This is a genomic window from Brevibacillus borstelensis (genome assembly GCF_036700025.1).
GTDB classification, from domain to species: domain Bacteria; phylum Bacillota; class Bacilli; order Brevibacillales; family Brevibacillaceae; genus Brevibacillus; species Brevibacillus borstelensis.
Genome location: NZ_CP144922.1, coordinates 4,513,810 through 4,629,152 on the forward strand (window position 1 = coordinate 4,513,810; position 115,343 = coordinate 4,629,152).

The following is a 115,343-nucleotide window of genomic DNA, read 5'->3' on the forward strand; positions in this document are numbered from 1 at the left end:
GCTCGCTGACCTTGAGCGACTATAGGCCAGACATCTCTTGTGACCATATCATCTGATGCTGTGACCGCCCAAAATTGTCAACTGTTTTTGACGATATACCAGGCGAGAAGCCCTTCTGCCTCCACTGGATCGATGACGGTCACGCCAAACTCCCTGCGAATGATCGGTGCCAGGCCGATGGTTGAATACCCGGTGCACGCAAACGCGATCGTCTTTGCCCCGTTTTTCACCATCGTCCGTACAGCGTTCAGCGCTGCTTCCCGACCGTGGGGCGCCATGACCTCTGCGGAATTGGTCACCCCTGGCGGAGATATATGCCAAGCGAGCTGCCTGCCTAAAATCCGCTTCATGACCCGGGGCGGTTCGGCAGCGATATCGAGCAAACCGACTGGCTCGCCGTATCCTTTGGCAAGGAGTGCCGCCGCACTGCCCGCCCCGATCACGGGCACCCTCACCTGCTGACGCAGCGCATCGATTCCCGGATCATCCGCACAGCTGATCACCAAAACCCGGCAGCCTGATGCGGCCAGCCTTTGACCCAGTGCGACGATTTTCGGGACTGCTTGCCGCTCCGTCACCTCGTCGCAAATGCCGTACGGCTGATCGGGAATGCATGCGGATACGGTTTGGACACCGTACTTGCTCTCGATCAGCTTGCCGTGCTCATTCAGAATGTCCGCATCGTCAGTCGTGATTACCCGGATGATACCGATCATGGCTGGATGGTCACCCTCCCTTTGGAAAGGATTTTCGCTTCGTCGATGAACACGTCCGGCTCGTGGACGACCAGATCGATATGGACACCTGCTGAAATCGTGCCGCCAAACGTCCGGTTGCTGCCGAAGGCTACGTGAATCGTGCCGTATACCTTTTCATCCTCGAGCACATTTCCGGTGATGCGCGCCTTGTCATTGGTGCCGATGCCGAACTCCCCGAGCAGCCTGCCGTCTCCCTCTCCCAGCATGTCCAGTAGCTGATCGGCATCAGGGCCTTCCAAATCGATGATCCGTCCCTTGTCAACGGATACGAGCAGAGGACCGCTCACCTTGCCGATACCGGCAATCGAGCCGTCTACGACGATTTTTCCCGATGCCGTTCCCTCGACAGGTGCGATGTACGATTCCCCGGAAGGCAGATTGCCCGACTCGCCGGGATTGCGGTACACGCCCGTACTGGAAATCCCGTCTCTGCCCGCGATGGAAAAGCTGAGCGAGTGACCGTCCTTCTCGATCCGTACGGTGTGGCCAGTTGTCAGGACCCGTGTCACCTGCTCCGTCAGCACCTGTACCTGACCGTAGTCCGCCGTGATCGCTCCTACAAGAAACATGTCGGCTGTAATCCCCGGCATCGTCGCGATACGGGCGCCGCTCGCGGCTGCACGTTTTCTCGCTTCGGTATGGGTGAGGGAATACTCCGTCACACAAACGACGACGTCCGCTCCCCGCATCGCCTCCGCAATCGGTGCCGGCGGCTCTTCCCCGTCCTTTTTCCGCTCCTTCATCACCATCAGGAGCGATTCTGCTCCGATCGCAAGACCTGCCTTCTGAATCGCCTCCGCGAGCTCCTTTTTCTCCAGGTCAGCGACGACCAGGAGCGTTTCCTCCTGCTTGAGCGCCAGACTTGTCACCAGTATGTTTTTGCTGACTTCGACCAATTGCCGGTCCATATCCCGATACCCTCCTAGTACAGTTCCGATACGATTTTGGCAAGCAAGGCGTTTGACAGGATGACAGGCAGGTTCGCATAGGCCTCTACGACCGCCTTGGACGCTTCTACATAGCCCATGCAGTCCATCAGGATCGCATCCACATTTTGATCAGCCAGCTCTTTTGCGGCGCGGATCAGTTCCGTCTCTCCCTCCGCATATGGAGAAGCCGCTGCGTAGACGGCATCCACAAGGCTCCCCCATTCGTCTTCGAGCGCATCCTGCTGTTCCAGCAGAGGAACGATCACACCGAGTCTCTTGTTTTTCAGCATCGCGGACAAGGTCGAGCGCAGGATGACATCGGGCTCGATCAACAAGGCGTTGTTTGCGGCAAGCCCCTCGAATGTCCCGGTGCACAGGACGACAATCGGATTGCACCCGGCTTCCTCCAGCTCATGCAGTTTTCGCTGGAGTACAGGCGCGATCTTTTCCCGGGACATTACCACAGACTCTCCGGTCACGAGCTTGCTGGTCAAGACGTAGTCACCCTTTTCCGGTGAAAAGGCCGCTTCCGCCTCCGCTTTGGTCATGCCGTCGAGTACGCCTGCCTGCATGATTTCCGCCCGGCCTCCGACGTATTTTTGGAAAATGGGGCCGACATCCATCCGCGGCGCTTGTCCGATCGTGACGAGCCCCAGCTTTTTCATCGTCATGACGATTCTCCCGGCGTCTCTTGGCTGCCCATCGTCTGGAATACCGCCAGCGAGCCGTACAGGCTGACGAGGCGGTCGTACTCCGTCTGATCATAGAAGCTGCAAGTGCCAGCCGTAAACTCCTTGGCTACCTCGATGGCGAACCGGGCGGTGGCTGCGATGTCTACTTCGTGGCTGGCCCCTGTGCCGCAGCCGGGTACGGCAGATTGTGCCGTGATGGCGACTCCGACCACGGGAGCCTTTGTCGCGACAGCCGGCTGCATGATGCTGTTGAAATGATACACGCCGTTTCCGTACGGCGTTATGTCCTGGAGCGTGATCGGGAAGGTGGCCGGAAGCTGTCCCGACGTCATTTCCATGATCCGCAGCAAATCCTCGCTGACGCGCAAAATGTACCCTTCCTTCACTGTCGGGGAGAGCGCAAAGCCTTTGATATTGATCAGCCTGTTTCCTTTGGACGTGTCGATGGACAATATCGCGTCCATCTCCGGACATACCTGGTAGCGGTTCATCGTCGGATCATCGACAGGGGAGTCCATGAAATCAACGGGATCATGCGGCTGGGTAGGCGCATCCGGACAGATGTGCGTCGTCACCAGCACGTCTCCTTTCAGCCTGTCGCCGTTTCTCGCCATCTCCGCCAGCTTCAAGCCGCTGGCGACCGCTGCCACCGCGCCATCCGCATCCGATACCATGCCGATCCGGCTCGGACGGGCCCCGATCCCGCCGAGCTGCCCAATGATGCCGAGTGTCGGAGCCGAGCCTCCCCGGGATTTTCCCTCTGTCCCGGGAATCAGGATTTTCACGAAATCCGTTTTGCCTTTGTCTCCTTGCACCGTATCTACTGCAACCTGAACATCGCTGTAAGAAGAGAACAGTTCCTTGATCTTCTCCCCGGAAGCGTATAGACTGTCCATCACCTCATAGACAATGAGTGTCTGTTTCAATGCCATGCCTTACCTTCTCCTTTCAGGAAAACACGTACGAAATGACCTGTTTTCCAATCGCTTCTTCCACAGGTTCAAACAGTTTGCGGTTTCGCATCGTCGAGCTGAGCAGCAGCTGCTCCTTTGGCACCGCGATGACCGCCGCTTTTTGACCATTTGCCATTTTGGCAGATTCCAGCGGGCGTCCGCTTTCTGCATCAAAGGCCATGATCAGATCGGGGAACGTGGCCAGCCGCTCGCCATTTGACTCAAGTGTCATGTACTCGTTCCAAAAGGTAAGCTCCAGACTGCCAATGTCGGCCCGGCCCACATCAAATCCGCCTGTCGTATTCAACGAAAAATTCGAAACAGTCCCGACCTCGATGATTCTGCCCTGCAGGAGCTCGGTCACTGCTTCAATCGCCTTTTCTCCCGTGTGGGCCAGCATCGTCTCGCCGATGCGGATCGCCTGCTGGATCGCTCCCGGACAGCCGTTTTGCTTCACATAGGACACCTGTACGGGATTGCGGGCTACGGCGACCATGCCTCCCGCATCTACAGATGCCCGGCGCACCATTTGCGCCATGTTCTCCAGGGAACCGGACGCGCACAGCTCGATGTACCGGCTGCCCAATCCGCCTGCTGCCGTCTGCGTAGAGACGTAGCCTTCCAGCTCCGTCAAATTCATCGAGCCCATGCTCCCTGTCGGATGCGCTCTGCCGTTGCACGGCGCGTCCAAAACGGGCAGTCCGGTAACAGCCGACTGAAACCAGCCATTGACTGTGGTGCTCGCTCCGTTTTCGTTCGTGATCAGCCCGGAGATCGGACGGCCCAGCTTGTCCAGCAGCAGCTGCAGGGCCCGGATATAGTGCATCGGCTTGACGTACTGCTCGGCTGCGGCAGGTGCCCCCACCGCAGAAACCGTCACCACCCACTCGTCATCTAGCAGTTCATCTATCGTAATCAGCTTCGGCTCGCCTACCTCCAGGGCCAGTCTGCCGAGCTGGATGCCTTCTTCGATCGGGCCTCCGCCTCCGCCTCCGAGGACAGCGCCGCCCCAGACAGCAGCCTCCATTTTGCGTTCATCCAGCGTAATCGTTTCCATCTGCCTTCTCCTTCCTTCCTCTATTTTTTCATCGAAAAGACGGAGCTGAAGAAGCTGTACAAAGCATCGCCCGCGATAAATCCGGCTGCCATGATATTCATCGAGGAATCCGCCTCTTGGCCTTTCCATTTCAGGATAACGACGCGAATCAAGAGACCTGCGAGAACCGCCCAGCCCGCCTCGGGATACGTAAGCAGCAAACCCGTCGCAAACAAAATCCCCATCTGCCGCTTGGGCCCGCCGAGGAATTGCAGGATCGCGCCCGGAATCGCCCAGAGGAACAGCTCACCTGCCACATCGCCAGAGACCCCGGCGTTAATCGTCGCTACGTATACGGTATCGACAGGCGGAACGAGGTTTTGCGAAAACAGGCTGTGAAAGCTGAAAAGGACGACGAGGACAGCTACGCCGAAAGCGATCATCCCGGCTGTCATTTGCTGTCTTCTGCCCTCTTTCTCAAACTCGGGATCAGCGCCGTTGCCGCGCAAAATATAACCGGCCTTCAGGTCGTAGCCCATGTCTGCAAAAGCGGGACCCGTAGCTGCACTAAAGCCGACGAGCAGTGCCAGCGCGACAGGCGGAAATCCGATCAGCATGCCGAGGATCAAGGTGATCAGCGCCACCGCAAAAGCCGGAAACCAGCCGGAGTGCATCGCGGAAATGCCGACGATCAATTCGTGCAAATAAGCGGCGAAAGCAGCGAAAATAATGAACAATAGGAACATTCCGAACGACATATGCGTCAACAATCCGCCAATGATTGCCAAAATGACCGAAATCGCCATGTACAGCAAAAGCCCTGTCAAAAGCGTGCGCGAGGTTTCCTTTTCCCCTTTGGTCACCTGCAGCGCTTGCTCCGCCTCTGCGCCTGAACCTTGCTGCGGAGACTTTTTCCTGAAGATGACGAAGCTTACCTGGATCAGGGCGACAATTCCCGCTCCGATCATGAATCCATGCGGTATATACGAATCCTTCAAATCCATTCCAAGCAATGTCCCGGAATAGCCCTTGAGCAAAAGACCGATCCCGAACATCGCCAGTGCCCAGATGTTTCCGATGAAGGCGACACCGAATGCAGACATCGGCACTCCCAGGATGGAGCCGACTACACCGCCGGCAATCCCCACACCGAGCAATCCGGCACGTTTGCCGCCTTTGTCGCCGGCAATGATCGACTCCGCTGTGGCGCGTCCGTCCGGCCAGGTGCCCGAAGCGGGAAAGACCTTCGTATCAAACAGCCTGTACAACAGAAAGGCGTCAACGAACATCGCCAGCGCCGCACCGATCAGCATCGGCATGATCAGCTCCGGCTTCCCGAATACATATGGAATCCCGATCGGAATGAGCAGGCTGTTCGCAGCCCCGAATGTCGCCGACGAGATGGCGGTCTGAACGATATTTTGCCGATGGACAGAGCGCATCTTGCGAAGAAAGGTAAGCGGTACCCTCGCGATCAGCATGGCCAAGAGCGCCCCGATAATGGCTGTATTGGCTGTAATGCCCAACGTCACGATCAACTGCATCCCGATCGCCGCCCCGAGAATCGCCGTGACGATCGTCAGGATCAGCGTGACAGGCTCTAACGCTCTGGGATGCTTCTTTTGTTCCCCATTGTTCATGTTGCCCTTCGCCCCTTTTGTCTCCATATTCGGACCATAGGTCCTTATTTTAATAGCATATGTGCAATTATACAAATCCGCCTTTTTTTATTCAATAATCAATTTTCGTTATTTTGGACTTTTGCAAATATTTTTGCGTCTGTTTGCGAACAGGCTGCGACAGAAAAACGACAAAAAACCCAAGCTGATCCGACTTCTCGGACGTCCGCTTGGGTTTTTCACGAAACTATGTTGAAAGATGGGCTTATTCTTCGACGATCAATTTTCCTGTCATCGTATCATGGCCGGCACCGCACATAACAGAGCAGTTGAATGTAAACTCGCCCGCTTTGTCAGCAGTAAACTCGGCGCTTCCGTCACCTTTGAGGTCTACGTTGAAATCAGGAATGGCTACACCGTGCATGCCTTCTGTATTGGTCAGCGTCAGCTTGATTTTATCGCCTTTTTTCACATGAATTTCTTTTTGGTCAAATTCGAAGTTTGTCGCGGAAAGCTTGATCTCTTTTACGCCGTCTGCGGATTGAGCCGCACCTGCGTCAGCAGTAGCTGTGCTTGCTGCGTTATTGCTTGCAGCGCTGCCTTGGTCGGATTGGCTGTTTCCGCAGCCTGCCAGCGCAAGAGCTACAGCAGAAGCGAGGATCAGAGAAGTGAGTGCTTTTTTGTTCATTGTAATTACCTCCATTGCATCTGATAGATTGATTTATGTTGATATGGCCTGAGCGGCCATGTGTTACTTGGATTCAGGCTGCTGCTGGTTTTCGGTCTTGCCTTCGGTGGTGATGTCATCGACCACGCCTTTGGTCGACGAGCGGAATTCGCGCAGGGTATCCCCAAGCGCCCGTCCCAATTGCGGCAGCTTGGATGGCCCGAATACAACCAGGGCAATGACCAGAATAATGATTAATCCAGGGATGCCAATACTGTTGAACATCGATCATACCTCCTTTTTATGACTTTGACCCAGATACGAGCAAACCGCTTGATCTGCGATGATACCACCCTGAGATGAGGACGCTTAGCTCGAATAACAGAATGAGCGGAATCGTGACCGACAAATGCGAGACAAAATCAGGCGGAGAAATCATCGAGCCTACGATGGCAAGTCCCAGATAGACATATTTGCGAACGGCTTTCAGTTGGGCGGGAGTAATCAGCCCGATCCTCGTCAGGAACAGCACGACTGCCGGCATTTCAAACGCGACCGACAACGGAAAAATGACGTTGAACATAAAGGCGAAGTAGCGGTCAATCCCGTACGTTTCCACCGCTCCGATGCTTTTGTTCACCGACGAGAGGAACGACACCATCATTGGAAACGCGACGAAATAGCTGAACGCCATCCCGCACAAAAACAGAAAGCACGACAGCGGCACAAACCAGATCGTCTTCCGCGCCTCGTCATCGGACAAGCCTGGCCTGACGAACGCCCAGGCCTGGTAGAGCCCGAGCGGAAGCGTCAGCAGGATCGCCACCAGAAAGCCGCATTTCATATAGATAAACATGCCGTCCGTAAACGAAAATACGTTCCAGACTACATCGGCAGCCACCGGTTGCGCTTTGATAAACAGCAAAATGTCAGGGGACATGTACAAGCCGATGCACAGTGACAGAAAGAAGCCGACAATGACCACAATCAATCTCTTTCGCAGCTCAGCCAGATGACCAACAAATTCTTGTTTGTTTTCCATACACACCCCCAAATGAAAGGCAACGGGCAGCATTTCAGACTAGACGAGGGAGCCGCCTTGCTTGATGTACTTCAAAATGCCTTCGGCTGCTCTGTAGGATAGGGCCCCTACCGTAGCTGTCGGGTTGTATCCGCCGTTGTGAGCGAATGCGGAAGCCCCTACGACAAACACGTTCTCCGCATCCCACATCTGCAGGTAGGAGTTTACCGCGGAAGTCGACGGATCAGCCCCCATGATGACACCGCCCGTATTGTGCGTGGACTGGTATGGGGTGATGTTGTACGATTTCATTTCTTTGGAGACTTCCATTTTGGTCGGATTCATTTCTTTCATGATCTCTCCGGCCCGCTCAGCCAGATACTTGTTCAATTCCCGGTCCTGATCCTCCCAGTCAAAGGTGATCCGCAAAAGCGGAGTTCCGTACGCATCCTTATAGGTAGGATCGAGGTCGAGGTAGTGGTGCTGCCACGGGAGGCTTGCCCCTTGGGAAGCCAGCGTAAGCGTCGAATTCGCATACTTGAGCGACTGTTGTTTAAAATCCTTGCCCCAGGAAGGCGTGCCCTTTGGAACCGGATTGGTGGCAATCGGCCTTGCGCCAGTCTGGGTAAAGCGAATACCGGCCCCGTGCAGGAAGTTCAAGTTGCTGTGGTCAAAGTTGTCGCCGTTGAAATCGCTGATCTCCGCGCCGAGCGCACCCGCCCCCATGAACGTGTTGAACTCTTTGTCGTCGAAGAAGCCGACCGCTTTCCCGCTGTTTACCTGGTATGCGTAGTTCTTTCCGATCACGCCTTTTCCGGATGCCGGATCGTACGGTTTGCCCAGCTTGGATGTGAGCAGCAGACGGACGTTGTTCAGCACGTAGCTGGTCATGACCACGAGATCGGCAGGCTGCTCGATTTCTTCACCGGTAATGGTGTTGACGTAAACCACGCCGGTTGCCTTTTTCCCGTCATGCAGGATTTTGGTCACATTGGAATGCGTGCGCAAATCCAGGTTTCCTGTTTTCTCGGCGACTGGAATGACGGTTACGACCGGGTCGGCTTTGGCGCCGTACTCGCAGCCGAAGCGCTCGCAGAACGCACAGTACTGACAAGCGGCACGCTCGATGCCGTCCGGATTTTTGTACATCTCGGACAGGTTGGCCGAAGGAATGACGTACGGGTGATAATTCAGCTTTTTCGCAGCGTCCATGAACATCTTCATGCCAGGCGTGACCTTCATCGGAGGAGTCGGGAACGGGTTGGAGCGTTTTCCGACCATCGGGTTTTGCTCCGCTTCACCCGAGATCCCCGCCATTTTTTCATACTTGTCGAAATAGGGCTCCAGCTCGTCGTAGGTAATGCCCCAGTCCTGAATCGTCATTCCTTTTGGAATCTTTTTCTCGCCGTAGCGTTCGATCGTTTTGGAGCGAATCTCGAAATCGTAAGGCAGAAAGCGTCCGTACTGCCCATTCCAGTGAGACCCTGCGCCGCCGAGACCGTCGCCCAAAAGGAAAGATCCGTACGTCCGCATCGGGAGCGCCCGCATTTTTTCGTTATTGCGGAAGGTGACGGTTTCCTTGGAGAGGTCCTGCATCATCTCATAGCGCAGCGCGTAACGGAGCTCGTCATGAGCCATGTAGTAATCGCTGGTGCTTCTGCCTTTTCCGCGTTCCAATCCAACAACCTTCACGCCGGCTTTCGTCAGTTCCGAAGCGATAATGCCGCCTGCCCAGCCCATACCGACGATCACAACGGGAACCTTTGGTAGCTTCTTGCTCATTTATGTCATCCCTTCCTGGTTATCAGTGGCCCATGTGGTCATGAAGACTTTTAGGCTCAATCTTCATAAATTCGTCCTTCTCGATATCTTTGGCGAAACTCATCTGGTTGCCAGGATAATTGCGCATTTTCCAGCCCTGCATGTCCTTGTTGCCGCCGTACATCGGATCGGCGTAAACGCCCTCGATCGTCATGCTGCGCAGAAGGCTAAAAAACCCTGTGGTCGAAGTTCCCGCAAGCTGATACTCCTTGCCCGCCTCAAAAACCTTCAAGGTCTCGTCTTGCTCTGCTTCGGTCAAATCAGTGAAGCGTTTGTTGTATTTCTTTTTGCTGTAGTCAGCCAGCCCTTGCAGCCCCAATGTGAAAATCTCCGCGCGTTTCAGGGAGGTTTGCATTCCTTGGGTCGGTTCTCCCGGGTAGAACGGACCGGTCATGTAATCTTTTGCATTGATTCCCCATGGACTGGCCAACTGGTGGTCGATGTAGAAGGCTACGCCCAGCTCTTTTGCGCCGGGGCCGTGCTCGTCCTGCGGAAAAATGCGCTCGCAAGCCGCTTCCGTCAATTGGAATTGCTCCTGATTGAAAAACATCAGCGCCTGGTTGTAGTTGACCGATTTCTCGACAACCTTCTCTACTTCCGCTTTCTTGCTTCCGAACAACGAACCACCCAGTACGCCTCCAACCACCAGCCCCCCGAGGGCGATCCCGGAATTCTTGAGGAATTCGCGCCGCGAGCTACTTTTGGGCTGTTTTGAGTTTGTATCTGCCACAGTAGTTCCTCCTTGATGTGTAAAATTAACTAGATAATTATTACCTAGTTCATGATAGTTCCAAAGAAAAATATCTGTCAAACGTTTAGGTGTTATTGGAATTTTCCAATAAAACAAACTTGGAAATCCCTACGCTGTCCAAATGAAATTTCCATACAATTTTCACAAAAGATACATTTACTTAAAGCCGTTCTGCAAGTAGGATGAATAGTAGTTGCATTTACTTAGGTAAACATTTGAAAACGGATTCATCGCGACGCTGAGCAGTCCGTTTTTTGGAAATCATAAACAGATGGAAGCAAAAAATTTGTTACCAACCTCTTGGTGTTCCGTCTTATGAAAGAAAAGGATCATCTGCTAAAAAACACCTTTAGGAGGATAACCATTGAACTACATATATGGACACAAAATAAACCAGGCGGCTAGGAAATTTACCAAAAAATTGAATGAAAAGCTGTCTACCCAAGGATTGTACAGCTCACAGTGGGGGATTATCTGGTGTTTGCATCAGCGAGGCTCCTTGACCCAGGTCGATATCAGCAATTATTTAAACGTGGAAGCCCCCACGATTACCAGATCGCTGACCCGGCTGGAGGAGCTGGGATGGGTGATTCGCGAGGAAGGCGAGGATAAACGGGCACGCAAAGTTTCCCTGACTCCGCAGGCGAAAGAGATGCTCGCCACCTGGCAGAAAACCTCTGACGATCTGGAAATTATCGCCCTGCAAAATATCAAGGAAGAGGATTTGATCGTCTTTGACCGCGTCTTGCAGCAAATGATGAAAAATCTCGATTCGCTCTCTTGATCGTTTCAACATCGGTTACACGCTATCTGGCCAAAAAGCGCCGCTCCGATCCGGAGGGCGCTTCTTTGCGTTTTTCGGCGCTGACTGGGCAGCTCCTTATCGACAAATCTTCCAAAAACGTTTTTACGCTATAGAGAAACAACATATCGGTTAAAAAGGGAATTGCACAAAAGATCTGCACAATTCCCTTTAGACTTATTTCCATTGGCTGGCATCTACCGGTTTTGCTTTGATCAACTCAGCGACAATTTCTTGTTGCTGCGGAAGATCTTCCTGGAAGGTTACCTGGTAGCCGAGATCGTTCTCTACCCAAAAATAACTGACATTGTCAACTTCATCCGGCGAGCTCAACCTTCCATCTATTTTATATTTTTCTGTGCGGAATACTTTTTTCCCCTCTATTTGCAAAGGAGTCGTCTTCAAGCCAATTTTTTCGCCATTAATAATTTCGTGAAAATAGGTGCCCGTCTTCTGAATCTCTTCATACGTGCTCGTGTCTTTTTCCTGATCAAAATAGAAGCTGTTTTTCCATTTTCCAGGTTTGTTGGTTCTTGCAAACTCCACGAAGAAGCCCATTGATGTGCGGTCCGTATCTCGATAGTACGCCCAAGCTCCAGATGCTTCAAAGATTTCAAGAAATTGCATGGGAAGCTTCGGAGTAAATCCGAGCAACTCCTGCGCATAGCGCAAGTCTTCTGTGTCATAGACGTTTGTTTTGAACTGACCCTTCTGATTTTCATATTGCTTCAACATGTCTTGGTCAGGGAATTTCATCGAGGAAATCACTTTCAACATTTCTTCATCAGAAACATCAAACTCTCTGAGCTTATATTGAAGGCCTTGGTCCTCCCAAAAATAGGCGGTCAGCGAGTCCGATACCCGTGTCAGCTTTAGAATGTCCATTCCATTCAGCTTCAGCGTTTCTTTCTTGATATCCGGGGATTGCTGATTTTCCAACAAGGCATCATCATGCTCGGCTCCACTAGGAAGAATCACCATATCATATAAGTAGTGGCTCTTTCCTTCATATTTGTTAAAACCAATATCCACTTTGGACAGCTTTTGATCATCCAGATACAAGGTAACATAGGCCAAGCTTAACTCCGGCAAGTCCGGCACCTTGAACGGTGTGGGCGATACCTTTACCGCCTTTTCCAAGCTGCCGTAGCTCCGATGAGAAGAATCGAACAGAAGGCGCTCTTTTCCCGTTTCCGCAATGGTTGCCGGGCTGCTTGCCGGAGCAGGTGCAGGCGCGGCGGCGTTTGTTAATGTCGCTACACCGAGACCGGCTACACAGACAACCGCCAGAGCCGACAATTTATACGTTCCCTTTTTATATGCTTTGATCATGGTAATTCTCCTTGTCATTTCGCTTTTGTTGGTCGTACCCCAAAAATACAGCAGTTGGGGCTGAGCGGATTTGGACGCAAACCGCTTCAAACATTCAATCATCGTCAAGCCATAAGGAGTCGCTGCTTGTTCTCCGAGAACCTCCAGAACGCAGGCATCGCAGGCGATCTCCCTGGCCGCTTTCATTCTTTTTACACAGATCCACACGAGCGGATTCATCCAGTGAATCGCCAGGACAAAGCTGCTGAGCGTATTCCACCACATGTCTTTTCTTTTGCAGTGGGCCAGCTCGTGTGACAAAATATGTAGTAGCTGGGAGGGGGCCAACTCTTTCACGACCGCTTCCGGGACGAAGATCCACGGATGAATCAATCCGGCGATAAACGGGCTTTTTGCATAGTCCCCTGTGTACAGCGGGATTGGCTTCTTTATACCGAATTTCCTTTGACATTCATCCATGACAGACAAGATCTGCGGGTCTGTTACAGGCGTGAGCGTTTTGCGTCGATTTCTCAACCGGAACAGGCAGGCAAACAAATAGCCTATGAACACAATGGCCCCGGCAAACCAGATCGCCGATACGACTTGTACTCCCAGCGGATAGCCAACCTGCGAGAATTGACGTGCTTGCGTTTCATCCTGCAGCGCGATCGCTACAGGCTGCACATGATTTTTTTCAAGAGCCGTGCTATGATTGTTTTGTGGTATTTTATTCTCTTCGCTGTTTCGAGAAATGTCATGGGACAGGCTGCTGCCTTCCACATGAATCATCGAAACGGCATTTTTTATCGTTGCGGCAACATTAAATATGCTTGCCGGGCTGCTTGGCAAATCAGGCAAAAGCAGTCTGACCAACACGAGCAGCCACAGCGCATGCTGAAGGCGGGGACTCAGACGATGCCGAAACAATTTTTGAATGGCCATCACCAGCAGGACCACTGCGCTCGCCGCTAGTGTGGAATCGAAAAACCATAAAAAAACGTCGCATAGGATCTCCATGTGTTTGTACCTCAACGATGGCCTCCGGCATTTCGCCTTCTGTCGCTATCGTTTTTCTCCCTTTTTTTCCTCAAGTATCTTCTGCAGCTGCTCAATCTCCTTCTCGGACCAATCGCCCTCTTCCAAAAAGTTGGTCACCATCAGCTTTGCCGCTCCGCCAAACACTCTGTTTACAAACGATTTGCTTTCCGCTTTGACGCATTCTTTTTCGGTAACTGCCGGATAGTACAGATAGCTTCTACCCGCCTTCTCGAATCCGATCGCCTTTTTTTTCACTAGCCTGTTCAGAAAGGTGCGAACCGTCTGATCGCTCCATTCGATTTCGGCCGGCAGTTGAGCTGCGATTTGCTCCGCGGTGAGCGGACTTTGCTTCCAAATCACCTTCATGATTTCCCACTCGGATTCGGATATTCTCGGAATGTTGGTCATATGCTTCACCTCCTATCGATTGGAAACTATTATTTACAAATGTAAATATAACAGCCGACTTCAAGTTTTACAAGCGTAAATTCATTTTGTTCAGGTCAGCAGCATCATGAAACAAGCTTGCGCAACAAAAAGCGGAGATGGCGTTCGAGGTGCTTCTCTTTAAACGAAAAAGCAGTAGCTGCGGCTTGAGCAGAACAATGGGATGGCAGTGCGGCTGATGTCCATTCTGTCTGGAACAAAAAAAGGGGCTGATCGCCCCGTCTGCACTTTTTGCTTTCCCGTGAAAAAATGTTCTTGTGATCTTCCCGTACTCTTACAAAAACCGCCGATGCACCTTTTTCCCGTCATACGTAAACTGTACAGGCCGATCCTCGATCACCGTTTCAAGATGGACATTTTTCCCCCACATGCGATAAATGTAAGGAATCGTCTTCTCCACGTATTTGACATCCAGCTCCAGTCCTTCAAAATGGTGCTTCAGGTACAGCTCGCCAGCCCGCAGGTAGTCGCCGTCGTGGACCATGACATACGGGAAGCCGCCATTGACGCGGGTAACGGCGAGACCATCCCGGACATCCTCCCATGCCTTGTCGGTCACGACCCACTCGTTCCCCTGCTTGCCAAACATGTACAGATCGAGCTTGCCGACCAAATCCTTGGTCAAGTAGTTGCGGATAAAGCTGATGTCAGACTCCAGCTCGCGGACTTCAAAAATTTTGGCGCGTCCCTGCCCCGGCTTCCGTCCGAAACGCTCCTGCTCCTCCTTGGTCGGATTGTCCCAGCGGCGTTCAATGTCTTCGAAAATTTTCAACCCCAAATGATACGGATTAATGCTCGTCGGCGAAGGCTGAATGACAGAGGAATGCAGCTTGGCAAATTCAATCGTCTCCGCTTCGGTCAGGTCCATTTCGCGCAAAATCCGCATGTGCCAGTAGGAGGCCCAGCCTTCGTTCATAATCTTCGTCTCCAACTGCGGCCAGAAATAGAGCATCTCATCCCGGACGATCGTCAGGACATCACGCTGCCAATCGTCGAGAATCTGGCTATGCTCCATAAGAAAGAGCAGCAGGTCTTTCTCCGGTTCTGGCGGAAATTTGCGCGCCGGCTTCTCCGGCTCCGTCTTCTCTTCTGCACGGTCCAGCCGCCACAAATCGTCGTATGGGGTGCTGCGCTCCGCTTTGGCTGCCGGTTTATTCCCCGCCTCCTCTACCTCCCGCTTCCATCTCAGCTTGGGACGCAAGAGGCTCGGGTCGATGTGCTCCTGAACGGCCAGGCAAGCATCGAGCAAGGATTCGACCGCTTCCTTGCCGTGCTCGATTTCGTATTGGCGGATGCGCTCCGAGCTCGCTGCCATGCTCTCGACCATGTCCCGGTTGGTGTTGGAGAAGCGGGCGTTGTTTTTGAAAAAGTCGCAATGCGCCAGGACGTGGGCGACGATCAGCTTGTTTTGGATCAGGGTGTTGCCGTCAAGAAGAAAGGCGTAGCACGGATTGGAGTTGATCACCAGCTCGTAAATTTTGCTCAGGTTGAGGTCGTACTGCAGCTTCATTTTGTAAAAGGACTTTCCAAAGCTCCAGTGCGAGAAACGGGTCGGCATCCCGTACGCGCCGAACGTGTAAATGATGTCCGCCGGGCAAATTTCGTACCGCATCGGGTAAAAATCAAGGCCGAAGCCTTTGGCAATCTCCGTAATTTCGTCTATGGCACGCTCAAGTTCTTTGCGCTCTTCATTGGTCATTGTTGTCCCCCCAAGTCTTTCCGTCCTTATCTTATGTATATGGGGAGTGCTTGGGATTAGATGAGGGTTGCTGAGCAATTTTTGTGTGGGTAATTCGTTCGTTGTTTTACGAAAAGAATAGGCTTCGAAATTATTATTTAGAGTTGTAGTTGCTTTTTCGTTGTCATTTTTTCCTTGCTAGTTGAAGCGACAGGAAAGACCGGTCCTAACAGTCGTTTTTAAACCTTTAAAACTAGGGGGAAAATTAAATGGCGATGCGAAATTTGCTAGTATATATCGGCAGGCAGTATGATCCCATTCGTGCAAGAGACCTTGATAAACTCGAGGGTACCGGCTTGAATGCGATTACTTTAGAAGTGGGATTAGGAAGTGACAAGTTTAGGTACGATGATACCAGACATAATAACAGTATCGTTGATTTCTGCATTAACGGAGTAGAATCATTTTTCCGGGAATATGCAAAATCCGATTTTCAGCCTTGGGTGTGGGTCGGTCTACCTCATTATGAGGCCACACATGGGACGATCAACTATGAAAGGCATCTGTACAAGTACTACAGAAATTATATTGATGGTGTACGAGAAAGTCTTGAATCAATTGGTCGTTGGGAAGACGTTAGGGGTTTTTATTACTCGATGGAAACTGTACATCCAGTTTATGAAAAAATTAGTGAAACTTCACCAACGTCCAATTCTAGCGTCAGATTAATGAATGACATATCGTACTATATTCGCGATTTAGATGACCATTATGGAAATGAGTTTATGTGGTGCCCTTACTATGGATTTAATGAAAACAAACTAAAGATTATTCATAATCTGGGTGTTGTCGCTAATAGAACCAATATTTTCGACTACATCTTGATCCAGCCTTCCTACTACTTCCAACCATCAGAAAAGGAAAACGTGAATGCTGTTCTAGATTCAGTTACAAATGAATATTTGGATCAAGATGGCGAAATTGTTGATCTGGATGGTGATCCTGTAGCTGGTGGAAGAAAAGCTAATGCTACCGCAGATATTGGAGTCGTAATGGAGATTAACGATAAATATTTTTCTAACAGCGCATACGCTGAACGTTACGATTATTGTGAACGACGTTTCAGTAGACTCCTCCACCCTGACTCGCGTACACCTATTACTTTTTATGCAGGTCAACTTTCAAGTGTTCTCTCTGAAAAATCAAACGGCGATAGTCTAATAAAAAAAATAAAAGATTTCTATGATAAAAGAAAAGATTGGTAAAACGTTGTTGGATAATAATCTCTAATTGTTTATGGCAGGATAAAAGTGCAGAGAATTGCGGCGGAAAACTGCAGAGTTCCACCGCAATTCTGAGGCCATGAAAAAGGCACTTGCCAACATCCCCCTACAAAATCTACCCTTGGATTTGGCTAGAATCTGAGGGAGTGAGAGGAATGTTGAAAGTGCCACAACAACAGTATATCCGATTTTTGCGGGAAGTCGAAGGGTGTTCGATTCAGGAAATTGCGGAACGTGTCCAGGTGAATTGGCGAACCGCCAAGAAATATGCGGATCGCGACGATTGGAATGAACCGGTATGCAAGCGAAAAGGCCGCCATCCGGTGTTGGGACCGTACTTAGAGATTATTGACACATGGCTGGAGGATGATGAGCGTCTTCCACGCAAGCAACGCCATACAGCCGTCCGCATGTTTCAGCGGTTACGGGATGAGTACGGCTTCCCTGGCGGGCAGCGAACGGTATCCGAATATGTCTCCAAACGGAAGAAAGCCATGGCAGCCGAACGAGCCGAACATTTTGAGCGTTTGGAGCATCCAGGCGGGGAAGCCCAGGCTGACTTTGGGACGGTGTACGTGGTCAAGTCGGGAGAACTGGTGGAGCGGAAAGTATTGACCCTGTCGTTTCCGTACAGCAATGCCGCCTTTGTGTTCCCGGTTCCGAAAGAAAACACGGAATGCTTTCTGGAGGCCTTAGGGCGGCTATTTCAGCAAATGGGAGGGGTTCCTCGCAAGATTTGGTTTGACAACTTGTCCGCTGCTGTTGTGTCCATCCAGCAAGGCGGAAAACGAGAGTGTACGGAAGCGTTTCGGCGTTTCTGCGCCCATTACCGCTTTGAGCCCCTGTTTTGCAATCCATACAGCGGCCATGAGAAAGGCCATGTGGAAAACAAAGTGGGGTATGGACGCCGGAACTGGTGTGTTCCGCCACCGGTTATCGATACGCCGGAACAACTGGAGACGTATTTGGCGGAAGCTGCCCGTGCGGATATGCAGCGCCCTCACTATGTGAAAAAGCAAACCATTGCCGAGTTGTGGAAGCAAGAAAAATGCAAGCTGCTGACGCTGCCGACGACACCGCTGGAGATTTTCCGGCTGGAGACGTGCCACCTGAACAAATACGCTGAGCTGTCGTTTGACGCGGCTCTCTTCCCGTTGCCGCAGTGTCGGGCCATGCAGCCGGTTTTGGTGAAAGTCAAGTGGGATGTGCTGGAGGTGTTAACGGCAGACGGGACATACACCCCGATTGTGACATTGCCTCGTCCCTATACGGAGAAAGTCATTCCAGTAGATTGGAAGGCGGTATTGAAGAGATATGAAAAACGCCCGCGGGCGGTGATGTATTCTTCCTTTACCAATATGATGCCTCAGGCGCTCCAAACGTTTTTGACGGTGGAAGACATGAATGCACGAAAAGCACGAATTCGCCTGCTCCATCGATTGCTCGACACCTATACGTTGAAGGAAATCGGGCAAGTACTGGGAGAATTGTCGCATCAGCAAGAGCATCTGGCTGTTGCCTTGGAGCATGCCCTTTACGCGATAAAACACCCTGTTTTCCGCCCGGAACCGTTTTCAGAGTCGCATACACCCCCTGCCCTTCACGGGCAGATACCCATACTGGATGAGTACGACCGGATCCTGGGGGTGAGGGTGGAATGAGAGAAGAGCTGGCAAAGGTGTGCAAAACTTTGCATTTGGCGCATGTGATGGAAACCTATGAACAGGTGCCGTTTGAAGATCGGGAGAGCTTCTTGCTGGGAGTCTTGCGGATGGAGATTCAACGGCGGGAGGAGACAAAGCTGAAGCGACTGATAAAGAAAGCCGCGTTTCCCCAACTGAAGACACTGGAAGATTACGCTTTTGAGGCAGTCACCTTACCGGAAACATGTACAAAGGAGGGATTGATCGACCTACGTTTTTTGGAGCGCAAGGAAAATGTGCTGATGCTGGGAAAAGTGGGCACGGGGAAGACCCATCTGGCAACAGCGCTTGGCGTAGAGGCGTGCCGAAGGGGATATGCCGTTCGATTCTTCCGTGTTCCCGATCTGGTTGCGCTCTTGCAGGAAAAACACGCGAATGGGGCACTGATGCGGTTTCAAAAAGAACTGGCAGACTGTGAGTTGTTGATTTTGGACGAGGTTGGGTTTGTTCCCTTTCACCAAACGGGGGCTGAGCTGTTGTTTCATGTTATCTCGGCCTGCTATGAGAGAAACAGTGTGATTGTGACGTCGAATTTGGAGTTTGGGCAGTGGAATACGGTGTTTGGAGATACGCGATTGACGGCAGCCCTTGTGGATCGCCTCGTCCACCACGCCCATATTCTGGCGTTTACCGGAGAAAGCTACCGACTGCGCCATGCTCTATCCAGCATGAAGTCTTCCTAAATTCTTTTGTATTGATGTTGGCAGTGTTCTGCATAAATTGGCCGCCAAACTCTGCATTTTTGAGTTGCAAAATACACTAATCCACTATTTAAGATACCGCCTCCAAATATTTGGCGAAAACGAAGACATTCGTGGCTTATATATGGTATCTAATAATATCTCGAAAACATCTCATAAAACCAAGTTGTTTATTGCACAATAGAAATGCCTAATATTGCAGCGTAAAAATGCTCAAAACAAATACAAAAAAGGCACTTGTCAGCATCAATAATTCCTCCTACCGTTAGGTTTGGGACAACTTAGCGAAGGAGAATGGAAAGGATGCTGAAAATGCCTCAACAACACTATATCAGGTTTTTACGCGAAGTAGAAGGATGCTCGGTAAACGAGATTGCAGGACGCGTAGGTGTTCACTGGCGGACTGCCAAAAAATATGCCGATAAAACCGATTGGAATGCCTCGATGACAAAACGAAAGGGCAGAAGTCCTGTCATGGGTCCATTTATGGAGATCGTCGATACCTGGTTAGAGGAGGACCGTTTGGTCCCCCGTAAGCAGCGACACACAGGTGTGCGCATTTTCCAACGTTTGCGCGATGAGCATCAGTTTACAGGTGGACAACGTACAGTATTGGCCTATGTGCAGAGACGAAAAAGTGAAATGGAACTGGACCGTGCCAAAACGTACGAACGGCTTGAACATCCACCGGGTGAGGCACAAGTGGACTTTACAACCATTGAGGTATGCCGAGATCATCGATTGGTCACATACAAACTGCTGGTAATGTCTTTTCCGTACAGCAATGCCGCTTTCGTCTATCCGACACCAGCGGAGAATCAGGAATGCTTTTTGGAGGCGATGAAGCTGTGCTTTGAACAAATGGGAGGTGTTCCTCAGCGAATCTGGTTTGACAATCTCTCCGCTGCCGTCGTTCATATCGAGAAGCAGGGCGAACGGCAATTAACGGATGGCTTCCAGCGATTCTGCGCTCACTACCGGTTTGAAGCTGTCTTTTGCAACCCATACAGTGGTCATGAGAAGGGGCACGTGGAGAACAAATGCGGGTACTCCAAGCGCAATTGGGCAGTGCCGATTCCCATCTATGAAAGCCATGAACAGTTAGTTGCCTACTTCGCCGAGCAAGCTAGCCGTGATCGTGGTCGTCAGCATTATGCCCTAAATCGTTGCATCGCAGATCTATGGGAGGATGATCGCCGTAAATTGCTTACCTTGCCGGAGCATGGATTTGAGGCTTTTCGCTTGGGTGCTGCAGTGGTGAATAAGTATGGAGAGATTCGGAAGGATGAATTGACGGTTCCGTTGCTGGGGATGGCAACGCCAGGCAGTGAGGTACTGATCCAAACGTTTTGGGATCGCCTTGTCATTCTAAACGGCCAACACCAGCTAATTCGGGAAGTACCCAGACCTTATACGGGACGAAATGTAGACATTCCGTGGTCACAAGTATGCGCTGGATGGCTGAAAAAACCGGTTTAACCCCTTAAAATTTGAGTCTTTCTCCCTTATTCTCGCATTTTCATATGCTTCTTCCCTCCTTCAACCACCTAGGAGTCTAGGAAGGAAAACGCCTAGCGTCAAGGAGATCACTTGACCCCAGACGTTTTCCTTCCTGCTTGTCAGCTAGGTTGAAGTAGGGATCATTCTGCAATCCTTTGCCATACTACACTTTCACAACAAATGGTGTAATGAGTTGCAAGGCAAAGGCTTTACCAAATTCTACAGGTGATAAATCGTACAAGCTTCCATGAATCCGTCGCTGATTATAAAAGAGCAGATAGTTTGTCACGATTTCATAGGCTTCTTGATAGCTCTGAAATTCATTCCGCTGCAAACATTCTTTCTCCAAAACACTGTGAAATGACTCAATGTGAGCGTTTTTATTGGGTGTCTTTGGAGGAATTCGCTCATGCACCGTTTGGAAATGCTGACAGGCTTCTTCAAAGGCATGGCTAATAAACTGTGGACCGTTATCCGTACGGATAACAGGGCGATCATCACAATTGAATTGCTGCCGTTTCCACAAAGCACGTTGGAGAATCTGAGCAGCATGTTTTCCTTCGCAGGTCAGTCCGAAATGGTAGTCCACGATCGCTCGATCATAGACATCAATGAGACTCATCAGGAAAAAGAAACGCTGTTCTCCTACGATAAATCCGTATTTTACGTCTATCTCCCACAATTGATTCGGAGCGGTAATCTCTCGGTTGTTTGCCAACTTTCGAGGATGTTTCCTTTTCTTTTGTCGTTGTGGTTGCAGGAGTTCTTCTTCTTTCAGCAAGCGGTAAACCTTTTTCTTGTTGATGACCAGTTGGTGGTCTCGCCGTAGGCAGACGGTAAGCTTTCGATATCCATAAGCAGATTCTTCATCGGCAATCAACTCGGATAGCCATTCTTTGATTTGTTCGTCACTGACAGGTTGTCCGTCTTTTGACAACGAATAACCGGGTATAGGTCTTCCTCCGTGATAAACGCGAGGTTTTTGGGAGGCTTTGTTTTTTCGGTAATAGTAGGTTGCTTCCAGGATGCCGACAATACGTAGCACTAGTTTGGCTGTGTACCCCAGCTGTATCCACTTGTCGGCTATTTCCATTTTGTCCGATAAGCTGGGTTCACCTTTTTTACAAGATCACGAAGGATCGCGATTTCCAAGTCCTTTTCTCCCAGTAATTTCTTCAGTTTATCATTCTCCGTTTCCAGTTCCCGAAACTCTCCTGGACTTGGTGTATAGCTTGTTACAGCTTTAGCTTCGGAAGACGTATTCTGCCAATCTGCGTGTTTGGAGTCACGTATCCATCGATACAGCATTTTAGGGTCTATCCCATGCCGTCTGGCTACTTGGCTAGCGTTTCCTACTTCGTGGGCTTCCTGGATCAATTGTTGTTTGAACTCGATTGAATAGCGTCTCCGTTGCATAAAAATATCCCCCTGTTCTTCTGATATCAGCTTAACAAGATAAGGGGGTATGACTCAAATCCAATTTTGGGGCTTAAAAGAAACCACGTAGTGTAACGCACTCGCAGTTTCTCCGTATGCTACCGGAGATCTTGCAAGGGTATGTAACCGTGAAGGATCTAACAGAGCGAAAAGATCGTCTTCAGGCAATGTCGCACTGGTGTGATATTTACACCATCGAACAGATTCAAGAGGTAATTGCTCTACTAGGCCAAGACACACCGATTACGCGCATCACGGCCGTGCTAGGCGTAAAATATGGCAGTCGTGACCTCCCTGTCACGTGGGAGGAGACGTTGTCCCCTCCGGGAACTCGCGTAGAAGGTTCTCTCCAACGCTATGATCAACTTGTGGGGGTGAGCTGAGATGCCGACGGCATTGGGAGATTTGTGCCGACAACTCCGATTGGCGCATGTCGTGGACTACGTATCCGTTCAACAGAATGAGCAGATTCGTAGCATTGTGGAGCAAATCCTTGTTGCGGAACTGGACGGCCGCCGCCGTGCCAAGTTAGGTAAGCTTGTTCAGCAGGCGGGGTTCCCGCATATTAAGACTTTCGAGGGGTATGTGTATGACCATATCTCTTTCCCTAGTGGCAGTAGTCCGGAGCTGCTCCAGGAATTGGATTGGCTCGAACGCAAAGAAAATTTACTCTTAATGGGTGCCGTCGGCACAGGGAAAACCCATATGGCAACGGCACTGGGCGTGGAGGCTTGCCGCCGGGGCAAGGCGGTACAGTTCTACCGGGCTTCCGATTTGGTTTCTGTACTTCAGGAAAAATTTGTGGCGGGAACACTCAGCCGATTTCGCGAGAAATTGAAAAAGATAGATTTACTTATTCTCGATGAAGTCGGCTACGTGCCGTTCAGCCAAACCGGTTCTGAGTTATTGTTTAACGTGATTGCGGATTGCTATGAGCAACAGAGTGTGATCGTTACATCTAACCTGGAGTTTGGCCAATGGACATCGGTGTTTGGAGACACGAAGCTCACGTCGGCGCTCGTTGATCGTCTGGTACACCACGCTCATATCCTCTCATTCACAGGTGAGAGTTTCCGCTTCAAACAGGCAATGGATAGGATTCCTTTGTAGTTTCAAACGGCTGGCAAGTGCTTAGGCAATTTTGGCTGCAAAGCTGAGCATTTTCTACTTGCAAAACACACCAAGTAGCTTAAATCTAACAAGGTTTCATCCCCTTAGCGGAATATCTTCCCTTGACACAATATAGTCACAGACGCTAATTAAAGCGGCTTGCGACTAATGTTCGGGAGAGAACCATCCTTCGGGGATGAAACCTTTTATTAAATCTACGTAGGTACAAAGTACAGTTATTATTTTATACACAGTCTTTTATTTTTTAGGGATACTGAACAACGTTCCGGTTGGATCTTGGACGTTCTCAAAAAAATAAATGCTAGTAGATTGGGGTTCTTTTTTAGGAATAGCATAATATTCTTCGTCCCAATATGTCCAAAATATCTCTTCCTTCATCGGAAGGCCTGTTTTTCGATCAACGTAAGCGAATATCGTGGTAGTGCCTTTTGGTTCAGTATCTACTTGCTTGTACACTTGTGTCATCTTCCTGTTATAATTTACAGTTCCTACAAATTCCCATTCCCTCCCGCCTTGATTTTGAAACAAAGATAGTCCTGCAGGAATAAAATTCCCTGGCTTCCTCTCCGTATTTACAGTAACTTCTCCTCCTTCCTTTCTCTTATGAAAAAACTTCGTTCCTTGTTTATTTACGATCCATTGCTGACTTACACCCTCTTTGAATGAAAAGTCATAATTAAAAAATTCATACCGCTCATCGCCATTTTGTGGATGTTGCCAGCTTTTTGAAAAGGAAATAATATTTGAACTTTTTGTTATCTGTGTCACATGTTTGATAATTTGTTTATGCTTTTGGGGATCCGGAATCGTGAATAAGGCACCTGCTGGATCGTCTACCTTTTCAAAAAAGAACGCCTCCGCAATCAGCGGTTTTTTTAAGTCTCTACCCTTGTAATACTCTTTAACAACAGGCAAGCCGGTCGTTTGTTTCAAATAAACAATTTCCGTATAAGAGGCCACTGGGTCCCGTACTTCTCTTATCATTTTTTCCACCCGTTCCCCGTCGATTTGTACAGTACCAGCCGAAGTCCAATCCGTTGTCCGATAGGCATCTGTCGTGGATTGGAACAAAGTTTTGCCCGGAGATATTGTTGTATAATACGGTCCCGTTCCGGTATCCTCAGTAACTTTATCCTGTTTTTTACTAATCCTATAAATCTGTTTCCCTTGCTCTTTTACGATTGTCCGTCCCATCCCAATTTCTTCACTGTCAGCAAAGGAATATTCGAATTCGTCATGGCGCTCATTCTTACTTTGTGTATGATACCAACTTTCTCTAACGAGTATTTTCTCAGGACTTTTTACCAATGTTACCATATGCTCAATAACAGGTTCAGGATGTTCTGAAGCAAAGCTGCACGAACTGTCAGTCACACTCCACATGAGTAAGACGAGAATGCTCAGACACCCTACAATTCGCTTGAAGCTCATGTTCCTCCTCCTTTTTCCTCTATAGGTAATTACCTCCTTAATTATTAAACGCAAAATGAATCAATAAGTTGCTTTTTTACAATTATTTTTTTCTACAAATTCCCATCCTACTAACTAATACTTAGATTTCATCCCATCGTCCTCCTGAAAAAGTATCACTTCCACCTCCTTTATAATGAAATATACAGAATAACCCCTGGTAATATCCGCCATCCGTCCACGATCAGCAAACTAAACGACCCTTTCAAAATACATTCCTAGGAACATGCTGGGTATGTTCATACATACGTTCAATCATGATAATTCGCCTCCCTTTTTTACCTCATGTTAGACACTTATCAATAATTTATTTGTCGAATTACGTTATGTAAGCATTCGTGATTTTTACAAATTTCGACATCTAATATAAATTAATAAAAAATAACCTATGTTTTCCTAGGAATAAGGTTGCAATTTAAACAATTGGATTTCCTTGTTAATAGATAGTCTTAGACTAGGGCTATATTCCTCCCCCTTGGCCATTTCCACATTTCCATCAGCTTATTTTAAAAGGTAAGAAGGTGAGACTGTTGAGAGATGAAATCATAAAAAAAGAATGTCGAAATTTTTTAAAACGTGTCGCTTGGCGCTTGCAATATTCTGCTAAAAGAAATGTATACCGCCACACTCGCATGATAGATGAAATATATGGTGAAGATATCACTTCTCATACCGTCTCAAAGCTCTATATCGAAGAAGTACTCTCTCAAATACCAGAAAAAGCTCGTTTTATCATTTGTAGTATTGTCATCGACGGACAAACAGAAGAAGAAGTAGCAAAAAAATTAAAAATCTCGAGACAAGGAGTGAACAAATGCAAAAACAAATACCTTCGAATACTCAAAGAAAAAATGACTCCTTTTACATGACTTTTAAACTTGCAATGGCAGGTGATAACCAAGCTATGATGGAAGTTATTGACTTTCTACTCCCTGATATGGAATACCTTGCAAACTTTATTAAATTACCTAGAGAAGAATCTATTCAAGAAATGAAAGCCGCTATGATTGAAGCCATCCGCCAGGGAGAAATTCAACTATGATACCATCTGATTTGATAAATGTGCTCGCCGTTATCGTCTGCTTTTTAGTTCTAGTAGTCACATGTAACCATGTGGACTTGCAAGTTAGAGTAAAAAATATTCTTGACTTACACTTAAAAACAAATAAAGAAAAGAAGGAAAATAGTGAAGACGAAGATCAATTTCCATCGTAGTTTGTGAATGTAGAAACAATACAATCAGGGTTTCTTCTCTTAAATCTATGTTAATTATAGGAAATGAGAGGTGTACTGCCAAATGGCGGAGGTTGTGTTAATTGGCTCATGTGCCGTTCTAGTATTCTTATTTAGTGGTCAAGTAATTTTATTAAGACGAATAAAACAAAAGATTAAATAGTTGTGAATGTCAACCAAAATGTTGACCACAGTGCTCATCAAAAAATTGACCACCATGGCAAAAATCAATCCACCCGTCGGGTGGGTAACTTTTTCATGATCACGATCTTTGAATGCTCTGTTTAAAGCGATAACTGTCCCCATTCATTGCAAAGATGTGGGCACGATGGGTAAGCCGATCAACCAGGGCTGACGTCATTTGCTCATCTTTGAAAATCTGTGTCCATTCCGTAAATTCCAGATTACTGGTAATGATCATGCTTCCTTTCTCATAGCGGGCCGCACAAAATTGGAATAATAACTCCGCCCCGGTCCGACTGAGAGGGACAAACCCGACTTCATCCAAAATAATCAAATCTGTTTTCAACCATTGCCTCTCTAGCTGGAGAATTCGCTTTTGGGACTGAGCTTCCATAAGCTCATTGCATATTTTAGCGGCAGTCCAAAACTGGACGGAATAGCCATGATGGCAAGCTTCCTTCCCGAGTGCAATGGAGAGATGAGTTTTGCCAGTGCCAGAGTTTCCGATAAACATGATGTTCTCTGTCTTTTCGATGTACTCACAGCGAGCCAGTTGAAGCAATTTGGGCTTGTTGAGAGACGGAATGGCTGAGAATTCAAATTGATCGATCGTTTTCATAGAAGGGAATTTGGCATGCTTGATGCGACTGGCGATTTGGTTAGCATCCCTTTGCTGAACTTCTTGCTCTAGTAGGGCTAAGAGGAACTCCTCGTAGGGAATTTGCCGTTCAGCAGCATCATGGGCAATTTCCTTATAGACACGTTTAATCGCAGGTAAGCGAAGGCGTTTCGCATAGGTTTCAAGCAAGAAACTCGTACTCAATGAACCACACTCCTTTTCTGTAACAAACGATTGTACTGGCTAAGATCTGGGGCCTTTACCTGAATACGTGGAACAGAGCTATCCTCCACCAACGAGAGTTGGGGTAGACGGTGTTCCGGCAATGTTCGCTGAAACAATAATTGCCTTACGGCATCATATTGGAACATCCCTTTTTGGCAGGCCTCCTCCAGTGCTTCTTCGACAAGAGAAGTATCGAATTCACGGTGCAAAAGCAAGAGTCGAACGAACTCCTTCATCCCTCCTGGTCGGTTGCGGCACTTGTCCAAGAACTTTTGGTAAATGGCGGGTAATCCTGCCTGATGCAATGGTCTAGCATAAAGAACTGCTCCTGGACGAATAAGAAGTAAATCCAGATAATGATCGTATTGCAAAATCTCCTTTCCCTTTTCCAAACACCGCTCATGCGTCGCAATCAGGCTTTTTCCGTGATACACCTCAACTTTTTCAGCAAACACTCGGCAAGTAAGCTGGGTCGATGCATAGGAAACGGGGACGGAATAGGCATTTTTCTCAATGTGGATCATGGATAGCGTATTGCTTTTCACGGGTACAACACGGAAACAATCCAATGGCCGTGGAGGCAATGGAAGCATGATAGGCAACTCTTGAGCAAATGCTTCTCCAACCGTTAGTGAAGACCTTGGAACGGTTGTATTCTCGTAAGAGATACATTTTTCGAGGAGGATTTGATTGAGCTCCTCCAGAGAAGAAACACTGGGTACAGGGGTAAAAAATTGCCTCTGAGCAAACTGTACGAGGTTTTCCACCTGGCCTTTTTGATGCCCTTTTCCGGGATCACAGAAATAGCTTTCAAACAGGTAGTGGGCACGTAGCTGAGTAAATCGCTCTTGTTCCTCGCGATTTTTACCCTCCAATACCTTCTTAACGGCTGTTGTCAGGTTGTCGTATGTGATGACTTGGGGAACAGCACCGAAAAATTCAAAAGCATCTACATGACCTTGGAGAAGAGCCTCTTGCTTCTGATGAGCAAATGTTTTGATAAAAATCTTTCTGCTGTATGTGCAACGCATACAAAAGACTTGAACCTTTACTTGTTTCCCTTGTAAATGAACCGTAACCTCACCCCAGTCAAATTGAGCAAAGCGCCCTGGCGGGAAATCGAGAGGGACAAATGCTTTAGGGGGAGAAACCCGCAACTCTCTGACGTAGCGTCGTACAGTAGATTCACCGCCGGTGAATCCATGTTCGTCAACGAGTCTCTGGTAAATGCGTTTGGCAGTATGACGCTGCTTCGGGGGAGCTTGTTCATCTTGATGCAGCCACTCCAAGATGATGGGCTTGACAGAATCAATGACTGGCTTTGGCTTCGGTTTTGAAAGCTGATACACAGGAATCTCAGAGGATTTCAAAGCCTTTCGTATCACTTGACGGGAATAGCCGGTCTCTCGAGAAATTTGGCGAATCGACTTTCCTAGCAGAATGTGTTGTTTCCTGATAAACTCGTAATTAGCCATCTGAAGCATTTCCTTTCCTCCTATATCTTGTGGTCCGACAACTTCAAGATACAGGAAAGAGGTGCTCAGGTGGTCAACTTTTTTATGAGCAATGTACCACTAGGTGGTCAATTATTAGATTAGCATTCACAAATAGTTCTCGAAGTACACTTTGAGCTATCGTACAGTTTACTTTGATAAGCATTGTAAAATAAACAATAAACATTCATTTTGAATTTTATCATCTGTTTACTACAACTTCAGATTCTATCTTCTGAACAGGGGGAAGGAATATCATTCCGTGGAAAATGGTCGAAGATTCAGGGTCTGTAAATAAATTTATGTAAAATCAAACATACCAGTATATAAGGTTTCATTCCCTAATTAGAAGTTCTCCCTTAGAACCAATCGAGTCAAAGGCGTAGGTAAAGCGAACCTATGACCCTAATTGGAAGAGAAAAATCAGAAAATTATTAGGGGGATGAAACCTTTTCATATATTTAGGTTGATTGAGTTTACTCGAAAATCTTGACAGACCTAATTGACGCAACCCGTCCATTTCCAGTAAGATGTCCGTCATCAATGTAGAGCATTTGAGATGAGCCTCTACCTGTTTATGGCAGACTAAAAATGTAGGTTATGGCAGTTAATTTATGCAGACCCGTAGGGGCTGCATAAATTAAAAAACCACTTGCCAACATCCCCTTATCAAAATACACTCCTGTTGGGCATTACAGACGACGGGAGGTATAAAGTTAGGAGATGTTAGCAGTGGCAGAAATTAATTATATCAGGCATGAGGCAAACAAAAAAGGGCGAGCTTATAGCAAGATTGCCAAACAAATGAATCGTGATTCAAGGACGGTTCAGAAGTATGCAGAAATGGATGATTTCAATCTACAAGAAAAGCCCAAGCAAATTCGAAAAGCTAGAGTCATGGAGCCCGTTAAACCTATTCTTGATCAATGGATCAAAGAGGACTTGAACAAGAAAAAGAAGTTCCGAAGAACAGCACAACGCTTGTTCACGCAATTAGTGGAGGAATACCAATTTACAGGATCATCTCGCTCTGTCAGACAATATGTTTCCCAACGTAAGCACCAGTTAGCGGAGACAAGTGATGCTGCGGCATTGCCATTGGAAACGAGACCTGGATCAGCTCAAGTTGATTTTGGAGAAGCACCATTCAAATATCAGGGAGAAAGTGTTACCTTGCCATTCCTCGTTCTCTCGTTTCCTTATAGCAACACGTTCTACTTTCAAGTTTTCCAGTTGTTTTTCGCAAGTCAAAAATACAGAGAATCGCTGCGGATTTGTGCATAGGCACGGCCAACGCTGAAGATTATGACGATCTCACTCCGGATAGCGCATTTCGTAGCCGGTAGCTCTCGCCGGTGAAAGCCAGGACGTGTGCGTGGTGAACGAGTCGGTCCACGAGCGCTGCTGTCAGTCTGGCATCTCCAAACACCGTGTTCCACTGGCCAAACTCAAGGTTAGAGGTGACAATCACACTCCTTTGCTCATAGCATTCGGAGATGACGTTAAACAGTAGTTCAGCTCCGTCTTTGTGAAAGGGCACAAACCCCATTTCGTCGAGGATGAGTAACTCAGCCTTCTGCAACTCCCGCTGAAAACGGCTAAGCGTCCCGGATTGGTACTTGTCCTGTAACGCGGCCACAAGGTCATGCACCCGAAAGAATCGTACCTCGTACCCTCGTCGGCAAGCCTCCACGCCTAGTGCCGTTGCCAGGTGGGTCTTGCCTGTTCCCACTTTGCCCAGCATCATCACGTTCTCTTTCCGCTCGAGAAATGCCAGATCCGTTAGGAGCTCACGACTGCAATGCGCTGGGAAGGTGACTGCTCCGAAATCATAATCCTCTAGTGTCTTCATCTGTGGAAACCGGGCTTTCTTCATGAGTCTGCGAATCCTGGATATCTCTCGGCCCCGCAGTTCCACTTGGAGGACTTCAAGCAGGTATTGCGAGCGGTCATTGAACGCAATCGCCTCGTACGCTTCCATCACATACCCCAAGTGGAGGTTCTTGCATGCAGTAACCAATTCGTGTTTCATGCTCTGCTCACCCCCAGAATGGCGTCATATTGCCTGAGGTCCGGTGTGTGCCCGTGAATCTCCATCGGTGTATGAGCCTCCGCAAACGGCTTAGGGTGAAACTCAGGATGTTTCATCGCATATAGCGCATGCTCAAGGACTGTGTCAGGATCGAAATGCCCAGCCAGTGTATCGAGTGCAGCACCCATGTCGGACATCTGGTGTGTATCTAACAATCGACGAATCAGAGCCACACGAGATTTCCTCAGATCGATATCCTCCACTTGCACGAATCTGCGGACGGAAGCAGGCATGAACCTCGCCAGATCGGAGTACATCACCATCCTTGGCTTTCTCAGGTAACCCTCAAACACATCTGTCCACTCAATCGGGATTGCCTTTTCCGTGTACGGGCGAGGCAACGTCCCCAGGTGTCGGTACTCTCCGTCGCCCGACAAAACCTCGATCTCGTCCCATTTCACCTTGAGCAATACGGGATCTAGCGCACGGCACTGCGGTAGTGGATATGTGGTTGTTTCAAACCGGAGTTCCCTATATTTGTTCAAGCGGGCCGGTTCAAGCCTGAAAACCTCAAACGCAACGGTTGGCATAGCCAAAAGCTTCTTCCGTTCTTGCTCCCACAAGTCGACGATACGCTCTTTCTTGGCATAGTGTGGACGATCCATGTCTGCCTCTGCTGCCTGGGCCAAGTATGTCTCAAGGTCAGCATCCGTTTCGCAAATCGGTGGTGGTACGAGCCAATTACGCCGACTGTACCCCACCTTGTTCTCCACATGCCCCTTTTCGTGACCACGATAGGGATTACAGAATTCTGGGTCGAACCGGTAGTGGGTAGCAAACCGCAGGAACTGATCGGTGCATGACCGCTTTCCATCACGGCCAATCGAGACCACCGCCGCCGACAAGTTGTCGAACCAGATTTTCCTCGGAACGCCTCCCATCCGTTCAAAGATGCGCTTCATTGCCTCCAGAAAACACTCTGTGTTCTCCTTTCGAACCGGAAAGGCGAAGGCCGCATTGCTAAACGGGAAGGACATAATCAGCACTTTGCGCTCCACGAGTTGACCTGGTTGCCCAACATAGGCTGTACCAAAATCAACCTGTGCCTCGCCGCCGGGGTGTTCGAGTCGTTCATAGCTTTCGGCACGTTCCAGCTTGAGTTCTTTTCGGCGTTTGGCTACATATTCTTCAACAGTGCGTCGTCCGCCCTCAAACCTGTATTCATCACGCAGACGATCAAAGATTCGCTTCGCGGTATAACGCTGTTTGCGGGGCAACGCCTGCTCCTCCGTTAACCAAGTATCAATGATGTCAAGATACGGACCGAGAACGGGATATCGTCTCTTGCGCCGACAAACGGGTTCATTCCAATCGTCCTTTGTGGCGTATTTCTTGGCTGTCCTCCAATTGACTCCCATGGCTCTCGCAATCTCCGAGATTGAATAATCCTCATTCTCGTACAAAAATTTGATATACTGTTGCTGTGGCACTTTCAACATTCCTCTCACATCTCCCTGGTTCTTCTGGACAAAGACCAAGGTAGACTTAATAGAGTGATGTTGGCAAGTGCCTATTTATTTTTCCGCCTTGTAAAACGCAGGCTAGCTCTGCATTTTTACGCTGCGATTTTCTGTACTTTTATTATGCGATATACACCAGTCTCAGAATCGAGAATGCTTTCTGGAGGGATTAAAGCGTATCTTTCACTATATAGGTGGAGTTCCAAAGGTCATTCGATTTGATAATTTATCACCAGCGGTGAAAAAGATCATGCCAAATGGTCAGCGTGAACTGACGGAGGAATTTCAAAACTTCGTTTTTCATTATGACTTTGAATACGAGTTTTGCAATCCCGGTAGTGGCAATGAAAAAGGGCACGTAGAGGCGATGGTCAAGTACGTTCGCAACAACTTCCTGCTTCCTGAGTTGCAGATACACAATCTTGATCAGCTAAACGAAACCCTTTGGAAAAAAGCCGAGAAAGATCGGGAGAGACCTCATTATGTGAAAGAAACCATGCTTTCCGAACTATATTTGGCAGACAAGGAACACCTTCTTCAATTACCTGCCAAAGAGTTTGATTGTATCCGATATGAACGAGTAAAAGCGGATAAATACGGATATATCCGAGTCGAAAATAAACTCTACTCAACGTCTCCCCGTTTTGCCAAATGTATGGTTTTGGCAAAGATCTCATTTGACCGAGTCGATATTTTAACTGAAGAATATGAGCTGATCGTACAGCATCCCAGGCTGTATGGCAAAGAGCCAAAATCAGTGATTTGGCAGCCATATTTGATATTGATGGCAAAACGGCCAACTGCTATTAAATACACAAGTTTTTATGAACAATTGCCAATCGAATGGCAAGTCTATCTCTCGAATTGCACGGTCCCAGAGAAGCAAGAAGCTCTCCAGCTACTATCCGTCATTTTAAAAAACGATGATATGAAAATACCCACGCAAGCTTTGCAGCTTGCCTCTGAGAATGGTCACCCAGCCGTTGATTCTATTAAGCAGATCTATTATCAACTCATGAATGGCCGTGGACAAAGGGATACCATCCAACCGAAAGGTTTTGTTCCTGCCGTTCCAACAGCCACTAGAGGATTAGCCCATTACAATGAATTTTTTAAGGGAACGGGAGGTCATCACTAGTGGATGCATTGATAAAAGAATATTCAAAGCGTCTCAAGTTGAGTTGGGTTCGGCAACATTTCCATGAGGTTGAAGCTACTACAAATGAAGAGTACTTACTCAAAATACTAGAAAACGAGATACAACAACGAGAAGTACGGAAAATCAATCTGCTCTTTAAACAATCTTCCTTGCCAAGAGTAACAGGAAAGCCATTTGAATGGGGTCATATTCAGATGGGACAAGGTCTCACGCAGGATCATATCCTTCATGGTGGATTTATAGAGGAGAAAGAAAATCTGATCTTTTATGGGGGTCTGTCCAGTATTTTGTGTAAACCCTTTTGGAATAAAAAACTAGCGTAAGTATTGGCCGATCCGATCCGGGAAGAAAACGGAGAGCTGGAGGAGCATTTGCCCCCAGTTCTGCACTCGTCCAGTCCACTTCCTGGTGACGTCCATGGTAGCCAAATAGAGCATTTTGAGCAGGGCTTCATCGGTGGGGAAAATGCTCTTGCCCTTCGTCACCTTTCGGAGTTGCCGATGGTAACTCTCAATCATATTGGTCGTATAGATCAATTTACGAATCTCTGGTGGATACTTGAAAAAAGTAGCTAGCTCGTCCCAGTTGGTACGCCAAGAGCGAACGATGAGGGGATATTTGTTACCCCATGTTTCCTCAAAACGATCCAATTCCAGTAAGGCAGCCTCTTCTGTTGCCGCTTTGTAGATTGGCTTTAAATCCGCCGTCACTTTCTTAAGATCCTTGTAAGAAACATAACGGGTCGAGTTGCGGATTTGATGAATGATGCACTTTTGGATCTCCGTATTCGGATAGCAGGCAGAGATGGCCTGAGAGAAGCCCGTTAGGTTATCCACGCAGGTGATGAGAATGTCCTGAACCCCACGGTTCCGTAAGTCGTTCAGTACGCTCAGCCAGAACTTTGAGGATTCATTCTCTCCAATCCACATGCCTAATACGTCCTTGTTGCCGTCCAAATCAATGCCAATGACCATATAAGCCGCTTTGTTCACAATAGCACCGTCTTGCTTGACTTTGTAGTGAATGGCGTCCATAAATACAACCGCATAGATGCTTTGTAGCGGTCGGTTCTGCCATTCTTTGATGAGTGGCACGATCTTATTCGTCACATTGGAGATCATGGTAGGAGAAACGTCAATTCCATACAGATGGTTCAGATGGTCCTGAATATCCCGTGTGCTGACACCTTTGGCATACATGGCGATAATTTGGTCCTCAATGCCGGTAACGGTAGACTGATGCTTTTTCACGATAACGGGCTCAAATTCGCCATTACGGTCACGTGGCACCGCGATCTCCACCTCGCCGTATTCGCTTGTCACCGTCTTCTTTGTCTTCCCGTTACGGCTGTTTGTTGTTTTCTTTCGCTTCACATCGTGCTTTTCATAGCCGAGTTCCGTGTCAAGCTCCGCCTCTAGCATCGACTGCAGCGTTTCTGCAAACAGTTCCTTCAGTGCCGACTGCACATCGTCCATCGTCTTGAGGTTGTTTTCCTTCACAAACGCCTTCACTTGTTCCTTACTAAATCTCGCCATAGGTGTCATCCTCTCAAACCAACCTTTCTCTTATTGTAATAGGTTTTGAGAGTTTACACAGAATATTTTACAGTCCCGTCCGCGAAGATAATATTTTATCTCGTTATCTGGATCTCCAACCTGCTTCATTCGGTAATAACATTTTTATACTCTGAATGATACTCTTCTCGGCATAACCATCAATCTTTTTAAAAAACAAATAACCCGCAAGAGGTCACTTTTTTTAGTGGTTATCTTACGGGTTATATACGAAGCTGGATCTATTAAAATGTTAGAAAAAAATTTTACGTAATTATCGTTTCATTACTCATCTATTCTTTTTTGCCCTAATCGTTTCATAAGTTGTAGCTTCATAAACTTCACCAACATATCGGTCTAATGGTCGCTCAGTACGATCATCTATTGTATAACCCAACCACTTTCCATAAACATCATATCTTTTAGCTTGAGCATAAAAATAAATAGTATAATCACCTACTTCGTCTACTGAAACACTTGTTTCCGTACCTTTAGTGTATTCAATTGTTTCCGAGGTCACATAGTTGTAGTCAAAGTGCCCCTCTATTTCAGTAAGAAACTTGTATCCTCCTTGTACTCTTGCTCCTGTATCTATTGAATGCGAAGTTTCATTGATCTTCTTTATAGTTTGGAGGAATTTATAATTTATCTTTGTCCCTCTTGCCACTTCTACGTCAGCTTTATGAACTAAAAAATACTCCCTATCATAACCATTTTGTTTAGCTCTTATTGAACCGCGTACAAATCCATCTTGCTTATATACTATAGTCGAGGAAGCAGGTTGTACCGAATTTGATTTTTCAAAACTTGGAAGCTTACTTCCTGAATCGTAGTTTAGATGTCCTACTGAGTAGGACCCAACTTCACGATCAATATCTTTTGCGAATACGTTTGTACCAGAAGCGAAAATACCCAAGGCAAAAGTAACAGACAATAAACTACTGAGAACTGCTTTTTTCTTTACTTTAAACAATTGAATTCTCCCTTTCTCTCTAATATTTAGAAACTTCCATTTAAGAAAGTATCTAACTGAGTTACAAAATCTACTAAAGAGTTGGAACCTTCATCAAAGTCAGCATTAGCAAAAAGTGTACAGCTTATGCTATATCCTTTTTTTTCAAAACTATATTGATATACATTAATAGAGGGATAAATATCGGAATAATATTCCTTAAGTTCATTATCAAGCGAATTATATCTGGCATTGCTATAGTAGATACTATGCTGCCACTGTTGGTGCTGAGATCCAAGGCGGGAACTAATGCTTAGAAGTACAATAGTTCCATTTGTTTTGTTTTTATAAATATAGTTTTTTTGTCTTCCAAAAATAGATTTAGTGATATCCTCTTGCTGTGGACCTAGAATAGTATCTGGAACAGTTAATATGTTATCGTTTCCTTTTAATAGTTCTTCATAATTGTCTGGTTTGAAATTCTCTTCCATTTCCTTTGTCATACTTTGGAATTTTTCCCTGCTTTCCTCTGTCAAAACATCCCCAGCATTAACCATTTGGGCTTTTGTAACAATTCCATAAGTATATCCACCTATAATAAATGCTGATATATATCCACCTATCAACAATACCAACTTATATTTCCTCATATATAGCCACCTCTGACTTGGTAAGCGTAACCGCGGCCTACCTAGGAATCTTTCTTTTTCAATTATAAAAACGGAAAATATTGTGATCATAACCTGTTTTTATTATATATTCCTATTAAATCCAATTATCTATTTTTTGTTAAGTTTTGTCAATCGTAAGAATAAAAAAATTAGAAAACTCCTCCCCATCCCCCACAGAAAAAAGGCGTCCCTTCCCCGGACGCCGCCATCGTCACTGAAATCCGTATCCTATTTTGTTGCATTTACTTCTGGATCATGTCGCGTACACCCGTATAAATAAGTGCAGCGGAAAATACCAGCATCGTGATAATCCCCAGACCATCCACGACGGGATCCAGGCCTGAGAGGAAGGAACCTTCCAGAGGCGTTTTCAGAAAAGCATAGCCTCCGACCAAGCCGCCAAGAAGCGAGAGCCATTTGTTCATCTGTGCGTCACCTCCCGTTCACCCAGCTCTAACTTCTGCTGGATTTACTACACCCTATGCGAGAGGTGGCCAAGCGGTTTAGACAGAAGTACAAGGCGTGTTCATCAATTTGCAATTGGGCATTGCTCTTCCTGTAAGGTACAATAGAAGCAGCGAGTCAGTTGAATTGACCATTTCCTCTTCAAAGGAGCGATATACGTTGCGTACCTTCTTATTGCTTGGCGCGATCAACGGTTTTTTGTCCGTTGCACTCGGCGCGTTTGCAGCCCATGGCTTGAAGCAAAAGCTGGATGAGTATTTGCTGGGCGTCTTTCAGACCGGCGTTACCTACCAGGCCACACATGCTCTCGCCTTGATCGCGGTTGCCTTGCTCATCAAGTTTTTCCCCGGTTCCTCCACATTGACCTGGGCAGGCTGGTGCTTCTTTTTCGGCATTGTCCTGTTTTCCGGCAGTCTCTATGCCCTCAGCTTGACCAACATCAAGGTGCTGGGTGCGATTACCCCGTTCGGGGGCGTGCTTTTCCTGGTCGGCTGGGCGCTGCTTGCCATCCAGGCGTGGAAAACAGCTTCTTAACCTACTCATTGTCTTTACACCATGCGGCTTCTTCTTCGACGGAGAAGCCGTTTTCCATTCTGCAACAGAATTCGGACTGCCGCGCCTCCCTGTTCGTCAGGCTGCCGCGATTTTGAGCAAACGGGGAATTGACATCTTCAGCGAAAATGCCTAGCACGGCACCCGGGCCTTTGCCATATCCTGTAGGTGAGTTTCCCCGAAGGAGCGAACCGGATGGCAAAACACCCGTTTTCTCATCAGCCGCCTTACTTTTACGGCATGACGGATATGTATATGCAAATGGGCTTTTATCCTTATCCAGGGCAGACGGCCGAAGAACATCCTGACGCAAACGTAGATATTCCCTTGCCGACCGCGATGGCCATGCAATGCAAATACTACCTCGGCCAGACCGTGCCATTGACTGCGGGGGGCGGCACTTCTGCCAGGGCGGCGCTGGTCAATCCGCTCCGCTCTGAAGTCCATCTGTTCGTAAATGAGTATGTAATCACGAACCGCTCTGCCGCCTATCCGGCTGAAGCGCAGCTTTGGTTCGGCAAAGCCGCTTCTCTCGGCAATCCTACCGTATCCCAGTTCGTCACACCCGGATTTGTGCAGCTCTCCCCCTGTCCACAGCCCCAAGGTCAGATCGTCTACGATACCGGCCCGCTTCCCATGAACGGCACTGCCTCGGCTACGCGGGTCGTCTCTCCCAGCTCATCCGTCGCCGCCGAAAAAACCGGCCATTGGATACTGGGTCCCGGTACAGCTCTGCTATTTTATTTTCCCGGGGAGGGAGAAGCTGTCGATTTGATCGTTTCGCTCGGATGGTGGGAGCAGCCGATGTACCGATAAAAACCGCTACACGTTGGCGGTTTTTTCGCGTCTTCATGCACATCCCAATCCAAGTCGCAGAACAGTCGGGAAGCCTTTGAAACGATAAAAGCTGTTGCCAGAAAACGACTCATTAGTCCGTTGCTATCCGCGGCTTCTGCCTTCGACCACCCAGGTAGAGAGTTGTCGCCAGCAGCACCAGATCAAGCTCATACCCGCTTTTGCCTCCGCTTCCTATCAAGCCGTTTTGCCATTTTACCGTAACAATGGCACCGATCATGATGGCTGCCAGCGCCCATGCCGCATAGCGGGTGGCGATACCGAGGATCAACGCCATTCCTCCGAGCAGTTCCACGGCCAGAACAGGATAAGCCAGCCATTCCGGCAAACCGTAGCCGACAAACGATTCTCCGACCGGCTCCATCCCCTTTTTCAGCTTCGCAAGGCCATGCGCCCAGAAAACCAGTCCGGTTACGAACCGCAAAAATAGAAACGACGCCTGCTCGATCCCCTTTCCCCAAGAAACGGCTGCTGTGTCGTCTTCCTCCATCCGTTTCTGCATCTTTGCGACCTCCTTTTCTCTTTTTCTACTACTCTATGCTCCCTGTCGGACAAACAGGAAAAACCCGAACAGAAAAAGTCCGGGCTTTCGTGACGGATTCGGTGCTGCATATGGCTCTGATTCTGCTTCGACTCTGCATACCGTACTGCGTTCGTAATCTATTTGGCACTGCATACGATATTACACCAATATCTCACGTTGGCATCGTTCGTCCGGCTCAACCTGCAGATACTGGACTGGCCAACCTGCGTTGCTTCTTTTCGTAAAGACTGCGCCCCGCTCCGTAAAACACGAGACTGATGACGGCGAGTGCCGCCATGACGAGGAACATGACCGGTCCCCCATAAGAGGATAAAATCATGCCGCCGGCCCACGGGCCCAAAAAATTGCCCAACTCACTAAAGCTTTGCGCTCCATAATAGGTTCCCCTCATGTGTGCGGGAGAAATCTGATCGATCTGGGCGTATTCTGCTGGAACGATCAGTATTTCACCAAGAGTAAATACAATCATCGCAATGATGAATGAGCTCCATTCCTGGGAAAAGGCAAAGCCAACCTCGCCTGCAGCCATCAAGAGCACTCCCCCGACCATCCGGCGAAACAGCGTTAAGCGCTCTGCCCATCTGGTCAAAGGGGCCTGCAGCAGCAGAACAGTCACTCCGTTGACGCTCATCATCACGCTGAATAAAGCCACGCCCTCCTTGATGTTCTGCTGCAGATACTGAGAGAGTGTGACGGACATCTGGCCATGTACCGTAACCAAGAGTACGCCTCCGAGCACAAACATCAGCAGGACGACATCGCGGCCAAGCACCTGCCACATCTTTGCAACTTGCGGTTTTTCCGCCAACTGGCCGGGCGCGTCCCCTACCCGGTACTTTTTGCAAACATACGAGAGCAATATGGCGAACAGCAAATAGGTCATGGCAGTCAGCACAAACGTGAAGCCGCTGCCCGCGATTCCGAGAAAAGCCCCCAGCATCGGCCCGATGGAGAAGCCCAGGTTGATCGCCAAATACCGGTTGGCGAAGACGCGAAACCGCTTGTCCTCCGGTGTCAAATCTCCCATCAGCGCTTTGGATACGGTACCGAAGAAGGCGCTGGCCAATCCCCTCAAAATACTGTTGAGAAGGAGTATGAACGGGTCGTTGGTGACGACAAATCCGGCGAAAGCGACTGCCATCAAAAGCATGGACAGAAGCATCAGCTTTCTGCGACCGAACAAGTCGGACAGCAGGCCGCCCAGAAATCCTCCGACCATTCCGGCCAAGGGACCGGCACCGATAATCACGCCGATCTCTGCAGGCGACAGCGACGTCGTCTCGCTCAGCATAATCGCCAAAAACGGCATGCTCATCGACTGCGTCAGCATGACGAATACGGTGCCTGCCATCAGCAGATGGACAACGGGATGTTGGGCGGCCCACGCTTCTTTCAGCCTGTTCATCGCTCGCTTCCTCCATCGTAGAAGTATTGCGACAACATGTCAGGCAGTTTGGCAAAGACCGCGTCCCGTATGCTATAGCCCTGCACCGTTGTACTGTCAGCGTAGTGGGCGCGGATCAGGCCTGCCCTGCGCAAAGCCGTGACATGGTGATGAACGGTGCTTTTGGCGAGCCCGACTGCTGCCTGCAATTCGCTCAATGTGCATGTTTTCTGGGCAAGCGTACGAAGGATGAGGAGGCGCTTCTCGTCAGCCAGGCATTGGGTAGTCGCCAATAGCTGCCTCACTGGGTTTTGTTTCACAATTTCTCCGTCAATGACCGGGTACAAGACCGTCGCCATGCCGCGATAAAAGTCAAGAATCGTGGTCGGTGTACAGTGAGCCTGAGGAACAAGCACGACGCGTTTGAGACTCTCTGTCGGCTCGATCCAGATGCCATTTGTCGCTTCATCGATCAAGAACGGCGCCTCGATGCTCTTTGCCCGCTCCCGCAAGTATCCCGCGCTTTCTTTCAAAGAAGCCAAAACAGCCTGCTCCTGACGGGAAAAGTAATGCTCATTCCAGCTAGACAAAAGCCTCAAGGAGCGATCACGAATTTCTCCCAAATTGAGTGGAATAGAGTCGACCCACGGTGCCATCCGCTCATACATCTCTCCGGCAGGCAGCGAGCCCAGCCAGTCAAGGAATTCGCCGACCGTCTCCTTTCGGGGTGACTGTGCAGCCAAAAGAACGATCCGGTGGAGCACCTCCCAGCGCTCATCCTCCAGTTCTGCAGCAAAGGACGCTGGCAGCAGCTGTTTTGTTTTTTCTCTCCAGGCAGGTTCGAGAAAATAGCTTTTCACTTCCTTTTGATGGGTGTATGCATAAAAGCTGGTTATACATTCGTACACAGGAGAGAATTCGATATCTATAGAATACATATTTTTCATTCGATCACCATCGAATATTTATTTGATGATTCAACTTTACCCCTCCTGTTTGTTTTTTGTCAATAGGAGCACTGGATCCCTGGCGTCCTTCCCGTTTTGCATCTGGCATTACAAGGACGTGATGCGACTGGTTATCTGCTAATTTTTAAAATGTGAGTGCGTTTTTCATGTTGACGAATGTGAACAGGAAAATATATACTAAACACGATATTGATAATGATAATCGTTATCATATATTTACTTTGGAGGTCTCATATGAAATCTACAGTTATCAAACGTCTTTACAGTACAACCTTGATCACCGCTTTCCTGTCGGGATCGCACATCGCTCTTGGTGTTCCGTTTGCTGCACATGCCGAACAAGCTAGCGCAGACAAAGCAGCGCTTAGCGAGGTTAAACAGACGGATGCAGCGCCGTCAACGGTAAACCAGACAAAACAGGCTGAGGCAGCGGCATTCACACGAAACCAGACTGAACAGGCAAAAGCAGCAGCATTGACGCTTGCTCAGGCTGAAGACATAGCGCTAAACAACAGCATCGATCTGGCCATGCTGCGGCTTGATGCCGATTCAACCTATTACAAGACACGCCAGACTTTGCAAGAAAAAGGCGCCATCAAGAGCGGCTCGATAAAAACGCTTGATCAGGCAAAAAAGAAGTACGAGGAAATGGCGAAGGCACGCAAGGACCTCGTCCATAGCCAGGCTGCGATGAAAGCACAAGAAAACACTTTGCGCCTGCAAGTGCAAAAAGCTTACCTTGACGCGCTGTTTGGCAAAGCACAGCTCGACTTGCAAAAGAAAAGCATCAAGCGACAATTCTGGTCTTCCGCTCCAAGTGAAGAAACGCAAAAAAACATCGAAAATCTCGAAACCAACCATAAACAAGCTTTAGCCAAGCTAAACGAACTGTTGAATGAGAATCCGTCCAAAGAGTGGAAGCTGGAGGCAGCCGATGACTTGACGAATGACAAACTGCCCGTTCTTGAGGAAATCCAGAAAGCCGCGTACAAAAAACGCCCGGACATCGTAAAAGCGATAGCCGAGAAAACATTTGCCCAGGAAAAAATCGATTACCTCAAAGATTATTCCGCTTTGAGTACATACCTCGGCAAAATGGCTAGAAACGACGGAAAAAAAGCGGAGCTTCTTTTGCAGCGAGCAAAAGCAAAGGCGGATCAGGAAATCGCGGAAAGCTACAAGAAAGCAGTTGCGGCCAGACAAGCTATGGAGGAAAGCGCTGAAAGCAGAAAATCGGCAGAGAAGCGTTATCGCGCCGTTCTGTCAAACTATCACAACGGGAAGGCGGCTCTTTCGGAGTTGGCCCAGCAGGAGAGCGAATTGTTGGAGCTGGAGACAAGGCATGTTGAATCCATCTACCAGTACAACACAGCGGTAGCTACCTTAAAACATTCGATCGGGTATTCATCGTATTAATCGTCCAACCAGCTATAAATACTCCCAACCTTTTTTAACGAACAGGTTGGGAGTTTCACATTCTCCCTCACAAACATCAATCAATGACAAAAAGGCTCCGGCAATTAGCCAAGGAGGATGGAAACAACACGGAAAAAAACACGGGACAGCTCCCGTGCACCAAGTCACACAAACGGCGGATTCCACATTTTCTTCCGCCAGCCCATTTTCAGAGAAACGACGTTTAGCTCCCGGTCCAGACGAACATCCACGCCAAAGGGAAGCTTGCGATCGTACCAGAACCGCACGTCGCTCCAGGTCACTTCATAACCGTCGTGAATCTCTTTCCACGTCACATGGACCCGCTGGGCAAACCCGAGAAAGGCCCTGACCCCGTCGACTCCCATCGTGGCCCGAATAATCTCATTCCTCTGCTCCTTCAGGTAAACCTCCTCTACATATATGTGCTGATACTCCACTTTTCCCGTATAGAAGTGGCGGTCCGTTTCCACGACAAACCTCCAGAAAAACGGATGAAAGCTGGGGATCACATGATACACCCCGTCCAGGCCAAACTGGCCTTTCACACGGCGAATCAGCAGCTGATGCTGGCAAGCCCGGACGGCAATATAGCCAAATGATGCCAGATAGACAATCGCGAAAATCGTTCCCGGCTCTCCGTGAAAGAAAATCCACCATACCAGCCCACCCGCATGCAGCACAAACAGGAACGGCTCGAAAATGGCCAGAATGTCGAGGTGGACCCAGCGCTGTGACAACGGACGCAGGCACTGGACGCCGTACGTATTCAGCATATCGAGAAAAACGTGGAGGATGACCGCAGCCAAAGCCCACCCATACAAGAGCCAGAGATGACCCCACAAACCGTAACCGGCAGACACCAGCAAGGAAATAACGGCCGGCCACAGGAACAATGCCGGGATTGAATGCGTAACCCCCCGGTGATAGCGGATGTAGGTTGTCTGTCCCTTGACCCGGACCACCGTGTCAAAGTCGGGTGCATTTGAACCAATCACAGTCGCAGCCATGACCGCTTGCGCCAATACCGGATCGCTCGCGACGCCCGGACTCAGGTGGGCAAGGCCCCCCAAAGTAACTCCCAGCAACAGATGACTTCCCGTATCCATGACGATCCCTCCCAAACGTTTTTTGCTGTACGCATAGCCTCCTGCAACAGCGCTCTCCCTATTTCCTTTCTCTTTCTCCCTCTCCCTCAACTGTACGGAACATTCGTAACTCCTGAATCAATGCAAGGTAAAGGTTTCTTTAAGAAAGCGAGGGGCTGTCCGATTTACGAGCGACAAAAAAACCGCCGGGGCATATACCCTGACGGTTCCTTTACTAGTAGCTGATCAACGCTGCCAGCAGCAGCCCCGCCGCAATGCTCAAGCGGGAAGCAAAGATGCCGACTGATACGTTTCCGTTTGGAATTTCCGAAACGACTTTAAATGGAGTGAGCCATTCAAACAGGTAAAAGACGAGAACCTGAAAAACGACCCCGACAATCCCCCAGAGCAAAAGGTCCAGCAGGTTTACGGAATGGTAAACCGCAGATCCGAGCACGATCGCAAGCCCGATGATTTTTCCCCCGAGATCATGGGCCGCCGCTTTGGCTGCAGCCATTTTTTTCGGATCGTCTGTCTGCGATCCATTCTTGATCAGTTCAAATTCCTTGTACGGAGTCGTAAAAGTAAATACAAAAATACCTACTCCCAAAATGGGAATGGTGACAGCCAAATAAGAAAGAAAGTTTAATAGATACCCCACTTGTGAGTCCATGTCGCTCTCTTCTCCCTCCTTTATTCTTGTAGGCCTACCGGCAAATAGTAGGACATGTTGTTGGTGATCGGCCCTCCGACACGGGCGATGATCGCGGATGCCTCTCCCCCAATCAAAAACGAGCCCCAGAGCAGCCGCCCTTCGCGTTGTCCTTCAGATGTTCTTACCGTAACGACGGGAAGCTCCACGCGCTTTTGGTAGATCATCTGCTGGTCCCAGTAAAACTCCTCCTGGTCCTTCTCTACGACGCTGCCTTCCGCATCGAACAGCACGACCCCGCCTCCTTCCCGCCCAAAGACAGGCTTGGTGACGTAATCGGCAACGCCCGCGAACCGGTTTTCAAAATAGGTCGGCAGCATATACGTTGCAACAATGTCATGCTCTTCCTGCGAAAAAAACTCGCCCGCTTCATGCAAATTCCAGATCAGGGCCTGAACAGCCTTGGACTGGAGCAAAAAGGCCGAAGGCGGATTGATAATCGCCAGCTTTTTATCTGCGATCAGCTGCAGCACATGCTCGCCGGTCGGGTAGCCGTCCTCGTCTCTCTCCTCTGCGAGCTTTTCCAGGGCATGCAGCCGGTATAGCACGTCAACAGGTGTCAGGTCCTCGCCCTCGAGCACGTACAGCCGGTCCTCAAAGACGCGCAGCTGCTCGAGTCCGGCAAAGCGGGCTGGCAACCCGGACTTTTCCAGAAGGTATTGCGTCGTCCCTTTGTCTTCTTCATGCCAGTCAAGCGCGCTGAACCAGATGTGCTTCGTCCGGTACCCCCGTTCTTTGTAAGCTTCCAGTATGTTCTGAAATGACGGAGCAAATCTCTTCTCCATCCCCTGGTTTGGGTTATTTACTCCAAAAGCATGGCAGACGTGCTCATTGACGCAAAAGGCTTCCACAATCCCCGTTGGCGTATCGCTGTTGTACTCCAGCATTTTCAACCCTTCTGCTGTCTGGGCAAAGTCGAAACGGCCTACGACTGTCGCAGGAATCTGCGGGATGGCGGTTCGCACAGCTCGCAGTGCCGGTTGCGGCACACCCAGCTCAAGCAACAGAGAGTCATCTGCCTTTTGCAGCACGGGCACCGTTTTTGCGAAAATTACGGCCAATTGCTTCGTCGCCAAGGCCAGTTCCTCGCGAAAGGAGCCTGTGATCAGATGAATGTCGGCCAACGCGTATTCTTCGCCGTACATCCAATCCCATGTAAACACGCCTTCCGTCCTCAGAGGACCGTATAAACGTTCCCGATCAATGTTGTGCGGCGCTGTCATCTCTCACCCCGAACTGGACGTTCCGGAGCTGCCGATGCCGCCCTTGGAACCGCTGCTGATGCCTGATGAGCTGCTCTTGTCTTTACTGCTGCTGGAATGGTAATAGTGAGAGGAGCTCGATCTCGAACCGCCCCCGCCATCATCACAATATCCATCATTGTCCGCGTCATAGCAATCGTCGTCATAGCCCCCCGACGAGCAGCCGCTGATCGTCAATGCCGCAGCCACGAACAGTCCGACTACTTTAGCCGTCTTGGTTTGTGTCATCATCTTTCCTCCTACGCTGACGGCCGTGCGTAATAAACATACACGCGCCGATCTTCATCCACCTCTGCAGATGTCTTTTCCCATTCGCGACCGTTCAAGGTAATATAGTCGCTTTGCAACAGCAATAGAACATCGTCGTCATCCTTGAAGGAGTACGTATGTATAAGCGGGTATACATTGGTTCCTTCCTTGTACTCGCGCAACTCAATCTGAATGCTGCCCCAGCGTGCTGCCGCTGTATCGACGTAGTCCACGGCCTGCTCCTCCGCAGAATACCGGACATAAATGACGTAGCACCCCGGCTCAGTCGCGCAGGACGTCTTTTCAAACACAACGTGACCCTTGACCAGGTAATCGCAGGCAAACCGCAAGGAAATCTCGTCCTTGTCAATCCCGTCGTAATAGTACAAAACCGGATAATCCTTTTCCTCGTCAAGCAGACGGTATTCCAGTCGAGCCATCCTTTTCACCTCCACGTAACAGAATATCAATATTTACGGATATGGAAATGATTTGTTTCTCCTATTTTTGATAAAAAATGGTTTGGCAGCAGGACATTTTTGATGTCTCTGTACGCTCAAGCTGGCCCTTCCCATCGAAGGAAAACGTTCCGCACCAAAAAAGATCCGACCATTCACCGGCCGGATCTTGCTATTGGGACGTTTCCTACACCGTCTCTTTTTCCGTCAACCGCAGGAATTCATCGATGTCGGCTACCGCCAGATCGACGGCTGTCTGCCAGAACTCCACAGTCGTAATGTCCTCGCCCAGGTGGCGCATAGCCAGCTCCTCGACGGTCATCCGCCCCGTATCGCGCAGCAGGGCGTCGTACATGTCGGCAAAGCCGGGCCCTTCCTGCAGCGCGCGTGCATATACGCTCAGGCTGAACAGATAGCCGAAGGTGTACGGGAAATTGTAGAACGGATAGGTGGTGATATAGAAATGCAGCTTGGACGCCCAGAAATGCGGCTCGTACTCGGAGAGCGCATCGCAGTAGGCTTCTTTCTGCGCTTCGACCATCAGGCGATTCAGCTCGCCGACGCTGACCAGTCCTTTTTTCCGCTGCTCGTAAAAACGCGTCTCGAACAGGAAGCGAGCGTGGATGTTCATAAAGAAAGCGACGGTCTGCTGCAGTTTGTCCTCCAAAAGGGAGATGCGTTCCTTGTCGCTGGCAGCGTTTTTCACAGCCGCATCGGCGACGATCATTTCCGCAAAGGTGGACGCCGTCTCCGCCACGTTCATCGCGTAATTTTGCGCCAATTGCGGCAAACCGCTCATGACCTGCTGATGATAAGCATGACCGAGCTCGTGCGCCAGGGTCGATACGTTTTTCGCAGTTCCAGCGTAAGTCATGAATACGCGGGATTGGTTTCTCACCGGGAAGCTGGTGCAGAAACCCCCCGGACGTTTGCCTGCGCGATCCTCTGCCTCGATCCAGCCTTCCTCGAATGCACGGCGGGAAAATTCAGCCATCGCCGGGTGGAAACGGCCGAACTGCTCGAGGATAAAGGCAGCCGCTTCATCATAAGAAACCTGTTTATGTTCTTTGGAGATCGGTGCGGACACATCGTACCAGCTCACTTTTTCCACACCGAGCAGCTTCGCTTTCCGCTCCAGGTACGCAACCAGGCGGTCCTTGCGGTTGTTGATCGCCTGCCACATCGCATCGAGCGTCTTTTCCTGCATTCTGCCGATGTCAAGCGGCTCGCGCAGAACGGATTCCCAGCCGCGATGGCGGTACAGCGCGAGACGGAAGCCTGCCAAATGGTTGATCGCTTTGGCAAACAATTCTGCTTCTTTCGCCCAAGCTTCTTCCCACTTGGCAAATACGAGAGCGCGGACGGAACGATCCGGATGGTTCATCAGATTGGCCGCTTGACCGACTGACAGTTGTTTCGTCTCCCCGTCGATCTCCACTTCAATCGTCATGCGCCCTACGACTGCATTGGACAAATCCTGCCAGGCATGATATCCGTCGACAGCCAGATCGGTAGCCAGCATCTCCTGTTCAGGAGTCAGCTTTTCCTGAGCCCGTCTGCGCCGTTCGTTCAACGGAAAGGCGATCGGCTCCACATCCGGCAGCTGCAGGATCGCATTCCATGATTGCTCGTCAATGTTCAGCAGGTGAACATCCCATGTCGTCAAAACGGAGGCAAACGCAGCGGACAGACTTTTGACCCGTCCCCCGAGAAGCGTAGCCTGCTCGTCCCGGACGTTCTGGGCTGTCAGGCAGGAAATAAACGCGCCCGCTTCTTTCAGGCGAACCGCAATGCTTTGCACGGTAGCGAGTACGGCTTGAAACGGTGACGGCTCAGAAAGGGAAAGTCCTTTCTGTGTTAACTGAGCGCGCAGTGCGGCAACCTCGTCTTCCAGTTGGCCCAAAAATGTACGAAACGCTTCCGAGGCGCTTCCGCCTGGAAAAAACACATCCAAATCCCAACGCTGTGGTAATTGCTTTGTCATTATGTACCCCTCCCCCTGTCATTGTAACCCAATGGTTTCACCATGTGCAGAGTATTTCCAAAATTTTGTAGAAGCAAGGATGTCTTCATTTGCTGTCTCTATATTATAGGAAGAAAATATTTTGGGATGGAAGAAAAAATTTGATAAAGGAGCAAACATATCCGCCTGACGTCAGAATGTGCCTCCGGATGCGCAAGCTGTATCCATTAGTAAACGCTCACCACTGGATTACGGGGAGACAGGGATCGGGCGGCATGAAACAAAGAAAAGCCGTTTTCCCAAGTAGCAGGACAACGGCTTTTTGAAAACGATTTTTTAAGAACGGCTTTTTAAGTACGCCTTTTTGTACAGCAACCCATTTTCATTCGAAGGATTGCCCGTAGTAAAAGGTAGCAATCAGCCCGTCCCTTTTTTTCCAGCCTCGTAATAATCCAGCACAAACCGGGCGACCCGCTCCCGGTCATTCACCGAAAACACAGGCACCTCTGGATGTGCAAAAGCATCCCAGCTGATCACAGCGACCACACCCGATACGAGCGAGAGCAGCTGCTGATCCTCTGGACGGCGCAGGACGACCATTTTCGGGTAGTTCTCCCGCTTGAAGCCTTCGACCAGCACCAGCTCGGCACCTGCTGCTGCCATCCGCTCGATCAGCTCTGACAAAGGCAGCGGCCGCTGCTCCAGCATCGCCGTTTTTGTCCGCGATGTGATCGTCACCAGCGAGGCTCCCGCTTCTCTGTACTTCCACGTATCCTTGCCCGGCTGATCCCATTCAAAGTCATGCCCGCCGTCGTGCTTGATGACGCCTACACGAATGCCAGACTCCTCGATAAGCGGGATCAGCTTGGCCATCAATGTCGTTTTGCCCGAATCGGAGTAGCCCACGATCTGCAGGACGACCGCTTCCCTTGCCATTCGTCACTCCTCCCTCGACCAGCCCGGCATGACATGACAGATGACCTCGACGACCTCTCCGGCCAGCTTGCCTCTGCCTCCCGGCGGAATAATGGCAAAGCATTCGCTTTTTGACATGGTGCAAAGGTTTCCCGCTTTGTCGTTCCAATCAGGCCATACGTACAAGCTTCCCTTTTCCTCCGTCAACTTCCCCCGCAAATACCGGGGATACGGGCAGGGCTTGTCGTACGTCTCGCCCAAAAAGGCTTTGATCCGCTTCGTTTGGACCTTGCCCTCACCCAAAAGCGACCGCAAAACAGGGAGCAGGAAAAGGTGAGCGCCCAGAAAACAAGCGCCCGGGTTGCCCGAAAGCGCGCAGATGAGCTTGTCTTGGTAGAGCAGCGCCGTGGTCGGACTGCCGGGACGGATCGCCACTCTGTTAAACAAAAGGCTCACATCCGGCTCGTCTGTCAGATAAGCCATGACATCGTAATCCCCCACGGAAACGCCTCCGGACGTGACCAACAAATCGACCTGCTCCAGGCACTCTCCGATGCGCTTCTTGGCGAGCGGCAATTCATCGGGAAGCCCTTCGAACAGGACCGGTATCCCGCCTGTCTCCGCGATCATGGCAGACAGCATGATGGCATTGCTGTTGCGAATTTTTCCCGGCACGAGCGGCTCGTCTACCTCCAAAAGTTCCGTGCCGGTCGACAGCAGGCCGACCCGGGGCTTGCGGACCACCGGTACCCGGGCGTAGCCGAATGTAGCCAGGATGGCAAGCGTACCTGCATTGATGCGCTCGCCCGCTTTGGCTACAACGCTGCCCTGCTGCATTTCCTCCCCCTGGCGCGAGAGGTTTTCACCCGGCGCAAGCTGGCGCTTGATTCTGACCTCCCGCGACATTTCACCCGGCTGCTCTGTCTGCTCGAACATGATGACTGCATTGGCCCCGGGCGGCAGCATCGCCCCGGTCATGATCCGGCTCGCCGTCCCCGGTGTCACTTCCTTTGCCGGTACATCGCCGGCCGCAATCGTTTCCACTACCTGCAGCGGGACGGGCTGCTCCACGGTAGCACCTGCTGTATCCTCCGCCCTCACGGCAAATCCGTCCAACGGGGAGCGGTCAAATGGAGGCAGATCGCTCGTAGCCGTAATATCTCTGGCCAAAATGCGTCCGTATGATTCGTATATGTCGACCTGTTCTTCCTCCAGCCTGCCCAGGTCGGTCAGCAGCCTGCCGACCGCTTCCTCCACGCTGATCGTTTGTCGCTGAAAGCGCATGGTTTGTTCCTCCTCCTAGATGTTCCCTGCCTCGCGTATCGCAAGCCCGATTAGCCGACGTCCACTTCCAGATCCTCCACCCGCTTTTCCGCGTACTTCAAATCCTTGCCTGCTGTAAATCGGTCCGCTTTTTCCACTTTCACAGTCGTATTGTATTCGGGAATGCCCGCGTACTTTTCGTAAACGCCTTTGGGAATGAGCACATTCCCCTCTGGCCAATACACCTGGATATTTCCCTGAAGCGTATCTGCATACTTCGCCTTGCCCTGAAACGTTCCAAACTGATTATACACGACGATCGGCTCCCCCTCCCGAATATGCAAGCTTTTGGCATCTTCCGGATGGATCAGAACGTCGTAGCGATCCGCGTCGTTAAAGGGGTCTCTCTCACTATATACCATGGAATTGAACTGCTTGCCTCTGCGGGTCGTGACGAAAAATTGACCATTCGGCCTCTGCAGCTCAGGCAGCTCGATCGGAATCAGATTGGCCCGCCCGTCGGGAGTCGGACAGACGCCGTCCTCGCACAACCACGCCCCTCCCCATTGGAAGACATCGCCCCGCTTTTTGAGATGCTGGATGCCGTCGTAATTCGGATTGGCCAGGGCGATCTCCTCCCGTATCTCCTGCGCGCTGGAAAACTGGATCAAGTGCTTTCGCTTGGGGTCTACACGGCAAGCCAGATCGACATAAATCTCCCATTCCGCCCGGGCCTCCCCGATCCGCGGCCCCTCTACCTCGGCGCTGAAATAGACCATCCGCTCCGTACTGGTCGAGGTGCCTCCCCCCGGCTGTTCATAGCGGGTCATCGCCGGCAGGACGATGACCTCCTCCTTGGCGTCCACCAGCGTAGAAGTGTTGAAAATGATGTCCTGATGCACCCGCAGCTCGACGTTCTCCAGACATTTTTTCATATAAGAAGGATCAGGCATCGTCTCGAGAAAGTTTCCTCCGCTGGTGTAAAACAGCCTCGTTTTCCGCTCGTGGCCGTTTGGGAGCAAAGCATTTTCCAGCGAGACGCCGACGATGTCCCCCTGCCACTTCGGAATCGAAAAGCCCCATATCTTCTCGAGCCGGCTCCAGCTTTTTTCATCAAAATCTCCTCCGGGCAGACTGAACGGGTCGGCTCCCATCTCGCCCGAGCCCTGTACCCCGGAATGCCCGCGGATCGGCATCACGCCGCAGTGCTTCCGTCCAATGAAGCCGCGCAGGATTGCCAGATTGGCCACCTGGGAGATGTTGTCCGTGCCAAAACGGTGCTGCGTCAAGCCCATCGACCAGACGAACACTCCCGATTTCGCGCGTGCCAGCAAGACGGCGAACTCCTTCATCCGCTCCCGGCTCGTTCCCGCCGATTTCTCCAGCGCCGCCCAGTCCTGAGCCAAGACATGCGCCTTCAATTCATCCAGTCCGTTTGCATGATGGGCCAAAAAGTCGTGATCGAGCGCCGCTCCCCGCTCGGCCTCCTCCATCTCAAACCAAATCTTCATGACTCCGTTCATAAAGGCGATGTCGCCGCCTATATTGACCTGATAAAAATCGTCGACGATTTTGGTGCCGAACAGAGCGCTGTCGGGAATGGACGGAATCCAGTACTTTTCCATCGCCGGCTCCCGGTACGGGTTGATCAGGATGATCTTCGTCCCCGCTTTCTTGGCCGCATACATATACTTGGTGGATACAGGCTGGTTGTTCGCTGGCACCGAGCCCCAAAAGACGAGCACATCTGTCCCGATCCAGTCCTGATAGTTGCAACTGGACGCTCCGATGCCCAGTGAGCGTTTCAATGCCGTTTTGCTCGGAGAGTGGCAGATTCGGGAGGAATTGTCGATATTGTTCGTTCCGAGGAAACGGGCCACTTTTGCTGCCGTATAGTACACTTCGTTGGTTATGCCGCGGGAGGTCAGAAAAAACGCCAGCTGCTTGGGAGAAATGCCTCTGATCTTGGAGGCGATGCGGTTTAAGGCTTCGTTCCAACTGATGCGGGCAAAGCGATTTTCACCAGGCTTGCGGGAGAGCGGGTAGGGGATGCGGCCCAGCTTGCGCAAATCTGCGCTGGACAGCTTCCTCATTTCTTCTACATTTTCAAGCCATTTCGGATCGATGGCGGGCATCGTATTGAGCCGCAGCACGTTCAGGCGCGTCGTGCACAGATGAGCGCCCTTCAGCGTCTGATCGGACAAGCCGGAGACACCGAGCGCACAGCCGTCGCACACTCCCTGCGTCAGGATGCGGTATGCGTATGCGAGGTTATCCCGATTCTCGTAGATGACCTTCACCGTATCTCGGATGTGATGCGGCTTTACCTTGCCAAGTCCCATTGGAACCAGAGATGCCCACATAGAAGGTTTCCAGGATGTATCAAGCTTAATGGGACCGTTGTGCTTCGTCTTTCCCATGACACTCGCTCCTTTCTTTATTAACGATTATTCCGCCGAAACAATCGTATTCCTTCCTATCCATCATCCGAAAAAAAGCGTTTTCATTATTTGCAAGAAAATAACCACCGCGAAACAGTCCCATCAAAGCGAAAGGAATGTCCACAGTGGTTCTTCGGCAGGAGCGCTACCAAGTACCTTGCGTGTGTGAGGCGATACTCCGTCTTGTCCAAACGCTCACAGGATCGCTGCTGCGCTCAGGCTTACGGCTCGTTTTTGAACTTTTTTTCGATGTCTTGGTCAAACACGAAGATGGACATCCCAAAATCGCGTTCAATGTCAATATCGACGAATAAATCCACGAGGGCCGCACCTAGAAATGCCTCCATGTCGATCGGACGGTTTTTCCGGTACATTTCCTTTACCATTTCCGTCCGGGCCGCACGGAGCATCTGTTTCCCTTCATCAGCAGTCGCAATGAACTTTTCTACCGGAGAGAGGTTCCCCTCCATCTCGCAAATCGCCCAATTTTTGCAAAAAGTCGTGACGATTTTGCTCGGTCCCTTGCCCATGTGTCGCTTTCGGAAGGTTCTGACCAGATTGCTGAACTCAGCTTCATATTTATTCATCGATGCAAGTCACCTTTAACTAATTGATCTTACCTAAAACTTTACCACTTATCAGCTAGCCAGTTCAACAGCGTTTTCTTTGCGCTTCGCTTCTTCTTTCAGCTTTTTGATGTCGAGACGGACGATCAGCGAGATGACGAGAGCTACCACAAACATTGCCACAAATACGCTCAGCGTGCCGGTGTAGCTGCCAGTCTTTTCACGTACCCAGGCTGCAAAGATCGGACCAGCCAGTCCCGCTGCCGCCCATGCTGTCAGGATGTAGCCGTGAATAGCGCCCAATTGCTTCGTGCCGAACAGGTCGCCGATGTAGGCCGGGATCGAGGAGAAGCCGCCGCCATAGCAGGTCATGATGATGAACATCGCGATCATGAACAGCGTCTGGATCGTCAAATTCGGCAAAAGGAAGAACAGGACGATCTGGATCGCGAAGAAGGCGGTGTAGGTATTGGCACGGCCGATATAGTCAGACAGGGATGCCCAGCCGATGCGGCCGGCTCCGTTGAACAAGCCGTTCAAGCCAACCATGGTTGCCGCCATGCCGACAGACATTCCGGCAATCTCTTGCGCCATCGGAGACGCAACCGAGATGATCGCGATACCACAGGTCACGTTGATAAAAAGCATCAGCCACAGCCAGTAGAATCGGCGCGTTTTCACCGCTTCGTTGGCGGTCAGCTGGCACAGGTCCTTCTTGATCTGCTTTTGTCCCTCGCTTGCTTGTGCGGAATATCCTGCCGGCACCCATCCTTGTGGCGGCGGAGCCAGGTATTGAGCGGAAGCAAACATAACGACGAAATAAATGATGCCGAGAATAAAGAATGTATTCGCGATTCCTACGCTTTCGATCAGTGCTTGAATAATCGGTCCCGCAATCATCGATGCAAAGCCAAATCCCATGATCGCCAGTCCTGTTGCCAAACCGCGGCGGTCAGGGAACCATTTGACCAGCGTGGAAACCGGAGTAATATACCCGACGCCCAGTCCGATTCCGCCCAATACGCCGTAGCATATGTACAAAAGCGGCAGGCTTTCCATGCTGATGGCCAGACCCGAACCGGTAATACCTACGCCAAAAAAGATTGAAGAAAGAATGCCTGCCTTGCGCGGTCCGTGCTTCTCCACATAGTGCCCGAGGAATGCCGCGGACAGCCCCAGGAACAAAATTGCGATGCTAAACGTCAGCTGTACACTGGACAGCTCCCAGCCAAATTGGCTGGTGATCGGCTTGGTGAATACGCTCCACGCGTAAACAGAACCGATCGAGAGGTGGATTCCCACCGCAGCCGCTGCAATCAACCAGCGGTTTTTCACTTTCTGCTGCATGCCAATTCATCTCCTTCATCATCAACTTGAGAGGCGATACCGAAGCACGCCCCGAAAACAAGAAAAACTGCCGGTCCATCCTCGCTACTGGAAGCCGGAAACCGGCACATGGGCGAAAAGATGAAACACGACAGTTAATCATCAGCAGGGTCGCTACTTCAGCATCAACAGCTAGTGTTTGGTATTCACTTACAGGCAGTCCGACAAAAGAACCGGCGACAGGTACGCTATCCCACGTCAATTTGTGAACTGTTTCGTAAAAAGGTGAAAATTCTGTGACAACCAAAACCTCAAATAGTATACTACCATGTGAGCGCTTACTCTACAATACGTTCCTTAAATTTTTTTTGATATAACGGTTCAAAAGGAGGCCAAGGCCAGTATGTCCGATTTGTCCAAAACAATTACGCGCCCTGTCCTGAAGGTACAGGTGGGCAAGTCCGAGTGGGAAGACGACGAGGTTGTCACCGAATACCCGTTGACGATTTTTCTCGGGGACGAGGAGTTTGCCACCATCGTCTGCACGCCCGCCGATCTGGAGGAAATGGTAATCGGCTTTCTTGCCGCAGAAGGCGCGATCCGCTCCTATGCAGACATCAAGCAAGTCACCATCGACGAGGGAAAAGGGTTCGCGTACGTCGACACCCATCAGAAGACCATGCTGTCCCAGAGCTTTTACTCCAAGCGCCGCATCACCTCCTGCTGCGGCAAAAGCAGGCAGTCGTTTTATTTCTTCAGCGACGCGCGTACTGCCAAACCGGCTGAAGACGGCGTCACCGTCACACCGGAGCAATGCTTGCAGCTCATGAATGTGCTGCAAGCCTCGTCCGACATTCACCGCAAGACGGGCGGCGTGCACAACGCCGCGCTGTGCACGCCGGACCAGGTGCTGCTCCAGTATTCCGACATCGGCAGGCACAATGCGCTGGACAAGATCTACGGGTACTGCCTGCGGGAAAATATTTCGACCGCCGATAAAATTCTCACCTTCAGCGGCCGGATCTCCTCAGAGGTTTTGCTGAAGGCGGCAAAGATCGGAGCGGGCATCATTTTGTCCAAATCGGCCCCGACCGACCTCGCCCTGCAGCTGGCGGAGGAGCTGAACATTACGGCGATCGGCTTTATCCGCAATGACAGGATGAACGTGTACACGAATCCTCATAGGGTCATCGTACCGACAGCTTGAGCTTTGTGTAAAGAGAAAGACCGGGCCGTTACGGCTGCCCGGTCTCTCTTTTTTGCTTTTCCTGCAGGGCGATGCGGTATTCCTCCGGCGTATTGGCATTAAAAGCCGCCCAAGGGTCGAGCAAGCCGGGCGGAGTCGTCACCACTTGAAGTCCGCGAAGCACCTCCATCAAGCGATGCTGCTTCATTTGCAGCGCCTCCTCCCACCTCGGCTGAGACCTCCTGTGGTACAGCGCAAACAGCGGGTGCAGCCGCTCCTCCTTTACCACAATCGCATCCCATTCGCTTACCTCTCCAGCGTATTGAATCAAACGTTCGAGCTGTGTCCGGTCCGCAAACGGCAAATCGCAAGAAAGCACCAGCAATGCCTCCTCGCTGCGCAAACGAAACGCGCTGACGATCCCGCTGATCGGTCCCGCTGACGGCACCAGGTCGCGTGTGACCTCTACCTCTACCGCTGCTTCCGCTACCTCCGCTCCCTGGCCCTTCTCCCCTTCCCTCTGCAGGGCTTCCGGCGTATTGGACACGATCAGACAGGGCAATCCAGCCGCGTTCACTTCCTGCCGCAAATATTGGATGAGCGTACTCCCCTGCCATGCCAACAGCTCTTTGGGCTGGCCCATTCGGCTGCTTTTTCCTCCTGCCAGAATGACTCCGGCTATCGATTTCTTCCGCACGCGATCAATTCCTTTACCCAAAATATTCAACTCTATTATATTTTCACAGAGAAAAAAAGAATTAACTTTATTGTCGGTTTCTCGATACTATCAATATACTTCGAAGATAGCAAAGAAAGGAGCGGTCACATGCCATTTCTCAACAAATTATCCCTCGGAGCGAAAATGAATTTGCTATTCGTAGCCGCTCTGCTGCTGGTTTCCGCCGTTGTCCTGATAACGGCTCAAACACAGCTGGAGAGCGGCATCAAGACTGCTGCTCTGAATAAGGCCAAGTCGGATTTGGCGCTGGGCTATGGTTACCTGGATCAAAAAATTCCCGGAGCATGGTCGGTGCAGAACGGGTTCCTTTACAAGGGGGAGACGCGGATCAACGACAATTTCGAGCTGGTAGACGAGATCGGCAAATTGACAGGCGGCGATACGGTCACGATCTTTTTGGGCGATACGCGGGTCACGACCAATGTCATGAAGGACGGACAGCGCGCAGTCGGCACAAAGGCATCGGACGTTGTCATTCAGACCGTCCTGACCAATGGCGAGATCTACCTGGGAGAAGCAAACGTCGTCGGCCATCGCTACCAGTCCGCCTATCAGCCGATTACAGACAGCAGCGGAAAGGTCATCGGCATTTGGTATGTCGGCGCTTCCCAGGAGTTGATCGACAGCACCCAGAAAAAGTTTATGGCGATTTTTGCCGGGGCATTGATCGTCGTGCTGCTCATTGTCCAAGCTGCGTTCTTCTTGTTTACCCGCCGCCTGAAAAAAAGATTCGGCACGATCACGGAAGTCCTGGAAAATGCCGGGAATGGCGATTTTACCCGAAAACTAAGCGACCCATCTGGCGATGAAATCGGCCGGATCGCAGTCTCCTACAATCACATGAGCGCCAAATTGAAAGAATTGCTCGACACCGTCGCGCTGACTTCGCGTGAGGTTGCCGCCTCCTCGGAAAATCTTTCTTCCAGCGCAGCACAGATCAGCGAAGCCTCACGCCAGATTGCGGAGCATGTGTCAGAAGTCGCGATCGGCTCCGAGGAGCAGGTGCAAAAAGTAAATAACCGCCTTCTGGCGATCACGGATATTTCCTCGAATGCCCGGTTGATCGCCGCGCAGTCAGAGGAAATATCCGCCGCGGCCATCCACACCGGCGCAAAGAGCGAAGAAGGCGATATCGCGATCCAGCAAGCTGTAAAGCAGATGGGGAACATCTTCCATACCATGAACCAGCTTTCGCTTGTCGTGCAGGAGCTCGGGCAGCGCTCCCAGGAGATCGGGCAGATTACCGACGTGATTACAGAGCTCGCCGGTCAGACCAACCTGCTTTCCTTGAATGCCGCGATTGAAGCAGCCCGGGCAGGTGAACACGGGCGCGGATTTGCTGTCGTTGCGGACGAGGTGCGCAAGCTTGCCGAACAGTCTGCGCGTTCAGCCGAACAAATCGAGCGATTGATCGTCAGCATTCAGGCTGAAGCGGAGCAGGCCGTACAGACGATGGCCTCCGGCAGCGCCGAGGTCGCCGAGGGAATCGAAACCGTCAACAATGCCGGCGCTTCCTTCGCCGAAATTCGCCAGTCGATCCTCTCGCTGACTGAGATGATTCGGGAAGTGTCAGGACGCGCCCAAAACATGTCGAGCACGACTGAATCCGTTCTCGATGCCGTGTCAGGAATCGCCGAAATTGCCAGCCTTTCTGCGAAAAAGACGCAGGCTGTTTCGGCCGCCTCGGAGGAGCAAACGGCTGCTATGCAGGAGGTGACCGCCTCGGCTCTCACACTAGCGGAGCTGTCGGAACAACTAAAGGTTCTGGTGAACCGTTTTCGCACGTAAATATCAAGCAACCGGGTGCTCGCCCGGTTTTTTATTATAAATATTCCCAAAATTGAGAGGATTCTATCTGCTGTTGTCGAAGTGGGTTTTGCATCTGTTTTTCTGCTTCCGTCTTGTGAATAAAACCCCGTCTACAAGGATTGGGGACCTCGTATTGCAACTGTTTTGCCTGCAGACAGGAGGAGAAATGCAAATGAGTTTATTGCGGGAATTCCAGGAGATCACGCAGCAGGTGGCCGAAGCCATCTCAGCCGCTTTGCAGATCGAGACGGAGATCGTCGATGACACGATGACGATTATCGCCGGGACGGGAAAGTACAAAGACCGCATCAACACCAAGGAGGAGGGCGGCGAAGTGAACGCCGGCTATTTGTACGGCCGGGTTCTGACCACCAACCAGCCGTTCTTCATCGAGGACGCCCGCAGCGATCCCTCCTACGATCCGTCCGTCCTGCAGGGGGTCACCGAAGAGCTGGCGGAGCTGTGCACGCCGATCCATTACAAAGGCGAGGTGATCGGCGTGATCGGCCTGATCGCCTTCACCGAAACCCAGAGGAGGCTGCTCATCCACAATCGGCTGCCGTACCTTACCTTTTTGCAGCGGATGACCGAGCTGCTCACCGGCAAGATCGCCGAGCAGGAAGCCTGGAACGAGTGGAAGAAGACGTTCACCCAGTTGGAAACCTTGATCGAATCCATCCATGAGGGCATTATCGCCATCGACGAGCGCGGATTGATCAGCAATTGCAACAAAACGGCCCAGCAGCTTATTCAAAAGAACAAACAGGAGCTCATCGGCACTCCCCTGCAAACGATTTGGGCCGACTCGCCGATGCTGCAAGTGCTTGAAACCGGCGTCGGCTATGTCGAGCAGGAGGAGATTTACCGCCTCGGGGAGCATGACATGCACTTCATCGTAACAGCCCGTCCCATCCGCGTGGCCGACCGGGTAGCGGGGGTTGTCGCCTCGTTTCGCCGGATGGCGGACATGCGTCGCCTCGCCTACGTCCTGACCAACGAGCACAAGGACCTGTACTTTTCGGAAATCATCGGCAAAAGCCGCTCCAAGTCGCTCGTGATCAAACAGGCGGAGCAAGTCGCACGCGGTACCTCCAACATTTTGATCACCGGCGAGAGCGGCACCGGCAAAGGCATGATAGCCGCCGCCATCCACTCCGCAAGCAACCGGCGGGACGGTCCGTTCATTATCGTCAACTGCGGGGCGATTCCCGAGGCGCTGCTGGAAAGCGAGCTGTTCGGCTATGTGGCGGGCGCATTTACCGGAGCCAAGCGGGAAGGCAAGGCGGGCAAGTTCGAGCTGGCCGACGGCGGCACCATTTTTCTCGACGAGATCGGCGATTTGCCGCTGCATCTCCAGGTGAAGCTGCTCCACGTCCTGCAGAGCAAGCAGGTCGAACGGGTCGGGTCCAACCAGCTAATCCCTGTCAACATCCGGGTCATCTCCGCCACGAACAAAAACCTCGAGGAAATGGTGCGAAACCGTGAATTCCGCGAAGATCTCTACTTCCGGCTGAACGTCATCCCCCTGCACATGCCGCCTCTGCGCGAGCGGGTAGAAGACATCCCGCTGCTCATGGATCACTTCCTGGCGAAGTACCGGGAGCTTTTAGGCCACCCGATTCTCGATTTCACCCCGGAGGTTCGGGCACTGTTCATGCATTATCACTGGCCCGGGAATGTCCGCGAGCTGGAAAATGCCATCGAGTACGCCGTCAACATGGAGGTCTCGCCGTACATCGGACTGGACAGCGTTCCGGTGCGCATCCGCCAGCACCACAGCGTCAGCGGCATCACCGGTCCCGGCGAAGCCGATCAGCCGTTGAAGGAGCGACTCCAGCGCCACGAGCGGCAAATCCTGTACAGCATGCTGCAGCAATACGGATATTCTCTGGAAGCCAAAAAGCTGGTGGCAGAAAAACTGGACATCGGCCTGGCGACTCTATACAGAAAACTGGAGGGACATAAACTTCTCAATGATGAGAAAGTATTCTAATTTCTAGGAAGCAACGGGCGATGATTTTCCTGCCTTCTGCTTCTTTTTTCGTGTCTGATCGACCTATATGTTGGAATATTCAAAATTGGCATTATTTTTGCTTGTAACAAGAGGTGCGAAAAGAAAAAACGAGGGGGGTTCCCATGCTAGGTCCTATGGTGGAGCTTCAAAACGTCATCAAACGCTTTGGTCAACATACAGTCGTACACGATCTGTCCCTCCACATCCAGAAGGGTGAATTTCTCACTTTGCTCGGCCCCAGCGGCTGCGGCAAAACCACTACGCTCAGAATGATTGCCGGATTCGAACATCCGACATCCGGCAAGGTAAAGCTGGATGGCGAGTTCGTACAGGATTTGCCTGCCTACTCCCGCGATGTCAACACCGTCTTTCAAAGCTACGCCCTCTTCCCCCACCTGAACGCTTACGAAAACGTAGCGTTCGGTTTGCGTGTCAAAAAAGTCGCCAGGGAAGAGATCGACCAGCGGGTCAAACAGGCTCTTCGCCTCGTTCAATTGGAAGAGTACGCCAGCCGCAAGCCGGAGCAGCTGAGCGGCGGCCAGCGGCAGCGGATTGCCATCGCCCGGGCGCTGGTAAACAATCCAAAGGTGCTGCTGCTCGACGAGCCGCTGGGCGCCCTGGATCAAAAGCTGCGCAAGCAGATGCAGGTCGAGCTGAAGCATCTGCAAAAGCAGCTCGGGGTCACGTTTGTCTTCGTCACGCACGACCAGGAAGAAGCGTTGACCATGTCTGACCGCATCGCGGTTATGAACAAGGGTGTCCTCGAACAGGTCGGCACCCCTGCCGACATCTACGACCGGCCTGCGACGCGATTTGTCGCGGAATTTATCGGCGAGACCAACCTGTTGACCGGAACAGTCAAACTGCGGGATTCCCGCCGGATGCTGATTGACTGCGGGGGCATGGAGGTAGCCGCGGCTTCTCTGCAGCTTCCCGAGAATGAGAAGGTGACCGTCGCGATCCGCCCGGAAAAATCGGCTCTCAGTCTTGCACCGGTAGAAACCGGGATTGACCAGCTCGTACAGCTTCCCGGCCGATTGACAGAGCGAATCTACTGCGGCGGAATTACGCGGACTGTCGTCACCTTGCCCGGGGGAATTCCCTTTGTCGCCGTGGAAAAAACGGATCAGCTCCTGCCGGTAAACGAAGGCGACGAACTATTCGTCAACTGGCAGCCGGAGCACGGGGTGGTGTTAACCCGATGAAGGCCCCTGTAATCGGCTCCGCCACCTCCAGCAGACCTGCAGCCACGACCCCGAACCGGCCTGTCCGCGATTACGGAAAGACCTGGACAATCGGGCCCATCCTGATCTGGATGTGTGCCCTTTTCCTGCTGCCGCTCATCTTGATTCTCGGCGTCAGCTTCTTTACCCGCAGCTCATTTGGCGGGATTGAACTGCCTTTGACAGTGGAGAACTACGTCCGTTTTTTCGACCCGCTCTACTTTAAAATTTTGTGGATTTCCTGTGTGCTGGCCTTTTTTACGACGGCGATTTGCCTCGTTCTCGGCTATCCGTTCGCCTATATCGTCGCCCGCTCTCCGATCAACTACCGCAACATTCTGATGCTGCTGATCATTGTTCCCTTTTGGACAAACTCGCTCATCCGAACCTACGCCTGGATCGTCCTTTTGCGGACCGAAGGGGTCATCAATACAATCCTCATGCAGCTCGGGATCATCAGTCAGCCCCTGCCGCTTCTGTACAACGAGACTGCCGTTCTGATCGGGCTTGTTTACACCATGCTGCCGTTTATGGTGCTGCCGCTGTACGCCTCGATCGAAAAGCTGGACAAATCGCTGCTGGAGGCGTCCTCGGACTTGGGCGCCAAGCCCGTCCATACCTTCTGGAAGGTGACCCTGCCTCTCACCGCGCCAGGGATCATGGCCGGTTCCCTGCTCGTCTTCATTCCGTCCCTGGGCCTCTTTTTCATCCCGGACCTGATGGGAGGAAGCAAGACCGTCCTGATCGGAAACCTGATCAAAAATCAGTTTCTCACCGCCCGCGACTGGCCATTCGGCTCGGCAAGCTCCATTATCCTGATGGGACTGACGCTGTTGTTTATCACAGCCTACATCCTGATCACCAAAGACAAAGAGGGAAAGGAGCTGCTCTAGGATGCGCTACTCGCTCGGCCGCAAATTCTCCGTTTTCTACGCTTCGCTTATCTACCTGTTTTTGTATATGCCCATTGCCATTTTGATTCTGTATTCCTTTAACCAATCCAAGCTGAATGCGGTCTGGACCGGTTTTACTTTCGACTGGTACGTAAAGCTGATGCAGAACAGCGACGTGCTGGAAGCGATGAAGACCTCTCTGATCGTAGCGCTGATCAGCACGCTGGCCGCGACGATGATCGGCACGCTGGCGGCCGTCGGGATGTACCGCTACCACTTCCGCGGAAAAACGGCTCTGGACGCGATGCTGTACCTGCCCATCGTCATCCCGGAAATCGTCATGGGGATCTCGATGCTCGCGCTGTTCGCCCAGTTGAAGGTGCCGCTCGGCTATTTCACCCTGATCGCAGCGCACATCACCTTTTCCGTTCCCTTCGTCGTTGTCGTGGTGCGGGCCCGGTTGGCCGGATTTGACAAAAGCATCGAGGAGGCGGCGATGGATTTGGGGGCTACGCCCTGGCAGACGTTTGTCAAAGTGACGATGCCGGTCATCGCTCCGGGCATTTTGGCCAGCGCGATGCTTGCTTTTACGCTGTCTCTTGACGACGTGATCATCAGCTTTTTCGTGGCAGGGCCTGCGAGCGCGACGCTGCCCCTGAAGATTTTCTCCATGGTCAAATTCGGCGTGACTCCGGAAATCAACGCTCTGTCTACTTTGATGCTCGTCGTCACACTGGCTATCGTCATCTTTGCCGAACGCATCCGGATGCGCAAGGAGTAGTTCAAACGCTCAGCTCTTGAGTTTCCATATTATTACAAAGGGGGATTTGATATGAAGCAAGGCTTTCGGAAAATAGTGGCGGCCGGCTTTCTGACGATCGCACTGACAGCGGCTGGCTGCAGCTCCACGCCGTCATCGCAAGGCGGAGAAAACGGTCTGGACAAAGAACTCAATGTGTTTAACTGGTCTGAGTACCTGCCCGACTCGGTCATCAAAAAATTTGAAGAGAGATACGGGGTAAAAGTAAACTACAGTACGTTTTCCTCCAATGAAGAGATGCTGGCCAAGGTTTCCGCAGGGGGCGGCATTTACGATCTGACGGTAGCGAGCGACTATTTTATCCAGCCGATGGCCAATCAAGGACTGATCGAGCCGCTCGATCTGAACAATATTCCCAATTTCAAGAATCTGGAGCCCGACCTCGTAAACAAAGAGCATGATCCCGGCAACAAATACAGCGTCCCCTACATGGGCAATACGGTCTCGCTCGCCTACAACCCCGACAATATCAAGACGAGCATCACCAGCTTTGCGGACCTGTGGAAACCCGAATTGAAGAGCCAGATCGTGATGGTGGACGATCAGCGGTTCATCCTCGGCATGGTGTTGAAAACGCTGGGCTACTCCGGCAACGACACCGATCCTGCCCACCTCGAGGAGGCCAAGCAAAAAATGCTCCAGCTGATGCCCAATATCAAGGCCTTTGACAGCGACAGCCCGAAGACGCTGATGATCAACGGCGAAGTGAACGTCGCCCTCGTCTGGGGACCGGAAATCGCGCTGGCACAGCGGGAAAAGCCGCAAATCACGACAGTCCTGCCCAAAGAGGGACTGATGATAACATTTGACAACTTCGTCATACCTGCAGGTGCGAAACACAAGAAAACGGCGGAGGCCTTCATCAATTTCTTGCTCGAACCGGAAATCAGCGCGGAAATCGCCAAGGATTTTCCCTATATCAATCCGAATACCGAGGCCCGCAAGCTGATCGACAAGGAGACGCTGGAAAATATCGCCATCTATCCCCCGCCCGAAGAGATGAAGCGGGTGGAAAGCCTGAAGGATATCGGCGATTCGGTTAAACTGTACGACCGCATCTGGTCCGAAGTAAAAAGCTCGCAGTGAGCTGGCGGCAGTGTCGCTATACGAATTGCTCCGCCCTCGCACATTAGTTGCCCGAGGCCGTGGCATATTGCGAAACGTCTCGACCAATTGCCCGAGGCCGTGCCGCATGGCGAAACGTCCCGGCTAATTGCCCGAGGCCGTGCCGCATGGCGAAACGTCCCGGCTAATTGCCCCAGACCGTGCCACATAGCGAAACGTCCCGGCTAATTGCCCCAGACCGTGCTACATTGCGAAACGTCCCGGCCAATTGTCTAAAGGCCGAACCACATTTCAAAACGCCCAGCCTTGATATAACCTTTCCAAGGCTGGGGCGTTTGTTATTTTCCGTGTGTCAACCTCACTCGAAAATCGCTTGCTTTGCTTCTTCTTTTCGGAAGATCTCCCGCGGATAGTAATTGGCGAGGGGAGGAATCCCGTTTTCTTGAAAATACCCGAGCTCGCACATTTCGTCGTTTTCCGGGTGAAGAGCGCCTCCGACAACCGCGCACTCAAAAACAACCGTCAAGTATTCCACCTGATGTCCGTTCGGGTATGTAAATCTGTGCTTTTCCCCGCCAAACACTCCGATGATTCTCTCCGGCTTTACCTCCAAACCGGTCTCCTCCAGCACTTCCCTACGTACGGCCTCCGCTGGTGTTTCTCCGATCTCGATCGCCCCGGCGATCAGGCCCCAATTCTCCTCGTTATGTTTGCGTCCAAACAGAATTTCATCTTTTTCATTGCGGATCATTGCAGCGACGCAAGGCATGAAAATCAGGCCGGGCCCGAACGCTTCTCTCAAATCTTTATAGTATTGAGACATCGCCATAACGGTCAGCTCCTTCTTTATTGGCATCTTTATCGATTGTCTGCCGCTCTAACAGTTCCTTGCGACGCCCCCGCTCTCCTGCCTATAAAGATCCGCCAACCGAATGAAAAAAGGAAGGGAGCATCCATAAACCGCTCCCTTCCTTTTTGCCAAACTACCGCGCCACTTTCATTTCTTTGGAAAGCTGGGCGATCCCCTCTTCAATGCAAGCCAACACGTAATCGATCTGTTCGTACGAAATGACTGCAGGCGGCTCGATGCGAATCACCGTCGCGTTGTTGATCGTACCGCCGACGAGGATTTTCTTGCCGAACAGCATTTTGGCCAGCGTATAGCCAAGGTTGTTGGTGGCGAACTCCATCCCGATCAACAGGCCCCGTCCGCGTACGTCGACCATGACCTCCGGGTACTGCTCCTTGATCTCGTTCAGGCGCAGCATGATGTAATCGCCCTTTTCCTTGGCCATCTGCGGGATGTTGTCGGCAAGAATCGTGTGAATGCCCGCGATAGCCCCCGCGCAGCAGAGCGGGTTGCCGCCGAAGGTGGAGGAGCCCAGCAGGAACGGATTTTCCTCCATTTTTCCCCACCATTTCTTCTTGGCGACCATGGCAGCGATCGGCATGACACCACCGCCGAAAGCTTTGCCCAGTGTCATGATATCCGGTACGACATCCCAGTGATCGACGCCAAACAGAGTGCCGGTCCGCCCCATGCCGGTCTGCACCTCGTCAACGATCAACAGACACTCGTATTTGTCACAGATTTGGCGCAGCCGCGGCAGGTAGTCATCCGGCGGAATATTCACGCCGCCCTCTCCCTGGATCGGTTCGACGATCACGCCAGCCACCGTTTCGCCAGTAGCGATCAGCATGCGAATCGCCTGCTCCACCGCGTCCGCATCCCCGAACGGAACGTGCTGAAAACCGGGAACGAGCGGCATGTACGGCTCGCGGAATGTAGATTTCCCCGACGCCGAAAGGGAAAAGAGCGTCTTGCCGTGGAAGCCTCTTTCCGTTGAAATGAAGCATTTTTTCCCCGTGGCCAGCCTCGCCAGCTTCAGGGCCATTTCGTTTGCCTCGGTACCGCAGTTTACGAGGTAGGAGTGCTGCAAATCTCCTGGTGTAATGTACGCCACCAGCTTGGAAAGATAGCCCCGCAGCGGGTCCACCATCTCTTGGCTGTGCAGAGCGTAGCGCTTCAACTGGGCCTCTACCGCCTTGACCACTTTCGGGTGGCGGTGGCCGAGCAGGTATACACCGTAGCCTCCCAGGCAATCAATGTATTCATCCCCCATCGTGTCGCGGAAAATGGCTCCTTCATCTTCCCACTCCACGACCGAATAGTCGGTCGAAACAGACTTGCGGTGCGCAAGTATAGCCTTGGTCACATGGTTGGTAAAGTTCTCGACCGAATCGCTTACAATTTTCTTTTTCTGTTCGACTGTCAGTGTCTCGCTTTCGATGAATGAAAGAATTTCACTGGCAAGCTCAAGAGATTCTTCCCGTGATTTGCGTTCCATGCACCTCATCCTTTCCGGTTTGGTTTTTCACCTTGGAGAAGTTGCAAGAACAATGCCAGCCGAAACAGAGAGAAATGCCCCCGATCTCCCTTCTTTTCATACAGAAATGCACAGTGAAATGAGAAATCGGCTTCTCATATTCAAGAATGACGCGCAATCATTCGCTTGATGATTGGCTCAACCTTTCTTCGTTTCCTGTTCTTGAGAACTTTCGTGCGGAAAGGAGAAAGGCGGTTGACAATACTGTTTTTTATATTATAATAGGTATCAGATAATAATTATTATAAATAAGGAGCGGATAAACAATGGAAAACCTGTATTCTGTACTAAATAAACAAGTAGCCAACTGGACGATCCTGCGCATGAAGCTGCAAAACTACCACTGGAATGTCAAAGGACCTGCATTCTTTACCCTGCACGACAAATTCGAAGAGCTGTACAACGAAGCTTCCGAACACATCGATACTCTCGCTGAGCGCATCCTGGCCCGTAACGGAAAACCCGTTGCCACATTGGGAGAGTGCATTCGAGACGCCAGCATCGAAGAAGCAAGCGACCGCGAGACTGCTGAAGAAATGGTTCAAACACTGATCGAGGATTTTACCACTGTAATCGATGAATTAAAAGACGGCATCAAGAAAGTGGAGGAACTCGGCGATGAGGGCACCGCAGACATGCTCCTGTCCATCCAGACCAGTCTCGAAAAGCATGTGTGGATGCTGAAAGCCTTCCAAGGCTAATCTTGCTGCAAGTGTGTTTTATTTCCTAATAGAGGAAGTTTATTTCCTGATAAAGGAAAAGAGGGCTTTTGTGCCGGAATGCACAACTGCCCTCTTTTTTGCTGCCCGTCTATGTCGCCAAAGAAAAAACAAGTTTTCTTCCGTCCTTTTGAACCTTGACCTGCGGCAAATGCTTGATCGTCTTGTGAATGCCAATGTACGGGCTGGCAAATTCGACTCCGCTCCGTCTTTTCAACTCATCACAGAGCTCATTCAACGTTAATGCCGACATCTCCCGCAAGATTGTTTCTACATGATTGGCTACAGTTTCATAGTCATGACGGGTATGCGTTTTTCGCCCTTTCAGCCGTTCCATCACTTCCACGTTCATGCCGACGGTTCCGTTCTCTGCTCCTTCCGCCAGCAGCGGTTCTTCATTGCCTTCCGCTTGGTCAAGCTCTCTTACTCGCGCCAAAATCTGCTTGATGTCAAGCCCGAGCTGTTTGTCTTGATCCACATATTGTCGGCGCAGCAAAGCCCGCTGTTCCAATAGCGACTCCAGAGTCATTTGCAAAGCCTTACGTTCCGTGAAATATTCCGCCATAGCCTTCCCCTTTTTCACAATTATTTTGATATCCTTAATAATAATAGAATTATATGTAGTTGAAAACGGGTGATTTGTCAAACAATCAAACAGTGAATTAGGCGCGGCGCTGCCCAATTTAGGCGCACGATATCCGGGCATCTGCTTATCCTGATGATAGGCATGCATACTAGAAATACAGAGGATGGTTGCTTGATGGATTTTCACTTGACAGTCGTCGGCCTCCTGGTGGGATTTCTGGTCGGCCTGACTGGTGTAGGGGGCGCCGCGCTATTGACCCCGATCCTGCTCCTGCTGGGGATACAGCCCGCTATCGCTGTCGGAACTGATCTGGTCTACAACTCCATCACCAAGATTTTCGGGACCTGGCAGCATTGGCGGCAAAAAACCGTTCACTTTCCCATCGTGCTCTACCTTGCGATCGGCAGCATCCCGAGCGGCATTATCGCCGTGAATTTGATGAACTGGGTGCACCAGCATGTCCAAGGGGCAGACCTCATCCTGAAAAAAATACTCGGCTTTGTCCTCATCCTGATCCCCCTGGCCATCCTGGCCAAAAGCTGGCTCAGCCGCAAAAGTCCTTCCTGGAATAAATGGCAAAGCATGAGCACGCGCGAAAAGCGTACCCCGCTCATCATCATCGGCGCTTTTCTCGGCTTTCTGGTCGGCTTGACGTCCATCGGCAGCGGCTCGCTCTTTGCCATCGCACTCATGTATTTCTTTCAGCTCTCCGGCAAAGAAGTAGTCGGCACCGACATCGCCCATGCCTTTTTGCTGACCACGGCCGCTGGTCTGGCGCACATGAGCTTCGGCACTGTTCATTTGGCAACTGTCTTTTGGCTCCTGCTCGGCTCGGTGCCCGGCGTCTTGCTGGGAAGCCGCTTGTCCTGCAAGGTCCCCACCGTTTTCCTGCGCTATGCGATCTCGGTTCTCATCATCATCAGCGGAATCAAAATTATCCAAATATGACAAAAACCCTTCCCATACTGCAATCGGGAAGGGTTTCTTTTCTGTTATCGGCAGTTATTTCCCTTGTTCCAGCTCTTCGATCAAGGCGGACAGTTCGGCCCAGCGCTCGATCGCAGCCTCCAGGTCTGCCGCAACCTGCTGCTCTTCCGCGTACAGCTTCTCCACTTTGCCGTAATCGCTGCCTGCCGAGGCAATCTCCTGCTTGAGCTGCACGCTTCTCGCCTCCAGCGCGGCGATCTTGTCCTCGATTGTCTCCCATTCCTTCTGGTCCTTGTAGGAGAGCTTGCGCGTGCGGTTGTTTCCGCGTCCGGAGGCGCTTTTCTCGTCGGCTGCAGCCGCTTTGGCTTCCGCCTGCGCCTTCCCGGCTTTTCGCTTGTCCGCAGCTTCCTGCTCCAGCTCTCTGCGCCGGACCTCGAGGTACTCCGAGTAGTTTCCGGTAAACTGGCGTATCCGCCCCTCGCCTTCAAACGCAAACAGATGGTCCACGGTCCGGTCGAGGAAATATCGGTCGTGGGACACGGTAATGACAGCCCCCGGGAACTGCTCCAAATAGTCTTCCAAAATGCTCAGCGTCTGGATGTCCAGATCGTTCGTCGGCTCGTCCAAAAAGAGAACGTTGGGCTCTCCCATCAGCGTGCGGAGCAGATAGAGGCGGCGCTTTTCCCCGCCGGACAGGCGAGAGATCGGCGTCCACTGCAAATGCGGCGGAAACAGAAAGCGCTCCAGCATTTGCGAAGCGGTAATCACTTCCCCGTCACTCGTGTGCACGACCTCCGCCGCTTCCTTGATGTACTCGATCACCCGCAGCTTCTCATCCATCTCTACGTTTTCCTGCGTGTAATAGGCCAGCTTCACGGTCTGGCCCGTTTCCACCGTTCCGGCATCAGGGGCAAGCCGGCCGGCCAGAATGTTCAGCAGCGTCGATTTTCCGCTGCCGTTGGGACCGATGATCCCGACACGGTCTTGCGGCAGGACGATGTAGCTGAAATCGTCGATGAGCTGCCTAGGGCCGTAGCCTTTGCGAATGTGCTCAATCTCCAGCACCTTTTTCCCCAGGCGGCTCGCTCCCAACGCCATTTCCAGCTTGTCCGCCGGTCCGTCTACCTGTCTGTCCCGCAGCTCTTCCGCCCGCTGGACGCGAGCCTTCTGCTTGGTCGTGCGGGCCTTGGCCCCCCTGCGCAGCCAGGCCAGCTCCCGTCTGAGCAGATTCTGCCGTTTGCTCTCCGCAGCCGCTTCATTCTCTTCGCGTTCCGCCTTTTTTTCCAAGAAGGTCGCGTAATTGCCCTCGTAGCTGTAAAGCTTGCCGCGGTCAAGCTCAAAGATCCGGTTCGTGACGCGGTCCAGGAAGTAGCGGTCGTGGGTTACAAGCAAAAGAGCTCCCTGGTAGCGGGAAAGGTATTCCTCCAGCCACTCCACCGTTTCGTTGTCGATATGGTTCGTCGGCTCATCCAGGATGAGCAGGTCCGCCGGCTGGATCAGCGCGCGTGCCATCGCCACCCGCTTGCGCTGCCCGCCGGACAGCTCCTGGACCTGCTGGGAAAAATCGTGGATGCCGAGCTGCGTCAGGATCGTTTTTGCGAGCGTGCTCGCCTCCCATGCGTTCGCTGTATCCATCCGGCCTTGCAGGCTGAGCATCCGGGTCTGTTTCTGTTCATCGGCAGGATCTGCCTGCAGCTCCGCCAGCGCCTGCTCATATTCGCGCAGCAGCTGCATCAGCGGCGAGTCGCCGTAAAATACTTGTTCGAGGACGCTGGAGTTTTCCGCAAAGCTCGGGTTTTGCGGCAGATACTCGACGCGGAAGTGATTGGCGTGGATTACTTTCCCGCTGTCTGCCGTGTCGAGTCCCGCGATTATTTTCAGGAGCGAGGATTTGCCTGTACCGTTAACGCCGATCAGGCCAATCCGCTGGCCTTCCGCGATGTGAAAGGAAATCCCGTCGAACAGGACCTTCTCGCCGTAGCCTTTGGAAAGGTTTTCTACTGATAAGATATGCATATTGTTCACCTGTGCTTTTAATAGGATAGGAGATGAATCGGTCCGAAATGGCTGCCTTCTGCATGTGCATGGCAGGCTGCCATCATTGCTTCGACCTGACTTCGCCATGTTTTTAGCCTGCTTTTTGCAGGCGCGAATGCCATTCCATTGCGAAAAGCAAAACAGCTAAGCGCGTCAGGATGATGCTACTTGCAAATCGTAACACGTTTTTCGCCGTTGTCCCAGAGACATGCCTGCTCATGCGAAGGCAGTACAGTACAGCCCCGCCGCTTCGTTTACGAGATCGAAGGAGACTGGCGAATGACAGCCACGCTCGACTCCCTCACGATCAGCCGAGGCTCGAACTGCACGCGTTCATATTCCCCGGCCCCGTTGTCGCGAATCCGCTTCAGCAAAAGCTCGGTTGCCAGGCGAGCCACTTCGCCCCCCATGATCGACACCGAGCTGATTTGCGGGCTTGTGACCGTCGTCCACAGGTTGTTGTCGATGCCCACGACCGCCACATCCTCCGGGACGCGAACTCCCAGCTCCTTGAACCGGTTCACGATCCCGATCGCCACCATGTCGTTTACCGCATAGATCGCATCCGGCATATGTTTCAGGCTGTAAAAGTAATCAGCCGCACGCACGCCTGTTTCAAACGAGAAGTCCTCGCCGAAATAGACGAGGGAAGGATCGACCTGCGGCAAAGACTGTTCATAGGCAAAGTAACGCTCCTCGATTTTGTTCTTGGGAGCACCCGCGTAAGCGATCCGGGTCCGCCCGATTTTGATCAGATGCTCCATGACCAGGCGGCCTTCCTGGCTGGCCAGACCGACAACATCCGCTTTCACATTGTCGTCGAGCTTTTTTCCGTAGTTGATGATCGAGACAGGTACGGTTGTTTTATTGATCAAGTCGACCAGCGTTTTGGGATAAGCCAGCGGCATGATAATCAGCCCGTCCACATGCAGCTTTTTCACCTCGCGCACGATCTCCAGCTCGGCCCGGGCGTTCCCGGAGGTATTGATCTGCACGACACGGTAACCGTGCTGCTTGGCAGTCTGCTCTACAGACCAGGCGATATCAGGAATGATTGCATTGCGGATATCCGGCACGGCCAAAGCAATTTGATTCGTTTGCCGCACCTTCAGGCTTTGCGCTGACGTATTCGGAACAAAGCCCATTTCTTCGATTATTTGCAGGATCAGCGCCTTTGTTTTCGGGCTGATCCCGCCGCTATTGTTAATGGCCCGGGATACGGTGGCAATCCCTACCCCTGCCTTCTTTGCTACATCTTCAATCGTTACTTTTTTCTTTGTGGCCAAGAGAGATGTCCCTTCCTTATTGGAATCGTTTTCTGCGATACGAACCAACGTCAGTCGCCTCGTTCTATTATATCATAGGAGGCGATGCTATGACGGGAGGCGGGCTGCACACCGGGGCCTCGGACCCTCCTGCCGCAAAAAAGATCGACGCACGCAAAAGCATCCGTGATCAAGCTTTTCAGGAAGGTATTTTATTCCAACACTTTCATTCAAAAAGCACTTTGACAATGTATCAAACTTATGACATATTAATTTTCGGAAACGTTTCCTATTTTTCTTGCTGGACTCTATTTTTATGATCCGAACTGACAAGGAGATGGAAGATATGAAAGCGTTGCGCTGGCATGGCGTAAAAGACTTGCGTTTGGAAACGATTACGGAACCTCAAGCGCTCAAAGGGAAAGTCAAAATCAGAGTGGAATGGTGCGGCATTTGCGGAAGCGACCTGCACGAATATGTGGCAGGCCCGATTTTCATCCCGGAAGGCACCGCCCACCCGCTGACAAACGAAAAAGCCCCTATTGTAATGGGACATGAATTTTCCGGACAAGTCGTAGAGGTCGGAGAAGGTGTCACCTCCATCAAAGCAGGCGACCGCGTCGTCGTCGAGCCCGTCTTCGCGTGCGGGACATGCCCGGCGTGCAAGCAAGGCAAATACAACCTTTGCGACAAAATGGGCTTCCTCGGCCTCGCCGGCGGTGGCGGCGGGTTTTCGGAATACGTAGCCGTCGATGAGCACATGGTCCATAAAATTCCCGACAGCGTCTCTTATGAGCAAGGCGCTCTGGTCGAACCGTCCGCTGTCGCGCTTTACGCTGTCCGCTCCAGCCAGTTGAAGGTCGGAGACAAGGCTGTCGTGTTCGGTACCGGACCGATCGGCTTGCTCGTCATCGAAGCACTGAAGGCTTCCGGGGCCTCGGACATTTACGCCGTCGAGCTGTCGCCGGAACGCAAGCTCAAAGCAGCAGAGCTGGGCGCGATCGTCCTCGATCCGAAAGAGTGCGATGTCGTCCAAGAAATTCACAAACGGACAGGCGGCGGAGCCGACGTCGCCTTCGAGGTGACCGGCGTTCCTCCTGTTCTCACCCAGGCGATCGAGTCGACCAAAATCGGCGGACAGATCATGATTGTCAGCATTTTCGAAAGAGAAGCGCCTATCAAACCGAACCACATCGTCATGAAGGAGCGGACCATGACAGGCATCATCGGGTATCGCGATGTATTCCCGGCCGTCATCAGCTTGATGGAAAAAGGGTTCTTCCCTGCCGAGAAGCTGGTTACCCAGCGAATCAAGCTGGATGATGTCGTGGAGCAAGGCTTTGAGGCTTTGTTGAAAGAGAAAAATCAGGTGAAGATTCTGGTGAGTCCTAGGTTGTAGGTGCAGGTGTTTTCGGGAAAGGTGCCCTTGGATCGGACTCAGGGGCACTTTATCCTGCTACATAGAAGCTTGTTAGCAAAAAAGGAGTTTCTTGATGTATGACGACCAGCAGAAAAAAGTTTACAATTGAGGAAAAATGTTGAACCATACTGAAAATTACGAAAGAAGAAAATCCAATGAAGGTCGGCTGGATGTACCTGTACGCCGTTATGGACTGGCATTCCCCCTATATCATCGATTGCAGCTAGACCAGAGTCTGGATTGGTTTCGTATGGGAGACCGTGAAACGGGCCTTATCGAGACGCAAGGCCGAAATTATCCGCAGTGATCAAAAACCATACCCGGTTGTTGTGTATAACCGAGATGCAATTCTGCAATCCACCAGACAATATGTAAAAGAAAACTAATTGCCGGGCAGTCGGATGTCACGCCAACCGCTTACATCACATTGACCGTATTGATTATTGCCCACAGCAACTACCGTGCCGTCCGTTTTAAGCCCGATCGTATGAGCGCAACCCGCCGCTACCGCCACAATATCGCGCCAGCCGCTTACATTGCATTGGCCATGCTCATTCCACCCCACAGCCGCCACCGTACCGTCCGCTTTCAGCCTGATTGTATGAGCATTGCCCGTATGAGCATTACCCGCCGCAACCGCCACCATGTCGCACCAGCCGCTTACATCGCATTGGCCATATCTATTATCACCCACAGCCGTCACCGTGCCGTCCGCTTTAAGGACGACGGTATGACGATAACCCGCCGCTATGGTATCTTTAGGCAACCGTTTCACCTTTAACGCCGCTTCTTTCGGTAAAATTTTATCCATGTTTTACCTCCTTGAAAACAAGAGCTATAAACGGCTCTACTTCGAGCGGATGCCGTGAAATTCGGCTTCTCGGCGATCCACGGGCATTGCATCTCCTCCTTTCCCTGATCATAGCGATTCGGACACGGGCTTTCAACACACTAGCGATTTTGCATGGAGGTATTTCAATGGGGGAGATCTCTATTTCAACACGGTGCTACAAGTACCCAAAAGAAAAGCTTTCTCTGCGCTTACTCTTTGGCTACGTCCTCCATATGTGGACATTAACAAAGTGGTAGTATATGTGATATGCCATTAATTCCGCTTCATTTTATCAACAACTGATCAATTTCAATTAGGGGTAACAAAAAAGAGCGATGTGCAATACTTCACACCTAATATTTAAAAAACTGTCTTCACCTCTTGTAGCACTTTTCTTTTTTTCGCGAGGTCAAATAAAGAAAACCCCAGACGAGCGCGGATTACTCGTTTGGGGTAATAATCAATTAATTTCCCCTTTCCCTGTTTGGATCCGAAGAAATAAGGGACTAACTCCTCATAGACTGTTTTTTAGAACTACACAAATGCCCTAACATCTACATTCTCATCCCATTTTTAAAGGGAGACCTTTAAATAATTCATGTGATTGAAGCAACCTTGTTCATTAAAACCAATAATTCGTTAATGCTATTGCTTTTTAATATTTGTGGATTCAGTACCTCAATAAAATGAATCAGTTTTTCACCTTGATTAACAATTTCCTTTTTAAATACTTCTTTAGAGATAGAAACGTTACTCCAATCAATATACTGAAATTCCTTATATGGTTGGTTAATAAACAAGTCAAGTATGCTATCTCGTTGAATGTCATCAACAATGCTAACTAAAAATTCATCCTCCTTAACTTTAAATTCGAGCCATATACTTGGGTGTTCAGGAATCTTATAAGCAACATAATTAGATTCTTGTGCTTTTATGGCAATAGCTAGTAAATCCTTAAACCATCGTACAAGGCGCTCTTCTCCAAAAGGACAATCTTCAAAAAAATACCCATACTTGTACTCATTAAAATTTAACTCGATGATCCCTTCGATATCTCTAAAACTTTCATCAAATTCTTTAGCTGAAAGTCGTTTTAGTTGATCAAAGTCATCAACCGCTTTAAATTTAACTGTGAACATATCACTTCCTCCTATTTTCCTAGTAAATCTGAGAGTTTGTATTTGTGTACTCCGTAAGCTGAATCAAGCTTACCACTTTTTAAAAATACTCTTATATCTTCTCCAAAAACTTTAACAGTATGGAGTCCTTCTGTTACTCCTTTATTGCGTAGTTGGTTAAAAGCAATTTGGGAAGCTTTTATTATTTTTTCATCTGTCCATTCTTTATTAAAGAAAGTTCTCTTGCTTAGCATTGCCTCAATTTGTTCATTAGTCATCTTCTTTTGCCAGTATTGTATTTGATTTTTTACGCTATTAGCTGAATGTCTAGTTAGGATATGAGCGGCTTGATTCTTACTTAGTTCATGTACAGGCTTAGCCACTTTTGTTCCATTAATAGCTGTAATAACAGACTTACCAGCACTACGAACAATTTTTATACCTGCTGCTCCTGGAATTACGTCACCCGAAAACATTTGAATCTGATCCCGATATATTTCGGGAACGGCCTCTAACCCATATCGTTCGTAGATATCTAGTAAAGCCGCTCTTTTTCTGTCATCAAGAAGGAGATCTTCTGGCTTGTTAATAGCCGAACCGCCTATCTCAACATCATGACCAGTTGGGTCAACATACTTAAGAGGATTATTATGAACATACGCATACCGATTCAAACTCAGCGGATTATCCACTTGCCCCTTATACGTATCCTCCGAAATAAACCGCCCCACCGTCGGGTCGTAGTACCTCGCCCGCAGATAGTAGAACCCGGTCTCGCCATCCAAGATCTCCCCGCTATAGGTAAACGGGTTGGACATCCCCTCCGTTTTCGCCGTGAGATTCCCCCACGTATCATACTCGTAGCGGTTTAGTTCCTCGCCGTTCTCCCCAACGACCTTCACGACATCCCCGTGGCTGTTGTACAGATAGTAGCCGCGCTTGTTCGCCGCAACGTCCTTTCGGGAGAGCAGCTCATTCCCCCAAATATTCTGGGCTTTCAGCTGGCCGTTTTTGTCCAGCTCCTCGATGACTCTGCCGTTCAGGTACACGTAGCGGGTTTCGCCGCCATCTGCTGTCTTCGTTGCACGGAGCCCATCCGGATAGTACGTATATTCCGCCTTGGCTCCCGTCTTTTCATTGGTGACGCCTCTCAGGCGGTTGCGCTCGTCAAAGGTGTAGGTGGCTGTACTTGGCATCGCCGGCAGCGTGCCTTCAAAGGTCATTCGGCTGCCTCGGCCGTTATACGAATAACGATTCTCTCCCACTGGCACATTTTCCTTCGTCAAGCGGTCCACTTTGTCGTACTCGTAGCGGTAGGTCGTGCCGTTTCGCTCAATGCTCGTCACGTTGCCGAAAGAGTAGCTGTTCTTCTCCTGCCATACAGACGTGCCGCTCTTGAAATGCTTCAGTGTGTCGACCTGGCCGAACGAATCCCGCTTGCGCACCAGGCTCACGCCGTTTGGATAGGTCAGGGTGTAGGTGTCTCCCGCGTCGCTGAGCTCATACGCGTAGCGAACGGTCTTCGGGGTGCCGTCCAGTCCCGGACTGGTAACCTCTGTCAAGCGCATAGCGTCATCATAGCGGTACGAAACCGCTGTATTTCCAGGGTAGATCAACTGATCCATCTGGTCGTCGGCGTCCGTATGGCGAATCTGATAGAGTCTGCCAAATGCCGTGAAGCTGTTCATCCGCAGAAACGGATCGTAGGTGTAGAACAACTCGCGATACAGCGGGCTGGTGGACTGGATGTTCGGGCCATTGCTGTTGGTTTCTTTCTTTACCAAAGACGTATTCGGGTAATACTCTTTGGTTTCCCGGTTTTTCACCGTACCGGCCGTGTCTTTTGTCGTCAGCTCGGACAGCTCGTAAAACGGCGTGTACGCGTACTCGTGGCGGTTGCCCGCTTTGTCCGTGAACACCGAAACTTTGCCGTTCGGGGTGTAGCCGAATGTCTCCGTCGCCCCGGATGGAACGTCCGTTTCGCTGATTTTCCAGGAAAGGGCATTGTAGTGGTACTTGGTCGTCTGGGTGTTGTTTTCCGTTACCTGCACGAGATTGCCATATGGGTCGTAGCCGTAGCGGTATTCGTTCTATTCGGAGTCGAGTAGGATTGTTCATTCCCTAGGAGGTACCACAAGGGGAATATCCCAATTATCATTTTTTATGATTACTCTTCCTCCCTATTCTATGGACTACAAATACAAGGACAAAAAGAACCCCTGGACGAGCATTAATTACTCGTTGGGGTTCTTTGCTAACACGTTTATAACATTCTATTCACTGCTTTTATATAACTTGGACACCAGTGGAAAGCATTGACGTTTGAATAAGCTTCTTGAAATTCATATTCTCGCTGAAACCAAGGTAAATCAGGATGACGATTTGATACATCTCGTAAACAGAACCACCCCTGTCTCAAGTCTTCCCCACCAGTTGACCTGAAATCAGCATTTGAGCAATAAGCACAAATGTTAAAGGATACGTCCATTTTGTCTTGAAGTGCTTGTAATGCTATGGAGAAATCCTCAACAGCATTGGCTTCAAAGGTTTTACCTCTGTATTCACATACGAGTTTGAATTTCAGTTGAGGTTCATCAAGGTCGTATTGTCTGGTAACGACGATGTATTCCTCTACCGTTACAATTTCGATGGAATTACCATTTGTGGTTTGTACACTATTTAAGAACTTTAGTGAATAACTCTCTGGTAAATTCGTCATCAACTCAAGCAGACTCTGGACATATGTTCCTGCTTCGCTTTCAATATACAGAGATTTTCCTATTAGAATCATATGAACAGTATCATTTTCTCTAAATCGGACATAAAGATTCGCATCCTGACTTTGTCCCTTACCATTAATTAGTTTAGTAATAAGAGTCTTCTCGTTCATTCTCTCCCCCCCTTTCTTTACCTTCCCTTAATTGAGATAGATTTTAGCACAATGGTTAAATAATAAGGATTTGATTCTGCGTCAGGTCTTGATGCAATCCACGCTTTGTGGTGGGCAGGGTTTGTTGCAAAGACACTGACGTGCCCAGTGGCAGGGTTGTCAACCACAGCCTTTAAAACTCCAGTTGCGTTTACTGCATCTATAGAAGTGAATGTATACTTGTTAGACCCTGGTGCTAAAAAGTATGATAATCCTGTTGTATCCACTGGTCTTGGGGTCAGGTTAGTGTTTGTACCCGAACCATCACGGAATATTAGGGTCTGTCCATTATAATTATAAGTCGTAGTGATTGTCGAGGTGTCCTGCGTAGCAATAGTCAATATTGTTGCCACAACACCCGCCCATCCTATTGCACCACCTGATACTGAACCAGAACCAGACCTTGGCATCGTTGCAGTAGTTCCTGCAAAAAACACAGCGGTGGGTCTTAGTTCAAGGTCTTTTGCAATAGAAGCACCTAAATTACTCCAGTATGCAGTCCTTGCATTATCTGCTTGGGTCTCAGCAAATTGCATACGTTGTTTGTCTCCAGCTTTATTTGCCTTTTCCCAAACATCTGTCCAAAAAGCAATAGTATCTCTAGTTGAGCCTTTAATATATCCGTCTCCATCTTTCCAGTGACCTGTTGGGTCTTTATATCTTAAAGGATTATTCTCTGTATACGCATACCGGTTCAAACTCAGCGGATTATCCACTTGCCCTTTATACGTATCCTCCGAAATAAACCGCCCCACCGTCGGGTCATAATACCTCGCCCGCAGATAGTAAAACCCGGTCTCGCCGTCCAAGATCTCCCCGCTGTAGGTAAACGGGTTGGACATCCCCTCCGTTTTCGCCGTGAGATTCCCCCACGTATCATACTCGTAGCGGTTTAGTTCCTCGCCGTTCTCCCCAACGACCTTCACGACATCCCCGTGGCTGTTGTACAGATAGTAGCCGCGCTTGTTCGCCGCAACGTCCTTTCGGGAGAGCAGCTCATTCCCCCAAATATTCTGGGCTTTCAGCTGGCCGTTTTTGTCCAGCTCCTCGATGACTCTGCCGTTCAGGTAGACGTAACGGGTTTCGCTGCCATCTGCTGTCTTCGTCGCACGGAGGCCGTCCGGATAGTACGTATATTCCGCTTTGGCTCCCGTCTTTTCATTGGTGACGCCTCTCAGGCGGTTGCGCTCGTCAAAGGTGTAAGTGGCTGTGCTTGGCATCGCCGGCAGCGTGCCTTCAAAGGTCATTCGGCTTCCTCGGCCGTTATACGAATAACGATTCTCTCCCACTGGCACATTTTCCTTCGTCAAGCGGTCCACTTTGTCGTACTCGTAGCGGTAGGTCGTGCCGTTTCGCTCAATGCTCGTCACGTTGCCGAAAGAGTAGCTGTTCTTCTCCTGCCATACAGACGTGCCGCTCTTGAAATGCTTCAGTGTGTCGACCTGGCCGAACGAATCCCGCTTGCGCACCAGGCTCACGCCGTTTGGATAGGTCAGGGTGTAGGTGTCTCCCGCGTCGCTGAGCTCATACGCGTAGCGAACGGTCTTCGGGGTGCCGTCCAGTCCCGGACTGGTAACCTCTGTCAAGCGCATAGCGTCATCATAGCGGTACGAAACCGCTGTATTTCCAGGGTAGATCAACTGATCCATCTGGTCGTCGGCGTCCGTATGGCGAATCTGATAGAGTCTGCCAAATGCCGTGAAGCTGTTCATCCGCAGAAACGGATCGTAGGTGTAGAACAACTCGCGATACAGCGGGCTGGTGGACTGGATGTTCGGGCCATTGCTGTTGGTTTCTTTCTTTACCAAAGACGTATTCGGGTAATACTCTTTGGTTTCCCGGTTTTTCACCGTACCGGCCGTGTCTTTTGTCGTCAGCTCGGACAGCTCGTAAAACGGCGTGTACGCGTACTCGTGGCGGTTGCCCGCTTTGTCCGTGAACACCGAAACTTTGCCGTTCGGGGTGTAGCCGAATGTCTCCGTCGCCCCGGATGGAACGTCCGTTTCGCTGATTTTCCAGGAAAGGGCATTGTAGTGGTACTTGGTCGTCTGGGTGTTGTTTTCCGTTACCTGCACGAGATTGCCATATGGGTCGTAGCCGTAGAGGTATTCGTTCTTTTCAGGGTCGAGCAAATAGACGAGCTTGTCGCTTGGATTGTAGCGATACGACCAAGTTCGTTTTGTCCCGTCCTTCTCCTGCTCGGACTTGCTTGCGGGCTGTCCGAATGCGTTATAGCTATAGGCGGTGGTGCGTTTTTGCCCGCTTACCCACGCCTCATTCACTTCTTTTTCCAGCTGGCCGTGCCTGTCGTAAAACTGGATCGTTTCCAGGCCGTTTGGACCCAGGGTTTTGATCGTCTCTACCGGCAGATATTGGGTATTGAGCGAATCGACGAACGTGTTTGCCCGCAGGTAGATCGTCGTGCCGATGGGCTCCTGTTTTTTCCAAAGCGTGCCGTCTTTATTGTAGACATACGTGGTCGCCCGGTTGTCCATGGCGTAGGGGGCACTGGACAGCAAGCGCTCTCCATCCGGCGAATACGTGTTGTACTGCAGCGGACGGATTTGGCCGTTGGTCCCGATCTGTCCTTCGTATTCGACTTCGCCGCCCGGGGTAAAATGGGTGAACCTCTTCGTGCCGTCCGGCAGGGTCATTGTCACCTTGCGTTGGCCGTCATCGTAGCTGTAGGTGATCGCGCGGGTTTCTCCTTTATTGGCAAACTGCTCGCGCTTGAGCCGTCCGAGGAAGTCGTACTCGTAGGCGGCCCGGCTTTGGTCGGGGTAGGTGCGACCGATTTGCCTCATGCCTGATATAATTAATTTCTGCCACTGCTAACATCTCCTAACTTTATACCTCCCGTCGTCTGAAATGCCCAACAGGGAGTGTATTTTGAGAAGGGGACGTTGGCAAGTGGTTTTTTTAATTTATGCAAGCCCCTACGGGTCTGTATAAATTAACTGTGTGAATGCTAATCTAATAATTGACCACCTAGTGGTACATCGCTCATAAAAAAGTTGACCACCTGAGCACCTCTTTCCTGTATCTTGTAGTTGTCTAGACAACAAGATATAGGAGGAAAGGAAATGCTTCAGATGGCTAATTATGAGTTTATCAGGAAACAACACTTTCTGCTAGGGAAGTCGATTCGTCAAATTTCTCGCGAAACTGGCTACTCGCGTCAAGTGATACGAAAAGCCTTGACATCAACGGAAATCCCTGTATACCAGCTTTCAAAACCGAAGCCGAAGCCAGTCATTGATTTTGTCAAGCCCATCATCTTGGAATGGCTGCGTCAAGATGAACAGGCTCCCCCGAAGCAGCGTCATACTGCCAAACGTATTTACCAGAGACTCGTTGACGAACATGGATTCACCGGCGGTGAATCTACTGTACGACGCTACGTCAGAGAGTTGCGGGTTTCTCCTCCTAAAGCATTTGTCCCTCTTGATTTCCCGCCAGGGCGATTTGCCCAATTTGACTGGGGTGAGGTTACGGTTCATTTACAAGGGAAACAAGTGAAGGTTCAAGTCTTTTGTATGCGTTGCACATACAGCAGAAAGATTTTCATCAAGACATTTGCTCATCAGAAGCAAGAGGCTCTTCTCCAAGGTCATGTAGATGCTTTTGAATTTTTCGGTGCTGTTCCCCAAGTCATCACATACGACAACCTGACAACAGCCGTTAAGAAGGTATTGGAAGGCAAAAATCGCGAGGAACAAGAGCGATTTATTCAGCTACGTGCCCACTACCTGTTTGAAAGCTATTTCTGTGATCCGGGAAAAGGGCATCAAAAAGGCCAAGTGGAAAACCTCGTACAGTTTGCCCAGAGGCAATTTTTTGCACCTGTTCCTAGTGTTTCTTCTCTGGAGGAGCTAAATCAAATCCTCCTCGAAAAATGTATCTCTTACGAGAATACAACCGTTCCCCGGTCTTCCCTAACGGTTGGAGAAGCATTTGTTCAAGAGTTGCCCATCATGCTTCCATTGCCTCCACGGCCATTGGATTGTTTCCGTGTTGTACCCGTGAAAAGCAATACGCTATCCATGATCCACATTGAAAAAAATGCCTATTCCGTCCCGGTTTCCTATGCATCGACCCAACTTATTTGCCGAGTATTTGCTGAAAAAATTGAGGTGTATCACGGAAAAAGCCTGATTGCGACGCATGAGCGGTGCTTGGAAAAAGGAAAGGAGATTTTGCAATACGATCATTATCTGGATTTACTTCTTATTCGCCCAGGAGCAGTTCTTTATGCTAGACCATTGCATCAGGCAGGATTACCCGCCATTTACCAAAAGTTCTTGGACAAGTGCCGTAACCGACCAGGAGGGATGAAGGAGTTCGTTCGACTCTTGCTTTTGCACCGTGAATTCGATACTTCTCTCGTCGAAGAAGCACTGGGGGAGGCCTGCCAAAAAGGGATGTTCCAGTATGATGCCGTAAGGCAATTATTGTTTCAGCGAACATTGCCGGAACACCGTTTGCCCCAACTCTCGTTGGCGGAGGATAGCTCTGTTCCACGTATTCAGGTAAAGGCCCCAGATCTTAGCCAGTACAATCGTTTGTTACAGAAAAGGAGTGTGGTTCATTGAGTACGAGTTTCCTGCTTGAAACCTACGCGAAACGCCTTCGCTTACCTGCGATTAAACGTGTCTATAAGGAAATCGCCCATGATGCTGCTGAACGGCAAATTCCCTACGAGGAGTTCCTCTTAGCCCTACTAGAGCAAGAAGTTCAGCAAAGGGATGCTAACCAAATCGCGAGTCGCATCAAGCACGCCAAATTCCCTTCTATGAAAACGCTCGATCAATTTGAATTCTCGGCGATTCCGTCCCTCAATAAGCCCAAATTGCTTCAACTGGCTCGTTGTGAGTACATCGAAAAGGCAGAGAACATCATGTTTATCGGAAACTCTGGCACTGGCAAAACTCATCTCTCCATTGCACTCGGGAAGGAAGCTTGCCATCATGGCTATTCCGTTCAGTTTTGGACTGCCGCTAAAATATGTAACGAGCTTATGGAAGCTCAGTCCCAAAAGCGAATCCTCCAGCTAGAGAGGCAATGGTTGAAAACAGATTTGATTATTTTGGATGAAGTCGGGTTTGTCCCTCTGAGTCGGACCGGGGCGGAGTTATTATTCCAATTTTGTGCGGCCCGCTATGAGAAAGGAAGCATGATCATTACCAGTAATCTGGAATTTACGGAATGGACACAGATTTTCAAAGATGAGCAAATGACGTCAGCCCTGGTTGATCGGCTTACCCATCGTGCCCATATCTTTGCAATGAATGGAGACAGCTATCGCTTTAAGCAGAGCATTCAAAGATCGTGATCATGAAAAAGTTACCCACCCGACGGGTGGATTGATTTTTGCCATGGTGGTCAATTTTTTGATGAGCACGGTGGTCAACATTTTGATTGACATTCACATTAACTGCCAAAACCTACATTTTTAGTCTGCCATAAACACACGAATTTTCTGATTTTGTAAATATCAAACCCGCGAGCGCTCTGATTTCAGATTCTTTAACTCGAAAAACGAGCACCTACCTCCAACATAAGCCCATTCTTGAGCGTGCTGCTAAATTTTTGTAACATAAAAAACATAAAACCCTTTTCCAAAATCAGTATCAGACCTGGGTAGGGTAAAAAAAGACCTCGAAGGATTGCCTTCAAGGTCTGATAATTTAATTGGTACTCGTTAATTGCTCTGTAAATAATCAAATATTATCTTTCTTAATTCTTCATGAATAATGTACTCGTTTTGAAAGTCAGGATAGTTCTCCAATTTTGCTTTAATAAAACTGTATTGGGGAAATCTTTGGAAAAAATCCTCATTCAAAAACTCAATTTGCTTCTTAGGGATATTAGCAACATTACCTTTTAGAATATAACTTGTCGTTCCAACAATTAAGGTACAATAATCATTAAAATCAGCGTTTAAATTTTCTTCCTCAAGTAATTCAAATTCACTTTCAAAATCAATTTTTATCCTGTTAGTATCCTCATACGGAAAGGGATTAACTAATTGAAAATTATACAGGCGGGATATTTTTTCCAGCATTTCTTCGCTTTTCAAATCCCAACACCTCCATTCAAGAGACAAATATGCATTATTGCTTACCAAAGGAAACTATAGTCCCATCCGGGGCAATATCGATATATTTACCGTTCTTTTTATATCGAATTGTGCCCTCAACTGCTCCATTAACATAACTTTTGGTTGAACCTTTTTTAGCGGTTTTTGCAAATTCCTCAGCTTTCCTGAGATATTGTGCCAGATCTTTCGCCCCTACTTCCTTTCCGTGTTTCTTAAAATGATATTCAGCAGAACCCTCTACATTATCGAAACTTCCCTTATTCCATTTTGAAAAATTACATTCAGTATTGTGAACCCAAATCCCCAAATCCGTTACATAGTACGTATGGTAGTCAGCAACAGTAAAGTTGTACACCGTTACTGGCTTATCCAGTTTAACAAACTCTACGTTGTCAATCGTCAGGTTGCTTCCATCAGCTTTTTGGAGTTTATCCCCCACTTGAAGTTCATCTGCGAAGACCCACCCTTTGCCTTCAACCCAAAACGGATGGTTATCTGTTGTCTCGATGATTTGCTCCCCAACATGCAACTTAATAATATCATCACGTTGGTTACGGTATAAAGCAGTTACTTCTTTGTATGCCAATTCTCCATTCGAATCATATTCAGACTTGGCGAGAACCTTATCTCCGACTTTAATGTCTTCGATATTCTTCTCCCCTTCGTCTGTTTGAACCTTTGTTCCTGCTGTAAAGCAATTACATCCAAAAAGCTTTTTCACTATCCCTTTCTCAACGGTTCTCGCTCCTGATCCTACCACTTTGCCAGCTACAGCTTTTGCTACTCCTCCAGCACCAGCTACGTAGGTAAAAGGATCTTCATACCATTCTGGCTCCCGCGTGTTTCCGTGAACTTCCGATCTGATTTCCTCGGGGACTTCATCAACGGAAACATTCCTATAAAACTCCCAATAGACATTACCTTTACCGTCGTTCGTCCTCAAAATACCTGTTGAGTCTTTCCGAATTCCGCCGTTCCCCCACGGCTCAGTGATCACATTCCCACTAAAGTCAATATATCGTAGCGGATTATTATGCACATACGTATACCGGTTCAAGCTCAGCGGATTATCCACTTGCCCTTTATACGTATCCTCCGAGATAAACCGCCCAATGCTCGGATCGTAATACCTCGCCCGCAGATAGTAAAACCCGGTCTCGCCATCCAAGATCTCCCCGCTGTAGGTAAACGGGTTGGACATCCCCTCCGTTTTCGCCGTGAGATTCCCCCACGTATCATACTCGTAGCGGTTTAGTTCCTCGCCGTTCTCCCCAACGACCTTCACGACATCCCCGTGGCTGTTGTACAGATAGTAGCCGCGCTTGTTCGCCGCAACGTCCTTTCGGGAGAGCAGCTCATTCCCCCAAATATTCTGGGCTTTCAGCTGGCCGTTTTTGTCCAGCTCCTCGATGACTCTGCCGTTCAGGTAGACGTAACGGGTTTCGCTGCCATCTGCTGTCTTCGTCGCACGGAGGCCGTCCGGATAGTACGTATATTCCGCTTTGGCTCCCGTCTTTTCATTGGTGACGCCTCTCAGGCGGTTGCGCTCGTCAAAGGTGTAGGTGGCTGTACTTGGCATCGCCGGCAGCGTGCCTTCAAAGGTCATTCGGCTGCCTCGGCCGTTATACGAATAACGATTCTCTCCCGCTGGCACATTTTCCTTCGTCAAGCGGTCCACTTTGTCGTACTCGTAGCGGTAGGTCGTGCCGTTTCGCTCAATGCTTGTCACGTTGCCAAAAGAGTAGTTGTTCTTCTCTTGCCATACAGACGTGCCGCTCTTGAAGTGCTTCAGCGTGTCGACCTGGCCGAACGAATCCCGCTTGCGTATCAGGCTCACGCCGTTTGGATAGGTCAGGGTGTAGGTGTCTCCCGCGTCGCTGAGCTGGTAGTCATAGCGGACAGTTTGAGAGGAACCATTCGATCCCGGAATCGTCACCTCTTTTACCCGCATCGCGTCATCGTAGACGAAGGAAACCGCTGTATTTCCAGGGTAGATCAACTGATCCATCTGGTCGTCGGCGTCCGTATGGCGAATCTGATAGAGTCTGCCAAACGCCGTGAAGCTGTTCATCCGCAGGAACGGATCATAGGTGTAGAACAACTCGCGATATAGCGGGCTGCTGGACTGGATGTTTGGTCCGTTGCTGTTGGTTTCTTTCTTTACCAAAGACGTATTCGGGTAATACTCTTTGGTTTCCCGGTTTTTCACCGTACCGGCCTTGTCTTTCGTCGTCAGCTCGGACAGCTCGTAAAACGGCGTGTACGCGTACTCGTGGCGGTTGCCCGCTTTGTCCGTGAACACCGATACTTTGCCGTTCGGGGTGTAGCCGAATGTCTCCGTCGCCCCGGATGGAACGTCCGTTTCGCTGATTTTCCAGGAAAGCGCATTGTAGTGGTACTTGGTCGTCAGGGTGTTGTTTTCCGTTACCTGCACGAGATTGCCATATGGGTCGTAGCCGTAGCGGTATTCGTTCTTTTCAGGGTCGAGCAAATAGACGAGCTTGTCGCTTGGATTGTAGCGGTACGACCAAGTTCGCTTTGTCCCGTCCTTTTCTTGCTCGGTCTTGCTTGCGGGCTGTCCGAATGCATTATAGCTATAGGCGGTGGTGCGTTTTTGTTCGCTTACCCACGCTTCGTTTACTTCTTTTTCCAGCTGGCCGTGCCTATCGTAAAACTGGATCGTTTCCAGGCCGTTTGGCCCCAGGGTTTTGATCGTCTCTACCGGCAGATATTGGTTATTGAGCGAATCGACGAACGTGTTTGCCCGCAGGTAGATCGTCGTGCCGATGGGCTCCTGTTTTTTCCAAAGCGTGCCGTCTTTATTGTAGACATACGTGGTCGCCCGGTTGTCCATAGCGTAAGGGGCGCTGGACAGCAAGCGCTCTCCATCCGGCGAATACGTGTTGTATTGCAGCGGACGGATTTGGCCGTTGGTCCCGATCTGTCCTTCGTATTCGACTTCGCCGCCCGGGGTAAAATGGGTGAACCTCTTCGTGCCGTCCGGCAGGGTCATCGTCACCTTGCGTTTGTCGTCGTCGTAGCTGTAGGTGATCGTGCGGGTTTCTCCTTTATTGGCAAACTGCTCACGCTTCAGCCGTCCGAGGAAGTCGTATTCGTAGGTGGCCTGGCTTTGATCCGGATAGGTTCGCTGTGTGACTCTGCCCAGCTCGTCGTAGGCGAAGCGGTACGTCAGCTTTGTTTTGACGCCGGGGGAAGTCTCTACTTCCATGTTGATTTCCGTAGGGTTCAGGCCGTACCGGTCATAGGCAGGGAAGTTCTGGACCAAATTTTTATTGTCCAGCCCGATCGTCATATGCTGAATCGAGGAGATACGCATGTTCTGATAGGTGTAGAATCGTCCGACGCTCTCGGTCTTGATTTCGGCACCATCCGGGTAGGAATCGAGGACCGATTCTCCCTCAAGCAGTTTGTCGCTGTTGTACGTAAACGATTCCTTGTGAAAATGCTTCGGGTTGTCTGCGGCGGTGCGGCTCATCTCCGAAAGCAGGCGCAAGTAATATGTTGTGGGCGGCAAATACGTCCAGCTGGTCGTATTTCCTTTCGGATCGACGAGCTTTACCAGATCGCCGTAACTGTTGTATCTGTATTCCGTCACCTGCGCGTAGTCGGCCAGTCTGTTTTTCACCTGTTCCAGATTCTTCGCTTCCGGCGCCAGCAGGTACTGATACACGTCGGCGTCTTTCGTCATGGAAGCGGGCCTTCCCAAAAATTCGTAGGAGTAGCTGGGCTTGGTTTCCCTGCCACGATACATATGGCTTACGTACGATACCGGGTGGTAGCTGTACTTGTTTCCGTCTGCGGTCAAGTTGAGGCGGCCTTCGATTCTGTCTGTGTCTGCACCCGTACCGATATAGGTTTCGACCGAACGGAGCAAGAAGTTTTTATCCGAATTGACGGCAAACGTCTTTTCCTGGCTGGGCAAGCCATCCTGTTCGATCCGGGAGACTGCGACCGTTCCGTCTCGTATCGTCTGATTTTTCAATCGAACAGAGGTGTCTTTCTTCGTTTTCCAAATCTCTTTACTGGTCATTGGATAGTAGATCGTTTTCAAATACGTTTCTGTGGACGGACGGTCTGGGTGTGGTGTCTTGGCAAAACGGATATTTACCGAAGTGACCGGATGGTATGTGACATAGGTCAGCTTTTCCTCATCGTAATAATTCCGAACAACGCCTCGGTTCAGAAAATCAGTTGCGCTAGAGAAATAGGGGCTGTAGGCATAGGTCATGGTCAAGCCTTCCACCGGATACTTCACCTGATGGAGAAGCTCGTAATTGACGTACCCCCGCTCATTCCAGTCCATATCCAGATACTCGGAACTCTCTATACCTTTATAGTCCAGTGGAATCTCTTTATTCTGCGCGGAAAAATAGTAGTTGGGACGAAGGTTAAACTCAGCTTTCCCAAAGACTTCGGAATCAAGGTAAGAGTATTCGGCAATGACCTTGCTTCCCCCTCCGTTGACATCGTGCTCGATGACACGGTCTGGAGTCGTGCCTGTTCCCCATGCGTACTCGATATGCTTCAGCAGCTTGCTTTTGGAGGTATCGGCATACACCTTCAGGCTTTTTCTCGTTAACTCGATATACCGTCCGACGCTATCGGTAATCTGTATCGGATCATTGTTATACGGAATTTTGTAGACAATGGTATCGCCGTATGCATTCCTTTTGGTGATGACATCAACAGGGGAAGGATCGTAAACGCCCTCCCTGGTGAAGCTGTAGTGGTAGCCGTTGTAATCGACCCAAGCGATCGACTTGACGCCATTTGTTGGATTTTGGTCTTTGGAATAGAAATGCATCGACGCTCCTTTGTAGGGATAATTCACCCAATCTTCACCGGAGCGTGAGGAAGATTCAAGCACCGTGCCATCATCCAGGGTGAAAACATAACGAAATTTCCCGGATGTTCTTCCGCATACGTAAGGTGGATTATTCTTATCAACGTAGTTGCACGCGATTCCATCTTCGTACATTTCTTCAGCCATCGGGATGTTCAGTCTCCAACCGAGCGGCATGTTGTACTTTTCCCAATGATTGTTGTTATAACTGGTTTTGTTGCCGCGTGTGCTGTAGTAGAAACGCTGTTCAATGGAATCAAACTGCGAATAGGTCCTCTCCAGCCTCAGATCCATCCCGTGCTTGCCTTCGAGAACCAGGTCCGTCTCCGTGATAGTGGACGTTCGGTAGACATCATCTACCGGCGAATCAATCGAACGCTTGTATTGATAGGTCAGCCCTGTCGGATCGTACACGGCATCCGGCAGGTCGGAGCTGAGCAGCCCGGCGTTTGCCGCTTTCGTTGTCGATGTCTCGCTTTCTTGCTTTGAAACGGCCATTTTTTCTTTCGGCTGTTTCGGTTCGGCCTGCTTTGCCTGCACGCTTTTCCACTTGCTGTAGTGCTCTGCGATAACCGGAACTTCCTTTGCCAGCCGGTTGTACGCATCAGCCGGAAGCTTCGCGATCTTGGCCATCACATCCCGATCGGTCCAGCCGTACTTCTCTACCTTTTCATTGTGGGACAGCAGCCGGTCCACCTGGGGATAAAACCAGGCGGCTACCTGCAGGCTGGTGCGATCCAGCTCAGCCTTCATGCGGATGATCGCGTCGGCGGCAAACGGGTCCCACTCCATTGCCCTGATCTCCTCGTCCTTATAGGAAGGAATTTCTGCCGGTTCGAGCGTCGTTTCGGCTGTCTCCTGGGCAGCCTTGGTGAATTGCGCCAGCCATTCCTTTGTGCTCGGCAGCTTCGTTGCGTCAGGGGCTGCATTCGCCTTGCCGCTATGGAGCAGCCCGTTTTGCACCGCCCCCTGGGCCTGAACGACGCTTGGAATCAGCAAAGCCGCCGACAAAAGCAGCTTGAAGCCGATGCCGATTGACTTGTTTCGTCTCATAGTTTGCCTCCTTTTCGTTCTTCTAGCGAACGACTTTTCGTATCAAATTTCCGTTATTGTCGTAGTAGAAATCGACGAGGACTTTGCCGTCCTGCTTCATCTGGACAAGCAGCCCTTTTTCGTTGTACACGTACTCGACGCCGAGGTAGCGGACAGCGAGCCTGGCGTGAACTGCTTTCCCGTTCCAGCCTGACACGCTGAGGAAGTAGTTCTGTCCTCCGTTCAGAAGCAGGGTGACACTGGAAAAGGGCGGCTTCTTGCCGTCGTCATTGGTCGCCAGATGGCGGGTCCGCTCGTAGTCCTCGTAGACCGAGAGGATCGTATCGCTGGTGCCCTCCGCGGGATTTCCCAGAAAATAGTCGGTGTAAATCTCATAGGTACCCGTCGCGGGCGGGGTAAATTTTATGAGCTGATACTGCGAGGCAGCGACGTCCAGATCCCTGGGTGCCTGCAGGGTGACAGCAGGCGTGTCGGTAAACGCAAAGGAGAACGGATTCGTCGTCACATCCTCCAGAGCCCCGACAATCGCCTCCTTGTAGATAGTCACGGATGCTTCGCCGGAATCCTTGTTTTCATGCGAGAGCGCTTTTCCGCTGAAACGGATTGCCAGCTGTTTATCGTTCAGTCTGACCACCTGGGTCTCCAAGCCTTCCGGAAGGTTGTTGAAGCTGACCCGGCGCGAGGAGACAGTTGGAGCAAATACGCTTCCCTCCAGTGTGATGATCTGCTGCTCCGCCACGCTGCCGTCGTTGGCTTCGGTTTCGTGCAGAATCGGGACTTCTGCGGACACATTCGGCTTGGATGCAGCCGTCAGCCTGGCGTGGACCTGGCCGTCGTTTGCCGAAGGAGCCACGTACAGGTAGTAGGTCAAGCCTTTTGTCAGATTGACGTCAAGCTCTGAAAAGACGGTATCTTCTGACGCATTGTCAGTTCCGCCCAACAGTTTTTGCATAAGCTCATCCTCGAAAAGCAAAAGCAGCGTGTCGTTGGGCAATCCCGTCCCCGCATAAGGAGATGTGAAAAAGCGGAAATTTCCCGTCGCCGGAGCCGTAATCCGATAACCCGGCACCACGCCTTCCGGAACATCGATATCTACCGGCGTTCCCCATGCGAGCTCGGACGGGTTGCCGACAATGAGGTTGTATCGGTCCGTCGTGCTGAAGTGCTGATCCATGCTGAAGACGACAAAATAATACGTTGTCCCGGCTTTAGCCTCGAAGGCAACCTTCTCCGCCGCCCCCGGTTCGCGCCCGAGACTTGAGCCGACGTTTTTGCTGGTCCCTTCCATGACGATCAGGTCGTAGTTCTTGTCTTTCGGGACGGTAAGCTTGACCGTCAACATGCCGGAGTAGGTTCCGGAGTCATAGCGGTAATAATCGAAATCGGACTCTGTCGAAAGCAATGACAAGTAAGAATACCCGTTTTTTGCCGGGTAGGCTTCCGGATAGTCGTCATTCGGTTCAAACGTATCGCGGACCGCAGCCGCACCAGCTTGAGGCTGCCGTGCCGCACTAGCGCTTGTGTGTGACATCCTGTCCTTTTTTCTCTTGGAAATGTAATCAAGCGCTTGTTGCGTCCTTTCGGGGCTTTCCGGCTCAGGATTCGGATTGTAGCTCCTCTGAAACAATTCAATGATTTCATGCGCGTGGGCCGTCTGGCTAAAGCCGGGCATCGTCATGACCACCAGGATCAGGCACCCCCAAACAGCCAGACGCCTCCACCTTCCTATGCGTGTTGGTTTCACGTTACTCACCTACCTTTTCTTTGATATCGCGCAGCTCGCCGATAATCACGTCGTATTTTTCGCTGAACTTGTCCAGCAGGTCTTGCAAGCGGTTTTCCCGCTCCCGGTTGGCTCTCATCGCATAAAACAAGAGCCAAACAAAAAGAGCCGCGAACGGCCCCTGCTGCAAGATCGACTCCAGATGCAATTCCTCCATCACTCATCCCTCCTTTCACACAATGTCACACTGCCATCGTAACAAGCAGAGGAAAAACATGTGTGCCGCATCCGTTTCGAAATCGTTTCACGCGGGACTCTCCTCTTCGTCATATACTTCCATGCCAAGCCCCCCGGCCAGCTTGCGAAACGCACTGCTGCGGGTCCGGTAGTACGATGAATGCGTCATATTCAGCATGATGTAGGCCTCTATATCCGTCCGGTCCTCGCCGTCAAACCAGCGCGTCCAGATCAGCTCCCGTTCCCGGGAAGACAGGCGATTGACCGCTGCGAGGATTCGCTCGACGTACTCCCGCCGCTCCTGTTCGATCGTCGCGTTGCGGACGGCTGCGTCCTCTGTGCTGCTGCGAAACTTGTTCGTGACCGTAGAGGGTGTTGTGTGCCAGCCCGCAGTCGTCCGTGCCTCGATCCCCGGATGAAATCCCATGCGAATAAAATCGCGCGCCAGATCGAGCGCTTTTTTCACTCTCCGCTGTGTAGCTGGCCTATTTACTTTTGCTGTAGAAAATGCCAACCATGTTTCCATCATCTCACTCCTCACTTACAGGATATTTGTACTTTTTCCACATTCATACAGGACAATCCGATCATAAAGTACAAGTATCTTGTTAGTCAAGACAGTTTACACAATTTTTTCATACACACTTCCCTAAATATCTCCAATCATGTACAATATAGTTGTACTCACTAACAGGAAGGACTGGTTCGTTCATGCTCTCCCAGCGCTTACGAACAGCCCGCAAGGCAAAAGGACTGACGCAGGAAGAACTGGCGGAAAAAGTCCAGACAACCAAAGGCACGATCAGCAACTACGAAAACAACCACAGTTCACCGCCAAATGAGATGCTGGCGCAGCTGGCAGACATCCTTCAGGTCTCCACAGACTGGCTGCTTGGCCGCGTGGACGATGAGCTTGCTTCCTCCTCTGCTGCCGCGGTCCAGAGCCACAACCGATCATTGGAGGATTTGCTGCAGGAAAAAATCGACGACCCGGATGACTATTATTTTCTCGACGGTTATCTGGAAGCGTCCGAAGAAGAGAAAAAAGAGATTCGCCGATACTGGTATGATTTGAAAAAACAGATGCGGGTTCATCAGGTGAAAGAATCCCGCACTCCATCCCTGTATGCGATTACGGAAAAAATAAAAAGAGAAAAATAAAAATAGCCCCTCTTAACAGGGGCATTCTTTCCGCCACAAAAACGAACAAACGTTCCCGAATCAAGGAGGTCGTCACTCATGTTCTCACTAGTCTCCGACGTCTTCGAGCCGCAGACCTGGCTAGAGTCGCGCGTCTATGATTTATTGGAGCTTCATGACATCAAGCAGCCGGAAGAGATTCACCTGACCGAGCTTTGTGCAGCGTACGGGATCGAGCTGTGGAACATCACCGGACGCAGTCGGGCGCATCCGCATCCCTATCTGCCCAACCGCTACGTGATCGCTGTAGACGAGCGCCTCCCTCTGCCTTCGAGACGGGAAAAAATCGCCCATGAGCTTGGACATCTGCTGCTGCATGAAGGAATCCAGCCGACAGGGAGCACATCGATGATCCATTGGCAGGAAGCGCAAGCGAATCACTTTGCCGAGCATCTGCTCATGCCGTTTCCGATGTTTGTGCCACTGCTGGAAAACTGCAACCGCTATGAGGCTCCCTTTTTGCTGGCCCGAATCTTTCGCGTTCCTCTCGCCCTGGCCCAAAAAAGATTCGACCGCTTGCTGGGCAGGCTTTACGCAAAAGGCCACCCCATCAATTGGTAATAAACCGATAAAAAGGAAAAAGGAGTTCGGAATGAAAAAAGTATTTTTGGCCGGAGACGCTTACAGCTCCCGCTTTTTTGACTTGTCTTTGGATGACGAAGAGCTTTCCTTGATGCCCTGGATTGCCGCAGCGAGCTATCATGTAGCCCGCTTTGCCTTGCTGATGCAGGACGACGGTCTTGCCGGACTCGGCATTTCCAGCGGAGATGCCCTGCTCATCTCTGATTTTTCCATGGAACCGATCACAGGCAGGCCCGTCCTCGTACGTCAAGAGGGACAGTATATCGTTCGTATTGCCAAAGAAGTCAATCCGGTAGAATGCGTTTTTACCTGCACGAACGATCTTCCGCCTCTGATCCTGCCCTCCGAAAACATACGCATTACAGGGGTGGTTTCCGGGATCATCTCTGAGCCGGCGATACACCGCGGAATCGACAGGCAATGAGACGGCTGTCATTTCATTTTCGATCCAATCCGGCGACCGTCGATTTCATCCATTCCTTCAGCACAGCGGCGGTCTGCTGCCACTGGTCTCCCGGGGGAATTGCGGCGGGCTGGTCTCCTTTTTGGGCCCCATAGCTTCCGAATTGAGCATGATTGCCCCCGGGAATCTTCAAGTAGACCGTATTGTCAGGGAGATACTGACGGGCCATTTCATAGGCCGAGATGTTCACCACACCGTCTCTTGATCCGATCAGAGACAGCACCGGAATGGTTTTTTCCTTCAAGCTCCCTTTTTGATCGGGATACGATGCCAGAAAAAAAGTCCCCAAGACACGCTCGGGATGACTGGCTGCATACCGTGAGGCCATCGTCCCGCCGAGTGAATGCCCGCCGATCACGAACGGTTCCTCCGGATAAGCCAGCAGCACATCATTCGCACGGTCAACCCCGGTAAAGGCAAGATTCAGCGGCATTTTCACAATAACGGTCCGATGGCCGGACATAGCCATCAGCCTGGCAAGAGGCGCATAGCTCTCCGGACCGACCAATCCGCCCGGATACAGGATGATCCCGGGAGGAATATTTTCACCGCCTTCAAAGACGATCAGCCCCCCTCGTTCAGTTACGTTGACGCCATCCCCGTCACGCATAGCCTGCATCGCGGCATCATCCGGCTGATACGGATCGAGATACCAGGCGGCAATCGCTACCAGCACAGCCACGGCCACAAATACATAGATCAAGTAGCGGATAAAGTTTTTCCTCATCACTGTTCCCCCCTCTCGCATTGACTCATTTTTCCTATCAGTAGTATGCACTTTCATTGAAATCGTTTTCTCGATTTTTATTGACAATGAGATTCGACTATTTTTATAATGAATTCAGAGAATACGAAATAGGAACACTGTTCCTCATTGTGGAACAATCAGGAGGTGGAGAAAGATCAAGACTCCAAGAGATACCTCTTCGGTTCAATCCGTCGATAGAGCTTTGCACATTTTAAACCTGCTCAAGGAAAATGTGGACGGCTTGGGTATTACTGAATTATCCAACCGGATGGAACTCGCGAAAAGCACTGTACACCGCTTGCTCTCTTCCCTGAAAAACCAGGGATTCGTCAGACAAGACCCGCTTAGCGAGCGTTATCTTCTCGGTCTGAAGCTGATTGAACTGGGGTCGATCGTATCACAATCATTGGAAATACGAAAAATTGCCAACCCGATCATGAGCCGGCTGGTGCAGGAAACGGGCGAAACCTCCCATTTGGTCGTGCTGGAGGATGGAGAAGTGGTCTATATTGAAAAAATTGAAAGCCCTTACACCATCCGCATGTATTCGCTGATCGGCAAACGTGCCCCCGTTCATTGCACGGGTGTCGGAAAAGCGATCATTGCCCATATTCCGGAGAGTGACGTCAGAAAAATCGTCGAGCAGAAGGGTCTGAAGAAGTTTACCGAAAACACGATCACCACGATCGATGATCTGTTCGCGAATCTCCAGGAAATCCGAGAAAAAGGCTACTCGCTTGACAAAGAAGAGCATGAGCCCGGCATATACTGTGTCGCAGCTCCCATTCTCAACCACAATGGCGAGTCCGTCGCCGGTCTCAGCGTATCCGGCCCAACGATGCGCATGGATGAAGAGAAAGTGAAGTTTTGCATGGATCGCGTCGTCTTTTACGCTCGTGAAATTTCCAAACACCTTGGATTCCGAGGGTAATTTTTTTCACAGTATTTAGGAACAATGTTCCGCATTAAGGAACAAATGACTTATAAACAAATTGTCTACGCACTGCCCATGTACTGCTTTCAAAGGAACACTATGAACACATTCCTTAATTATTGGAGGATGACATCATGAAATTGAAAAGCATTTTCTCTGGTCTCGCCGCTACCGCTCTTATCGCATCTCTCGTCGGATGCGGTTCTGGCAACTCCTCTGCTCCCTCTGGCGATCAAGCAGCAGGAGAGGCAGAAGCTTATCCGAAAAAGCAAATCGAACTGATCGTTCCTTACGCAGCCGGCGGCGGAACCGATGCAGTCGCCCGGGCATTTGCGGACTCTGCGAACAAAGTTCTGCCCCAATCCATCGGCGTCGTGAACAAGACAGGCGGCGGCGGTGCCGTAGGCATGAGCGAGGGAGCCAAGGCAAAGCCGGACGGCTACAAGCTGACGCTGGTCACAGTGGAAATGACAACGCTTCCTCCACTCGGTTTGGCCACCTTCAAGCCGGATGACTTCAAACCGGTTGCCCGCCTGAATGCGGACCCGGCAGCCATTACGGTCAGTGCAGACGCTCCTTGGAACACGATCGAGGAATTTGTCGCCTACGCCAAGGAAAACCCGGGCAAGGTGCGTATCGGAAACTCCGGTACAGGCGCGATCTGGCATCTGGCTGCAACCGCGCTGGAACAGAAAATTGATACCAAATTCAACCACATTCCTTTTGACGGGGCCAATCCTGCTGTGACAGCTCTGCTCGGAGGGCACATCGAAGCTGTTTCCGTCAGCCCGGCAGAAGTAGCTGCACAGGTGGAAGCGGGCAAGCTGAAAATGCTGGCCGTCATGGCTGACGAGCGCCTGCCGAAGTTCAAAGACGTACCGACGATGAAAGAAAAAGGAATCGATCTGTCCATCGGTACATGGAGAGGAATCGCGGTTCCGAAAGATACACCGGACAACGTCGTCACCGTATTGAAAGACGCCGCGAAAAAAGTAACGGAAGACAAGGCGTTTACAGATGTACTGGAAAAAATGAACCTGGGCGTATCCTATGCTGACGATGCAGCCTTTTCAGAAGCTGTGAAAAAAGACAGTGAGCTGTTTACGAAACTCGTCTCCGATCTGGGGTTGAAAAAGTAAGAAGCGCTGGACACGGGCGATGCTGTAGTGCACTCCCCGTGTCCTCCGTTTTAGGGAGGGTAGCTCGTGAAGAAGACTGATCTGTTTGTCGGTATTGCTCTCATTCTTTTGTCCGTAGCGGTCTGGATCACGTCGGGGCAATTTCCGTCGGTCGGCGATACAGATGTCGGCCCCGGATTCTTTCCCCGCCTGATCGCCGGCGGCCTGATCCTGATGTCGCTGGTGCTGATCGCAGCCGCATTCCGTCCCGGACAGGCGGCCGAAGAAGCCGGGCCTCCTACGTCCTGGAGACGGACCATTCTTGGTTTTGTCTGTATGTTCGTATTTTTGGCACTCGTCTACCTCGGCGGTTTCCATCTGGCGACACCAGTGTTTTTGCTCGGTTTCATGTGGCTGTTCGGCTATCGGAAGCCGATTGCGTCGATTCTCGTAGCCGTCCTGGTTACGCTGTTTATCTACCTCATCTTTGAAACAGTGCTGCAGGTTCCCCTTCCTGCAGGCGTCTTGTTCGAGTAGAGAATAAGGAGGGAACCGCATGTTTGATCTATTTGTAAACGGGTTAACGAACATCCTGACTGACCCCTTTGCCCTGCTGATGGCTGTCGTCGGCGTCATTATCGGGATCGTGGTAGGGGCTCTTCCCGGACTCACCGCCACCATGGGAGTCGCACTGATCTTGCCGATGACGTTTGGAATGGAGCCTGTCGCAGGTCTTTTGCTGCTGTCCGGCGTATATTTCGGCGGCGTCTACGGCGGCTCGATTACAGCGATTTTGTTGAAAACACCAGGAACTCCCGCAGCCGCGGCTACCGCTTTGGACGGCTATGCCCTGGCACAAAAAGGGATGGCGGGAAAAGCACTCGGTGCCGCGACTCTCTCCTCCTCTATCGGAGGCACGATCAGCATCATCATCCTGATGTTTCTCTCCCCTGTTCTGGCTACGATCGCTCTCGAATTCAGCGCACCGGAGACCTTTGCTCTGGCTGTATTCGGTCTTAGCATCATCGCCAGCATTTCCGGCAAATCGCTGGTCAAAGGACTGATTGCCGGTCTGGTCGGGCTTTTGCTCGCCACGGTCGGACTTGATCCGATCCTCGGCTTCCCGCGTTTCACCGGCGGCAGCGAACAGCTTTTGAACGGCGTCCCGTTCATTCCGATCATGATCGGCCTATTCGCCGCCTCGGAGGCGTTCAAGTCGCTCTCTGACATGAATGTAAAAGAAAAGGTCAAAGTGAAAATCGAAAAAATCGTACCGAGCTGGGGCGAATTCCGCGGCATTATCCCGACGATCCTCCGTTCGACCGGGCTTGGAACCTTTATCGGAATTATTCCGGGAGCGGGCGCCGATATCGCAGCCTTCGTGGCGTACAACGAAACGAAACGGTTCAACAAAGACAAAGAGCCTACGGACAAAAGCAGGATGGCTGGCGTTGCCGCATGCGAATCAGGTGCCAATGCATGTACCGGCGGCGCTCTGGTGCCGCTTTTGACACTGGGAATTCCCGGAGATGCCGTTACTGCTGTCATGCTCGGCGCTCTGATGGTCCAGGGACTGCAGCCAGGTCCGCTTCTGTTTAAAAACAACGGCGACCTCGTCTACACCCTGTTTATCGGGATGATCATCTGCTACGTGGTCATGTGCTTGCTCGGATTGTTCACGGCTCGCTACTTTGCCAAGGTTGTGCAAATTCCGAAAGAGATTTTGACCCCAGTCATCCTGGTTCTATGCATTGTCGGATCATATGCGATCAACAACAGCTTCTTTGATGTGTTGATCATGGCGGTAGCGGGTGTGATCGGCTTCTTTATGCAAAAACACGACTTCCCGGCTTCGCCGATCGTGCTGGCTCTGATTCTCGGCCCGATGGCAGAAAGCCAGTTCCGCAGAGCGCTAGCGCTTTCCAGCGGCAGCTACGATATTTTTTATACGCGGCCCATTCCGCTCATTCTTTTGCTGCTGTCGGTCATTACCCTGCTCACTCCGATCGTAAAAGCCATTTGGCAGCAGAGAAAACGCGCTCATCAATAACGCAGCCTGGAGGAAATCATGATGGACGTAGTCACTTTTGGAGAAACGATGGTACTGTTTACTCCGGAGAGCACTGGACTGATGCGCTATGCGCACACCTATACGAGAAAATTTGGAGGCTCGGAAACCAATTTTGCCATTGGGCTTGCCCGCCTCGGCCATTCTGTCGGCTGGATCAGCAGGGTAGGCAACGATGAGCTGGGCAAAGCGATGCTCTCGTTTGTCCGGGGAGAAGGGGTGGACACGAGCTGCGTCCGCCTTGATCCCGATGCGCCTACCGGCCTTTATTTCAAGGAAATCCGCAACGCCAGCGATGTCAACGTGTACTACTACCGCAAGGGCTCCGCTGCCAGCCGGATGACCGCTGCCGACCTCGACGAAGCCTATCTCGCGCAAGCCCGCTATTTGTTCGTGTCGGGGATCACGCCTGCGCTGAGCGAATCGTGCCGCGAGATGGTGTTTGAAGCGATTCGCATGGCAAAAGCAAGCGGATTGACTGTCGTCTTCGACCCGAACCTGCGGAAAAAGCTGTGGACGGAAGAACAGGCCCGCGAAACGCTGCTTGCCATCGCCGCCCAGTCCGACATTATTTTGCCCGGACTGTCCGAAGGGACGTTTCTCTTTGGAGAAACCGATCCTGTCAAACTGGGAGAGCGATTCCTCAGCCTTGGCGCCAAAATTGTCGTTTTGAAGCTGGGCGAAAAAGGAGCCCACTACTTTACGCCAGAGGAAAACCTGCACATTCCCGGCTTTCATGTCGAGCAGATGGTTGACCCCGTCGGTGCCGGTGACGGATTCGCGGCCGGATTTATCTCCGGTCTGCTGGATGGGCTCTCGCTGTCTGAAGCTGTCAAACGGGCCAATGCTGTCGGTGCCATCGTCACGATGGTGAACGGCGATGTCGAAGGCCTGCCGGAACGCTCCGATTTGAAACGGTTCGTGGAATCGCCCGGCGAAGAAGTGATGCGGTAAAAGCTCGTTTTCGATAATGGGAAGGAGAATATGAGATGACCAAACTAGAGAAAATCCTCGACAGTGGTGTGGTAGCCGTGATTCGCGGGGCCAAGCCGGAAAAGATCATGGCGGTGGCAAAAGCGCTCTACGAAGGGGGCGTGACTACACTGGAGATTACGGTGGAAACGCCGAAAGTGCTCTCTTTGATCGAACAGGTTGCCAGCGAGTACGGAGACAAGCTGGTTATCGGTGCGGGAACAGTGTTGGACCCGGAAACAGCCCGCGCCGCCATCATGGCCGGGGCCCAGTTCATCTTTTCCCCGACCGTGAATCCGCAAACGATCCAGATGGCCAAGCGCTACGGTGTCGTGAGCATTCCCGGCGCCCTGACACCGACCGAGATTTTGACGGCGTATGAGCACGGCGCAGACGTGATCAAAGTATTTCCGGCCAACGTATTTGGCCCCGGCTACTTGAAAGACGTGCACGGTCCGCTTCCGCACATTCCGCTGATGCCGACCGGAGGCGTCGATCTCTCCAATGCAGCCTCCTATATCAAGGCCGGCGCGGTCGCCGTTGGCGTAGGAAGCTCTCTCGTCAGCTTCAAGGGAGCGGTGGACGAGGCGTATCTGAACAGTCTGACCCAAACAGCGCGCCAATTCGTCGAGATCGTCAAGGCAGCGCGATCCTAGAGAGGAGTCGAAACAGATGACAAAACCGCTTGTTTTTGTCCCTCACCGCATCGCTGAATCAGCGCTTGCCCTGCTACGCGAGCGCTGCGAAGTGGATTATCGCGACATCGAGGAAAAGCTGGACGACGCATCGTTTGCAGCCGGTCTGCAGCGGGCCGACGGGTTGATGATCTACTCCCGGCACAAAATCAATGCCTCCGTCCTGGAAAAGGCTCCCCGTCTGCGGGTCGTCAGCAATATCGCGGTCGGTTACGACAATCTGGACCTTCCCGCATTGACAGCCCGCGGCATCCTCGCGACGAATACCCCGGACGTCTTGACCGAGACAACCGCCGATCTGACCTTTGCCCTGCTGATGGCGGCTGCCAGACGTGTACCGGAGGCTGACCGGTTTGTGAAAAACGGCCAATGGAATGAATGGCTCCCCAGTCTGATGCTCGGAAAAGACGTGCACGGCGCGACCATCGGGATCGTCGGGATGGGCAGGATCGGAGAAGCTGTCGCCCGGCGAGCCAAAGGCTTTGACATGAACATTCTGTACTTCAACCGCTCCCGCAAGCCGGAAGCGGAAAAAGCTCTGGGGGTACAGTTCACCTCGCTTGACGATCTGTTGTCCCGGTCCGACTACGTGGTGGTGATGACGCCATTGACCCCGGAAACAGAGGGCCTCATCGGAGAACGCGAGCTGGCTCTGATGAAAAGCGACGCCATTTTGATCAATACCTCCCGGGGACGTGTCGTCGATGAACAGGCCTTGATCCGTTCTCTGACGGAGCGCCGGATAGGCGGAGCCGGCCTGGACGTCTTCCAGATGGAGCCAACGCCAAAAGACAATCCGCTGCTTTCCTTGCCCCACGTGGTCACACTCCCTCATATTGGCAGCGCCACGAGGGAAACCCGGGAGAAGATGGCGCTCAAGGCCGCGCGCAACATGCTTGCAGGTCTTTTTGGGAAACGTCCGGAAAATTTGTTAAATCCTTCTTGACTCCGCTTTTTCAGCGTGATAATATCTAACCCATACGAAATCGGAAGGGTGACTTATGAACAATGGACATCTAATCCTGTCTCCATGAAAACAACCGTTTGAAAATAACCATGTCTGTGGGAAACGAAACGGTTTCTGGATAGGATTGGTATGGATGTTCATAGTCGCATGCATCTTTTTTCGGTGTCGACAGCTTGCTTTGTTGTCGGTATGAGGATGCACTCCTGAAGGGTGAACTTGCTTCCCAGAATCTCAGAAGCATGGCACATTCCTTTGGATAGAAGGAAGCCCCTTTGAGCTGTTTTTGGGCTTATGTTTTGTCTTCCTTGCGATCACGATCTCTTCGCCTCCTGTCCAGGAACTTGGATGAGGAGGTTTTTTTATGCGAGAAAAAGGAATCTTTCGCAATAAAGTCATACAAACGATCCTGCTGTCTGCGCTGTTTTTGCAAATCGGCGTATGGGTCCGCAACTTCGCGATTCTGCTGTTTGTCATGCAGCAAACAAACGGCGATCCTTTGGCTGTCTCGATGATTTACGTGGCGGAATACGCTCCGATCTTTATTTTTTCCTTTATTGGCGGGACGTTCGCTGACCGTTGGCGCCCCAAGCGAACGATGGTCTGGTGTGATATTTTAAGCGCGCTGTCTATCTTCGGAGTCCTGCTTGCTTTTGTGTTCGGAACCTGGAAAGCGGTCTTCTTCGCGACGCTGATCTCGGCCATTTTGTCCCAGTTTTCGCAGCCGTCCGGCATGAAGCTGTTCAAAATGCACCTTCCTGCCGAGCAGATGCAAGCGGGTATGTCCATCTATCAAACGCTTTTTGCCATTTTCATGATCCTTGGCCCTGCCCTCGGGACGTTTGTGTTTCAGACATTCGGGATCGGTGTAGCAATCGCGGTGACCGGTGTCGCTTTCCTGCTCTCCGGCGCCGTTCTTGTGCGGCTGCCCGCCGACCACGTAGAGGAAAACGGGCAGCCGCCGACAACTCTATGGCAGGAAATGGTCGACGGCATCCGTTATGTGTTGAAAAGCAACATTCTGACAAAGCTGGGCTTATGCTTTTTGGCAGCGGGCCTAAGCATCGGACTCATCCAGCCTCTGAGCATTTTTCTCGTGACGGAGCGATTGGGCTTGCCTATGGAATCCCTCAAATGGCTGATGACAGTCAACGGGATCGGCATGATTGTCGGGGGGGCGCTGACCATGACCGTTGCCAAAAAAGCCTCTCCGCAAAAGCTGTTGGTCATCGGCATGCTGGTCAATGCAGTCGCCATGAGCATCGCGGGCTTATCGACCAACCTCTGGCTGACGTTGACGGCCCAGTTGTTCAACGGCCTGTTTATGCCTTGCATTCAGATCGGGATCAATACGATGATCTTGAAGCATACCGAGGGCGCTTTTGTCGGCCGCGTGATGGGAATCCTGAGCCCTCTCTTCACCGGAGCCATGGTTTTGACGATGAGTATCGCGGGTCCATTGAAAAAACTGCTCTCACTCGTCTCTGTTTTCGAGATGGCTGCGCTTCTGTTCATTGTCGGCCTGCTCTTCATCGTACCGCTTTTGCGGTCGCAAGCAGGTTCGGAACAAGAAGCTTCCGGTTGAACCTGTTGAATGACAAAATGAAACCACGCGGGAGAATTGCACCTGCGTGGTTTTTTGTATCCTGCCGGAAGAGTTCCGGTTTTTGGGTTTTTGGGTTTTTGGTTCTGCCGACTGTCAGGATATGTCGGCTTTCCGGCTTTTCGGCTTTTCGGCTTTTCGGCTTTTCGGCTTTTCCGCTTCCAGCCTTTCCCCTACCCGAACGCCTGTGCAGCAATTGCGTACAAGCGGCCGTTCCTCTCCGGCAGCTTTTCCGCATTCCTGATCATGATCGGAGGCTGGCTCGCCTTTTGAAATCCGCACTGCTCCAGAAAAACCAGGAATTCTTCATGTCCAGACGGTACATCGATCCGCAGCTTGCCTTGATATCCACTCGCAAGCTGTTCCACGATTTGTTTCGCTCCCTGCAGGTCAAAAGCGACGATCGGGCCGAGAATCAGGTTGACCGGCCCCTCTACAGACAGGCCATAGCCAATGACAGCTCCATCCTGCTGCTTCAAGACGACGCCATTTTGCGCCTGCTGGATGCGATGAATCAAAAATCTTCTGCGGTCCGCGCCGACTGCGGCCTTGTCCAGCTCCACGATTTGCTCCAGATGTTCCCCGGTCAGCTTCTCTACAAATGTATCTCCTGTATCAAACGATGCTCGATGCCGCTGGTACGCTTCGCATAAGTATTTGTGCACGCAATCTACGGACACAAAGCCCATGCTTTCGTACATCGGCTTTCCCTCCGGTGTGGCGATCAGCATCAGGGCTGTATCCGCTGAAGTCGAGGCGGCATCGATACAAGCCTGTGTTACTTGTTTCCCCAGCCCCATCCCTCTGCATTCAGGATGAACGATGACCATGCCGATGGAGGCAAGCGTTTCGCCGTATGGAACAATCGCGGCGCTTGAGTACACTTTTCCCTGGTCATCACGGTGTCCGAATACTCTCCCTGCAGCAATGAGGGTTGCCAGCTCTGCTTCATGGTAATCCCAGCCTACCGAAGCAGACAGCTCGATCAGCCCCGGAATATCCCCGCAGGCAAGCTCGTCCAACCTCAATTCGTGCCGTTTGCTGACAGTCATGTTCTTTTCTTCTCCCTTTCTCCCGATCTTCCTGGATTTATGTGTCTTTCCTCTCCTTTTTTTGCCGCTCGCGAAAGCGCCGCACTTTCATCAGGTTGCCGCACGCCTTATCGTCGCACCAACGGCTGGAGCGGTTGCGGCTCTCGTCGTAATACACCCAGAGGCAATTGGCGTTTTCGCAGATCTTCAATCGCCGCAAATCGGTACCAGCCAGAAGCTCGGCGAAGGAAAGTGCGATTTTCCCCATGACCAGGTCCCATTCTTCGCCTTGTACAACCTCCTCTATTTGAAAGCCATCCGGCCGATGAACGATGCGGCGGCAGCTAGGCACAGCCGCAAGCACCTGATTGATGCCGACCAGATCGCTTGGATCAGGTGCTTGTCCTGTTGCCACCGCTTCCGTGACATTTCGCATCTGCTGCCGCAGTTCTCTCAAGCTCTGGAGCAGCATAGGGTCTGTAGGAAGGGGGACTTTCAGCTCCCACTTCGTCGAAAAATACTGCCACCATTCAGGCTTGCCAAGCCGGTCATCCCGCTGTCCGGACCCTCGCCAGTCTCTGCAATCGCTGTTGATAAAATCAAGACATATCCACTCCACGGAGTTTTTTCTCCTCTCTTGAACCACTCGCCAAAATATGGTAAGGTATTGTTTGTAACCACCAAAATGTATTTAAGTAGTTACAGACGGTATTCTTCTCCAGATTCTACCTTCATTATACCGCCGTCAATCACTCTTTCCCAGATGAGGAGGACTTGCATGAACCGTATGGAGTTGCTGTTGCACGAGTGGGATTGTACATTCGCCAAAGAAGATTGGTATCCCCCCTTGAAAGACGCCTTGGCAGGACTCACCGCAGCCGAAGCAAGCTGGCGGCCCCCTGGCGAAGCTGCCAACACCATTTGGGAGAATCTGAGCCACTTGCTGTTTTACAAGGAACGGCTGCTTCACCGTTTGAAGGGTACCGAACAGCCTTCTACAGCTTCCACCAACGACGACACCTTTGCCCCATCCGGAGGACCAGAGGACGAGGAGGCCTGGCAAGCGGACGTCAAGCGGATGGAGACTCTCCACTATGAACTGAGAGACGTGCTCGCTTCCATTCCGGAGACCTCCTTCGATCAGCCGTCGCCTTCAAAGCCTTTGGGGCTGAGCGTATTCAGCATCATCATGCACGATGCGTTTCATACCGGACAGATTGTGCAGATTCGCAAACTGCAAGGCACCTGGCCCGCACGCAGGTCTTTTGATTAAGAATCCGCTTCCTAGACAAAAACCCAAACCCGCCCGGCTATGCCCTCATACATTGTAGGGAAGTTCATCGGAGCGAGGCGATTCCATGAGTCAAAAGTCCGAAGGTTTGTCGGCTGACGATCTTGCTTTATTGGCGGCTGTGATTGTATTAATCGGAGACATTCTGGCGCTATTGGCCTTGGTGCGGGAGCGGCAGGAAAAGACTAAGAAATGAAGAAAAGCCGTTGCTCGCGACAGCAACGGCTTTCATTCGTAAATGAAGGAAATCGCCCTCTGCTTTTAGTAAGGCGATCCTTCTTTGCTTTCATTGATCGGATCACCGGGCTTCGGTGTGATTCCATACTGAAACGGGTTGCCTTTGCCCGATGGAGCCTCTACTTCAACGGCCGGAAGCTTGTCGACTGCCTGCTTGAATTCAGGGGCGTAATAGCTGGTCAGCTTGATTGTCGCCGTCATCCTGCTGTCTTTGGGGACGGTAAATTCATCCTTCTCCGCCGCAGCGACAGTGAATTCATCTACCCGCAAATATCGGGACAATCCCTGTACCTCCTTGAGGAAGAGGTACAGCTCATCGTATCCTCCCTTTACAGAAAGCGTGATCTCCACGCTTCCCAATGCGGTTTCCGGCAGCAGTCTCCTGAGCGTGTCTGCCGTGGGCATGGCAAGTGCAGCGCTGCGGTCCTTGGCATTGGGTTCAGATGCTATTCCTGTTGCTTCCGCTGTACCTGTTTCCTTTTTGTCCGTATCTGAGTTTGTTTTCGGCTCTTTGGCTCCAGTTGACTCTTCGGCCGCTGTATCCGCCCCCTGCTCTTCTTTCGAAATGATCTGCTCCACCATGTCTTTCGTCGACAGCACTTTTGGCTGGGCAAAGCTGGCCGTAAGAATCTCGACCTTGCTGATCGTCTGGAGCTTGCCCAAATCCTTCACGAGCTGATCTGTATAGGGAGAGACGGGGATTGCCTCCGTTACCTTTGCCAATGCTTCCTCGGAAACGGCATCATCCTTCTTTTCCTCTGCATTCCTGCTGCTCAGCCCTTGCACCGTCGCTTGCAGCTGAGCCAGTTCTACCGTTAGCTTGCTCTTTTTTGCCTGCAACGGCGTGAGATAGATATAGTAGAAGACAGCGAGCAGGGCAAACAGCAAAGCAACAAACAAGAACAGGTATTGACGTGTTTTCTCAGCCATGTTCACTCTCCTACTTCTTCTGCTCTTGTGTACGTGCAGCAAGCTGCTTGTTCAGCACGCCCAGGTCCAGGGTGAGTACCTTCACTTCAAATGTAGCCGTGTAGCGGGGCAGGATGTCTCCGCCCACCGCACTCAACGCTTCCGAAAGGGGCCTGCCTTTCTCGTCCACCGGCCCGGTCCACTTCACGGGTACAGAAGCGATTGTTTTTATCTGCGCTTCCCGTACGTATGGCGAAGCCAGCAAATTGTGCAGATAGGCGGCCACATCGTCATATTGCTCAAAGCGGCCGGTGAGCTGCACCGTGCCATCCAGGGCATAACTGATTTTCAGCAGCTTGCCCATCTCCGGCAGGTTTTCGGAAAAATTGTCGAGCAGGAGCGTTGTCGGGTAGAACAGATGCTGCATCTTCTCCGACAGCTCTACATAGTCTTGCAAAGTCGCTGTATTTGCTTTCAAGCCGATCCGCTTTTCCGCTGCCTGGACCATTTGTTTTTGCTGCGCGATTTCCTGCTGCAATCTTTCCACCGTTGCCTGATCGGCATAGTAGGCAAAGCCCATCCAAGCCGCCCCGATAAGCCAAAGCAGCCCTGTCGCGGAGAGCAACAGGACTCCGCCTCTAACCTTTTTCTTTTTTGGTAATAGGTTAATGGTTACCACTTGCGTCAACCTCTCAAGGTTAGTCCCGCCGCTGCCGTAAAGGCCTGAACATTCAGCGGTTGCGTATGCTGAAGGCGGATATGGTGGATGGGCAGAGGAACGATCTCAAAGCTCGTCATGCGATTTTTAAGAAGCTGGATGGTGTGCTCCAAATCGTCATCTTCACCGGTTACATAGATCGTCTGAATGCGGGTCCCGTCATTTTTCATGCTGAACTGATAGAAGTTGATCACGCGGTCGACTTCCCTGACCAGATCAGCTACAAATAATGCATGGACGGCAGCAGCACCGTCTGTCCCCCCGGATGCGGAAGCCTGCTCATAATGGGCGAGATGGATCGGAATGTTTCGCAAAAACTCCGGAATATCGCTTTGAAAAATGCTGACGTTGACCGAATGCCGTCCGAGCTGCAGGAACATGAAGTCGGTTTTGTGGACTTCCCCGCTCTCCTCCAGCAGCCGGTACAGAGCAAGCGGTTCGATATCAACAGCCGTTACTTCGATATCGAGTACTTTCAACAATTCGATATATTGGTCGATCAAATCACCAGGAGCGGCAATCACCAAGTATTCATCCTCCGGCTGCGGCTCCTCCGCGAGGCTGTACTCTCCCAGCTCGTCCATCTCCAGCGACGGCGGCACTTCTCTGATCTTGTGAAAGTCAAAATAGGGCCTTGCAAAAGGAAGGTGAATGGTCGTCCCCAGCTCGATTTCGAGCAAAGAACGAATATCGTCCGTCGTCAGCTTGGGCTGAATGGTTTTTCGAATCACCACGGTTGACGTCGGAACGGAGAGAACCGCCTTCTTTTTGGAAAGCCGCAGCTCCTTCTTGGCTAGAGTCAGCTGTATTTTTACCCGCTCGATATCCGTGATCCGCCCGTTCTCGAAGGTTCCTTCCTCCAGCGGGATCAGACCTGCCTGCCGTATCTCCACGCCTGTGTCCGTTCGCCGTGCTTCTGTAAAGCGAAGCCCGTCTTCTTCCACGGCAATGCCGATACGAACGGGATTCGTCATAAAAGGGATGCGCAGTTTCATCCGCCTCTTTTCCTTTCTGTCAGCCCCAGAGCTGATGCAATTCCAGTTCCTGTGTTTGGGAAATCCGGTTCCTTAATGCATGCGCAAGCTTTCGCCCTGTCGATGATTATTGTGTTATAGGAAGCTTGCCACTTGACGAAATTCTTCATTTTTCGACACATTTCTTCTATCACTCACTTATTTTTCGACACACCTTCCCGGTCAACCTGCTGCTTAGCGGAAAAGGAAATTGCTATTTCATTTGCTGTCAGAAGAACACATCCACATACCAGCCGATGATCGCATCTCCTTTGAGATAGGCAAGCAGTGACCCGGCAGCGATGAATGGTCCAAATGGCACCTGCGTTTTCCTCACCGCCCCTCGAAAGAGCATAAGTATGATGCCAAACAGCGTTCCCAACAGAGCTGACAAAAAGATGGAAAGCGCCAGCAAAGGCAGGCCCAGAAACAGACCCACTACGGCAAACAGCTTGATGTCGCCTCCCCCTACACCGCCGCGGGACAGTACGGTGAGCAGGAAGAACAGGCCAAATCCGACTGCCATGGCGATCAAGTGCATCCAGTAGGGCTGTGTCGGGTGGACGAGCAGCCGGAGTATGAGAAACAGAGCCAGCGCAGGCAGAGTCACCTTGTCCGGGATAAGCCGATAGGCGAGGTCAGCCACGCTCACAATGACGAGCAGCGAGACAAACAGCAAACCCATAAACATCTCGGCGCTCCAGCCGTAGGTGAGATAGACAAGGGCAAATGAGATACCGCAGATGCTTTCCATGACTGGATAAAGCAGCGAGACTTTTGTCCGACAATAGCGGCATGCCCCCCTATTCAGCAAATAGGAAAGAACAGGGATCAGATCGAGGGGACGCAGCCTGGTGTCGCAGCTTTTGCAATGAGACGGCGGTTGGACAATGGATTCCCCCTGCGGGACTCGCAGACCGACGACGTTGAAAAATGAACCGAATACGAGGCCGAATACAAACAGGACGGCCGTGATCAGGTACTCCATGGCTTCTCTCCTAGTTGGTGGAACGGGTATAGTTTGCTTTGATTCAGGAAAAAACTTCCTGCACCGCATTGGGATGTAGGAAGTTTTTATTGGTTCATTTTGTTGCCCGTGTTTTAAAAAGCGCTCGTAGCCGTGGCTGTAGTGGAAGAAGCCTGTTTCCAGGCTCCCTCCGGTTCCGCCCTGCATAGAAGCGGGGCCTGTACGCGCCGAGGCGATTCGGGTGGGAGCGTCAAAGTCGGACAGCTTTAGGGGCAGGGTCACTCAGAGGTGACGCTCCTGTTTCCTGCGACTCGCTGCTCTGCTGAGCCAGGCTGGACAAGTCGTACATCAGGAAACAGGCTTCTTCGGCGAGCGTTTGTTTTCTCAATAGATATATACTCTCTTATAAATCTTGAGTTGATTTTTTACTTTTTACCATCAAGGTATACTTTGTCTCGATCCAAGGCACTAATATCTTCATCTACAAAAACCCTATCTCCTTCCTGCAACTTTACTTTAATTACTTGCTTCGTAATTTTTGTATCATTGTCCTCTTTAGCGGTAATTGTGACTTCGCTTTTCTTAACATCGTAAGTTTTATCTTCCCCTGGAACCTGAATGTCACTAATAAATCCTTCTTTTTGCAACTCTTCCAAGGTATAATCCCCAGTCGCTTTCCCTTCAGCAGTAGCTGCCATTCTCGCCGCATTTGCCAACATTTGCGCATTCGCGATGTGCGCATCCTTGCGGCTATTTTCAATGATATTTCCTACTGACGGAATCGCAATCGCCGCAATAATCCCCAAAATCACCACAACGGCGAGCAGTTCGACCAGCGTAAGGCCTCGTTGATCCTTCAAATAACGTGTAAACATATAAGTTCCTCCCCACAATATCCTTCATGCCTAGCGTACTTTACCAAAAATTTCAAACATCGGAATCATGATGGCGAGTACAATCGTACCCACAATCGCCGCAAGCAGGACGATCATCAATGGTTCGATCAGCGACTTGATTTTGTCAACGGCACTGTCCACCTCCGCCTCGTAGAAATCAGCTACCTTTTCCAGCATCTGATCCAGTGATCCGGTCTCTTCTCCGATGGCGATCATGCGTGAGACGAGCGGCGGGATTACCCACGCCCGCTTCAGCGGCTCGGATAGCGGCCTGCCCTCGCGCAAGCTGGTTTTTGATTCATGCACGGCTTGACTGATAATCTTGTTGCCAACGACATCTTCTACAATCGTGAGTGCTTGCAAAATCGGCACCGAGCTGGAAAACAGCGTACTCAACGTCCGGCTCATGCGGGCCAGTGCGCCTTTCTGCATAAGTTTGCCAAATATCGGCAATCTCAGTGTAGCATAATCCGCAAAATATCGTCCATAAGAAGTATTGACAATAATGCGAAATACAAAATATATGCCAATTATACCTATAGCATATAGGTACCAAGAACTAACTACACTTTCACTAGCTGCCATGACCATCCGGGTCATCGCAGGGAGCTCGGCGTGAAAGCTGGCGAACATCGAGACAAAGGTAGGCACGATGTTGATCAAAAGGTACATCGTTACGGCAATAGACAAAATCCCGACCGTGATCGGGTACATCATCGCCGACTTGATTTTTTCCCGCGTGTAGTGCGACTTTTCGTAGTAGGTAGCAAGCCTGTCCAGGACGATTTCCAGACTTCCCGACGCTTCCCCGGCCCGAATCATGCTGAGAAACATTGCTTCAAAGACCTTCGGATGCTTGCCGAACGCCTCAGACAGCTGTCCGCCCTTGCGAATCTCCGCTTCTACCTCCTCCAGTATCTTGCGCAAGACTTTACTCTCGCTTTGCTGGGCAAGAATATGGACGGAATCGACAATCCCGATCCCCGCCCCGATCAGGGTGGCAAGCTGGCGCAGAAATACGACGAACTCCTGCGACTTCACCGGCTTGCCGAAATGGATTTCGCGCTGCAGGAAGCCTTTCGCTTCCTGTTCAATCGAAAGCGGGGCCAGCCCTTGACGCTTCAGCTCAACGATGGCGACTGGCTTGGCGGCAGCCTCGATCTTCCCGCGCTTGCGCCTGCCTGTGCGGTCCTTCGCTTCGTAAATAAACGTCGGCATCTACTCTAGCGCCCTTTCATTCAAATAGTGTTGCGCGGCTTCGGGAGTAATCTGTCCCTTGTCCACTAGCTCTTTGACGGAGCTTTCCATCGTGTGCATTCCCAGTTCGCGTCCCGTCTGCATCAAGCTTTTGATTTGATGATTCTTCTCGCTGCGTATCAGGTTGGCGACAGCATGTGTATGAACGAGAATCTCAGTGGCGACTGCCCGGCCGCCCCCGACCTTCGGAAACAGGCGCTGCGAGACGATCCCGACCAGAACGGAAGACAACTGCATCCGAATCTGGGATTGCTTGTCGCCCGGAAAGACATCGATAATCCGGTCGATGGTCTTGGGCGCATCGGTTGTATGCAGCGTCGCGAGCACCAAATGTCCCGTCTCCGCCGCTGTGACTGCTGTCGAGATCGTCTCCAGATCCCGCATCTCGCCGACCAATATGACGTCAGGGTCCTGCCGCAGCGAAGCCCGCAGTCCGCTGGCAAAATCTTTGGTATCAAAGCCGATCTCCCGCTGATTGACCATGGAGAGCTGATGCTTGTGCAAATACTCGATCGGGTCTTCCAGCGTAACGATATGCTTTCTCATCGTCCTGTTCATGTAGTCGATCATCGCCGCCAATGTAGTCGACTTGCCGCTTCCCGTCGGCCCTGTAACGAGCAGTAACCCTTGGGGCTTGTGGCAAAGCTTCCGGATTACCTCCGGCAGTCCCAGCTCTTCCAGTGACGGGATGCCTGTCGGAATGACCCGGGCGACAAGCCCGATGCACCCGCGCTGGTGGTACGCATTGACGCGGAAACGCGAGATGCCCGGCAGTCCGTAGGAGAAATCCAATTCTCCCTTTTCCAGAAAGGACGGATACAAATGCTGCGGGATCAGCTCCTTGGCCATTTCCTCGGTGTCGCTTGGCGCAAGCGGAGAAATGTCGAGCCGGCGCAGTTCCCCGTCAATTCGGAATACGGGAGAGGTGCCTACTGTCACATGCAGGTCCGATGCCTTTTTTTCAAAAGCGTATCTGAGCAGCTTTTTGATTTCGACGCCAGCCATCCGTTCTTACCCTCCTTGGCATTGATCCGGCCACTATTCCGGCAGTGCGATCCGGTAGATTTCTTCCAGGGTAGTCAATCCCTGTCTCACCTTCAACAGGGCATCGTCAAACATCAGCACCATCCCGTTTTTTACGGCGTGTCGCTTGTATTCGACAGCGGGGAGACGCTGAATAATCATCTGCCGAAACGCATCGTCCATGACGAAGCTTTCGTGGACCGCCAGCCTGCCGCGATACCCTGTCATGCTGCAACTGCCGCATCCCACGCCGCGCCAAATCGTCTCAATGCGCAGTCCGCGCTGGGAAAAGATCGCTTTTTCCTGCTCGGTGGCCGGCATCTCTTTTTTGCATTCCTTGCAGATACGCCGGACGAGCCGCTGGGCTACGACTCCGTTGAGCGAAGAAGCCAGCAAAAACGGAGGAATGCCCATATCCAGCAAGCGCGTAACGCTGCTCACGGCGTCGTTGGTATGCAGCGTGCTTAGCACCTGATGCCCTGTCAATGCTGCCCGGATCGCGATCTCGGCCGTATCTTTGTCGCGAATCTCCCCGACCATGATAATATCCGGGTCCTGACGCAGGATGGAGCGCAGCACGGATGCGAAGCTCATGCCGATTCCGTCGTTTACGTGCACTTGATTGATTCCGTCCAACTGATACTCGACCGGGTCTTCCACCGTAATGATATTGACATCCTCCTGGTTGAGGTGGTTGAGTGCCGCGTACAGCGTGGTCGTCTTCCCGCTTCCCGTCGGTCCCGTCACCAGCATGATGCCGTTTGGCCGGTTGATCAAATTCCGGAAATAGGAGAGATTTCGATTGGTCAAGCCCAGCTTGTCTATTTCGATCAAGGCATTGGACACATCCAGGAGGCGCATGACGATTTTCTCGCCGTAAATGGTCGGAAGTGTCGATACCCGAACGTCGATCTCCTTGTAGTCCACATGCATCTGAATCCGGCCGTCCTGGGGAGTGCGCCGCTCCGCGATGTTGAGGTTGGACATGATTTTGATCCGCGCTGTCAAAATGCCGATCATGTGGCGCGGCAGCACGCGCTCGGTCCGCAAGACGCCGTCTACCCGATAGCGGATGCGGACCCCGTCCTCCTGCGGATCGATATGGATGTCGCTGGCACGCAGTTGGACTGCCTGTTCAAACATCTGGTTGACCAGGCGAACGATCGGGGAATCTTCATCGACGATGCGAGATTCTTCAATCTCGTCCGCCTCGATCTTTTCCATCAGCTCCTTCACCGAGCCCTGCATGCTGTACATCCGGGAAATCGCCCGCTGGACCTCGTCCCGGGTAGCAATGACCGGCTCGATGACAAAGCCTGTGCTGAGCCGCAGCTCATCGATCGCAAAGTAGTCGAGCGGATCGATCATCGCCACGGTCAGCTTGTTTCCCTCTTTTTTCAACGGAATGAGAGAATATCGTTTCGCCACCTCTTCCGAAACGATGCTGGACAAGGACGGGTCTATCTTGACGCGATACAGGCTGACGTGAGGGATTCCCAACTGGAATTCCAAAATCTCGATCAGCTGCTGCTCCGTAATGTAGCCCTGCTGCAGCAAATGATCCCCCAGCTTCAGCTTCGACTTTTTCTGCTCGACCAGCGCCTCCTGCAGCTGCTCTTCGCTGATCAGGCCGCTTTCGACGAGGATGTCCCCCAGCCGTTTCCTACCCATGCCCGTCACCTCTCAGGCGCGTCATGCAAAATAATGACGCCGTTGTTTTTCTCGACCTTTACCGCTGCTCCCGCACCAACCGAAGCTGAGCCTTGAGGAACGGCAGCCCCTGCGTTTTCCGGCAAAGGGGCTATATCGGGAGGTCTTGCGCTGCTGCCTGTATCGGCAGGCGCGTAGCTATCCCCGTATGGCTTCACGCTT

105 protein-coding genes and 2 pseudogenes (1 of these 107 running past the window's edge) are annotated in these 115,343 nt (G+C 51.0%); 40 read left to right on the forward strand and 67 right to left on the reverse strand.

The window, feature by feature from the left end; genetic code table 11:
- Positions 1 to 77: 77 nt before the first annotated feature.
- From V5G20_RS21640 to V5G20_RS21690, 11 genes are all read right to left on the reverse strand, one after another.
- Positions 78 to 716, reverse strand: a complete 639-nt coding sequence (locus tag V5G20_RS21640) for an aspartate/glutamate racemase family protein (protein WP_122958617.1) — start codon at positions 714 to 716, stop codon at positions 78 to 80.
- Complete coding sequence (locus V5G20_RS21645) at positions 713 to 1,666, reverse strand: aminopeptidase (RefSeq protein ID WP_251237613.1); 954 nt, start codon at positions 1,664 to 1,666, stop codon at positions 713 to 715. Before V5G20_RS21645 ends, V5G20_RS21640 begins: the two co-directional genes overlap by 4 nt.
- Positions 1,667 to 1,680: 14 nt before the next feature.
- Positions 1,681 to 2,358, reverse strand: coding sequence for an AroM family protein (locus tag V5G20_RS21650; RefSeq protein WP_003388158.1), 678 nt, complete (start codon positions 2,356 to 2,358; stop codon positions 1,681 to 1,683).
- Entirely contained in the window at positions 2,355 to 3,311 is a 957-nt protein-coding gene (locus tag V5G20_RS21655) for a DUF1177 domain-containing protein (protein WP_003388159.1), read from the reverse strand. The genes V5G20_RS21650 and V5G20_RS21655 overlap by 4 nt, the downstream gene beginning before the upstream one ends.
- A 16-nt stretch (positions 3,312 to 3,327) precedes the next feature.
- Positions 3,328 to 4,389 (reverse strand): DUF917 domain-containing protein, encoded by a 1,062-nt coding sequence (locus V5G20_RS21660; protein ID WP_024983496.1) that lies wholly within the window; start codon positions 4,387 to 4,389, stop codon positions 3,328 to 3,330.
- A gap of 20 nt (positions 4,390 to 4,409) precedes the next feature.
- Positions 4,410 to 6,008 (reverse strand): OPT/YSL family transporter, encoded by a 1,599-nt coding sequence (locus V5G20_RS21665; protein WP_122958613.1) that lies wholly within the window; start codon positions 6,006 to 6,008, stop codon positions 4,410 to 4,412.
- A 244-nt stretch (positions 6,009 to 6,252) separates the two neighbouring features.
- Complete coding sequence (locus V5G20_RS21670) at positions 6,253 to 6,675, reverse strand: cupredoxin domain-containing protein (protein WP_003388162.1); 423 nt, start codon at positions 6,673 to 6,675, stop codon at positions 6,253 to 6,255.
- A 63-nt stretch (positions 6,676 to 6,738) separates the two neighbouring features.
- Entirely contained in the window at positions 6,739 to 6,939 is a 201-nt protein-coding gene (locus V5G20_RS21675; protein ID WP_003388163.1) for a twin-arginine translocase TatA/TatE family subunit, read from the reverse strand.
- Between the two features lie 16 nt (positions 6,940 to 6,955).
- Positions 6,956 to 7,696 (reverse strand): twin-arginine translocase subunit TatC, encoded by a 741-nt coding sequence (gene tatC, locus V5G20_RS21680; RefSeq protein ID WP_024983499.1) that lies wholly within the window; start codon positions 7,694 to 7,696, stop codon positions 6,956 to 6,958.
- A gap of 39 nt (positions 7,697 to 7,735) precedes the next feature.
- Complete coding sequence (locus V5G20_RS21685) at positions 7,736 to 9,457, reverse strand: GMC family oxidoreductase (RefSeq protein WP_003388166.1); 1,722 nt, start codon at positions 9,455 to 9,457, stop codon at positions 7,736 to 7,738.
- Positions 9,458 to 9,479: 22 nt separating this feature from the next.
- Positions 9,480 to 10,226, reverse strand: coding sequence for a gluconate 2-dehydrogenase subunit 3 family protein (locus V5G20_RS21690; RefSeq protein WP_024983501.1), 747 nt, complete (start codon positions 10,224 to 10,226; stop codon positions 9,480 to 9,482).
- Positions 10,227 to 10,611: 385 nt separating this feature from the next.
- Between V5G20_RS21690 and V5G20_RS21695 the strand changes: the two genes are divergently transcribed.
- Entirely contained in the window at positions 10,612 to 11,031 is a 420-nt protein-coding gene (locus V5G20_RS21695) for a MarR family winged helix-turn-helix transcriptional regulator (RefSeq protein ID WP_003388168.1), read from the forward strand.
- 195 nt (positions 11,032 to 11,226) lie between these two features.
- Here V5G20_RS21695 and V5G20_RS21700 read toward each other — a convergent pair whose 3' ends face one another.
- The 3 genes from V5G20_RS21700 to V5G20_RS21710 form a co-directional block, all read right to left on the reverse strand.
- Positions 11,227 to 13,380, reverse strand: a complete 2,154-nt coding sequence (locus tag V5G20_RS21700) for a M56 family metallopeptidase (RefSeq protein WP_171506513.1) — start codon at positions 13,378 to 13,380, stop codon at positions 11,227 to 11,229.
- A gap of 45 nt (positions 13,381 to 13,425) precedes the next feature.
- Entirely contained in the window at positions 13,426 to 13,809 is a 384-nt protein-coding gene (locus V5G20_RS21705) for a BlaI/MecI/CopY family transcriptional regulator (protein WP_003388170.1), read from the reverse strand.
- A gap of 313 nt (positions 13,810 to 14,122) precedes the next feature.
- A complete protein-coding gene (locus V5G20_RS21710) occupies positions 14,123 to 15,547 on the reverse strand; it encodes a SpoVR family protein (RefSeq protein ID WP_003388171.1) in 1,425 nt (474 codons plus the stop codon).
- 248 nt (positions 15,548 to 15,795) lie between these two features.
- On the opposite strand from V5G20_RS21710, the gene V5G20_RS21715 reads away from it, so the two are divergent.
- From V5G20_RS21715 to istA (V5G20_RS21730), 4 genes are all read left to right on the forward strand, one after another.
- On the forward strand, positions 15,796 to 16,791 hold the full coding sequence (locus tag V5G20_RS21715) for a hypothetical protein (protein ID WP_024983510.1): 996 nt from the start codon (positions 15,796 to 15,798) through the stop codon (positions 16,789 to 16,791).
- A gap of 173 nt (positions 16,792 to 16,964) precedes the next feature.
- On the forward strand, positions 16,965 to 18,470 hold the full coding sequence (gene istA, locus V5G20_RS21720) for an IS21 family transposase (RefSeq protein WP_023555239.1): 1,506 nt from the start codon (positions 16,965 to 16,967) through the stop codon (positions 18,468 to 18,470).
- Entirely contained in the window at positions 18,467 to 19,195 is a 729-nt protein-coding gene (istB, locus tag V5G20_RS21725; protein WP_023555238.1) for an IS21-like element helper ATPase IstB, read from the forward strand. Before istA (V5G20_RS21720) ends, istB (V5G20_RS21725) begins: the two co-directional genes overlap by 4 nt.
- A gap of 321 nt (positions 19,196 to 19,516) precedes the next feature.
- Positions 19,517 to 20,692 (forward strand): IS21 family transposase, encoded by a 1,176-nt coding sequence (gene istA / locus V5G20_RS21730; protein ID WP_338462178.1) that lies wholly within the window; start codon positions 19,517 to 19,519, stop codon positions 20,690 to 20,692.
- Between the two features lie 184 nt (positions 20,693 to 20,876).
- Here the strand turns inward: istA (V5G20_RS21730) and V5G20_RS21735 are convergent, their stop codons facing one another.
- Together V5G20_RS21735 and V5G20_RS21740 are read right to left on the reverse strand one after the other, a co-directional pair.
- Positions 20,877 to 21,806: an IS3 family transposase gene (locus tag V5G20_RS21735; RefSeq protein ID WP_283858068.1), complete on the reverse strand. Its 930-nt coding sequence runs from the start codon at positions 21,804 to 21,806 to the stop codon at positions 20,877 to 20,879.
- On the reverse strand, positions 21,797 to 22,129 hold the full coding sequence (locus V5G20_RS21740) for a transposase (RefSeq protein ID WP_025848869.1): 333 nt from the start codon (positions 22,127 to 22,129) through the stop codon (positions 21,797 to 21,799). Before V5G20_RS21740 ends, V5G20_RS21735 begins: the two co-directional genes overlap by 10 nt.
- Positions 22,130 to 22,278: 149 nt before the next feature.
- Here V5G20_RS21740 and V5G20_RS21745 point away from each other — a divergent pair, with 149 nt between their 5' ends.
- Both V5G20_RS21745 and istB (V5G20_RS21750) read left to right on the forward strand, forming a co-directional pair.
- On the forward strand, positions 22,279 to 22,533 hold the full coding sequence (locus V5G20_RS21745) for a hypothetical protein (RefSeq protein WP_338462180.1): 255 nt from the start codon (positions 22,279 to 22,281) through the stop codon (positions 22,531 to 22,533).
- 1 nt (position 22,534) lies between these two features.
- Entirely contained in the window at positions 22,535 to 23,260 is a 726-nt protein-coding gene (gene istB / locus V5G20_RS21750) for an IS21-like element helper ATPase IstB (protein ID WP_172921002.1), read from the forward strand.
- A gap of 258 nt (positions 23,261 to 23,518) precedes the next feature.
- On the opposite strand, the gene V5G20_RS21755 is transcribed toward istB (V5G20_RS21750), so the two are convergent.
- Positions 23,519 to 24,712: a hypothetical protein gene (locus V5G20_RS21755; RefSeq protein WP_024983511.1), complete on the reverse strand. Its 1,194-nt coding sequence runs from the start codon at positions 24,710 to 24,712 to the stop codon at positions 23,519 to 23,521.
- 560 nt (positions 24,713 to 25,272) lie between these two features.
- On the opposite strand from V5G20_RS21755, the gene V5G20_RS21760 reads away from it, so the two are divergent.
- On the forward strand, positions 25,273 to 25,620 hold the full coding sequence (locus V5G20_RS21760; protein ID WP_338143132.1) for a sigma-70 family RNA polymerase sigma factor: 348 nt from the start codon (positions 25,273 to 25,275) through the stop codon (positions 25,618 to 25,620).
- A 35-nt stretch (positions 25,621 to 25,655) separates the two neighbouring features.
- Positions 25,656 to 25,793: a hypothetical protein gene (locus tag V5G20_RS21765; RefSeq protein WP_221175479.1), complete on the forward strand. Its 138-nt coding sequence runs from the start codon at positions 25,656 to 25,658 to the stop codon at positions 25,791 to 25,793.
- Between the two features lie 453 nt (positions 25,794 to 26,246).
- Here the strand turns inward: V5G20_RS21765 and istB (V5G20_RS21770) are convergent, their stop codons facing one another.
- Both istB (V5G20_RS21770) and istA (V5G20_RS21775) read right to left on the reverse strand, forming a co-directional pair.
- Positions 26,247 to 26,990, reverse strand: coding sequence for an IS21-like element helper ATPase IstB (gene istB / locus V5G20_RS21770; protein ID WP_227278642.1), 744 nt, complete (start codon positions 26,988 to 26,990; stop codon positions 26,247 to 26,249).
- Positions 26,987 to 28,495: an IS21 family transposase gene (gene istA, locus V5G20_RS21775; RefSeq protein WP_024985261.1), complete on the reverse strand. Its 1,509-nt coding sequence runs from the start codon at positions 28,493 to 28,495 to the stop codon at positions 26,987 to 26,989. The genes istB (V5G20_RS21770) and istA (V5G20_RS21775) overlap by 4 nt, the downstream gene beginning before the upstream one ends.
- 732 nt (positions 28,496 to 29,227) lie before the next feature.
- Here istA (V5G20_RS21775) and V5G20_RS21780 point away from each other — a divergent pair.
- Positions 29,228 to 29,731 (forward strand): annotated as a pseudogene (locus tag V5G20_RS21780) (IS21 family transposase); the annotation flags it as partial.
- 76 nt (positions 29,732 to 29,807) lie between these two features.
- On the opposite strand, the gene istB (V5G20_RS21785) reads toward V5G20_RS21780, so the two are convergent.
- Positions 29,808 to 30,536, reverse strand: coding sequence for an IS21-like element helper ATPase IstB (gene istB, locus V5G20_RS21785; RefSeq protein WP_122906949.1), 729 nt, complete (start codon positions 30,534 to 30,536; stop codon positions 29,808 to 29,810).
- On the reverse strand, positions 30,533 to 32,035 hold the full coding sequence (gene istA, locus V5G20_RS21790) for an IS21 family transposase (protein WP_122906950.1): 1,503 nt from the start codon (positions 32,033 to 32,035) through the stop codon (positions 30,533 to 30,535). The genes istB (V5G20_RS21785) and istA (V5G20_RS21790) overlap by 4 nt, the downstream gene beginning before the upstream one ends.
- Before the next feature lie 271 nt (positions 32,036 to 32,306).
- Between istA (V5G20_RS21790) and V5G20_RS21795 the strand changes: the two genes are divergently transcribed.
- Together V5G20_RS21795 and V5G20_RS21800 are read left to right on the forward strand one after the other, a co-directional pair.
- Positions 32,307 to 33,194: a Mu transposase domain-containing protein gene (locus V5G20_RS21795; RefSeq protein ID WP_342405836.1), complete on the forward strand. Its 888-nt coding sequence runs from the start codon at positions 32,307 to 32,309 to the stop codon at positions 33,192 to 33,194.
- Positions 33,194 to 33,538, forward strand: coding sequence for a hypothetical protein (locus tag V5G20_RS21800; RefSeq protein ID WP_338462188.1), 345 nt, complete (start codon positions 33,194 to 33,196; stop codon positions 33,536 to 33,538). The genes V5G20_RS21795 and V5G20_RS21800 overlap by 1 nt, the downstream gene beginning before the upstream one ends.
- Here the strand turns inward: V5G20_RS21800 and V5G20_RS21805 are convergent.
- From V5G20_RS21805 to V5G20_RS21820, 4 genes are all read right to left on the reverse strand, one after another.
- Positions 33,530 to 34,750, reverse strand: a complete 1,221-nt coding sequence (locus V5G20_RS21805) for an IS256 family transposase (RefSeq protein WP_025845625.1) — start codon at positions 34,748 to 34,750, stop codon at positions 33,530 to 33,532. The genes V5G20_RS21800 and V5G20_RS21805 overlap by 9 nt on opposite strands.
- Before the next feature lie 307 nt (positions 34,751 to 35,057).
- The gene (locus tag V5G20_RS21810) at positions 35,058 to 35,741 is read right to left on the reverse strand and encodes a hypothetical protein (RefSeq protein ID WP_171505784.1); all 684 of its coding nucleotides are present in this window, start codon (positions 35,739 to 35,741) and stop codon (positions 35,058 to 35,060) included.
- Between the two features lie 26 nt (positions 35,742 to 35,767).
- A complete protein-coding gene (locus tag V5G20_RS21815; protein ID WP_172920417.1) occupies positions 35,768 to 36,370 on the reverse strand; it encodes a hypothetical protein in 603 nt (200 codons plus the stop codon).
- 263 nt (positions 36,371 to 36,633) lie between these two features.
- Positions 36,634 to 36,816 carry a hypothetical protein gene (locus tag V5G20_RS21820; protein ID WP_171505782.1) on the reverse strand — a complete coding sequence of 61 codons (183 nt, stop codon included), beginning with the start codon at positions 36,814 to 36,816 and terminating at the stop codon, positions 36,634 to 36,636.
- Between the two features lie 199 nt (positions 36,817 to 37,015).
- Between V5G20_RS21820 and V5G20_RS21825 the strand changes: the two genes are divergently transcribed.
- Complete coding sequence (locus V5G20_RS21825) at positions 37,016 to 37,390, forward strand: DUF423 domain-containing protein (protein WP_024983513.1); 375 nt, start codon at positions 37,016 to 37,018, stop codon at positions 37,388 to 37,390.
- Between the two features lie 213 nt (positions 37,391 to 37,603).
- Positions 37,604 to 38,224: a DUF6143 family protein gene (locus tag V5G20_RS21830; protein ID WP_338462193.1), complete on the forward strand. Its 621-nt coding sequence runs from the start codon at positions 37,604 to 37,606 to the stop codon at positions 38,222 to 38,224.
- A 112-nt stretch (positions 38,225 to 38,336) separates the two neighbouring features.
- Here V5G20_RS21830 and V5G20_RS21835 read toward each other — a convergent pair whose 3' ends face one another.
- The 3 genes from V5G20_RS21835 to V5G20_RS21845 all read right to left on the reverse strand — a co-directional run bounded on the left by V5G20_RS21835 (position 38,337) and on the right by V5G20_RS21845 (position 41,138).
- Positions 38,337 to 38,765, reverse strand: coding sequence for a DoxX family protein (locus V5G20_RS21835; RefSeq protein ID WP_081924304.1), 429 nt, complete (start codon positions 38,763 to 38,765; stop codon positions 38,337 to 38,339).
- Between the two features lie 217 nt (positions 38,766 to 38,982).
- Positions 38,983 to 40,212, reverse strand: coding sequence for an MDR family MFS transporter (locus V5G20_RS21840; protein ID WP_171505780.1), 1,230 nt, complete (start codon positions 40,210 to 40,212; stop codon positions 38,983 to 38,985).
- Positions 40,209 to 41,138, reverse strand: coding sequence for an ArsR/SmtB family transcription factor (locus tag V5G20_RS21845; RefSeq protein ID WP_003388180.1), 930 nt, complete (start codon positions 41,136 to 41,138; stop codon positions 40,209 to 40,211). The genes V5G20_RS21840 and V5G20_RS21845 overlap by 4 nt, the downstream gene beginning before the upstream one ends.
- Before the next feature lie 255 nt (positions 41,139 to 41,393).
- On the opposite strand from V5G20_RS21845, the gene V5G20_RS21850 reads away from it, so the two are divergent.
- Entirely contained in the window at positions 41,394 to 42,575 is a 1,182-nt protein-coding gene (locus V5G20_RS21850) for a TolC family protein (protein ID WP_327986127.1), read from the forward strand.
- 164 nt (positions 42,576 to 42,739) lie between these two features.
- Here V5G20_RS21850 and V5G20_RS21855 read toward each other — a convergent pair whose 3' ends face one another.
- The 11 genes from V5G20_RS21855 to V5G20_RS21905 form a co-directional block, all read right to left on the reverse strand.
- The gene (locus tag V5G20_RS21855; protein ID WP_024983517.1) at positions 42,740 to 43,702 is read right to left on the reverse strand and encodes a metal-dependent hydrolase; all 963 of its coding nucleotides are present in this window, start codon (positions 43,700 to 43,702) and stop codon (positions 42,740 to 42,742) included.
- A gap of 214 nt (positions 43,703 to 43,916) precedes the next feature.
- On the reverse strand, positions 43,917 to 44,354 hold the full coding sequence (locus tag V5G20_RS21860) for a DUF350 domain-containing protein (protein ID WP_003388183.1): 438 nt from the start codon (positions 44,352 to 44,354) through the stop codon (positions 43,917 to 43,919).
- Between the two features lie 20 nt (positions 44,355 to 44,374).
- Positions 44,375 to 45,616: a glutathionylspermidine synthase family protein gene (locus tag V5G20_RS21865; RefSeq protein WP_039070802.1), complete on the reverse strand. Its 1,242-nt coding sequence runs from the start codon at positions 45,614 to 45,616 to the stop codon at positions 44,375 to 44,377.
- A gap of 3 nt (positions 45,617 to 45,619) precedes the next feature.
- Positions 45,620 to 45,883, reverse strand: coding sequence for a hypothetical protein (locus V5G20_RS21870; RefSeq protein ID WP_003388186.1), 264 nt, complete (start codon positions 45,881 to 45,883; stop codon positions 45,620 to 45,622).
- An 11-nt stretch (positions 45,884 to 45,894) separates the two neighbouring features.
- Complete coding sequence (locus V5G20_RS21875; RefSeq protein WP_003388187.1) at positions 45,895 to 46,344, reverse strand: hypothetical protein; 450 nt, start codon at positions 46,342 to 46,344, stop codon at positions 45,895 to 45,897.
- A gap of 205 nt (positions 46,345 to 46,549) precedes the next feature.
- Positions 46,550 to 48,346: a M3 family oligoendopeptidase gene (locus V5G20_RS21880; RefSeq protein ID WP_024983519.1), complete on the reverse strand. Its 1,797-nt coding sequence runs from the start codon at positions 48,344 to 48,346 to the stop codon at positions 46,550 to 46,552.
- Positions 48,347 to 48,742: 396 nt separating this feature from the next.
- Positions 48,743 to 49,261: a molybdopterin-guanine dinucleotide biosynthesis protein B gene (gene mobB / locus V5G20_RS21885; protein ID WP_251247399.1), complete on the reverse strand. Its 519-nt coding sequence runs from the start codon at positions 49,259 to 49,261 to the stop codon at positions 48,743 to 48,745.
- Between the two features lie 3 nt (positions 49,262 to 49,264).
- The gene (gene glp, locus V5G20_RS21890) at positions 49,265 to 50,524 is read right to left on the reverse strand and encodes a gephyrin-like molybdotransferase Glp (protein WP_171505776.1); all 1,260 of its coding nucleotides are present in this window, start codon (positions 50,522 to 50,524) and stop codon (positions 49,265 to 49,267) included.
- A gap of 50 nt (positions 50,525 to 50,574) precedes the next feature.
- Entirely contained in the window at positions 50,575 to 52,923 is a 2,349-nt protein-coding gene (locus V5G20_RS21895; protein WP_003388191.1) for an FdhF/YdeP family oxidoreductase, read from the reverse strand.
- A 242-nt stretch (positions 52,924 to 53,165) separates the two neighbouring features.
- A complete protein-coding gene (locus V5G20_RS21900) occupies positions 53,166 to 53,531 on the reverse strand; it encodes a DUF2294 domain-containing protein (RefSeq protein WP_003388192.1) in 366 nt (121 codons plus the stop codon).
- Between the two features lie 51 nt (positions 53,532 to 53,582).
- On the reverse strand, positions 53,583 to 54,857 hold the full coding sequence (locus V5G20_RS21905; protein ID WP_003388193.1) for an L-lactate MFS transporter: 1,275 nt from the start codon (positions 54,855 to 54,857) through the stop codon (positions 53,583 to 53,585).
- 382 nt (positions 54,858 to 55,239) lie between these two features.
- On the opposite strand from V5G20_RS21905, the gene fdhD reads away from it, so the two are divergent.
- The gene (fdhD, locus tag V5G20_RS21910) at positions 55,240 to 56,043 is read left to right on the forward strand and encodes a formate dehydrogenase accessory sulfurtransferase FdhD (protein WP_003388194.1); all 804 of its coding nucleotides are present in this window, start codon (positions 55,240 to 55,242) and stop codon (positions 56,041 to 56,043) included.
- A 28-nt stretch (positions 56,044 to 56,071) separates the two neighbouring features.
- On the opposite strand, the gene mobA is transcribed toward fdhD, so the two are convergent.
- The gene (mobA, locus tag V5G20_RS21915) at positions 56,072 to 56,740 is read right to left on the reverse strand and encodes a molybdenum cofactor guanylyltransferase (RefSeq protein WP_338462203.1); all 669 of its coding nucleotides are present in this window, start codon (positions 56,738 to 56,740) and stop codon (positions 56,072 to 56,074) included.
- 108 nt (positions 56,741 to 56,848) lie between these two features.
- On the opposite strand from mobA, the gene V5G20_RS21920 reads away from it, so the two are divergent.
- The 6 genes from V5G20_RS21920 to V5G20_RS21945 all read left to right on the forward strand — a co-directional run bounded on the left by V5G20_RS21920 (position 56,849) and on the right by V5G20_RS21945 (position 64,606).
- Complete coding sequence (locus tag V5G20_RS21920) at positions 56,849 to 58,549, forward strand: methyl-accepting chemotaxis protein (protein ID WP_327986131.1); 1,701 nt, start codon at positions 56,849 to 56,851, stop codon at positions 58,547 to 58,549.
- Between the two features lie 193 nt (positions 58,550 to 58,742).
- Positions 58,743 to 60,563, forward strand: coding sequence for a sigma-54-dependent Fis family transcriptional regulator (locus V5G20_RS21925; RefSeq protein WP_003388198.1), 1,821 nt, complete (start codon positions 58,743 to 58,745; stop codon positions 60,561 to 60,563).
- Between the two features lie 143 nt (positions 60,564 to 60,706).
- Complete coding sequence (locus V5G20_RS21930; protein ID WP_243014823.1) at positions 60,707 to 61,789, forward strand: ABC transporter ATP-binding protein; 1,083 nt, start codon at positions 60,707 to 60,709, stop codon at positions 61,787 to 61,789.
- Positions 61,790 to 61,899: 110 nt separating this feature from the next.
- The gene (locus V5G20_RS21935) at positions 61,900 to 62,700 is read left to right on the forward strand and encodes an ABC transporter permease (RefSeq protein WP_172920426.1); all 801 of its coding nucleotides are present in this window, start codon (positions 61,900 to 61,902) and stop codon (positions 62,698 to 62,700) included.
- Between the two features lies 1 nt (position 62,701).
- Positions 62,702 to 63,481 (forward strand): ABC transporter permease, encoded by a 780-nt coding sequence (locus tag V5G20_RS21940; protein ID WP_024983525.1) that lies wholly within the window; start codon positions 62,702 to 62,704, stop codon positions 63,479 to 63,481.
- Positions 63,482 to 63,532: 51 nt separating this feature from the next.
- Positions 63,533 to 64,606, forward strand: coding sequence for an ABC transporter substrate-binding protein (locus V5G20_RS21945; RefSeq protein ID WP_024983526.1), 1,074 nt, complete (start codon positions 63,533 to 63,535; stop codon positions 64,604 to 64,606).
- A 337-nt stretch (positions 64,607 to 64,943) separates the two neighbouring features.
- On the opposite strand, the gene V5G20_RS21950 is transcribed toward V5G20_RS21945, so the two are convergent.
- Positions 64,944 to 65,414 (reverse strand): NUDIX domain-containing protein, encoded by a 471-nt coding sequence (locus tag V5G20_RS21950; protein WP_003388201.1) that lies wholly within the window; start codon positions 65,412 to 65,414, stop codon positions 64,944 to 64,946.
- A 154-nt stretch (positions 65,415 to 65,568) separates the two neighbouring features.
- On the reverse strand, positions 65,569 to 66,933 hold the full coding sequence (locus tag V5G20_RS21955; protein WP_039070807.1) for a putrescine aminotransferase: 1,365 nt from the start codon (positions 66,931 to 66,933) through the stop codon (positions 65,569 to 65,571).
- A 305-nt stretch (positions 66,934 to 67,238) separates the two neighbouring features.
- Here V5G20_RS21955 and V5G20_RS21960 point away from each other — a divergent pair, with 305 nt between their 5' ends.
- Entirely contained in the window at positions 67,239 to 67,673 is a 435-nt protein-coding gene (locus V5G20_RS21960) for a Dps family protein (RefSeq protein WP_003388203.1), read from the forward strand.
- Positions 67,674 to 67,782: 109 nt separating this feature from the next.
- On the opposite strand, the gene V5G20_RS21965 is transcribed toward V5G20_RS21960, so the two are convergent.
- Entirely contained in the window at positions 67,783 to 68,463 is a 681-nt protein-coding gene (locus tag V5G20_RS21965) for a hypothetical protein (protein ID WP_243014821.1), read from the reverse strand.
- On the opposite strand from V5G20_RS21965, the gene V5G20_RS21970 reads away from it, so the two are divergent.
- Positions 68,452 to 69,225, forward strand: a complete 774-nt coding sequence (locus V5G20_RS21970; RefSeq protein ID WP_003388205.1) for a sulfite exporter TauE/SafE family protein — start codon at positions 68,452 to 68,454, stop codon at positions 69,223 to 69,225. The genes V5G20_RS21965 and V5G20_RS21970 overlap by 12 nt on opposite strands.
- A 54-nt stretch (positions 69,226 to 69,279) precedes the next feature.
- Here V5G20_RS21970 and V5G20_RS21975 read toward each other — a convergent pair whose 3' ends face one another.
- Positions 69,280 to 71,220 carry an ABC-F family ATP-binding cassette domain-containing protein gene (locus V5G20_RS21975; RefSeq protein ID WP_243014820.1) on the reverse strand — a complete coding sequence of 647 codons (1,941 nt, stop codon included), beginning with the start codon at positions 71,218 to 71,220 and terminating at the stop codon, positions 69,280 to 69,282.
- A gap of 275 nt (positions 71,221 to 71,495) precedes the next feature.
- On the reverse strand, positions 71,496 to 72,527 hold the full coding sequence (locus V5G20_RS21980; protein ID WP_031932156.1) for a LacI family DNA-binding transcriptional regulator: 1,032 nt from the start codon (positions 72,525 to 72,527) through the stop codon (positions 71,496 to 71,498).
- A gap of 325 nt (positions 72,528 to 72,852) precedes the next feature.
- Here V5G20_RS21980 and V5G20_RS21985 point away from each other — a divergent pair, with 325 nt between their 5' ends.
- The gene (locus V5G20_RS21985; protein WP_024983531.1) at positions 72,853 to 73,905 is read left to right on the forward strand and encodes a 2,3-butanediol dehydrogenase; all 1,053 of its coding nucleotides are present in this window, start codon (positions 72,853 to 72,855) and stop codon (positions 73,903 to 73,905) included.
- Positions 73,906 to 74,326: 421 nt separating this feature from the next.
- Here V5G20_RS21985 and V5G20_RS21990 read toward each other — a convergent pair.
- The 5 genes and pseudogenes from V5G20_RS21990 to V5G20_RS22010 form a co-directional block, all read right to left on the reverse strand.
- Positions 74,327 to 74,737, reverse strand: a pseudogene (locus V5G20_RS21990) (chromosome condensation regulator); the annotation flags it as partial.
- A gap of 617 nt (positions 74,738 to 75,354) precedes the next feature.
- Complete coding sequence (locus tag V5G20_RS21995; RefSeq protein WP_024984822.1) at positions 75,355 to 75,897, reverse strand: hypothetical protein; 543 nt, start codon at positions 75,895 to 75,897, stop codon at positions 75,355 to 75,357.
- Between the two features lie 11 nt (positions 75,898 to 75,908).
- The gene (locus tag V5G20_RS22000) at positions 75,909 to 77,927 is read right to left on the reverse strand and encodes an RHS repeat-associated core domain-containing protein (RefSeq protein WP_338462215.1); all 2,019 of its coding nucleotides are present in this window, start codon (positions 77,925 to 77,927) and stop codon (positions 75,909 to 75,911) included.
- A gap of 212 nt (positions 77,928 to 78,139) precedes the next feature.
- Positions 78,140 to 78,766 (reverse strand): hypothetical protein, encoded by a 627-nt coding sequence (locus V5G20_RS22005; RefSeq protein ID WP_024984680.1) that lies wholly within the window; start codon positions 78,764 to 78,766, stop codon positions 78,140 to 78,142.
- Between the two features lie 17 nt (positions 78,767 to 78,783).
- A complete protein-coding gene (locus V5G20_RS22010) occupies positions 78,784 to 81,609 on the reverse strand; it encodes an RHS repeat-associated core domain-containing protein (RefSeq protein WP_338462217.1) in 2,826 nt (941 codons plus the stop codon).
- 279 nt (positions 81,610 to 81,888) lie between these two features.
- Between V5G20_RS22010 and istA (V5G20_RS22015) the strand changes: the two genes are divergently transcribed.
- Both istA (V5G20_RS22015) and istB (V5G20_RS22020) read left to right on the forward strand, forming a co-directional pair.
- Positions 81,889 to 83,397, forward strand: a complete 1,509-nt coding sequence (gene istA, locus V5G20_RS22015; RefSeq protein WP_251256056.1) for an IS21 family transposase — start codon at positions 81,889 to 81,891, stop codon at positions 83,395 to 83,397.
- A complete protein-coding gene (gene istB / locus V5G20_RS22020; RefSeq protein WP_025846873.1) occupies positions 83,394 to 84,137 on the forward strand; it encodes an IS21-like element helper ATPase IstB in 744 nt (247 codons plus the stop codon). The genes istA (V5G20_RS22015) and istB (V5G20_RS22020) overlap by 4 nt, the downstream gene beginning before the upstream one ends.
- Positions 84,138 to 84,506: 369 nt before the next feature.
- Here istB (V5G20_RS22020) and V5G20_RS22025 read toward each other — a convergent pair whose 3' ends face one another.
- The 5 genes from V5G20_RS22025 to V5G20_RS22045 all read right to left on the reverse strand — a co-directional run bounded on the left by V5G20_RS22025 (position 84,507) and on the right by V5G20_RS22045 (position 93,308).
- Positions 84,507 to 84,884, reverse strand: coding sequence for a YxiJ family protein (locus V5G20_RS22025; RefSeq protein WP_338462219.1), 378 nt, complete (start codon positions 84,882 to 84,884; stop codon positions 84,507 to 84,509).
- A 34-nt stretch (positions 84,885 to 84,918) separates the two neighbouring features.
- Complete coding sequence (locus tag V5G20_RS22030) at positions 84,919 to 90,822, reverse strand: polymorphic toxin-type HINT domain-containing protein (protein ID WP_338462221.1); 5,904 nt, start codon at positions 90,820 to 90,822, stop codon at positions 84,919 to 84,921.
- 22 nt (positions 90,823 to 90,844) lie between these two features.
- Positions 90,845 to 92,566, reverse strand: a complete 1,722-nt coding sequence (locus tag V5G20_RS22035; protein WP_338462223.1) for a hypothetical protein — start codon at positions 92,564 to 92,566, stop codon at positions 90,845 to 90,847.
- A 1-nt stretch (position 92,567) separates the two neighbouring features.
- Positions 92,568 to 92,762, reverse strand: a complete 195-nt coding sequence (locus tag V5G20_RS22040) for a BhlA/UviB family holin-like peptide (RefSeq protein WP_338462225.1) — start codon at positions 92,760 to 92,762, stop codon at positions 92,568 to 92,570.
- Positions 92,763 to 92,849: 87 nt separating this feature from the next.
- Positions 92,850 to 93,308: an ArpU family phage packaging/lysis transcriptional regulator gene (locus tag V5G20_RS22045; RefSeq protein ID WP_172920237.1), complete on the reverse strand. Its 459-nt coding sequence runs from the start codon at positions 93,306 to 93,308 to the stop codon at positions 92,850 to 92,852.
- Between the two features lie 185 nt (positions 93,309 to 93,493).
- Here V5G20_RS22045 and V5G20_RS22050 point away from each other — a divergent pair, with 185 nt between their 5' ends.
- The 3 genes from V5G20_RS22050 (at position 93,494) to V5G20_RS22060 (ending at position 94,988) form a co-directional block, all read left to right on the forward strand.
- Positions 93,494 to 93,943: a helix-turn-helix domain-containing protein gene (locus V5G20_RS22050; protein WP_003392113.1), complete on the forward strand. Its 450-nt coding sequence runs from the start codon at positions 93,494 to 93,496 to the stop codon at positions 93,941 to 93,943.
- 78 nt (positions 93,944 to 94,021) lie between these two features.
- A complete protein-coding gene (locus V5G20_RS22055; protein ID WP_338462230.1) occupies positions 94,022 to 94,543 on the forward strand; it encodes an ImmA/IrrE family metallo-endopeptidase in 522 nt (173 codons plus the stop codon).
- Positions 94,544 to 94,574: 31 nt separating this feature from the next.
- Entirely contained in the window at positions 94,575 to 94,988 is a 414-nt protein-coding gene (locus tag V5G20_RS22060; RefSeq protein ID WP_031933486.1) for a hypothetical protein, read from the forward strand.
- 13 nt (positions 94,989 to 95,001) lie between these two features.
- Here the strand turns inward: V5G20_RS22060 and V5G20_RS22065 are convergent, their stop codons facing one another.
- Positions 95,002 to 95,754 carry an alpha/beta fold hydrolase gene (locus V5G20_RS22065; RefSeq protein WP_251237821.1) on the reverse strand — a complete coding sequence of 251 codons (753 nt, stop codon included), beginning with the start codon at positions 95,752 to 95,754 and terminating at the stop codon, positions 95,002 to 95,004.
- A 253-nt stretch (positions 95,755 to 96,007) separates the two neighbouring features.
- Between V5G20_RS22065 and V5G20_RS22070 the strand changes: the two genes are divergently transcribed.
- The 8 genes from V5G20_RS22070 to V5G20_RS22105 all read left to right on the forward strand — a co-directional run bounded on the left by V5G20_RS22070 (position 96,008) and on the right by V5G20_RS22105 (position 104,111).
- Positions 96,008 to 96,706 carry an IclR family transcriptional regulator gene (locus V5G20_RS22070; protein ID WP_003392122.1) on the forward strand — a complete coding sequence of 233 codons (699 nt, stop codon included), beginning with the start codon at positions 96,008 to 96,010 and terminating at the stop codon, positions 96,704 to 96,706.
- Between the two features lie 137 nt (positions 96,707 to 96,843).
- Positions 96,844 to 97,848, forward strand: coding sequence for a tripartite tricarboxylate transporter substrate binding protein (locus V5G20_RS22075; RefSeq protein ID WP_003392124.1), 1,005 nt, complete (start codon positions 96,844 to 96,846; stop codon positions 97,846 to 97,848).
- A 66-nt stretch (positions 97,849 to 97,914) separates the two neighbouring features.
- Positions 97,915 to 98,364 (forward strand): tripartite tricarboxylate transporter TctB family protein, encoded by a 450-nt coding sequence (locus tag V5G20_RS22080; protein ID WP_003392126.1) that lies wholly within the window; start codon positions 97,915 to 97,917, stop codon positions 98,362 to 98,364.
- Positions 98,365 to 98,383: 19 nt separating this feature from the next.
- Positions 98,384 to 99,877: a tripartite tricarboxylate transporter permease gene (locus V5G20_RS22085; protein WP_003392128.1), complete on the forward strand. Its 1,494-nt coding sequence runs from the start codon at positions 98,384 to 98,386 to the stop codon at positions 99,875 to 99,877.
- Positions 99,878 to 99,898: 21 nt separating this feature from the next.
- Complete coding sequence (locus V5G20_RS22090; RefSeq protein WP_338463489.1) at positions 99,899 to 100,849, forward strand: sugar kinase; 951 nt, start codon at positions 99,899 to 99,901, stop codon at positions 100,847 to 100,849.
- A gap of 35 nt (positions 100,850 to 100,884) precedes the next feature.
- On the forward strand, positions 100,885 to 101,523 hold the full coding sequence (locus V5G20_RS22095; protein WP_024985520.1) for a bifunctional 4-hydroxy-2-oxoglutarate aldolase/2-dehydro-3-deoxy-phosphogluconate aldolase: 639 nt from the start codon (positions 100,885 to 100,887) through the stop codon (positions 101,521 to 101,523).
- Positions 101,524 to 101,539: 16 nt separating this feature from the next.
- Positions 101,540 to 102,508, forward strand: coding sequence for a 2-hydroxyacid dehydrogenase (locus V5G20_RS22100; protein WP_024985519.1), 969 nt, complete (start codon positions 101,540 to 101,542; stop codon positions 102,506 to 102,508).
- Between the two features lie 382 nt (positions 102,509 to 102,890).
- Positions 102,891 to 104,111, forward strand: coding sequence for an MFS transporter (locus tag V5G20_RS22105; RefSeq protein WP_122958356.1), 1,221 nt, complete (start codon positions 102,891 to 102,893; stop codon positions 104,109 to 104,111).
- Positions 104,112 to 104,302: 191 nt separating this feature from the next.
- Here V5G20_RS22105 and V5G20_RS22110 read toward each other — a convergent pair whose 3' ends face one another.
- Together V5G20_RS22110 and V5G20_RS22115 are read right to left on the reverse strand one after the other, a co-directional pair.
- Positions 104,303 to 105,181 carry a GNAT family N-acetyltransferase gene (locus V5G20_RS22110; protein ID WP_338462237.1) on the reverse strand — a complete coding sequence of 293 codons (879 nt, stop codon included), beginning with the start codon at positions 105,179 to 105,181 and terminating at the stop codon, positions 104,303 to 104,305.
- Positions 105,182 to 105,218: 37 nt separating this feature from the next.
- The gene (locus V5G20_RS22115) at positions 105,219 to 105,779 is read right to left on the reverse strand and encodes an ABATE domain-containing protein (protein ID WP_171506706.1); all 561 of its coding nucleotides are present in this window, start codon (positions 105,777 to 105,779) and stop codon (positions 105,219 to 105,221) included.
- Between the two features lie 159 nt (positions 105,780 to 105,938).
- On the opposite strand from V5G20_RS22115, the gene V5G20_RS22120 reads away from it, so the two are divergent.
- Positions 105,939 to 106,433 carry a DinB family protein gene (locus V5G20_RS22120; protein WP_003392147.1) on the forward strand — a complete coding sequence of 165 codons (495 nt, stop codon included), beginning with the start codon at positions 105,939 to 105,941 and terminating at the stop codon, positions 106,431 to 106,433.
- A gap of 85 nt (positions 106,434 to 106,518) precedes the next feature.
- Entirely contained in the window at positions 106,519 to 106,647 is a 129-nt protein-coding gene (locus V5G20_RS22125; RefSeq protein WP_255320341.1) for a hypothetical protein, read from the forward strand.
- 65 nt (positions 106,648 to 106,712) lie between these two features.
- On the opposite strand, the gene V5G20_RS22130 is transcribed toward V5G20_RS22125, so the two are convergent.
- The 9 genes from V5G20_RS22130 to V5G20_RS22170 form a co-directional block, all read right to left on the reverse strand.
- Positions 106,713 to 107,618 (reverse strand): hypothetical protein, encoded by a 906-nt coding sequence (locus V5G20_RS22130; protein ID WP_311067730.1) that lies wholly within the window; start codon positions 107,616 to 107,618, stop codon positions 106,713 to 106,715.
- A 10-nt stretch (positions 107,619 to 107,628) separates the two neighbouring features.
- Complete coding sequence (locus V5G20_RS22135; protein WP_338462242.1) at positions 107,629 to 108,276, reverse strand: PilN domain-containing protein; 648 nt, start codon at positions 108,274 to 108,276, stop codon at positions 107,629 to 107,631.
- A 5-nt stretch (positions 108,277 to 108,281) separates the two neighbouring features.
- A complete protein-coding gene (gene pilM, locus V5G20_RS22140) occupies positions 108,282 to 109,310 on the reverse strand; it encodes a type IV pilus biogenesis protein PilM (RefSeq protein WP_003392157.1) in 1,029 nt (342 codons plus the stop codon).
- A 247-nt stretch (positions 109,311 to 109,557) separates the two neighbouring features.
- Positions 109,558 to 110,316: a prepilin peptidase gene (locus V5G20_RS22145; RefSeq protein ID WP_024985515.1), complete on the reverse strand. Its 759-nt coding sequence runs from the start codon at positions 110,314 to 110,316 to the stop codon at positions 109,558 to 109,560.
- Positions 110,317 to 110,720: 404 nt separating this feature from the next.
- Positions 110,721 to 111,170 (reverse strand): prepilin-type N-terminal cleavage/methylation domain-containing protein, encoded by a 450-nt coding sequence (locus V5G20_RS22150; RefSeq protein WP_024985514.1) that lies wholly within the window; start codon positions 111,168 to 111,170, stop codon positions 110,721 to 110,723.
- A 30-nt stretch (positions 111,171 to 111,200) separates the two neighbouring features.
- Positions 111,201 to 112,409, reverse strand: coding sequence for a type II secretion system F family protein (locus V5G20_RS22155; RefSeq protein ID WP_003392162.1), 1,209 nt, complete (start codon positions 112,407 to 112,409; stop codon positions 111,201 to 111,203).
- Positions 112,410 to 113,453: a type IV pilus twitching motility protein PilT gene (locus V5G20_RS22160; protein WP_003392164.1), complete on the reverse strand. Its 1,044-nt coding sequence runs from the start codon at positions 113,451 to 113,453 to the stop codon at positions 112,410 to 112,412.
- Positions 113,454 to 113,486: 33 nt separating this feature from the next.
- The gene (locus V5G20_RS22165; RefSeq protein WP_024985513.1) at positions 113,487 to 115,142 is read right to left on the reverse strand and encodes a GspE/PulE family protein; all 1,656 of its coding nucleotides are present in this window, start codon (positions 115,140 to 115,142) and stop codon (positions 113,487 to 113,489) included.
- Between the two features lie 5 nt (positions 115,143 to 115,147).
- Positions 115,148 to 115,343 carry the 3' portion of a VanW family protein gene (locus V5G20_RS22170; RefSeq protein ID WP_338462247.1) on the reverse strand. Its footprint extends 1,469 nt past the window's final position, so 196 of the gene's 1,665 nt are visible here — the last part of the coding sequence; the start codon falls outside the window, past its right edge; its stop codon occupies positions 115,148 to 115,150.

Bases quoted from the DNA above. Each gene is read 5' to 3' on its own strand.
- V5G20_RS21640 (WP_122958617.1), bottom strand. From the start codon at position 716: ATGATCGGTATCATCCGGGTAATCACGACTGACGATGCGGACATTCTG.
- V5G20_RS21645 (WP_251237613.1), bottom strand. From the start codon at position 1,666: ATGGACCGGCAATTGGTCGAAGTCAGCAAAAACATACTGGTGACAAGT.
- V5G20_RS21650 (WP_003388158.1), bottom strand. From the start codon at position 2,358: ATGACGATGAAAAAGCTGGGGCTCGTCACGATCGGACAAGCGCCGCGG.
- V5G20_RS21655 (WP_003388159.1), bottom strand. From the start codon at position 3,311: ATGGCATTGAAACAGACACTCATTGTCTATGAGGTGATGGACAGTCTA.
- V5G20_RS21660 (WP_024983496.1), bottom strand. From the start codon at position 4,389: ATGGAAACGATTACGCTGGATGAACGCAAAATGGAGGCTGCTGTCTGG.
- V5G20_RS21665 (WP_122958613.1), bottom strand. From the start codon at position 6,008: ATGAACAATGGGGAACAAAAGAAGCATCCCAGAGCGTTAGAGCCTGTC.
- V5G20_RS21670 (WP_003388162.1), bottom strand. From the start codon at position 6,675: ATGAACAAAAAAGCACTCACTTCTCTGATCCTCGCTTCTGCTGTAGCT.
- V5G20_RS21675 (WP_003388163.1), bottom strand. From the start codon at position 6,939: ATGTTCAACAGTATTGGCATCCCTGGATTAATCATTATTCTGGTCATT.
- tatC (WP_024983499.1), bottom strand. From the start codon at position 7,696: ATGGAAAACAAACAAGAATTTGTTGGTCATCTGGCTGAGCTGCGAAAG.
- V5G20_RS21685 (WP_003388166.1), bottom strand. From the start codon at position 9,457: ATGAGCAAGAAGCTACCAAAGGTTCCCGTTGTGATCGTCGGTATGGGC.
- V5G20_RS21700 (WP_171506513.1), bottom strand. From the start codon at position 13,380: ATGGAGATCCTATGCGACGTTTTTTTATGGTTTTTCGATTCCACACTA.
- V5G20_RS21705 (WP_003388170.1), bottom strand. From the start codon at position 13,809: ATGACCAACATTCCGAGAATATCCGAATCCGAGTGGGAAATCATGAAG.
- V5G20_RS21710 (WP_003388171.1), bottom strand. From the start codon at position 15,547: ATGACCAATGAAGAGCGCAAAGAACTTGAGCGTGCCATAGACGAAATT.
- V5G20_RS21715 (WP_024983510.1), top strand. From the start codon at position 15,796: ATGGCGATGCGAAATTTGCTAGTATATATCGGCAGGCAGTATGATCCC.
- istA (WP_023555239.1), top strand. From the start codon at position 16,965: ATGTTGAAAGTGCCACAACAACAGTATATCCGATTTTTGCGGGAAGTC.
- istB (WP_023555238.1), top strand. From the start codon at position 18,467: ATGAGAGAAGAGCTGGCAAAGGTGTGCAAAACTTTGCATTTGGCGCAT.
- istA (WP_338462178.1), top strand. From the start codon at position 19,517: ATGCTGAAAATGCCTCAACAACACTATATCAGGTTTTTACGCGAAGTA.
- V5G20_RS21735 (WP_283858068.1), bottom strand. From the start codon at position 21,806: ATGGAAATAGCCGACAAGTGGATACAGCTGGGGTACACAGCCAAACTA.
- V5G20_RS21740 (WP_025848869.1), bottom strand. From the start codon at position 22,129: ATGCAACGGAGACGCTATTCAATCGAGTTCAAACAACAATTGATCCAG.
- istB (WP_172921002.1), top strand. From the start codon at position 22,535: ATGCCGACGGCATTGGGAGATTTGTGCCGACAACTCCGATTGGCGCAT.
- V5G20_RS21755 (WP_024983511.1), bottom strand. From the start codon at position 24,712: ATGAGCTTCAAGCGAATTGTAGGGTGTCTGAGCATTCTCGTCTTACTC.
- V5G20_RS21765 (WP_221175479.1), top strand. From the start codon at position 25,656: ATGATGGAAGTTATTGACTTTCTACTCCCTGATATGGAATACCTTGCA.
- istA (WP_024985261.1), bottom strand. From the start codon at position 28,495: ATGCTTCAGATGGCTAATTACGAGTTTATCAGGAAACAACACATTCTG.
- istB (WP_122906949.1), bottom strand. From the start codon at position 30,536: ATGAAACACGAATTGGTTACTGCATGCAAGAACCTCCACTTGGGGTAT.
- istA (WP_122906950.1), bottom strand. From the start codon at position 32,035: ATGTTGAAAGTGCCACAGCAACAGTATATCAAATTTTTGTACGAGAAT.
- V5G20_RS21795 (WP_342405836.1), top strand. From the start codon at position 32,307: ATGCCAAATGGTCAGCGTGAACTGACGGAGGAATTTCAAAACTTCGTT.
- V5G20_RS21805 (WP_025845625.1), bottom strand. From the start codon at position 34,750: ATGGCGAGATTTAGTAAGGAACAAGTGAAGGCGTTTGTGAAGGAAAAC.
- V5G20_RS21815 (WP_172920417.1), bottom strand. From the start codon at position 36,370: ATGAGGAAATATAAGTTGGTATTGTTGATAGGTGGATATATATCAGCA.
- V5G20_RS21820 (WP_171505782.1), bottom strand. From the start codon at position 36,816: ATGAACAAATGGCTCTCGCTTCTTGGCGGCTTGGTCGGAGGCTATGCT.
- V5G20_RS21830 (WP_338462193.1), top strand. From the start codon at position 37,604: ATGGCAAAACACCCGTTTTCTCATCAGCCGCCTTACTTTTACGGCATG.
- V5G20_RS21835 (WP_081924304.1), bottom strand. From the start codon at position 38,765: ATGCAGAAACGGATGGAGGAAGACGACACAGCAGCCGTTTCTTGGGGA.
- V5G20_RS21840 (WP_171505780.1), bottom strand. From the start codon at position 40,212: ATGAACAGGCTGAAAGAAGCGTGGGCCGCCCAACATCCCGTTGTCCAT.
- V5G20_RS21845 (WP_003388180.1), bottom strand. From the start codon at position 41,138: ATGAAAAATATGTATTCTATAGATATCGAATTCTCTCCTGTGTACGAA.
- V5G20_RS21850 (WP_327986127.1), top strand. From the start codon at position 41,394: ATGAAATCTACAGTTATCAAACGTCTTTACAGTACAACCTTGATCACC.
- V5G20_RS21855 (WP_024983517.1), bottom strand. From the start codon at position 43,702: ATGGATACGGGAAGTCATCTGTTGCTGGGAGTTACTTTGGGGGGCCTT.
- V5G20_RS21860 (WP_003388183.1), bottom strand. From the start codon at position 44,354: ATGGACTCACAAGTGGGGTATCTATTAAACTTTCTTTCTTATTTGGCT.
- V5G20_RS21865 (WP_039070802.1), bottom strand. From the start codon at position 45,616: ATGACAGCGCCGCACAACATTGATCGGGAACGTTTATACGGTCCTCTG.
- V5G20_RS21870 (WP_003388186.1), bottom strand. From the start codon at position 45,883: ATGACACAAACCAAGACGGCTAAAGTAGTCGGACTGTTCGTGGCTGCG.
- V5G20_RS21875 (WP_003388187.1), bottom strand. From the start codon at position 46,344: ATGGCTCGACTGGAATACCGTCTGCTTGACGAGGAAAAGGATTATCCG.
- V5G20_RS21880 (WP_024983519.1), bottom strand. From the start codon at position 48,346: ATGACAAAGCAATTACCACAGCGTTGGGATTTGGATGTGTTTTTTCCA.
- mobB (WP_251247399.1), bottom strand. From the start codon at position 49,261: ATGGCAAGGGAAGCGGTCGTCCTGCAGATCGTGGGCTACTCCGATTCG.
- glp (WP_171505776.1), bottom strand. From the start codon at position 50,524: ATGCGCTTTCAGCGACAAACGATCAGCGTGGAGGAAGCGGTCGGCAGG.
- V5G20_RS21895 (WP_003388191.1), bottom strand. From the start codon at position 52,923: ATGGGAAAGACGAAGCACAACGGTCCCATTAAGCTTGATACATCCTGG.
- V5G20_RS21900 (WP_003388192.1), bottom strand. From the start codon at position 53,531: ATGAATAAATATGAAGCTGAGTTCAGCAATCTGGTCAGAACCTTCCGA.
- V5G20_RS21905 (WP_003388193.1), bottom strand. From the start codon at position 54,857: ATGCAGCAGAAAGTGAAAAACCGCTGGTTGATTGCAGCGGCTGCGGTG.
- fdhD (WP_003388194.1), top strand. From the start codon at position 55,240: ATGTCCGATTTGTCCAAAACAATTACGCGCCCTGTCCTGAAGGTACAG.
- V5G20_RS21920 (WP_327986131.1), top strand. From the start codon at position 56,849: ATGCCATTTCTCAACAAATTATCCCTCGGAGCGAAAATGAATTTGCTA.
- V5G20_RS21925 (WP_003388198.1), top strand. From the start codon at position 58,743: ATGAGTTTATTGCGGGAATTCCAGGAGATCACGCAGCAGGTGGCCGAA.
- V5G20_RS21930 (WP_243014823.1), top strand. From the start codon at position 60,707: ATGCTAGGTCCTATGGTGGAGCTTCAAAACGTCATCAAACGCTTTGGT.
- V5G20_RS21935 (WP_172920426.1), top strand. From the start codon at position 61,900: ATGTGTGCCCTTTTCCTGCTGCCGCTCATCTTGATTCTCGGCGTCAGC.
- V5G20_RS21940 (WP_024983525.1), top strand. From the start codon at position 62,702: ATGCGCTACTCGCTCGGCCGCAAATTCTCCGTTTTCTACGCTTCGCTT.
- V5G20_RS21945 (WP_024983526.1), top strand. From the start codon at position 63,533: ATGAAGCAAGGCTTTCGGAAAATAGTGGCGGCCGGCTTTCTGACGATC.
- V5G20_RS21950 (WP_003388201.1), bottom strand. From the start codon at position 65,414: ATGGCGATGTCTCAATACTATAAAGATTTGAGAGAAGCGTTCGGGCCC.
- V5G20_RS21955 (WP_039070807.1), bottom strand. From the start codon at position 66,933: ATGGAACGCAAATCACGGGAAGAATCTCTTGAGCTTGCCAGTGAAATT.
- V5G20_RS21960 (WP_003388203.1), top strand. From the start codon at position 67,239: ATGGAAAACCTGTATTCTGTACTAAATAAACAAGTAGCCAACTGGACG.
- V5G20_RS21970 (WP_003388205.1), top strand. From the start codon at position 68,452: ATGGATTTTCACTTGACAGTCGTCGGCCTCCTGGTGGGATTTCTGGTC.
- V5G20_RS21975 (WP_243014820.1), bottom strand. From the start codon at position 71,220: ATGCATATCTTATCAGTAGAAAACCTTTCCAAAGGCTACGGCGAGAAG.
- V5G20_RS21985 (WP_024983531.1), top strand. From the start codon at position 72,853: ATGAAAGCGTTGCGCTGGCATGGCGTAAAAGACTTGCGTTTGGAAACG.
- V5G20_RS21995 (WP_024984822.1), bottom strand. From the start codon at position 75,897: ATGTTCACAGTTAAATTTAAAGCGGTTGATGACTTTGATCAACTAAAA.
- V5G20_RS22005 (WP_024984680.1), bottom strand. From the start codon at position 78,766: ATGAACGAGAAGACTCTTATTACTAAACTAATTAATGGTAAGGGACAA.
- V5G20_RS22010 (WP_338462217.1), bottom strand. From the start codon at position 81,609: ATGAGGCAAATCGGTCGCACCTACCCCGACCAAAGCCGGGCCGCCTAC.
- istA (WP_251256056.1), top strand. From the start codon at position 81,889: ATGCTTCAGATGGCTAATTATGAGTTTATCAGGAAACAACACTTTCTG.
- V5G20_RS22030 (WP_338462221.1), bottom strand. From the start codon at position 90,822: ATGAGACGAAACAAGTCAATCGGCATCGGCTTCAAGCTGCTTTTGTCG.
- V5G20_RS22040 (WP_338462225.1), bottom strand. From the start codon at position 92,762: ATGGAGGAATTGCATCTGGAGTCGATCTTGCAGCAGGGGCCGTTCGCG.
- V5G20_RS22045 (WP_172920237.1), bottom strand. From the start codon at position 93,308: ATGGAAACATGGTTGGCATTTTCTACAGCAAAAGTAAATAGGCCAGCT.
- V5G20_RS22050 (WP_003392113.1), top strand. From the start codon at position 93,494: ATGCTCTCCCAGCGCTTACGAACAGCCCGCAAGGCAAAAGGACTGACG.
- V5G20_RS22055 (WP_338462230.1), top strand. From the start codon at position 94,022: ATGTTCTCACTAGTCTCCGACGTCTTCGAGCCGCAGACCTGGCTAGAG.
- V5G20_RS22060 (WP_031933486.1), top strand. From the start codon at position 94,575: ATGAAAAAAGTATTTTTGGCCGGAGACGCTTACAGCTCCCGCTTTTTT.
- V5G20_RS22065 (WP_251237821.1), bottom strand. From the start codon at position 95,754: ATGAGGAAAAACTTTATCCGCTACTTGATCTATGTATTTGTGGCCGTG.
- V5G20_RS22075 (WP_003392124.1), top strand. From the start codon at position 96,844: ATGAAATTGAAAAGCATTTTCTCTGGTCTCGCCGCTACCGCTCTTATC.
- V5G20_RS22085 (WP_003392128.1), top strand. From the start codon at position 98,384: ATGTTTGATCTATTTGTAAACGGGTTAACGAACATCCTGACTGACCCC.
- V5G20_RS22090 (WP_338463489.1), top strand. From the start codon at position 99,899: ATGGACGTAGTCACTTTTGGAGAAACGATGGTACTGTTTACTCCGGAG.
- V5G20_RS22095 (WP_024985520.1), top strand. From the start codon at position 100,885: ATGACCAAACTAGAGAAAATCCTCGACAGTGGTGTGGTAGCCGTGATT.
- V5G20_RS22100 (WP_024985519.1), top strand. From the start codon at position 101,540: ATGACAAAACCGCTTGTTTTTGTCCCTCACCGCATCGCTGAATCAGCG.
- V5G20_RS22105 (WP_122958356.1), top strand. From the start codon at position 102,891: ATGCGAGAAAAAGGAATCTTTCGCAATAAAGTCATACAAACGATCCTG.
- V5G20_RS22110 (WP_338462237.1), bottom strand. From the start codon at position 105,181: ATGACTGTCAGCAAACGGCACGAATTGAGGTTGGACGAGCTTGCCTGC.
- V5G20_RS22120 (WP_003392147.1), top strand. From the start codon at position 105,939: ATGAACCGTATGGAGTTGCTGTTGCACGAGTGGGATTGTACATTCGCC.
- V5G20_RS22125 (WP_255320341.1), top strand. From the start codon at position 106,519: ATGAGTCAAAAGTCCGAAGGTTTGTCGGCTGACGATCTTGCTTTATTG.
- V5G20_RS22130 (WP_311067730.1), bottom strand. From the start codon at position 107,618: ATGGCTGAGAAAACACGTCAATACCTGTTCTTGTTTGTTGCTTTGCTG.
- pilM (WP_003392157.1), bottom strand. From the start codon at position 109,310: ATGAAACTGCGCATCCCTTTTATGACGAATCCCGTTCGTATCGGCATT.
- V5G20_RS22145 (WP_024985515.1), bottom strand. From the start codon at position 110,316: ATGGAGTACCTGATCACGGCCGTCCTGTTTGTATTCGGCCTCGTATTC.
- V5G20_RS22150 (WP_024985514.1), bottom strand. From the start codon at position 111,170: ATGTTTACACGTTATTTGAAGGATCAACGAGGCCTTACGCTGGTCGAA.
- V5G20_RS22155 (WP_003392162.1), bottom strand. From the start codon at position 112,409: ATGCCGACGTTTATTTACGAAGCGAAGGACCGCACAGGCAGGCGCAAG.
- V5G20_RS22160 (WP_003392164.1), bottom strand. From the start codon at position 113,453: ATGGCTGGCGTCGAAATCAAAAAGCTGCTCAGATACGCTTTTGAAAAA.
- V5G20_RS22165 (WP_024985513.1), bottom strand. From the start codon at position 115,142: ATGGGTAGGAAACGGCTGGGGGACATCCTCGTCGAAAGCGGCCTGATC.